This is a genomic window from Pseudomonas sp. KT_2_4 (assembly GCF_041410225.1).
GTDB lineage: Bacteria > Pseudomonadota > Gammaproteobacteria > Pseudomonadales > Pseudomonadaceae > Aquipseudomonas > Aquipseudomonas paracarnis.
Window position 1 is genome coordinate 2,287,043 of the sequence record NZ_CP166962.1, and the last position, 114,272, is coordinate 2,401,314.

101 protein-coding genes, 6 tRNA genes, 3 rRNA genes, 2 pseudogenes and 1 riboswitch (2 of these 113 running past the window's edge) are annotated in these 114,272 nt (G+C 59.2%); of the genes and pseudogenes, 33 read left to right on the forward strand and 79 right to left on the reverse strand.

Annotated elements, in window-relative coordinates:
• From AB9N64_RS10485 to AB9N64_RS10495, 3 genes are all read right to left on the reverse strand, one after another.
• A protein-coding gene (locus tag AB9N64_RS10485) for a substrate-binding domain-containing protein (RefSeq protein WP_371360242.1) crosses the window boundary here: on the reverse strand, positions 1–456 show its 5' end (the start). It extends 525 nt beyond the left edge of the window; 456 of the gene's 981 nt are visible here — the first part of the coding sequence; it begins with the start codon at positions 454–456; the stop codon falls past the left edge of the window.
• A gap of 32 nt (positions 457–488) precedes the next feature.
• Positions 489–1,310, reverse strand: coding sequence for an SDR family oxidoreductase (locus AB9N64_RS10490; protein ID WP_014719545.1), 822 nt, complete (start codon positions 1,308–1,310; stop codon positions 489–491).
• Between the two features lie 237 nt (positions 1,311–1,547).
• Entirely contained in the window at positions 1,548–2,027 is a 480-nt protein-coding gene (locus AB9N64_RS10495; RefSeq protein ID WP_010208407.1) for a GNAT family N-acetyltransferase, read from the reverse strand.
• Between the two features lie 188 nt (positions 2,028–2,215).
• On the opposite strand from AB9N64_RS10495, the gene AB9N64_RS10500 reads away from it, so the two are divergent.
• From AB9N64_RS10500 to AB9N64_RS10515, 4 genes are all read left to right on the forward strand, one after another.
• Positions 2,216–3,412, forward strand: a complete 1,197-nt coding sequence (locus AB9N64_RS10500) for an MFS transporter (protein ID WP_020301898.1) — start codon at positions 2,216–2,218, stop codon at positions 3,410–3,412.
• 85 nt (positions 3,413–3,497) lie between these two features.
• Positions 3,498–3,836 (forward strand): hypothetical protein, encoded by a 339-nt coding sequence (locus tag AB9N64_RS10505; protein ID WP_020301899.1) that lies wholly within the window; start codon positions 3,498–3,500, stop codon positions 3,834–3,836.
• 51 nt (positions 3,837–3,887) lie between these two features.
• Positions 3,888–4,154, forward strand: a complete 267-nt coding sequence (locus tag AB9N64_RS10510; protein WP_014719548.1) for a hypothetical protein — start codon at positions 3,888–3,890, stop codon at positions 4,152–4,154.
• Positions 4,155–4,202: 48 nt separating this feature from the next.
• Positions 4,203–4,583: a Rho termination factor N-terminal domain-containing protein gene (locus tag AB9N64_RS10515; RefSeq protein WP_014719549.1), complete on the forward strand. Its 381-nt coding sequence runs from the start codon at positions 4,203–4,205 to the stop codon at positions 4,581–4,583.
• A gap of 117 nt (positions 4,584–4,700) precedes the next feature.
• Here AB9N64_RS10515 and AB9N64_RS10520 read toward each other — a convergent pair whose 3' ends face one another.
• The 20 genes from AB9N64_RS10520 to AB9N64_RS10615 form a co-directional block, all read right to left on the reverse strand.
• Entirely contained in the window at positions 4,701–5,612 is a 912-nt protein-coding gene (locus AB9N64_RS10520; RefSeq protein WP_014719550.1) for a PfkB family carbohydrate kinase, read from the reverse strand.
• Positions 5,605–7,071 (reverse strand): cytosine permease, encoded by a 1,467-nt coding sequence (locus AB9N64_RS10525; protein WP_014719551.1) that lies wholly within the window; start codon positions 7,069–7,071, stop codon positions 5,605–5,607. The genes AB9N64_RS10520 and AB9N64_RS10525 overlap by 8 nt, the downstream gene beginning before the upstream one ends.
• A 188-nt stretch (positions 7,072–7,259) precedes the next feature.
• Positions 7,260–8,261 (reverse strand): ADP-ribosylglycohydrolase family protein, encoded by a 1,002-nt coding sequence (locus AB9N64_RS10530; RefSeq protein WP_288856966.1) that lies wholly within the window; start codon positions 8,259–8,261, stop codon positions 7,260–7,262.
• Positions 8,258–8,971 carry a GntR family transcriptional regulator gene (locus AB9N64_RS10535; protein ID WP_014719553.1) on the reverse strand — a complete coding sequence of 238 codons (714 nt, stop codon included), beginning with the start codon at positions 8,969–8,971 and terminating at the stop codon, positions 8,258–8,260. The genes AB9N64_RS10530 and AB9N64_RS10535 overlap by 4 nt, the downstream gene beginning before the upstream one ends.
• 70 nt (positions 8,972–9,041) lie before the next feature.
• Positions 9,042–9,602, reverse strand: coding sequence for a DUF1285 domain-containing protein (locus AB9N64_RS10540; RefSeq protein ID WP_014719554.1), 561 nt, complete (start codon positions 9,600–9,602; stop codon positions 9,042–9,044).
• Positions 9,603–9,618: 16 nt separating this feature from the next.
• Positions 9,619–10,224, reverse strand: coding sequence for a DUF4823 domain-containing protein (locus AB9N64_RS10545; RefSeq protein WP_019817202.1), 606 nt, complete (start codon positions 10,222–10,224; stop codon positions 9,619–9,621).
• Between the two features lie 111 nt (positions 10,225–10,335).
• Entirely contained in the window at positions 10,336–11,304 is a 969-nt protein-coding gene (locus tag AB9N64_RS10550) for a GTP 3',8-cyclase MoaA (protein ID WP_019817203.1), read from the reverse strand.
• A gap of 139 nt (positions 11,305–11,443) precedes the next feature.
• Complete coding sequence (locus AB9N64_RS10555; RefSeq protein ID WP_003189287.1) at positions 11,444–12,109, reverse strand: TetR/AcrR family transcriptional regulator; 666 nt, start codon at positions 12,107–12,109, stop codon at positions 11,444–11,446.
• Between the two features lie 445 nt (positions 12,110–12,554).
• Positions 12,555–13,340 (reverse strand): TatD family hydrolase, encoded by a 786-nt coding sequence (locus AB9N64_RS10560; protein ID WP_014719557.1) that lies wholly within the window; start codon positions 13,338–13,340, stop codon positions 12,555–12,557.
• Positions 13,341–13,402: 62 nt separating this feature from the next.
• On the reverse strand, positions 13,403–14,392 hold the full coding sequence (locus AB9N64_RS10565) for a DNA polymerase III subunit delta' (RefSeq protein ID WP_073845382.1): 990 nt from the start codon (positions 14,390–14,392) through the stop codon (positions 13,403–13,405).
• Complete coding sequence (tmk, locus tag AB9N64_RS10570; protein ID WP_014719559.1) at positions 14,385–15,017, reverse strand: dTMP kinase; 633 nt, start codon at positions 15,015–15,017, stop codon at positions 14,385–14,387. The genes AB9N64_RS10565 and tmk overlap by 8 nt, the downstream gene beginning before the upstream one ends.
• A gap of 19 nt (positions 15,018–15,036) precedes the next feature.
• Positions 15,037–16,173, reverse strand: a complete 1,137-nt coding sequence (gene mltG / locus AB9N64_RS10575) for an endolytic transglycosylase MltG (protein WP_371360243.1) — start codon at positions 16,171–16,173, stop codon at positions 15,037–15,039.
• Position 16,174: 1 nt separating this feature from the next.
• A complete protein-coding gene (gene pabC / locus AB9N64_RS10580) occupies positions 16,175–16,990 on the reverse strand; it encodes an aminodeoxychorismate lyase (protein ID WP_038451237.1) in 816 nt (271 codons plus the stop codon).
• Positions 16,990–18,234 (reverse strand): beta-ketoacyl-ACP synthase II, encoded by a 1,245-nt coding sequence (gene fabF, locus AB9N64_RS10585; protein WP_014719562.1) that lies wholly within the window; start codon positions 18,232–18,234, stop codon positions 16,990–16,992. Before fabF ends, pabC begins: the two co-directional genes overlap by 1 nt.
• A 110-nt stretch (positions 18,235–18,344) precedes the next feature.
• Positions 18,345–18,581 carry an acyl carrier protein gene (gene acpP, locus AB9N64_RS10590; RefSeq protein ID WP_003175607.1) on the reverse strand — a complete coding sequence of 79 codons (237 nt, stop codon included), beginning with the start codon at positions 18,579–18,581 and terminating at the stop codon, positions 18,345–18,347.
• 191 nt (positions 18,582–18,772) lie between these two features.
• A complete protein-coding gene (gene fabG, locus AB9N64_RS10595; protein ID WP_005790544.1) occupies positions 18,773–19,516 on the reverse strand; it encodes a 3-oxoacyl-ACP reductase FabG in 744 nt (247 codons plus the stop codon).
• 24 nt (positions 19,517–19,540) lie between these two features.
• Positions 19,541–20,479, reverse strand: a complete 939-nt coding sequence (fabD, locus tag AB9N64_RS10600) for an ACP S-malonyltransferase (protein WP_014719563.1) — start codon at positions 20,477–20,479, stop codon at positions 19,541–19,543.
• 126 nt (positions 20,480–20,605) lie between these two features.
• On the reverse strand, positions 20,606–21,616 hold the full coding sequence (plsX, locus tag AB9N64_RS10605) for a phosphate acyltransferase PlsX (RefSeq protein ID WP_073454171.1): 1,011 nt from the start codon (positions 21,614–21,616) through the stop codon (positions 20,606–20,608).
• A 4-nt stretch (positions 21,617–21,620) separates the two neighbouring features.
• Entirely contained in the window at positions 21,621–21,803 is a 183-nt protein-coding gene (rpmF, locus tag AB9N64_RS10610) for a 50S ribosomal protein L32 (protein WP_003179396.1), read from the reverse strand.
• Between the two features lie 13 nt (positions 21,804–21,816).
• Positions 21,817–22,347 carry a YceD family protein gene (locus tag AB9N64_RS10615; protein ID WP_003175611.1) on the reverse strand — a complete coding sequence of 177 codons (531 nt, stop codon included), beginning with the start codon at positions 22,345–22,347 and terminating at the stop codon, positions 21,817–21,819.
• 105 nt (positions 22,348–22,452) lie between these two features.
• Here AB9N64_RS10615 and AB9N64_RS10620 point away from each other — a divergent pair, with 105 nt between their 5' ends.
• Positions 22,453–23,031 carry a nucleoside triphosphate pyrophosphatase gene (locus AB9N64_RS10620; RefSeq protein ID WP_038451245.1) on the forward strand — a complete coding sequence of 193 codons (579 nt, stop codon included), beginning with the start codon at positions 22,453–22,455 and terminating at the stop codon, positions 23,029–23,031.
• A 66-nt stretch (positions 23,032–23,097) separates the two neighbouring features.
• Here AB9N64_RS10620 and AB9N64_RS10625 read toward each other — a convergent pair whose 3' ends face one another.
• The 5 genes from AB9N64_RS10625 to rluC all read right to left on the reverse strand — a co-directional run bounded on the left by AB9N64_RS10625 (position 23,098) and on the right by rluC (position 27,022).
• Positions 23,098–23,934, reverse strand: coding sequence for an IS3 family transposase (locus AB9N64_RS10625; RefSeq protein ID WP_044483177.1), 837 nt, complete (start codon positions 23,932–23,934; stop codon positions 23,098–23,100).
• Positions 23,931–24,233 carry a transposase gene (locus AB9N64_RS10630; RefSeq protein ID WP_014717988.1) on the reverse strand — a complete coding sequence of 101 codons (303 nt, stop codon included), beginning with the start codon at positions 24,231–24,233 and terminating at the stop codon, positions 23,931–23,933. The genes AB9N64_RS10625 and AB9N64_RS10630 overlap by 4 nt, the downstream gene beginning before the upstream one ends.
• 175 nt (positions 24,234–24,408) lie before the next feature.
• Positions 24,409–25,392, reverse strand: a complete 984-nt coding sequence (locus AB9N64_RS10635) for a S49 family peptidase (protein WP_014719566.1) — start codon at positions 25,390–25,392, stop codon at positions 24,409–24,411.
• Between the two features lie 21 nt (positions 25,393–25,413).
• Positions 25,414–26,076: an HAD-IA family hydrolase gene (locus AB9N64_RS10640; RefSeq protein WP_014719567.1), complete on the reverse strand. Its 663-nt coding sequence runs from the start codon at positions 26,074–26,076 to the stop codon at positions 25,414–25,416.
• Complete coding sequence (rluC, locus tag AB9N64_RS10645) at positions 26,063–27,022, reverse strand: 23S rRNA pseudouridine(955/2504/2580) synthase RluC (protein WP_371360244.1); 960 nt, start codon at positions 27,020–27,022, stop codon at positions 26,063–26,065. The genes AB9N64_RS10640 and rluC overlap by 14 nt, the downstream gene beginning before the upstream one ends.
• 766 nt (positions 27,023–27,788) lie before the next feature.
• Here rluC and rne point away from each other — a divergent pair.
• Positions 27,789–30,932 (forward strand): ribonuclease E, encoded by a 3,144-nt coding sequence (gene rne, locus AB9N64_RS10650; RefSeq protein WP_371360245.1) that lies wholly within the window; start codon positions 27,789–27,791, stop codon positions 30,930–30,932.
• Between the two features lie 176 nt (positions 30,933–31,108).
• Here the strand turns inward: rne and AB9N64_RS10655 are convergent, their stop codons facing one another.
• From AB9N64_RS10655 to AB9N64_RS10665, 3 genes are all read right to left on the reverse strand, one after another.
• Positions 31,109–31,699 (reverse strand): NTP transferase domain-containing protein, encoded by a 591-nt coding sequence (locus AB9N64_RS10655; protein WP_073845392.1) that lies wholly within the window; start codon positions 31,697–31,699, stop codon positions 31,109–31,111.
• Complete coding sequence (locus AB9N64_RS10660; protein WP_014719571.1) at positions 31,696–32,682, reverse strand: XdhC family protein; 987 nt, start codon at positions 32,680–32,682, stop codon at positions 31,696–31,698. Before AB9N64_RS10660 ends, AB9N64_RS10655 begins: the two co-directional genes overlap by 4 nt.
• A gap of 133 nt (positions 32,683–32,815) precedes the next feature.
• Positions 32,816–34,147 (reverse strand): dicarboxylate/amino acid:cation symporter, encoded by a 1,332-nt coding sequence (locus tag AB9N64_RS10665; protein ID WP_003189258.1) that lies wholly within the window; start codon positions 34,145–34,147, stop codon positions 32,816–32,818.
• Positions 34,148–34,485: 338 nt separating this feature from the next.
• Here AB9N64_RS10665 and AB9N64_RS10670 point away from each other — a divergent pair, with 338 nt between their 5' ends.
• Positions 34,486–35,484, forward strand: coding sequence for an AraC family transcriptional regulator (locus tag AB9N64_RS10670; protein WP_014719572.1), 999 nt, complete (start codon positions 34,486–34,488; stop codon positions 35,482–35,484).
• Between the two features lie 128 nt (positions 35,485–35,612).
• On the opposite strand, the gene AB9N64_RS10675 is transcribed toward AB9N64_RS10670, so the two are convergent.
• From AB9N64_RS10675 to AB9N64_RS10685, 3 genes are read right to left on the reverse strand one after another with little or no spacing between them, the layout of a single operon-like run.
• Positions 35,613–36,959 (reverse strand): ATP-binding protein, encoded by a 1,347-nt coding sequence (locus tag AB9N64_RS10675; protein ID WP_019817208.1) that lies wholly within the window; start codon positions 36,957–36,959, stop codon positions 35,613–35,615.
• The gene (locus tag AB9N64_RS10680; RefSeq protein WP_003193559.1) at positions 36,956–37,633 is read right to left on the reverse strand and encodes a response regulator; all 678 of its coding nucleotides are present in this window, start codon (positions 37,631–37,633) and stop codon (positions 36,956–36,958) included. Before AB9N64_RS10680 ends, AB9N64_RS10675 begins: the two co-directional genes overlap by 4 nt.
• An 18-nt stretch (positions 37,634–37,651) precedes the next feature.
• Positions 37,652–37,960, reverse strand: coding sequence for a hypothetical protein (locus tag AB9N64_RS10685; protein WP_003193560.1), 309 nt, complete (start codon positions 37,958–37,960; stop codon positions 37,652–37,654).
• Positions 37,961–38,098: 138 nt separating this feature from the next.
• On the opposite strand from AB9N64_RS10685, the gene AB9N64_RS10690 reads away from it, so the two are divergent.
• On the forward strand, positions 38,099–38,818 hold the full coding sequence (locus AB9N64_RS10690; RefSeq protein ID WP_032872446.1) for a 4'-phosphopantetheinyl transferase: 720 nt from the start codon (positions 38,099–38,101) through the stop codon (positions 38,816–38,818).
• Positions 38,819–38,897: 79 nt separating this feature from the next.
• Here AB9N64_RS10690 and AB9N64_RS10695 read toward each other — a convergent pair whose 3' ends face one another.
• Both AB9N64_RS10695 and AB9N64_RS10700 read right to left on the reverse strand, forming a co-directional pair.
• Positions 38,898–40,508 (reverse strand): ATP-binding protein, encoded by a 1,611-nt coding sequence (locus AB9N64_RS10695; protein ID WP_288856997.1) that lies wholly within the window; start codon positions 40,506–40,508, stop codon positions 38,898–38,900.
• Entirely contained in the window at positions 40,505–41,230 is a 726-nt protein-coding gene (locus AB9N64_RS10700; RefSeq protein ID WP_288856999.1) for a response regulator, read from the reverse strand. The genes AB9N64_RS10695 and AB9N64_RS10700 overlap by 4 nt, the downstream gene beginning before the upstream one ends.
• Positions 41,231–42,090: 860 nt before the next feature.
• On the opposite strand from AB9N64_RS10700, the gene AB9N64_RS10705 reads away from it, so the two are divergent.
• Positions 42,091–44,985: a ribonucleoside-diphosphate reductase subunit alpha gene (locus tag AB9N64_RS10705; RefSeq protein ID WP_003193565.1), complete on the forward strand. Its 2,895-nt coding sequence runs from the start codon at positions 42,091–42,093 to the stop codon at positions 44,983–44,985.
• Between the two features lie 92 nt (positions 44,986–45,077).
• Here AB9N64_RS10705 and AB9N64_RS10710 read toward each other — a convergent pair whose 3' ends face one another.
• From AB9N64_RS10710 to AB9N64_RS10740, 7 genes are all read right to left on the reverse strand, one after another.
• Positions 45,078–46,175: a hypothetical protein gene (locus AB9N64_RS10710; protein ID WP_172832660.1), complete on the reverse strand. Its 1,098-nt coding sequence runs from the start codon at positions 46,173–46,175 to the stop codon at positions 45,078–45,080.
• Between the two features lie 180 nt (positions 46,176–46,355).
• Complete coding sequence (gene flgE / locus AB9N64_RS10715) at positions 46,356–47,666, reverse strand: flagellar hook protein FlgE (protein ID WP_014719578.1); 1,311 nt, start codon at positions 47,664–47,666, stop codon at positions 46,356–46,358.
• A gap of 31 nt (positions 47,667–47,697) precedes the next feature.
• Entirely contained in the window at positions 47,698–48,423 is a 726-nt protein-coding gene (gene flgD / locus AB9N64_RS10720) for a flagellar hook assembly protein FlgD (RefSeq protein WP_014719579.1), read from the reverse strand.
• A gap of 16 nt (positions 48,424–48,439) precedes the next feature.
• Complete coding sequence (flgC, locus tag AB9N64_RS10725) at positions 48,440–48,883, reverse strand: flagellar basal body rod protein FlgC (RefSeq protein ID WP_371360246.1); 444 nt, start codon at positions 48,881–48,883, stop codon at positions 48,440–48,442.
• 3 nt (positions 48,884–48,886) lie between these two features.
• The gene (flgB, locus tag AB9N64_RS10730) at positions 48,887–49,294 is read right to left on the reverse strand and encodes a flagellar basal body rod protein FlgB (RefSeq protein ID WP_003193573.1); all 408 of its coding nucleotides are present in this window, start codon (positions 49,292–49,294) and stop codon (positions 48,887–48,889) included.
• Between the two features lie 312 nt (positions 49,295–49,606).
• Positions 49,607–50,434: a protein-glutamate O-methyltransferase CheR gene (gene cheR / locus AB9N64_RS10735; protein ID WP_014719581.1), complete on the reverse strand. Its 828-nt coding sequence runs from the start codon at positions 50,432–50,434 to the stop codon at positions 49,607–49,609.
• A gap of 42 nt (positions 50,435–50,476) precedes the next feature.
• The gene (locus AB9N64_RS10740; protein WP_003193578.1) at positions 50,477–51,409 is read right to left on the reverse strand and encodes a chemotaxis protein CheV; all 933 of its coding nucleotides are present in this window, start codon (positions 51,407–51,409) and stop codon (positions 50,477–50,479) included.
• A gap of 74 nt (positions 51,410–51,483) precedes the next feature.
• On the opposite strand from AB9N64_RS10740, the gene flgA reads away from it, so the two are divergent.
• From flgA to AB9N64_RS10760, 4 genes are all read left to right on the forward strand, one after another.
• Positions 51,484–52,248, forward strand: a complete 765-nt coding sequence (gene flgA / locus AB9N64_RS10745; RefSeq protein WP_106111311.1) for a flagellar basal body P-ring formation chaperone FlgA — start codon at positions 51,484–51,486, stop codon at positions 52,246–52,248.
• Positions 52,249–52,389: 141 nt separating this feature from the next.
• A complete protein-coding gene (flgM, locus tag AB9N64_RS10750; protein ID WP_019817214.1) occupies positions 52,390–52,713 on the forward strand; it encodes a flagellar biosynthesis anti-sigma factor FlgM in 324 nt (107 codons plus the stop codon).
• A 48-nt stretch (positions 52,714–52,761) separates the two neighbouring features.
• Positions 52,762–53,232, forward strand: a complete 471-nt coding sequence (locus AB9N64_RS10755; RefSeq protein WP_014719584.1) for a flagella synthesis protein FlgN — start codon at positions 52,762–52,764, stop codon at positions 53,230–53,232.
• Between the two features lie 96 nt (positions 53,233–53,328).
• Positions 53,329–54,078, forward strand: a complete 750-nt coding sequence (locus tag AB9N64_RS10760; RefSeq protein WP_014719585.1) for a flagellar brake protein — start codon at positions 53,329–53,331, stop codon at positions 54,076–54,078.
• Between the two features lie 60 nt (positions 54,079–54,138).
• On the opposite strand, the gene AB9N64_RS10765 is transcribed toward AB9N64_RS10760, so the two are convergent.
• The 7 genes from AB9N64_RS10765 to AB9N64_RS10795 all read right to left on the reverse strand — a co-directional run bounded on the left by AB9N64_RS10765 (position 54,139) and on the right by AB9N64_RS10795 (position 61,714).
• On the reverse strand, positions 54,139–55,512 hold the full coding sequence (locus AB9N64_RS10765; protein WP_014719586.1) for an MFS transporter: 1,374 nt from the start codon (positions 55,510–55,512) through the stop codon (positions 54,139–54,141).
• A gap of 334 nt (positions 55,513–55,846) precedes the next feature.
• A 5S ribosomal RNA gene (rrf, locus tag AB9N64_RS10770) occupies positions 55,847–55,962 on the reverse strand.
• Between the two features lie 156 nt (positions 55,963–56,118).
• Positions 56,119–59,010: ribosomal RNA gene (locus tag AB9N64_RS10775) — 23S ribosomal RNA — on the reverse strand.
• A 237-nt stretch (positions 59,011–59,247) separates the two neighbouring features.
• A tRNA-Ala gene (locus tag AB9N64_RS10780) sits at positions 59,248–59,323 on the reverse strand.
• A gap of 10 nt (positions 59,324–59,333) precedes the next feature.
• Positions 59,334–59,410, reverse strand: a tRNA-Ile gene (locus AB9N64_RS10785).
• A gap of 124 nt (positions 59,411–59,534) precedes the next feature.
• Positions 59,535–61,071 (reverse strand): 16S ribosomal RNA (locus AB9N64_RS10790).
• The 16S, 23S and 5S rRNA genes sit together here with 2 tRNA genes alongside, the layout of an rRNA operon.
• A 566-nt stretch (positions 61,072–61,637) precedes the next feature.
• Positions 61,638–61,714 (reverse strand) — tRNA-Arg (locus tag AB9N64_RS10795).
• A gap of 322 nt (positions 61,715–62,036) precedes the next feature.
• Between AB9N64_RS10795 and AB9N64_RS10800 the strand changes: the two genes are divergently transcribed.
• The 3 genes from AB9N64_RS10800 to AB9N64_RS10810 all read left to right on the forward strand — a co-directional run bounded on the left by AB9N64_RS10800 (position 62,037) and on the right by AB9N64_RS10810 (position 63,176).
• Positions 62,037–62,264 carry a hypothetical protein gene (locus AB9N64_RS10800; RefSeq protein ID WP_014719587.1) on the forward strand — a complete coding sequence of 76 codons (228 nt, stop codon included), beginning with the start codon at positions 62,037–62,039 and terminating at the stop codon, positions 62,262–62,264.
• An 11-nt stretch (positions 62,265–62,275) separates the two neighbouring features.
• Complete coding sequence (locus AB9N64_RS10805; RefSeq protein ID WP_003193590.1) at positions 62,276–62,455, forward strand: PA3371 family protein; 180 nt, start codon at positions 62,276–62,278, stop codon at positions 62,453–62,455.
• Between the two features lie 394 nt (positions 62,456–62,849).
• Entirely contained in the window at positions 62,850–63,176 is a 327-nt protein-coding gene (locus tag AB9N64_RS10810; RefSeq protein WP_003193592.1) for an Arc family DNA-binding protein, read from the forward strand.
• Between the two features lie 101 nt (positions 63,177–63,277).
• Here the strand turns inward: AB9N64_RS10810 and mgtE are convergent, their stop codons facing one another.
• The 8 genes from mgtE to ltaE all read right to left on the reverse strand — a co-directional run bounded on the left by mgtE (position 63,278) and on the right by ltaE (position 71,024).
• Positions 63,278–64,720: a magnesium transporter gene (gene mgtE, locus AB9N64_RS10815; protein ID WP_003193593.1), complete on the reverse strand. Its 1,443-nt coding sequence runs from the start codon at positions 64,718–64,720 to the stop codon at positions 63,278–63,280.
• 348 nt (positions 64,721–65,068) lie between these two features.
• Positions 65,069–65,145 (reverse strand) — tRNA-Arg (locus AB9N64_RS10820).
• A gap of 72 nt (positions 65,146–65,217) precedes the next feature.
• Positions 65,218–65,294 (reverse strand) — tRNA-Arg (locus tag AB9N64_RS10825).
• Between the two features lie 108 nt (positions 65,295–65,402).
• Positions 65,403–65,493: transfer RNA gene (locus tag AB9N64_RS10830), tRNA-Ser, on the reverse strand.
• Between the two features lie 62 nt (positions 65,494–65,555).
• Positions 65,556–65,744: a carbon storage regulator CsrA gene (csrA, locus tag AB9N64_RS10835; RefSeq protein WP_003175645.1), complete on the reverse strand. Its 189-nt coding sequence runs from the start codon at positions 65,742–65,744 to the stop codon at positions 65,556–65,558.
• 173 nt (positions 65,745–65,917) lie between these two features.
• On the reverse strand, positions 65,918–67,159 hold the full coding sequence (locus AB9N64_RS10840; protein WP_003193595.1) for an aspartate kinase: 1,242 nt from the start codon (positions 67,157–67,159) through the stop codon (positions 65,918–65,920).
• Between the two features lie 95 nt (positions 67,160–67,254).
• The gene (gene alaS, locus AB9N64_RS10845) at positions 67,255–69,873 is read right to left on the reverse strand and encodes an alanine--tRNA ligase (protein ID WP_014719590.1); all 2,619 of its coding nucleotides are present in this window, start codon (positions 69,871–69,873) and stop codon (positions 67,255–67,257) included.
• Positions 69,874–70,019: 146 nt separating this feature from the next.
• Entirely contained in the window at positions 70,020–71,024 is a 1,005-nt protein-coding gene (gene ltaE / locus AB9N64_RS10850) for a low-specificity L-threonine aldolase (RefSeq protein ID WP_371360247.1), read from the reverse strand.
• Between the two features lie 190 nt (positions 71,025–71,214).
• Positions 71,215–71,384, forward strand: a riboswitch (FMN riboswitch).
• Positions 71,385–71,481: 97 nt separating this feature from the next.
• Between ltaE and AB9N64_RS10855 the strand changes: the two genes are divergently transcribed.
• Entirely contained in the window at positions 71,482–71,991 is a 510-nt protein-coding gene (locus AB9N64_RS10855) for a 6,7-dimethyl-8-ribityllumazine synthase (protein WP_003193604.1), read from the forward strand.
• A 133-nt stretch (positions 71,992–72,124) separates the two neighbouring features.
• On the opposite strand, the gene astE is transcribed toward AB9N64_RS10855, so the two are convergent.
• The 7 genes from astE to AB9N64_RS10890 all read right to left on the reverse strand — a co-directional run bounded on the left by astE (position 72,125) and on the right by AB9N64_RS10890 (position 79,953).
• Entirely contained in the window at positions 72,125–73,129 is a 1,005-nt protein-coding gene (gene astE / locus AB9N64_RS10860) for a succinylglutamate desuccinylase (RefSeq protein WP_014719592.1), read from the reverse strand.
• A gap of 11 nt (positions 73,130–73,140) precedes the next feature.
• A complete protein-coding gene (locus AB9N64_RS10865) occupies positions 73,141–73,428 on the reverse strand; it encodes a hypothetical protein (protein WP_003175651.1) in 288 nt (95 codons plus the stop codon).
• A gap of 26 nt (positions 73,429–73,454) precedes the next feature.
• Positions 73,455–74,801 carry an N-succinylarginine dihydrolase gene (astB, locus tag AB9N64_RS10870; protein ID WP_032903464.1) on the reverse strand — a complete coding sequence of 449 codons (1,347 nt, stop codon included), beginning with the start codon at positions 74,799–74,801 and terminating at the stop codon, positions 73,455–73,457.
• 156 nt (positions 74,802–74,957) lie between these two features.
• Positions 74,958–76,427: a succinylglutamate-semialdehyde dehydrogenase gene (gene astD, locus AB9N64_RS10875; protein ID WP_165901725.1), complete on the reverse strand. Its 1,470-nt coding sequence runs from the start codon at positions 76,425–76,427 to the stop codon at positions 74,958–74,960.
• Positions 76,424–77,449, reverse strand: coding sequence for an arginine N-succinyltransferase (gene astA, locus AB9N64_RS10880; RefSeq protein WP_003193612.1), 1,026 nt, complete (start codon positions 77,447–77,449; stop codon positions 76,424–76,426). The genes astD and astA overlap by 4 nt, the downstream gene beginning before the upstream one ends.
• A gap of 51 nt (positions 77,450–77,500) precedes the next feature.
• The gene (aruF, locus tag AB9N64_RS10885; RefSeq protein ID WP_003175655.1) at positions 77,501–78,520 is read right to left on the reverse strand and encodes an arginine/ornithine succinyltransferase subunit alpha; all 1,020 of its coding nucleotides are present in this window, start codon (positions 78,518–78,520) and stop codon (positions 77,501–77,503) included.
• Positions 78,521–78,732: 212 nt separating this feature from the next.
• Positions 78,733–79,953: an aspartate aminotransferase family protein gene (locus AB9N64_RS10890; RefSeq protein ID WP_003193615.1), complete on the reverse strand. Its 1,221-nt coding sequence runs from the start codon at positions 79,951–79,953 to the stop codon at positions 78,733–78,735.
• Positions 79,954–80,254: 301 nt separating this feature from the next.
• On the opposite strand from AB9N64_RS10890, the gene AB9N64_RS10895 reads away from it, so the two are divergent.
• Complete coding sequence (locus AB9N64_RS10895) at positions 80,255–85,303, forward strand: dermonecrotic toxin domain-containing protein (RefSeq protein WP_371360248.1); 5,049 nt, start codon at positions 80,255–80,257, stop codon at positions 85,301–85,303.
• Positions 85,304–85,310: 7 nt separating this feature from the next.
• Here AB9N64_RS10895 and argR read toward each other — a convergent pair whose 3' ends face one another.
• The 7 genes and pseudogenes from argR to acs form a co-directional block, all read right to left on the reverse strand.
• On the reverse strand, positions 85,311–86,291 hold the full coding sequence (gene argR / locus AB9N64_RS10900) for a transcriptional regulator ArgR (protein WP_014719597.1): 981 nt from the start codon (positions 86,289–86,291) through the stop codon (positions 85,311–85,313).
• Between the two features lie 246 nt (positions 86,292–86,537).
• Entirely contained in the window at positions 86,538–87,302 is a 765-nt protein-coding gene (locus AB9N64_RS10905) for an ABC transporter ATP-binding protein (RefSeq protein WP_371360249.1), read from the reverse strand.
• A gap of 27 nt (positions 87,303–87,329) precedes the next feature.
• A pseudogene (locus AB9N64_RS10910) lies at positions 87,330–88,443 on the reverse strand (succinylglutamate desuccinylase/aspartoacylase family protein).
• A 1-nt stretch (position 88,444) separates the two neighbouring features.
• On the reverse strand, positions 88,445–89,143 hold the full coding sequence (locus AB9N64_RS10915) for an ABC transporter permease (protein WP_003193625.1): 699 nt from the start codon (positions 89,141–89,143) through the stop codon (positions 88,445–88,447).
• Entirely contained in the window at positions 89,140–89,829 is a 690-nt protein-coding gene (locus AB9N64_RS10920; protein ID WP_003193627.1) for an ABC transporter permease, read from the reverse strand. Before AB9N64_RS10920 ends, AB9N64_RS10915 begins: the two co-directional genes overlap by 4 nt.
• A 91-nt stretch (positions 89,830–89,920) precedes the next feature.
• Positions 89,921–90,706, reverse strand: a complete 786-nt coding sequence (locus AB9N64_RS10925; RefSeq protein ID WP_020302951.1) for an ABC transporter substrate-binding protein — start codon at positions 90,704–90,706, stop codon at positions 89,921–89,923.
• Between the two features lie 696 nt (positions 90,707–91,402).
• Positions 91,403–93,358, reverse strand: coding sequence for an acetate--CoA ligase (gene acs, locus AB9N64_RS10930; protein ID WP_005790645.1), 1,956 nt, complete (start codon positions 93,356–93,358; stop codon positions 91,403–91,405).
• A gap of 398 nt (positions 93,359–93,756) precedes the next feature.
• On the opposite strand from acs, the gene AB9N64_RS10935 reads away from it, so the two are divergent.
• Positions 93,757–94,026 carry a DUF2790 domain-containing protein gene (locus tag AB9N64_RS10935; RefSeq protein WP_014719601.1) on the forward strand — a complete coding sequence of 90 codons (270 nt, stop codon included), beginning with the start codon at positions 93,757–93,759 and terminating at the stop codon, positions 94,024–94,026.
• Between the two features lie 137 nt (positions 94,027–94,163).
• Here the strand turns inward: AB9N64_RS10935 and AB9N64_RS10940 are convergent, their stop codons facing one another.
• Together AB9N64_RS10940 and vapB are read right to left on the reverse strand one after the other, a co-directional pair.
• On the reverse strand, positions 94,164–94,577 hold the full coding sequence (locus AB9N64_RS10940; protein ID WP_014719602.1) for a type II toxin-antitoxin system VapC family toxin: 414 nt from the start codon (positions 94,575–94,577) through the stop codon (positions 94,164–94,166).
• Positions 94,574–94,804: a type II toxin-antitoxin system VapB family antitoxin gene (gene vapB, locus AB9N64_RS10945; protein ID WP_014719603.1), complete on the reverse strand. Its 231-nt coding sequence runs from the start codon at positions 94,802–94,804 to the stop codon at positions 94,574–94,576. The genes AB9N64_RS10940 and vapB overlap by 4 nt, the downstream gene beginning before the upstream one ends.
• A gap of 480 nt (positions 94,805–95,284) precedes the next feature.
• Between vapB and AB9N64_RS10950 the strand changes: the two genes are divergently transcribed.
• The 3 genes and pseudogenes from AB9N64_RS10950 to AB9N64_RS10960 all read left to right on the forward strand — a co-directional run bounded on the left by AB9N64_RS10950 (position 95,285) and on the right by AB9N64_RS10960 (position 97,496).
• A complete protein-coding gene (locus AB9N64_RS10950) occupies positions 95,285–96,535 on the forward strand; it encodes a ribonucleotide-diphosphate reductase subunit beta (RefSeq protein WP_014719604.1) in 1,251 nt (416 codons plus the stop codon).
• A gap of 66 nt (positions 96,536–96,601) precedes the next feature.
• Positions 96,602–96,776: pseudogene (locus AB9N64_RS10955) on the forward strand (HNH endonuclease); the annotation flags it as partial.
• Positions 96,777–96,848: 72 nt separating this feature from the next.
• Positions 96,849–97,496, forward strand: a complete 648-nt coding sequence (locus AB9N64_RS10960) for an HAD-IB family hydrolase (protein ID WP_019819275.1) — start codon at positions 96,849–96,851, stop codon at positions 97,494–97,496.
• Positions 97,497–97,587: 91 nt separating this feature from the next.
• On the opposite strand, the gene AB9N64_RS10965 is transcribed toward AB9N64_RS10960, so the two are convergent.
• Positions 97,588–98,547, reverse strand: a complete 960-nt coding sequence (locus tag AB9N64_RS10965; RefSeq protein WP_014719606.1) for a LysR family transcriptional regulator — start codon at positions 98,545–98,547, stop codon at positions 97,588–97,590.
• 193 nt (positions 98,548–98,740) lie between these two features.
• Between AB9N64_RS10965 and argH the strand changes: the two genes are divergently transcribed.
• From argH to AB9N64_RS11000, 7 genes are all read left to right on the forward strand, one after another.
• Positions 98,741–100,168: an argininosuccinate lyase gene (gene argH, locus AB9N64_RS10970; RefSeq protein WP_371360250.1), complete on the forward strand. Its 1,428-nt coding sequence runs from the start codon at positions 98,741–98,743 to the stop codon at positions 100,166–100,168.
• Positions 100,169–100,329: 161 nt separating this feature from the next.
• Positions 100,330–101,208: an amino acid ABC transporter permease gene (locus AB9N64_RS10975; protein ID WP_371360251.1), complete on the forward strand. Its 879-nt coding sequence runs from the start codon at positions 100,330–100,332 to the stop codon at positions 101,206–101,208.
• A 24-nt stretch (positions 101,209–101,232) separates the two neighbouring features.
• Positions 101,233–101,997, forward strand: a complete 765-nt coding sequence (locus AB9N64_RS10980; protein WP_003193648.1) for an amino acid ABC transporter ATP-binding protein — start codon at positions 101,233–101,235, stop codon at positions 101,995–101,997.
• 25 nt (positions 101,998–102,022) lie between these two features.
• Positions 102,023–102,844 (forward strand): ABC transporter substrate-binding protein, encoded by an 822-nt coding sequence (locus AB9N64_RS10985; RefSeq protein ID WP_371360252.1) that lies wholly within the window; start codon positions 102,023–102,025, stop codon positions 102,842–102,844.
• A gap of 163 nt (positions 102,845–103,007) precedes the next feature.
• Complete coding sequence (locus AB9N64_RS10990) at positions 103,008–104,177, forward strand: MFS transporter (protein WP_371360253.1); 1,170 nt, start codon at positions 103,008–103,010, stop codon at positions 104,175–104,177.
• Between the two features lie 54 nt (positions 104,178–104,231).
• Positions 104,232–105,182 carry a hypothetical protein gene (locus AB9N64_RS10995; protein WP_371360254.1) on the forward strand — a complete coding sequence of 317 codons (951 nt, stop codon included), beginning with the start codon at positions 104,232–104,234 and terminating at the stop codon, positions 105,180–105,182.
• Between the two features lie 90 nt (positions 105,183–105,272).
• Positions 105,273–105,629, forward strand: coding sequence for a transcriptional regulator (locus tag AB9N64_RS11000; protein ID WP_014719611.1), 357 nt, complete (start codon positions 105,273–105,275; stop codon positions 105,627–105,629).
• Positions 105,630–105,635: 6 nt separating this feature from the next.
• Here the strand turns inward: AB9N64_RS11000 and AB9N64_RS11005 are convergent, their stop codons facing one another.
• From AB9N64_RS11005 to AB9N64_RS11015, 3 genes are all read right to left on the reverse strand, one after another.
• Entirely contained in the window at positions 105,636–107,081 is a 1,446-nt protein-coding gene (locus tag AB9N64_RS11005; protein ID WP_371360388.1) for an amidase family protein, read from the reverse strand.
• 231 nt (positions 107,082–107,312) lie between these two features.
• Positions 107,313–107,933 (reverse strand): hypothetical protein, encoded by a 621-nt coding sequence (locus AB9N64_RS11010; protein ID WP_224797016.1) that lies wholly within the window; start codon positions 107,931–107,933, stop codon positions 107,313–107,315.
• A 181-nt stretch (positions 107,934–108,114) separates the two neighbouring features.
• Positions 108,115–109,173, reverse strand: a complete 1,059-nt coding sequence (locus AB9N64_RS11015; protein ID WP_014719614.1) for an MBL fold metallo-hydrolase — start codon at positions 109,171–109,173, stop codon at positions 108,115–108,117.
• Positions 109,174–109,295: 122 nt separating this feature from the next.
• Between AB9N64_RS11015 and AB9N64_RS11020 the strand changes: the two genes are divergently transcribed.
• The 3 genes from AB9N64_RS11020 (at position 109,296) to AB9N64_RS11030 (ending at position 112,753) form a co-directional block, all read left to right on the forward strand.
• A complete protein-coding gene (locus AB9N64_RS11020) occupies positions 109,296–109,925 on the forward strand; it encodes a TetR/AcrR family transcriptional regulator (protein ID WP_014719615.1) in 630 nt (209 codons plus the stop codon).
• Positions 109,926–110,111: 186 nt separating this feature from the next.
• Complete coding sequence (locus AB9N64_RS11025; RefSeq protein ID WP_371360255.1) at positions 110,112–111,170, forward strand: diguanylate cyclase; 1,059 nt, start codon at positions 110,112–110,114, stop codon at positions 111,168–111,170.
• Between the two features lie 263 nt (positions 111,171–111,433).
• The gene (locus AB9N64_RS11030) at positions 111,434–112,753 is read left to right on the forward strand and encodes a PAS domain-containing methyl-accepting chemotaxis protein (RefSeq protein WP_020303112.1); all 1,320 of its coding nucleotides are present in this window, start codon (positions 111,434–111,436) and stop codon (positions 112,751–112,753) included.
• Positions 112,754–112,778: 25 nt separating this feature from the next.
• On the opposite strand, the gene AB9N64_RS11035 is transcribed toward AB9N64_RS11030, so the two are convergent.
• Positions 112,779–113,663 (reverse strand): LysR family transcriptional regulator, encoded by an 885-nt coding sequence (locus AB9N64_RS11035; protein ID WP_014719618.1) that lies wholly within the window; start codon positions 113,661–113,663, stop codon positions 112,779–112,781.
• An 80-nt stretch (positions 113,664–113,743) separates the two neighbouring features.
• Here AB9N64_RS11035 and AB9N64_RS11040 point away from each other — a divergent pair, with 80 nt between their 5' ends.
• Positions 113,744–114,272: the 5' portion of a CTP synthase gene (locus tag AB9N64_RS11040; RefSeq protein WP_014719619.1), read on the forward strand. Its footprint extends 179 nt past the window's final position; the window shows 529 of its 708 coding nt (coding positions 1–529); its start codon is at positions 113,744–113,746; its stop codon lies beyond the right edge, outside the window.

The following is a 114,272-nucleotide window of genomic DNA, read 5'->3' on the forward strand; positions in this document are numbered from 1 at the left end:
ATCCCAACCGCGTTTTTTCGCTTCGGCGGCCATGGCGGCGCCCTGCTTCTGGCCCACCTCAAACGCGGCCATGCCCAGGTAAGGCACGTCTTCCATGAAGTTGCCCTTGGCATCGACAAAGCGGTCATCCACGGCCATCACTTTCAAGCCGTTGACCTTGGCCTTGGCGACAATCGCAGGGCCCAGGGACACGTCCGGCGGGCAGATCACGAAGCCTTTGGCGCCGTTGGCGGCCAGGCTGTCGATGGCCGACAAGGTCTTTTCGCCATCGGGCACGGCGATCTTGATCACGGTGAAACCATGCTCCTTGCCGGCTTTTTCCGCGAATGCCCACTCCGTTTGAAACCAGGGTTCCTCGGCCTGCTTGACCAGAAAACCGATCTTCACTTCTTCAGCCGATACCCAGGCGCAGAACGCCATCGCCAGTGCCACGGCACCGAGTGTTTGCTTGAACATGGACCACCTCCTTCTTGTTATTGAAAAACGCTTTAGTCGTGGTACATCACAGACCGCCCGCCATCGATCATCAGGCAAGTGGCGTTGATAAAGGGCGCCTCGTCGGTCGCCAGAAACAGTGCTGTCATGGCCACTTCGATGGGCTGGCCAATGCGTTTGGGCGGGTGCAGGTCGAACGCACGCTGGCGTTCGGCGTGGGGGTCAGGGAAACCGTTCCAGTAGTCGACGTTGAGCTGGGTTTCGATATAGCCGGGGGCGATGGCATTCACGCGGATGCCTTTGGGCGCGTACTCGATACCCAGGGCACGGGTGAGGCCGAGCAGGCCGTGCTTGGCGACAGGGTAAGGAAAGCAACCGGGAATGATGTGGCTGGAATGGGTGGACGCGATATTGATGATGTTGCCGATACCTTGCTCGATCATGTGCGGCAACACCGAGCGGCAGCCGTACCAGGCACCGTCGAGGTCGATGGCGAAACAGCGGCGCCAGTCCTCGTCGCTCATCTCCAGCGGGTCACGGAACACGTTGACGCCGGCACAGTTGACCAGCACATCCACACGGCCAAAGCGCTCGATGGCCAGGTTGACCAATGCCTGCCACTGATCCTTGGAAGTGATATCAACCGCGTGGGCGTAAACCTGCGCACCGTGTTCGCGCCAATGAGCGGCGATCTTCTCGACTTTGTCGCCCTGGATATCGGCAATGATCAACCGCGCCTGCTGGGCCTGGAAACAGGCAACGATGGCTTCGCCAATGCCTTGGGCGGCGCCAGTGACGATCACCACCTTGTTCTTCAGCCGCTCGCCGTAAGTCGGCTCGGGCACGGCGGGTAGGGACAACGGTTGCGCCTGCATCGCTTCACCTTTTTATTTTTTGTAGTGAGTGCTGATGCTGGCGACTATAAACCCATCGCCTGAAATATCTCAATATATAAATTATCGTCCCATATAATGGGCGGCGCTTGAAAAAATGTGGGAGCGGGCTTGCTCGCGAAGGCGGTCTGTCAGTTAAAGCATGTGCTGACTGATACACCGCATTCGCGAGCAAGCCCGCTCCCACATTCGATCTTTAGTGACTATACGAAAGAGGTTTCAGCCCAGGGCGAAGTCGCGCAGGGCATCGCCTTCCATGCGATAACGTACCCATTCTTCCTGAGGCTGGGCGCCGATGGATTTGTAGAAGGCAATCGCTGGCTCGTTCCAGTCCAGCACGCTCCATTCAAAGCGCCCGCAACCATTGTCAAAGGCAATTTTGGCCAAGTGGCGCAGCAACTTCTTGCCGGCCCCGCCGCCGCGTTGCTCCGGGTTGATGTACAGGTCTTCGAGGTACAGGCAGTTACTGCCCAGCCACGTCGAGTAACTGAAAAAGAACACCGCAAAGCCAATCGGCAAGCCGTCGCGCAAGCAGATCAGGCCATGGGCCGTGGCGCCTTCGCTGAAGAGGCTGCGCTCGATGTCCACCACGCTGGCGATCACTTCATGCCGAGCTTTCTCGTACTCGGCAAGTTCAGTGATAAAGGTCAGGATCTGCGCAGCATCGCTGGGCACGGCGGGGCGAATCTCGATGGTCATGGGCGAGCCTTGGGCAAATTCAAAGGCCACATACTAAGACGGTTTGATGGCCGTTTGCAGTGCAATTGATGCCGACGAGCGCGTTTCACTCCGGCGCGGGGTGATGCAAGCATCAGCAACCACAGAACAAAGCCTGCGCACGCCCATGGTAAACAATGAGCATAAATCCAACGATCAGAGACCTGCTCATGCACGCTACGCCACCCGTGGGCACGAAGACATTCGCGCTGTTCTGCCTCGCCAGTTTTCTGTTGTCGCTGTCTTACGGCTCGACCTTTTTGTTGTCACTGCTGATCCATGCCCGTGGCGGTAATGAACACGACGCGGGCAGTGTCATTGCCACGGCGATGCTCAGCACCTTTGTAGCGGTCGTGCTTTCCGGGCATCTGGCTGACGCGCTAGGCGCGGCGCGGGCCATTGCAAGCACCGGCGTATTGTTGGTGGTGGCCTGCCTGGGGTTTGCCCTGACGCCAGGGTTTGGCCAAGGCTTGATGCTGTTTGGATTGTCTCTTGGTTTGGGCTGGGGCGTGTTCTATACCCTGGGCCCGATCATCGTGACGCTGCTGGTGGAACCGCGCCAGCGGGCCAAATATTTCGCCTTGCTCTCGGGCAGTATGTTGAGCGGCATAGGTTCCGGCCCTTTGCTGGGACGCGCCGCCACTGCGCTGGACCTGCCCCTGACAACCGCGTTCTATATCGCCGGGCTCGCCAGCCTCGCCGGGGTGGTGATGTTCTGGCGCATGGGCACTCGGTTGCGACAGCACGCGAATGTGCCAACCGCCAGGATTTCCTGGCGCGCAAGCCGCCGCGTCCTGTCTTCCAAGGCGGCGTTCGCCATCCTGATGGTCGGACTGGGCGGCTGCGTATTCGGGGGGCTGTCTTCGTTCCAGACCAGCTATGCCGTGGCCCATAAGCTGGACTATTCACTGTTCTTCGCGGGTTTCCTGACAGCGGCTATTACCAGCCGCCTGCTGATCGCCGGTTTCGTGGTCAAGCGCGATGCGTACCAGGCTGCCTGCGTGTTATCCGGGGTAATGTTCGGCGCGATCGCGCTGTTCGCGTTTGGTGTCAGCGGCAACCTCAGTTATGTGCTCGCCGCCGCCACGCTAGGGATCGGGTATGGCCTGACGTATTCGGTGATCAACGGCCTGGTGGCCAACGAAGCGCCCAGCGGCACCACTTCTCAGGCGTTGTTGCTGTTCAGCCTGGCGTACTTTATCGGCGTCTTCGGGTTTCCCTGGCTCGCAGGCAAGATCATCGTCGACTTCGGCCTTGCGACAATGATGCTGAGCGTACTGGTGATCGCCGCACTCAATTGGGCGATCACGGTGGCGCGCTTGATAGCGCGTCGGGTATCGGCACACAAAGTGATACAGGTGAGCTGATACCGTTCGTCGCCATCCCGGCACGATCAGCAATCGCGGGCAGACCAATACAGGGTAAGGACATTAATTATATGGAGACACCCTGATGAAACATTCCAAATTTGCTGCCCTCGCCCTCACCGGCCTGTTGTCTGCCGCGTCCTTGAGCGCCTTCGCGGCTAGCTCGACCACTGGCCCCACCGATCCAACGCCGGACGCCACTACCGAATCGCAAAAATCGATGGGCACCGGCATGGACACCAACGGTGGCGCGATCATCGACAACAGCGCTGACCCGCGCACCAAAGGCAACGACACCCAGCGCCAGGCACCGGCGGCCGTGGGCAACGGCAAGATGGGCCCTGGCACGAGCAACAATGAGCCGAAGATCAACAAGGGCGACGACTCGAACATCCCCGGCGCGCAGAAACAACCAGCGCCTTGATGCACCCTTGGTACGACCAACGCCCGACCATTTCCCCGTGAAGAGGTACGCATGAACGTCGATAGAAACCTTGAAAAAGAAGTCCTCACCCGCCTGCTGCACGCCCACCCGCAAGGCTTGGGCAAGGAGGTGCTGGACAATTACCGCGGTGAAAAAGAGGTCGCCAGTGTCTTGGCGTTCCTGCAGGACCGCGGGCTGATCAAGGATGGGCATGTGACCACCGACGACGCCGGCGAATACGCGTTGAACCTGCCGATCAAGCTCACCGCTTCGGGTGTGGATGAGGCGCGCAAGCTCGACGCTCAAAGCACTGAGTAATCCATTTCTGGCCTGGCCCCGCGACCGGGGCCAGAAGGAGTTTTAGCGATGCCTCGTGGAAGCAAAGCCAAATACACCGACGAACAGAAACGCAAGGCCGCTCATATCGAAGACAGTTATGAGCACAAGGGACTGCCCAAGGACGAGGCCGAAGCCCGCGCCTGGGCCACGGTGAACAAACAGTCTGGCGGTGGTGAAAGAGCCGGCGGATCAGGTCGAGGCAAGGCGCCGGCCAAGAAGGCCCAGGACCGGCAGGAATCGGCCAAGCGTGCCGCTGCCAGCCGTGAAGGCCACCCACGCAGCAGCCGTGCTTCGCTGAGTACGCAAACCAAGGAAAGCTTGATGAAAGAGGCGCGGGAAAAGAATATTTCAGGACGCTCGACCATGCGTAAAGATGAGTTGATCCAGGCCCTGAAAAAAGCCGGTTAAACGCAGGACCCATTGTGGGAGCGGGCTTGCTCGCGAATGCGGTGTATCAGTCAGCACATGCTTTAACTGACACACCGCATTCGCGAGCAAGCCCGCTCCCACATTTTTGGGCCTCGTTTATTCAGTCACTAATGCATCGACCTCAGCAGTGCCAGGTGAAGTGGCCGGCCCCCAGCGGGTTACCGCCAATGCCGCCGCTGCGTTCGCTCGACGCGCCGCCTCAACCGGTTTCAAGCCCTTCGCCAACCCGGCAATAAATACCCCTGCATGCGCATCCCCCGCACCATTGCTGTCCACCGCCTTAACCTTGAAGCCAGGTACATGCTCAGTCTGTGCCCCACGCCCTACCCAGCAACCATTTGGCCCATCACGCACAACCAGCAGTGCCTGCACGTGCTGACTCAGCATGGGCAGCGCCTGACTCATATCCGCCGCCCCGGTAAACGCGAGGGCTTCAGGGCCATTGCTGGTCCAGATGTCGATACGCGGCAACAACGCGCGCATCAACGCCGAGTCCGGCGCCTTGACCAGCGGGCCTGGGTCGAACACCACCACGATCTCTCGCGGCAGCGCCAGCAGCCAGTCAAGCAACGGCTGTGCCTTACCTTCAAGCAGCAAGCTGTAGCCACTGACGTACACGTAATCATCAACACGCGGGACGATCTGGGCCAAGTCGTCAGCGCTCAGCTCACCCTCGGCGCCGAGATGGGAAATGAAGGTGCGTTCGGTGCTCGCTTCAGTCAGCGACACGCACAACCCGGTATCTTTGCCAGCGCTGGCCGCCAAGGTCATTTCAATACCTTCGGCCTGCATCGCGGCGCGTGCCAGCTCGCCAAAGCGCCCATCGCCATGGCGACCCAGGTAAACCACCGGCAACCCATTGCGCCGCGCCGCAGCCATTACGTTGAAACCGCCACCGACCTGGAAACTGGCGGAGTTGGCCAGCACATCACCGCCGCTTGCCGGCAAGGTGTCGAGGCCCATGACCAGGTCGACAATGACCTGGCCGGTATGCAGCAATCTAGACATTGGCGCTCTCTGCTAAAGCAGGACGACGGTCAGCCGCGCCGCCCAGTACTGCATATAGTCCGCCGGCTACCAGGAAGGTCACGATCCAGCCCAGGCCGTTATGGCCCAGCCAGGAGTCGGACAACGGCCCGGCAAACCAGATGTTTTCGGCGGTGGTGCCGATGGTGGTGAAGCTGAACCCCAGCACAATGGCCACGGCCCAGGCGCCAAATGCACGCCACTCCACACCGCCGCGATACCAGTAGGCACTGCTGGGACTGACGTCCAGCAGGTCGGTGGGGCTGTAGTAATGACGGTGAATCAAGTCGACGACGAAGATCCCGACCCACGCCGTAATCGGCACCGCCAGCAGCGAAATGAAGGTGATGAACGGGCCATAGAAGCTGTCGGCGATCAGCATGAAATAGATGGAGCCAGCAAAGATCGCGACGATATCGACAATCACCGCGTGCACGCGCTTGACCTTCAAACCCAGGGTCAACGTCGTCAGACCGGCCGAATACACCGACAGGTTGTTTGACAGCAACAGCCCGCCGAACGCGGTGATCAGGTAAGGCACCGCCATCCAGGTCGGCAGCATGTCGCGGATTGCGATGATCGGATCGGTGGCCGACGCCAGGTCGTTGTTACCCACCGACAGCAGGCCGCCCAGGGTAATCAGCAACACCAGCGGAATACCCGCGCCAAAAGCGGCGCTGGCCACCAGGCGTACAGCCTTGACGCTGCGGTGCTGGTAGCGCGACATATCGGCACCGGCGTTGGCCCAACCAATGCCGGTGCCGGCGGCCATGGTGCCTACGCCAATGATCATCGCGCTCAACGGCGCCGGGGTGGCGTTGAACACCGCACTCCAGTCGATGGTGGCGCACAGAAAGCCGCCCACCAGAATGTTCAGGCCGCCGAATACGTAGGTCGCCCACTTCTGGATCACCAACAACGTGGCGTGGCCGAGGCCCGATACGGCCAGGGTCAGCAGCACGAAGATGGCAATGAAGATCAGGGTGAGCAGCGGCGCGCTCTTGGCCTCCACTGCCGAGCCGAACAGGATAGAGCTCAACGACAACAACACGAAGGCTGCGGTGGTGGTGTTGACGGTTTCCCAACCCAGGCGCGACATCAGCGACACCAAGGTCGGGCCGATATTGCCGCGCACGCCGAAGATGGCGCGGGACAAGGTCAGGCTGGGCGCGCGACCACGGCGACCGGCAATGGAGATAATGCCAACCACGGCAAAGGAACCAGCGGCGCCAAGAATCGCGACGATGATCGCCTGCCAGATGGCCAAGCCACGAAACGCCACCAGCGTTGCACCAAGGGGCAAACCGAGGATGCTGATATTGGCCGCGAACCACACCCAGAACAGTTGCAGCGGATGGCCGTTGCACTCACCTTCCGGGACCGGCTCGATGCCGCGTGTTTCCAGTTGCCCGGCGCTTTGGCCGGAAGAGGGACTGCTCATGAAAGGGTGCTCCTGGTGCCTGTATTGTTGTGGTTGTGGCAGCGAGTCGAATCTTTATCCAGTCTTCCTGACTCAACGCTTTTGAATGTGGGAGCTGGCTTGCCTGCGATTGCGGTGGGGGCAACCCGCCCAGCGGCCACTGGAAAACCGCTATCGCAGGCAAGCCAGCTCCCACATCAGATTTGTGTTTATCGCAAGGCCAACAACCCTTGGACCAAGGGTTGCACATCCAATCCATTGACCCGCTTGACCTGTTCAACCAACGCCTCAGGCCAGCACTGCATGCCCAGGCACGCCCCCAGCATGGCGCCGAGGATCGCGGCAATGGTGTCGGTGTCGCCGCCCAGGCTGGCCGCCAGGCACAGGGCTTCGAAGGCATTCATATCACCTGACGCCACTTGCTGGGCCAAGGCAAACGAGACCACCACCGATTCCTGGGAAGCCACCGAAGTACCGATCAACTCGTAAAGCAGGTCGGCAAACAACGCTTTGTCGCCGCTGCCGACGCTCAAGGTGCGAGCCCAACTGATGCGGGTAGAAATGCGTCCGCCCGCGATCCAGTGACCATGGCTTTCAGCCTGTCGGGCAATCTGGGTGCCGATATTCAGGGCTTCCCCCAGGTCCACGCCATTGATGCCTGCCGAGACCACCGCCGCCACGGCCGCAGCGCTGGAAATACCCAGGCTGGTGTTATGCGTGACCTGGCACGCCTGGATCACCGCCTGGACAAACCGCCCCGGGTCGCCAACATCGGCGGCGATGCCCACCGGGGTGATGCGCATGGCCGCGCCATTGGTAGTGCCGTAGCGCCCGGATTCTTCCGGGGTATGGCCGGCGAGGATCATGTCGATCGCGCGCTTGGTGGACGGCCCGAGCAAGTCCTGGGAACCCTTGGCGCGCATCCCCGCTTCCCAGTCGATCAGGCGCTGGGCAAGCACGGCGGGCTCGATCTGGCCCTGGCCTTGCACCAGTAACTCGGCAACCAGGATGGCTTGTTCGGTGTCATCGGTGATGGAACCGGCAGACATGTTGGGCGCAATGGGCTGGTCCGCGTCGGCGTCTTCCAAGGCGGTGATAGCACCGAAGCGCTGTTGAACCTGTTCGCGGCTCAAGGATTGGGTGGGCATGCCCAAGGCATCGCCCAGGGCCAGGCCATAAAAGGCGCCAAGTGCGCGATTTTTTCGGGTCATTTCGACGCTCCAAACTGCAGATGCAGGCGAAAGTGCAGCGGGTCAAGCAGGCTTTCGACATGCTCCATGAAACGCTCGCGACGATCATAGGTGGTGCGCGACGCCTTGAGAAATACCGTACCGCTGGGGCGCCCGAGTAATTCGGCGTCTTCATCACTCAGGGGTTCGGCACCGATCCACTGGTCGCCGTCGGCCCCGACGTAGCCGTAGGCGGCCAGGGTGATGGTCAGGGAATTATCGATCAGCCCAATGTGGGGCAGGTTTTCCAGGTCGCCAACGGCCGGCATCAACGAGCGTTCCAGCGACACCGCTATACCGTCAGCCGTGCGCCGGAGGCGGTCGAGGGTAATGAACTGGTCGGTGCCGAAACGGCTGAACAGATCCGGGCGCGTCACGGTCTCGAAACGCAGGGTATCGGTGCTTACTTGGGCCCCCGTATCGGCCAGGGCCTGGGCCCAACCGCTGCGTTGGTCCAACACCATGCCGTCAAAGGTGACAATCGAACCGACGCCGCTTTGGGTGGCGATGTAGTTGCGACGCTTGAGCTCGGCCAGCGCCTCGCGCAGCGTGCCCCGGCTGACCGCAAACTCCTCGGCCAGTTGGTGCTCGCCCGGCAATAGGAAACCGTCGGCCATGACCCCACCTTCGATACGGCGGATGAGCTCATCGACGACGCGTTTTTTCTTATCAAATCGAACATGTCTAATCATGTACAAATTGATAACCGAAAGCGCACGTTTACCGCAAGAGGATTATTTCAGGCTGAAGACGAAAACCGCCTCAGGGCTCCAGGCCGATGGGGAAAAACTCCCCGCCGCTCCAGACACCAAGCCAGTTCTGACCGTTGATCGGACGGCTCACCGCCAGCTCCACCAACTGGTAAAAAACGTTGCGATGCACGAGGGCTTCGAGGTTGGTGCGAACGCGCACATAGGGGGCTGGTTCCTGGGTGATGGGGTCGGTCACCACCCGCAGCGGGTGTTCGAGGCCTGCCTCGAGCTGTTCGTCGACGTTGGTGGTAAAGCGCAATACCTGGCTTTCGCCCTGCCCTTGCACATCCAGGGTCACTGCGACAAACGGCGCATCATCCACACGGATGCCGACCTTCTCCACGGGCGTCACCAGGAAATAATCATCGCCATCGCGGCGGATGATGTTGGAGAACAGCTTGACCATCGGCTTTCGCCCGATGGGTGTGCCCTGGTAGAACCAGGTGCCATCGCGGGCGATGCGCATGTCGATGTTGCCGCAGAAATCCGGGTTCCACAGATGCACCGGTGCCGGCCCCTTGCCCTTGGGCAGTTGGGCCAATAAATCATTGGCCTTGGCGGAATCGGTCATGGCGGGCTCCTCTGTCTTACTGATCACTCATACCCAGTAAACCGCGGGCGTATTGCGCCAGGGGGCGGGCGATCAAATCTTGTGGCGATGTGTCGTGGAACGTCAGTAAACCGCCACGACTGCGAATACGTGCAGTATCAATCAAATACTGGGTGCTGGTCTCGATCAACATGACTTGGATCACCCCGCTGTCCAAGCCAAGGCGGTCCAGGGCTTGTTGGTCGGTCCACTCGTCGGCGTTGCCGATACGGTCATCGGCTGCCGCAAAGCGGCAATACAGCAGGTAATGAGCACCGGCGGCACGGGCTTCGGTCATGGCCTGTTCAAGACCTTCCGGCTGGCGGGCGCGACGCACCATGGGGAAATATTCGACGAAGCCATTGAAGGCTTCCTCGGCCACCACATTGGGCCGCGGGTAGGCGCTGCCCGGCGGCACGAAGGCGCCCTGGGCGATAAACACAAAGGAGTCCGGCTGTATGCGCACCGAGGCAGTACGGCGCGTATCGCTGTGATCGAGCAGTCCGGCATCGCTCATCTGATAGCGGGTGCCTTCGGCCATATCACTGACGGTCATGCAACCACCCAGGGCCAATGACGCCAGCAGCAAAACCAGACTACGCATCCTAATCCTCCAGAGGCCGGTGACAGGAAACCGGCGAATGGGGCGTGGGATGCAGAATCCGCGCCAGTCAGCTGCGCTACAAATCAAATGTGTGAACCCGCAATATCTACCTTAGCCACCAATGATCTTCATGATCGTGGCACCGCCGGAGAACGCCACTTCCTGCTTGTCGGCCAAGGCTTTCATCAACAAGCCCTGCAACGCTGGCAACGCTTGATGGCGCGGCTGATCGAGCAAGTCACCGACATAATGGCGATTGCTGGACGACAGGCAGCCATGCAGCCAACCAGTAGAGGACAACCGCAATCGCGAACAGGTGCGGCAGAACGGTACGCTCTCGTTGGCGATCACACCGAAGAAGCCCTTGCCCGGCACTTCGTAGCGTACCGCCGTCGCATCGACGGGTGCGTTGGCTTGCAGGTATTCGTGTTGCTCGCCGATCAAGCTGAGCAGCTGTTGCAAGCTGACAAACTGTTGCAGGAACGCGTTGGAGTCTTTGGCCAGGTGCCCCATGCGCATCAGTTCGATAAAGCGCAGCTCGTAGCCTCGCGCCAGGCAGTAATCGAGCAGCGGCATCACCTGGTCCAGGTTCTGGCCGCGCAACGGCACCATATTGACCTTGATCTTGATCCCGGCAGCACTGGCCTGGTCCATGCCATCGAGCACGGTGGCCAGGTCGCCGCCACGGGCGATGCTGCGGAAAGCGTCGGCATCCAGCGTGTCGAGGGAGACATTGATGCGTCGGATACCAGCGGCCACCAGCAACGGCAGTTTACGCGCCAGCAGTTGGCCATTGGTGGTCAGACTGATGTCGCTCAGGCCCATCTGCCCTACCGCCCCCATGAAGGCTTCCAACTTGGGGCTGACCAACGGCTCACCGCCGGTAATGCGCAAGCGCTCGATACCCGCCGCTTCTATCAGGTAAGCCACGCCTCGGGCCATGGCCTCGGCCGACAGTTCATCCTGGGCAGCCACCAGCCGCTTGCCGTCAGGCACGCAATAGGTACACGCATAATTGCAGGCTGAAGTCAGGCTGATCCGCAAATTGCGAAAACGCCTGCCTTGACGATCAACGATCATGGATCACTCCGGCAGAGGATAATTCGGGCGCGCTAAAAGCTGACTCATAACTCAGCTTTTAGCAAGGTCCTTGCCTGAGTATATTCCTGGGTTACTGCGCCTGGCAGTAAATCATTGCGCCATCACTGTGGCGAATGACTTAGGTGGCAGGGGTTTCGCCGCTCTTTTCGGCGCCCGGCAGTTCAGGGCTGTGCTTGCGCTTGTTGCCCATGCGCACGCCAATGTCCATCAGGAACTGGAAGAAACCTTCCTGGTCTTCCAGCACATTGCTCCAGAACGGCGAGTGGTACAGCGCCACAGCGCCATGCACCAAGGCCCAGGCGGCGCAGTAGTGGAAATACGGTGGCACGTCTTCAAGCTTGCCTTCGCTGATACGCCCCTTGATCAGCAGGGTCAGGCGTTCGAAGTTCGAGGCGCGGATCTTGTGCAGCTCCTCGACCATCTCCGGCACCTGGTGACCTTTGACCACCTTCTCTTCCAGGCGATCGAACAGGCGGTAACGCTGCGGGTCACGCATGCGGAACTCGAAGTAAGCGCGGGACAGGGCTTCCTTGTCTTTGTCGACATCCGCCGAGTGCAGCAACTCGTTCAAATCACGCTCGTAGTCGAGCATCAGGCGCAGGTAGATTTCGGCCTTGGATTTGAAGTGTTTGTAGATCGTGCCTTTGCCGATACCCACGGCATCCGCAATCATCTCGACGGTGACGCTGTCTTCACCTTGTTCGAGGAACAGCTTGAGCGCGGTGTCGAGAATTTCCTGCTCACGGCGGCGAAATTCACGGACCTTACGGGGTTCTTTGTGCATGAGGAAGAGTCTGCAAAGGTCGGAAATAGGGAGGGTTGCGCAGGGCCATGGATACGTGGCGATACGATTTACCCGGTGCGAGGGATTATCCCGACTGAACGGTCGTTGGGCAATGTCTATGTGAACCCGCCAGGCACATAACTTTCAATGCGCCAACGATTTCGCCGTTATCAGTCAGAAATAATACGCAACACCTGAACCTGCCCATCAGCGCAGTGAGAACTCAAGCGAAGGCCGCGTATTCCAAATCTGTTTAAAAAACGATCAATCACGACTGGACTGAATAGGATAGTGGTCAATACTTCAACTGTCGGCGCGACATCTCCCCCAAGTGACGCGTCGACCTGGGTACCGACGGACTGCGTGCCCTTGTTTTACTCCTAATGGTCTTAGCCCGGATTCACCCCCCAGAACCCGGGTTTTTTTTGCCTGGAATTCGGCCGCTCTAACCGGCTAGGTGGGCCAGCGGGAACAGGCGCTTGAAGTTCTCGGTAGTCTGCTCGGCAAAGCGTTCGTACGACTCGCCGCGCAGCATCGCCAGGTAATCAGCCACATCACGTACATATTCGGGCAAGTTCGGTTTGCCGCGATGGGGGATGGGCGCCAGGTACGGCGAGTCGGTTTCCACCAGCAGGCGGTCGGCAGGCACCTGGCGGGCCACATCGCGCAGCGCGTCGGCATTGCGGAAGGTGACGATACCCGACAGGGAAATATAGAACCCCAGGTCCAGGGCCGCCTTGGCCATGTCCCAGTCTTCGGTAAAGCAATGCAACACGCCAGCCTGCGGCAACGCGGCTTCACGTAGCAAGGCCAGGGTATCGGCACGGGCACCTCGGGTGTGGACGATCACCGGCTTGCCCGTCTGCTGGGCGGCTTGCAGGTGCAAGCGGAACGAGGCCTGCTGCAACTCGGCAGCTTCAGGCTCGTAGTGATAGTCCAGGCCGGTTTCGCCAATGGCCACCACTCGCGGGTGGTTGAGTTCGCCCAGTAGCCAGTCCAGAGCCGGCGCTTCGCCAGGCTTGAGGTCCAACGGGTGAATACCCACCGAGCAGTCTACGTCGGCATAGCGATCAGCCAGGGCTTTGACGTCGGCGGCGTTGTCGGCGCTGACGCCAATGCACAGGAAGTGCCCTACCCCACGCTGGCGGGCAGCTTCAAGGGCGGCGTCGAGGGAGCCACCGTGCTGGGCAAGGTCGAGGCGATCAAGGTGGCAATGAGAATCTACGAGCATAGGAATCTGAGCTTAAGTCACAAAAGAGGTAGGGCCAACGATACACCCGTCAGCCACGGAATTTAACGGCGCCCGAGCAGGCCGACCCACTGCACCAACAATGCCTCGAGCAACAGCACGCGGTTGAGGTTGGCCTTGCCGAGGACTTTCTGGCGCTGGGCGAGGATCCAGTCCTGGATGTTCAGCAGCTTGTCTTGGGCACTTTTTTGCGCCAGGTATTGCACGACCTTGCGCATATCCGCCGGGCCCAGGCCTTGCTCATCCTGGGTAAGCTGGTAGCGCAGGATCAGGCTGGACCAGTCGCAAAACCAGTCGAACAGCAGCAATAGCGGAATGTCCTTCCAGGCGCTTTCGGCCAGTTGCGTGGCGGACAATTCCTGCTTGAGCAGTTTCTTCACGCCATCCACGACCAGTGCACGCTGTTCGCGCACGCCCTGAGCCTGCAGCTTCACTGCCGCCAAAGGCGAACCGGCCGCCAGGGTCAGCAACTCGCCTCGTTCTTCTGCGCTGCATTCCGGCAACGCCTGCGCCAGCCATTGCAGGCTCATGTCCTCGCTGGGCAACGGGCAAGCCTGCTGCACGCAACGGCTGCGAATGGTCGGCAACAAGCGGCTGGACTGGTGGCTCACCAGCAACAGCACGGTATCGCCGGACGGCTCTTCAAGGCTTTTGAGCAAGGCGTTGGCCGCGTTGATGTTCATCGCCTCGACCGGCTCGATCAGCACCACTTTGCGCCCGCCCATTTGCGCGGTCTGCACCACGAAGCTCACCAGGTCGCGCACCTGGTCGACCTTGATGGCCTTGTCCGCTTCCTCGGGTTCCAGCACATAATTGTCCGGGTGACTGCCAGCCTTGAGCAACAGGCAGGACTTGCACTCGCCACACGCCTCCAGGTTGACAGGGCGTTGGCACAACAGGCTGCCCATCAGGCGTTCGGCGAGGTGGCGTTTACCGATGCCCACCGGCCCATGCAGCAGATAGGCGTGGGCGTGCTGGGCGCGCCCTGCCAGTTGCTGCCAGAGGCCGTCCTGCCACGGGTAGGACTCAGCCACGGCTACGCTCCAACAGAGTGGGCAGCAGCGCGTCGATAGCCTGTTGCACCTGACTCAGCGGCTGGGCGGCGTCCAATAGGTAATAACGTGTGGGCTCAGCCTTGGCGCGCTGCAGGAAAGCACTGCGCACCGCATCAAAGAAGGCTTGGCCTTCCAACTCGAAGCGATCCAGGCGACCTCGCGCACTGGCGCGGGCCATGCCCACTTCCACCGGCAGGTCGAACAACAGGGTCAGGTCGGGGCGCAGATCGCCTTGCACGAAGGTTTCCAGGGTGGCGATGCGCTCCAGGGACAAACCCCGCCCGCCACCCTGGTAGGCGTAGGTGGAATCGGTAAACCGGTCGCAGATCACCACCGCACCCCGCGCCAGGGCCGGGCGAATCACTTCGGCCAGGTGCTGGGCACGGGCAGCAAACACCAGGAGCAACTCGGTGTCCGGGTTCATCGGCTCGTCACCCGGGGCCAGCAGGACTTCACGGATGCGCTCAGCCAAAGGCGTACCGCCCGGCTCACGGGTCAGCACCACCTCGATGCCCTGCGCACGCAGGCGCTCGGCCAAGTAGTCACGGTTAGTGCTTTTGCCGGCACCTTCCGGGCCTTCCAGGGTAATAAACAAGCCAGTCACAGGCAGTCCTTAGTCAGAGTCATTGCGGGCTTTGCGGCGCGGTAGTGTCCGGCGCGGGCTCGATCGGTGCGTCGGGGGTGGGTGCATCGTTGGCAGGTGCCGAATCTTCCAGCGGTTTCACCACAGGCGTCGGACTGGAACGGTAATCGGCACGGCGCTTGAGCTGGAACTCACGCACGGCGGCATTATGTGCATCCAGGTCATCCGAGAATATATGGCTGCCATCACCACGGGCGACGAAATACAGGCTGCTGCCCGGTACCGGGTTCAGCGCTGCATGGATCGCCTCGCGACCGACCATTGCGATGGGCGTGGGCGGCAGGCCGGCGACCATGTAGGTGTTGTAGGGGTTGGCTTCCTTGAGATGGGCACGGGTCAATTTACCGTTGTAGCGCTCACCCAGGCCGTAGATCACGGTGGGGTCGGTCTGCAGCAGCATACCGATCTTCAGGCGACGCACAAACACACCGGCAATCTGCCCGCGCTCCTGGGGCACACCGGTCTCCTTTTCCACCAGCGACGCCATGATCAGCGCTTGGTAAGGGTCGGTATAGGGCGCGTCGGCAGCCCGCTTGCTCCACTCCTGGGCGAGTACATCGTCCAGGCGGTTGTAGGCTTTTTTCAGGAATTCGACATCGGTCATGCCGCGGACAAAACGGTAGGTGTCGGGGAAGAACCGCCCTTCAGGAAACACACCTGGGTGGCCGAGCTTATCCATCACTTCGCTGTCAGTCAGGCCCGCGAGGGTCTGCACGATCTTTTCATGCTTGGCCAGGGCGGTGCGCACCTGACGGAAATTCCAGCCCTCCACCAAGGTCAGGCTGTACTGCACCACTTCGCCGCGCTGCCACAGGCCGATCAAACCCTCGGCGGTAAGGCCCGGGCTCATGCGGTACTCGCCGCTGTGCAATGGCTGGCCTTCGAGGTTGAAGCGCCAGTACAGACGCAACCAGAATGCATCGTCGAGCACGCCGTCGGCTTCCAGACGGTTGAAGGTGCCCGTCGGCGTAGCGCCAGCAGGTACGTCGAGCAACTGCTCCTGAGGCAGCTTCAGGGGCTGCTTGAGGGCAGAGTCGAGTTTCCAGGCCGAAAAGCCCACGAGCAAAGCCGCCGAGACCAGGCTGATCTGCAGCAGTAACACCAGTTTTCGTATCAACTCAAATATCCAATAGCGCGCGAACAATGCTTTGCAGTTTACGGGTGAGCGGCCCAACCGGCCAGCTCATCGCAGCGCAACCACGCACCGGCCAAATGCCATATACGCTGTTGCAGACGAAGACTTCATCGGCCTGTTGCAACTGCTCAACACTGATGTCGGCCACGGCCACCGGGACGCCCAGCGCTTGTGCCTGGGCCAGCACTTCGGCGCGCATTACGCCGGCAACGCCACAACGGCTCAGATCAGCGGTTAGTAACAAGCCGTTGCGTACCAGGAAAAGGTTGCTGAATATGCCTTCGATCACCCGACCAGACATGTCCAGCATCAGGCCTTCGGCATGTTCGGTATCTTGCCATTCGGCACGCGCGATCACCTGCTCCAGGCGATTGAGGTGCTTGATACCGGCCAGCAACGGCTGCTGCGCCAAGCGCGTGGCACACGCGAACAGGCGCACGCCTTCGACTTCATGGATGGGTGGGTAAACAGCGGGCGCACTGCCCTGCAAGATGCGGCGCACCGGGGCGCCAGGGTTGATGCCGTAACCGCGCAAGCTGTCGCCACGGGTGAGGATCAATTTGAGAATACCGTCGCCAAGGGCGGCGGCGAAGCTCAGCACTTCGTGGCGAATCAACCCGTGATCCACTACCAATGCCAAACGCCTGCAACCCTCTTCCAGGCGTTGCAGGTGACGGTCGAGCAGCAACGGCTGCCCGGCCTTGACGGCGATGGTCTCGAACACCCCATCGCCATAGGCCAGGCCGCGATCTTTCAGGGGAACGCTGTCCGCTGGCTGACCGTCGACCCAGCTGTGCATCACTCGGCGAACCGGCGGAACACCAGGGAGCCGTTGGTACCACCAAACCCGAACGAGTTGGAGATCACCACGTCGATTGGCATCGGTTGCGCTTCGTGCGGCACGAAGTTCAAGTCGCAGCCTTCGTCCGGCTCATCAAGGTTGATAGTTGGCGGAGCAACCTGGTCCTTGATGGCCATCACACTGAAGATCGCCTCGACCGCGCCCGCCGCACCCAGCAGGTGGCCGGTCATGGACTTGGTGGAGCTGACCGCCAGCTTGTAGGCATGCTCACCGAACACCGACTTGATGGCCTCGGCTTCCGCCAAGTCGCCAGTCGGGGTCGAAGTGCCATGGGCGTTGATGTACTGCACCTGGTCGGGGTTGACCTTCGCATCGCGCAGGGCATTGGTGATGCAACGCGCAGCACCCGCTCCGTCGGACGGCGGTGAAGTCATGTGGTACGCGTCACCGCTCATGCCGAACCCGATCAGCTCGGCGTAGATGGTGGCGCCACGCGCCTTGGCGTGCTCCAACTCTTCAAGCACCAGCGCACCGGCACCGTCGGACAGCACGAAGCCGTCACGGCCTTTGTCCCACGGACGGCTGGCACGGGTCGGCTCGTCATTGCGGGTCGACAGCGCACGGGACGCGCCGAAGCCGCCCATGCCCAGGCCGCACGCGGCCATTTCGGCGCCGCCGGCGATCATCACATCGGCTTCGTCGTAGGCAATGTTGCGCGCCGCCATACCGATGCAGTGGGTGCCTGTGGTGCACGCCGTTGAAATCGCGTAGTTAGGCCCCTGTGCCCCCAGATGGATGGACAGGAAGCCGGAAATCATATTGATGATCGAGCCCGGTACGAAGAACGGTGAAATTCGACGTGGGCCAGTCTCATGCAGCGTGCGGCTGGTTTCTTCGATATTGGTCAGACCGCCAATACCCGAACCCATGGCCACACCGATGCGGTCACGGTTGGCGTCGGTGACTTCCAGGCCGGCGTTACGCACTGCCTGAAAACCGGCAGCCAGGCCGTACTGAATGAACAGGTCGAGCTTGCGGGACTCTTTGATCGAGAGATATTCCTCGACATTGAAGCCCTTTACCGAGCCGCCAAAACGGGTGGAATAGGCAGAAAGGTCCGTATGTTCGATCAGACCAATACCACTGCGGCCAGCCAGAATGCCCTGCCAACTGCTTGGCACATCCGTGCCCAGTGGCGACAACATACCCATACCGGTGACTACGACGCGTCTACGCGACACAGCACTCTCCTTTTTCTAATGACGACACTTTTCATCGCCGCTAAAGAAAAAACCGCACGCCTTTACAGCAGTGCGGTTTTTCCCTGACAGCAAGCGACGACTACAAACTATTACGCCTGGTGGCTAGTAACGTAGTCGATGGCAGCTTGAACAGTAGTGATTTTTTCAGCTTCTTCGTCCGGGATTTCGGTCTCGAATTCCTCTTCCAGAGCCATCACCAGCTCAACGGTGTCAAGGGAATCGGCACCCAGGTCTTCTACGAAGGAAGCAGTGTTGACCACTTCTTCTTCCTTAACGCCCAGTTGCTCGGCGACGATTTTCTTGACGCGCTCTTCGATGGTGCTCATACCTTGTTTAACTCCTAATGGACAAATTCAGGCAGCTGGCCAGTGGGTAAGTGTATAGAAAGCCATTTCAGCTTTTCAACTGAAAGCTTCACCCTGTACCCGGTCGGCCACCTGCCTATAAATTAAGTTGCAGCTTTATAACGGATTTTAGACAGCTCGTATGACATTTTTTTGAAGCGATCCGTCACAATTTAACTCATGTACATCCCGCCGTTAACCGGGATTGTAGCCCCAGTCACGTATGCCGCACCGTCGGATGCCAGGAAAGTGACCACATTCGCAATCTCTTGAGCCTGGCCCAGACGGCCCAGCGGAATCTGCGTCAGCAAGGCTTCGCGCTGTGCTTCCGGCAATTCGCGGGTCATATCGGTGTCGATGAACCCAGGGGCCACCGAGTTGACCGTAATCGACCGCGAGCCGACTTCACGCGCCAATGCGCGGCTGAAACCTTCCAGGCCGGCCTTGGCAGAGGCATAGTTTACTTGGCCTGCGTTGCCCATGGCACCCACTACGGAGCCAATATTGATAATTCGGCCCCAACGCGCCTTGGTCATGCCGCGCAAAACGCCCTTGGACAGGCGAAACAGACTGTTCAGGTTGGTATCGACCACGTCGTACCACTCGTCGTCTTTCATGCGCATCATCAGGTTGTCACGGGTGATCCCGGCGTTGTTCACCAGAATTGCCGGCGCGCCGAACTGTGCAGTGATCTCGGCCAATACGGCAGCTACGGACTCATCGCTGGTTACATTCAGTTCCAGGCCGGTGCCCTGCACGCCGTTTTCCTTCAAGGTCGCGGCGATACGCTCGGCGCCCGAGGCAGAGGTGGCGGTGCCAATCACAACGGCGCCCTGACGGCCCAGCTCCAGGGCGATCGCTTGGCCAATGCCACGGCTTGCGCCGGTAACCAGTGCAACTTTACCTTGCAGACTCATGCAGGCTTCTCCTAAGTACGGGATTCAGGCCAGTGCCGCGCGAGCGGCAGCGAAGGCTTCTGGGGTATTGAGGTTGGCGGTCGACACACCGTCGGCGCAGCGCTTGTTCAAGCCGGCCAGGACTTTGCCCGGGCCGCACTCGACCAGCTCGGTGGCACCGTTGGCGGCCAGGGTCTGGACCGATTCAACCCAGCGCACTGGCTTGTACAGTTGCTCCAGCAGGTCGCGCTTGAGGGTGTCGAGGTCGGCGGCCACGGCCGCACTGACGTTCTGCACCAGCGGGATCTGCGGCGCTTGCCAGTTGATGGCAGCGATAGACTCGGCAAACCGCTCTGCCGCCGGGCGCATCAGCTCACAATGGGATGGTACGCTCACCGGCAATGGCAGGGCACGCTTGGCGCCACGGGCCTTGCAACCCTCGATGGCACGCTCGACAGCTGCCTTGGCGCCGGCGATCACCACCTGGCCTGGGGAGTTGAAGTTCACCGCACTGACCACTTCGCCTTGCGCCGCTTCGGCGCAGGCCTCGATCACCACCGCGTCGTCCAGGCCCAGGATAGCGGCCATGCCGCCCTGCCCGGCCGGAACGGCTTCTTGCATCAGTTGACCACGACGTTCGACCAGCTTGACCGCTTCAGCCAAGGTCAGGCTGCCCGCGGCCACCAGGGCGCTGTATTCGCCCAGGCTGTGACCCGCGACGAATGCAGGGCGCGCGCCGCCTTCTGCCAACCACAAGCGCCACAGGGCGATCGAGGCGGTCAGGATGGCCGGCTGGGTTTTATCGGTTTGGTTGAGCAGCGCTTCCGGCCCTTGCTGGGTCAGTGCCCACAGGTCGTAACCCAGGGCGTCAGAAGCTTCCTTGAAGGTGTCCAGGATCAGCGGGTATTGCGCGCCCAGCTCGGCCAACATGCCGAGGGACTGCGAACCCTGCCCTGGAAAGACGAATGCGAGGGATGTAGACATGTAACAAGCCCCTAATGATCTGGTCGTCAAAAATGCTCGCGCCTACGGTGGGAGCGAACGAAACTGACAGATTGGATGGTCAATTGAACTGGCCGGTCACATTTAAGCACTCCCGGGCCAATTCGCCTAAGGCAACAGATCCTCGAGACGGCCGTGCAAGCGTTGCGGCAGGTTCTCTTGAATCTCGATCAAGGCCCGTGCAATTGCACTTTGAAAGCCCAGCACCCCGGCCGAACCGTGGCTTTTCACCACAATGCCCTGCAAGCCAAGAAAGCTTGCACCGTTGTGCCGTGCGGGCGCCAGGTCGGCCTGCAAGCGTCGCATCAGGGGCAGCGCCAAGGCCCCCACTATACGTGACGCCAGGTTGCGCTTGAACAAAGCTTCGATACGCGTGGCGATCATGGTCGCCAGGCCTTCGCTGGACTTGAGCAGAATATTGCCGACAAAGCCGTCGCACACCACCACGTCAGCTTCGCCACGGTACAAACCATCACCTTCAACAAAGCCGATGTAGTTCAAACCCCGCGCGCTTTGTAGCAAGGTAGCGGCAAGCTTGACTTGCTGGTTGCCCTTGATGTCCTCAGTGCCGATATTCAGCAGGGCAACCCGGGGTCGGGGCACGCCCAGCGCCTCGGCGGCCACCGAGCCCATTACGGCAAATTGCAACAGGTGCTCGGCACTGCAATCGACATTGGCGCCCAGGTCCAGCAACTGGCAATAGCCCTTCTGCGTAGGGATCGCCGCCACCATCGCCGGCCGATCAATACCCGGCAGGGTTTTGAGCACGTGCCGCGACAAGGCCATCAACGCGCCGGTATTACCGGCACTGACACAGGCTTGCACCTTGCCATCACGCAACAACTCAAGGGCCACCCGCATAGAAGAATCGGGTTTGCCACGCAGGGCAACCGCCGGCTTTTCGTCCATGCTGATGGTTTCGCTGGCTGGCGTAATCGTCAGGCGCGCGCGATCCACCGCCGGATGGCTGGCAATCAGTTCTTCAAGTAGGGAGGGTTGACCGACGAGGGTCAGGTGCAGCGAGGGCGTTGCAGACAGGCTGGCAATGCAAGCCTGAACAATGCTGCGGGGACCGAAGTCCCCGCCCATTGCGTCAATCGCGATGACTTGAGCAGACAAGTGATTACTCGTCAGCGCCCTTGTCGATCACTTTACGGCCACGGTATACGCCTTCTGGCGATACGTGGTGACGCAGGTGAACTTCACCAGTGGTCTTTTCCACGGACAGGGTGCTAGCCTCGAGAGCGTCGTGCGAACGGCGCATGTCACGGGCGGAGCGGGATTTTTTGTTCTGCTGAACAGCCATAATTGATTAACTCCTAAACGTTTGGGTCACGCTTTAACTGCGCCAATACACTGAACGGGTTGGACCGCGTTACCTCGTCCTCGCTCGGCTCGGCCTCGTCATCGAGACCCTCCGGCTGCTGGCATTCTTCCGGATGATGAGCAGGCACAATGGGCAAGGCGAGCAAAAGCTCCTCCTCGATCAGTGCATGCAGATCCAATGGATCTTCGCCCAGTTCCAGCACGTCATAACCTTTCGGCAACGACTGGGTATTCGCACCCTCTTTCACCACAGCATAACTGCATTCGCTGTGGATCGGCAGGGTGACCAGCTCAAGACAACGCTGGCAAACCATTTTGACTTCGGTGTCGATAACGCTGTGGATTACCACAGATTTACGTTCATCTCGTTCAAAAACGAATTTCGCCTGCACCGTACCGACAGTGTCGGAAAGCGGGTCGCAGAGTCTCTCCAAATCGGCCAGCAGCACTTCACCTTGAAGGGTGGTGCCACGATCAGCCAATTTGCGCGGGTCAACGTGAGGTGGAATCGGGTCATTCAACATAGGCGCAGCATTATAGGGATGCACCCGGCCATGTCAAAGGAAATTCAGCCCTGTGCGTCAGCCGGTCACGTCGATAGAATCGGCGACTGCCTTGAGGAGACGTATATGCTGCCTTTATTACTCGCGTCCAGCTCGGTTTATCGCCGGGAATTACTGAGTCGCCTGCACCTGCCGTTCACCTGCAGCTCGCCGGATATCGACGAAAGCCACCGCCCGGATGAACCCGCCATCGAACTGGTCAAGCGCCTGGCCGAACAAAAGGCCCGCGCCCTCGCCGCCAGCCATCCTGGCCATTTAATCATTGGCTCGGATCAGGTCGCCGTACTGGAAGGCCGGATCATCGGCAAGCCGCACACCTTCGAAAATGCTCGCGAGCAACTGCTGGCTGCCAGCGGCAAGCGTGTGAGCTTCCTCACGGGCCTGGCACTGCTCAACAGCGAAACCGGGCACTGCCAGGTCGACTGCGTGACGTTTACCGTACACATGCGCGAACTGGATGCAGAACGTATCGAGCGCTATCTGCGGATCGAGCAGCCTTATGATTGTGCGGGCAGCTTCAAAGCAGAAGGGCTCGGTGTGAGCTTGTTCCGGAGCACCGAGGGACCGGATGCGACCAGCCTGGTTGGGCTGCCACTGATTCGACTGGTGGACATGCTGCTGACCGAAGGCGTACAGATCCCTTGAAACCTTCGTAAAGCAATGTGGGAGCTGGCCTGAACTGGTCAAGTAATCTTGGACACCGATTAAGGTTCACGCCACCAACCTTTCCTTCGCGACCGGCGACCGGTAGTCGTTGTAGCTGTGAGGCCTGCTGATGTTGTAGCGCGAGACATAGCGCTGCACGTCTGCCCGGGCCTCATGTTCCAGTTTGTAGCCCGTTTCAGGAACCCACTCTGATTTCAAACTACCAAAGAAACGCTCCATGGGGGCGTTGTCCCAGCACTCGCCTTTACGGCTCATACTTTGTCTAAATCCGTGTTTCACAAGCTCGTTTCGGAATTTATGACTGGTGTACTGACAACCTTGGTCTGAATGAAACAACACATCCTGGGGGCGGCCGCGTAGCTCAACCGCCATGCGTAGCGCTTCGCAGGTCAGATTGGCATCAGAAATCATCGAGAACGACCAACCCACGATCCTCCGAGCGTACAAATCCAGAACGGCGGCGAAGTACATCCATCGCTTGCCGACCTTGATGTAAGTTACGTCGCCACACCACACCTGGTTAACCGCCGTTACATCAAATTTTCGCTTGAGCACGTGCGGCGCAACCAATGCCTCAACGCCCGGCGACTTGTACTTATGGCGCCTGCGCTGACGACTAGCGATGCCAGCTTCGCGCATCAAACTGCGAGCCATATAACGTCCGATACGATGCCCTTTGGCTTTTAGCTCCTTGGACAAAGTACGTGCGCCGGCCGACTCTCTGGACGCCCTGTGGTGCTTGACCAGCGCGGCTTTGAGCTTGTCCCGTTCAGGATTTGCTCTGCCCTGGCGCTGGCGCCAGGCGTAGAAACTACTACGGTTGATCCCAAACGCCCGGCAACACCTTTTAACGCCGTATTGCTCGTCCAGCTCATCGATCAGCGTGAATGATCTTTGGCGTCCAAAAGCAGGAGAGCACTGGCCTTTTTTAGGATTTCAATGTCCAGGTCTTTCTCCCTGAGTAGGGCTTTGAGCCTCTGGATTTCTCGCTGATCAGCGGTAATTGCCTTGGCCCCTACCGGGGTCGAACCCAGGCGTTCTTTCTGCACTTGATCGACCCAGCGGCGTAGAGCAGTGGGGCCGATATCTAGGCTGGCACAGACCTCAGTAACCGGCTGGCCTTCATCCAGCACCATGCTGGCAGCCTTGAGCTTGAACTCACTCGAATAAGATTTACGCATATCCAAACACCTCAGATTTGGGCGCTATCATAACGCCCGATTGAAGTGTCCAAAATCATTAGGCCAGTTCAGCCTGCCTGCGATAGCGATGTACCAGGCGACACTTATATCGACTGATCCATCGCTATCGCGGGCAAGCCCGCTCCCACAGTTGATCTACACCTAGCTTGGAATTTCAGCGCAGGGACGGCCCCTGGAAGCCCATGTACAGCGCCAATTTCTCCGCCACACTGGCACCGAGTTTCTTGGAGAAGCGATCAAACGGCGATTCCTCGACCGTAAAATCCACCAACTCCTTCTCGCCAATCACATCCCGTGCCACCGAGCTGGCACTGCCCAAGCCGTCAATCAGGCCCAGCGGCAATGCCTGCTCGCCCGACCAGACCAGGCCGGAGAACAGTTCCGGATGCTCTTTATCTTTCAAACGATCCCCACGCCCCTGCTTGACGCTGGCAATGAACTGACGATGGGTAGTGTCGAGCACGCCTTGCCAGAACGCGGTTTCATCCGCCTTCTGCGGCTGGAAAGGATCGAGGAACGACTTATGCTCGCCCGAGGTGTAGGTGCGACGCTCCACCCCCAGCTTCTCCATGGCGCCCACAAAACCGTAACCGGCCGCTGTGACACCAATAGAGCCCACCAGGCTGGCCTTGTCGGCATAGATCTGGTCTGCGGCGCTGGCAATGTAATAGGCGCCCGAGGCACCCAGGTCGGAGATCACGGCATAGAGCTTGGTATCCGGATGCAAGGTGCGCAGACGACGAATTTCGTCATACACATAGCCCGACTGCACCGGGCTACCGCCTGGGCTATTGATGCGCAGGACCACGCCTTTGACCTTGGGGTCCTCAAACGCCGCGCGCAGGCTGGTGACGATATTGTCGGCACTGGCGGGCTCCTTGTCGGCAATCACGCCGCGCACCTCGATCAAGGCAGTGTAATGACTGCCACGGGCGGCGCTCTTTTCCATGTCCATCAGCGGACTGAACAGCGCCAGCATCCCAAGCAGGTATACAAAGGTCAGCAGCTTGAAGAAAATCCCCCAGCGCCGCGAACGTCGCTGCTCCTGGACGCTGGCCAGGAGGGTCTTCTCCAAAAGCTTCCAGCTTTTATCATCACTGCTCTGTGCCTTTTCAGGCGCCTTCCACTCGTCACTCATGCCATTAACCCCAGCAAAGACTTACAGCGCCCGGCTGAGCCAGGCCTGCAGTTCAGAAAAATGATCAATCGTCAGCCTCGGCTCGTATTGCTGCAACGCCTCGGCAGACTGGGCGCCATAGCTGACAGCGACGCTGTCCATGCCCGCGTTGCGTGCCATCATCAGGTCGAAAGACGCATCACCCACCATCAATGCCTCGCGTGGCGTTACGCCACAGTGCGCAAGGATCTGCTCCAGCATCAAGGGATGAGGCTTGCTGGCGGTTTCATCCGCAGCGCGGGTGATATCAAAGTAATCCTCCCAGCCATGGGCCTTGAGTACACGGTCCAGGCCGCGACGAGCCTTGCCGGTGGCGACCGCCAGGTGATAACCCTGGGCACGAAACGCTTCCAGCGATTGCACCACGCCTTCAAACAGCGGCGAAGGCGTAGCTTCCAGCGCAATGTAGTGGTCGGCATAGTGCTCGCGAAACGCCACCAGCTCGGCGTCGCTGATGTCGGGGTACAGGGTGCGAATGGCTTCAGGCAAACCCAGGCCGATAATGCCCTTCACCGCCAGGTCCGTGCACAATTCAAAGCCCGAGCGGGTCGACGCCATGTGCATGGACTCGACGATGCGGCCAATGGAATTGGCCAGCGTCCCGTCCCAATCGAAGATCAGCAGCTTGTAGTCAAGGTGCGACACTCAAACGCTCCACGGTCTTGGCCCACATCTCATCGACCGGCGCCTGCAACTTCAGCTCGCCGCCATCGGGCAGCGGCACGGTGAGCATGTAGGCGTGCAGGAACAGGCGCTTGCCGCCCAGATCGCGAATTTCCTTGGAGAAATCCTCGTCGCCGTACTTGGTGTCACCCGCAATGCAGTGGCCCGCATGCAGGGTGTGCACACGAATCTGGTGAGTGCGACCAGTGACCGGCTTGGCCTCGACAATGGTGGCGAAGTCACCGAAGCGACGCAGCACCTTGAACAGGGTCAGGGCCTCTTTGCCCTCCTCGTCCACTTCGACCATGCGCTCGCCGGAGCGCAGGTTGCTCTTCTGCAACGGCGCACGCACGCTTTTGATCGAGCTGGCCCAGTTGCCGCGCACCAGCGCCATGTAGCGCTTATCCACGCCATCGCCACGTAGGGCGGTGTGCAAGTGGCGCAACATGCTGCGTTTCTTGGCGATCATCAACAGGCCAGACGTGTCGCGGTCCAGGCGATGAACCAACTCCAGCTCCTTGCAATCGGGGCGCAACTGACGAAAGGCTTCGATCACGCCGAAGTTCAAGCCACTGCCGCCGTGAACCGCAATGCCACAGGGCTTGTTGATCACGATCAGCTTGTTGTCTTCGAACACGATCGACGCTTCCAGGCGCTGCAACAAACCTTGGGCCAGCGGCACCGGCTCGTCGCGCTCAGGCACGCGCACCGGCGGCACACGGACGATATCGCCCGCCTGCAGCTTGTACTCAGGCTTGATGCGCCCCTTGTTCACGCGCACTTCGCCTTTACGCAAAATGCGGTAAATCAAGGTCTTGGGCACGCCTTTGAGCCTGGCCAGGAGAAAATTGTCGATGCGTTGGCCGGCATATTCCGGCGAGACCTCAAGCAGCTGGACGCTGGGGGTCGGGGGGGTGGTAGTCGTCATGGCGGCGATGATAACAATTTTTTATGGAATTGAAGCACTTAATCATTACTGCTATAGTCGCGAACGCCGCCAAAAGCGGCCTGGACAGAGGACATGCGGCAAACTGCCGGCCCTGACCATCGCAATTCATCAGGACGCGAGGCCGTCCTACGGGGCTTTCGCCACCCAGGAAGGCTCAAGATTGTAACAAGCGCAGGTGACATGAGGCCTGAAGCGAGTGCAGAAAGCAGAGTGAATACTCGCCTTTTGCGCCGATATTTACGGCCAGTTCACAAAGTGCAGTCAGTTTTGAGCCAGACCATGGCGAATGCTTCGGAAACAACGCCTGTTAAGAGCTGAGTGAGAGCGCAACCGCCCACACCTAGTCTTGTTTAGCCATGAGCGTGTTCTCCCCATTGGAGAACACGGTAAATGCCAACCCGCTGCGGATTCTGCGCGCGGCAGCACCCGAATTATCAGGGATACGTGTAGGGTGGAGATGCACAACCGTCGGACTGTGTAGCACTAGGCTTGTTTTAGACGCTTCATCTCGTCCACAGTCGCCGGTTGATTCCTCCTCCTGACCTTAGCTTTTGTTGAAGTGGTGCCTTTGTCACCACCGCTAACGAGCAGGACGCGTCCGTCGCGATACCGGCCCAATTGGCCGATTTTGCTGGACACTGGAGTGGCCAACCACTCTTGACGCACCTGACACCGACCGTGAGAAGTCGTGTGTGCCGAACGCCGTTTCCGGCAGCCCGGAAACCGACGGTACAACATGAAAAGAATGCTGATTAACGCAACTCAACCCGAAGAGTTGCGTGTTGCACTGGTAGATGGCCAACGCCTCTACGACCTGGACATCGAATCCGGTGCACGCGAGCAGAAAAAGGCCAACATCTATAAAGGCCGTATCACTCGCATCGAACCAAGCCTTGAGGCTGCCTTTGTCGATTTCGGCTCCGAGCGCCACGGCTTCCTGCCCCTCAAAGAAATCTCCCGCGAATACTTCAAGAAAGCCCCTGAAGGCCGCGTGAACATCAAGGACGTCCTGAGCGAAGGCCAGGAAGTCATCGTCCAGGTCGAAAAAGAAGAACGTGGCAACAAGGGCGCGGCCCTGACCACCTTCATCAGCCTCGCCGGTCGTTACCTGGTGCTGATGCCGAACAACCCACGTGCCGGCGGTATTTCCCGTCGCATCGAAGGCGAAGAGCGTAACGAACTGCGTGAAGCGCTGAACGGCCTGATCGCACCGGCCGACATGGGCCTGATCGTGCGCACTGCCGGCCTTGGCCGCAGCAGCGAAGAAATGCAGTGGGACCTCGACTACCTGCTGCAACTGTGGACCGCTATCAAAGAAGCGTCCCTGGATCGTTCCGCGCCGTTCCTGATCTACCAGGAAAGCAACGTGATCATCCGCGCCATCCGCGACTACCTACGCCAGGACATCGGCGAAGTGCTGATCGACAGCGTTGAAGCCCAGGACGAAGCCCTGACCTTCATCCGCCAGGTGATGCCGCAGTACGCCAGCAAGATCAAGCTGTACGAAGACAGCGTGCCGCTGTTCAACCGTTTCCAGATCGAAAGCCAGATCGAGACCGCCTTCCAGCGCGTGGTCGAACTGCCTTCCGGCGGCTCCATCGTGATCGACCCGACCGAAGCCCTGGTGTCCATCGACATCAACTCGGCACGTGCGACCAAAGGCAGCGACATCGAAGAAACCGCCCTGCAGACCAACCTGGAAGCGGCTGAAGAAATCGCCCGCCAGCTGCGCCTGCGTGACATCGGCGGCCTGATCGTGATCGACTTCATCGACATGACCCCTGCCAAGAACCAGCGCGCCGTGGAAGAGAAAGTCCGCGAGTGCCTGGAAGCTGACCGCGCTCGCGTGCAAGTCGGCCGCATCTCGCGCTTCGGCCTGCTGGAAATGTCCCGTCAGCGCCTGCGTCCATCCCTGGGCGAGAGCAGCGGCATCGTCTGCCCGCGTTGCAACGGCACCGGCATCATCCGTGACGTTGAATCGCTGTCCCTGGCGATCCTGCGCCTGATCGAAGAAGAAGCCCTGAAAGACCGTACCGCCGAAGTTCGCGCCCAAGTGCCGATTCCGGTTGCCGCCTTCCTGCTCAATGAAAAACGCAACTCGATCACCAAGATCGAACTGCGCACCCGTGCCCGTATCGTCATCCTGCCGAACGATCACCTCGAAACGCCGCACTTCGAAGTCCAGCGCCTGCGTGACGACAGCCCGGAAGCCCATAGCGGGCAGTCCAGCTATGAAATCGCCGCGGCTGCCGCCGAAGTCGAAGAAGTCCAGCCAGCCGCTGCGACCCGCACCCTGGTTCGCCAGGAAGCCGCGGTGAAGACTGCACCGGCCCGTGCCAACGCACCGGTACCGACCGAAGCTGCCGCCCCGGTTGCCGCGCCGGCCGCCCTGCCTGAGCCAAGCCTGTTCAAGGGCCTGGTGAAGTCGCTGGTCAGCCTGTTCGCCACCAAGGAAGAGCCTGCTGCCCCGGTTGTGGTTGAAAAACCTGCCACCGAGCGCCCGGCGCGCAACGAAGAACGTCGCAACGGTCGCCAGCAGAGCCGTAACCGCAACGGCCGCCGTGACGAAGAGCGCAAGCCTCGCGAAGAACGTGCCCCGCGTGAAGAACGCGCACCACGTGAAGAGCGTGCGCCTCGCGAAGCCCGTGAAGACACCCCGACCGTCGCCCGTGAAGAACGTGCACCGCGTGAAGAGCGCGCCCCACGTACCCCACGCGTTCCACGTGAAGACCGCAAGCCACGTGGCGAGCGTGAAGAACGCGTGCGTGAACTGCGCGAGCCTCTGGACGCGGCACCTGCCGCTGCCGCAGCCGTTAGCACCGAAGAGCGCCCGGCCCGCCAGCCGCGTGAAGAACGCGCGCCACGCGAAGAGCGCCAACCGCGCCCGCCACGTGAAGAGCGTCAACCACGCGCCGAGCAAGCCGCTGCTGCCACCGAAGAAGAAGTACTGACCGGCGAAGAGCAGTTGCAGGAAGACGGCCAGGACAACGCCGAAGGCGATCGTCCACGCCGCCGCTCCCGCGGCCAGCGTCGTCGCAGCAACCGTCGTGAGCGTCAGCGTGATGCCAACGGCAACGTAATCGAAGGTTCGGAAGAAACCGGCGAGAACGCAGAAGCTGCCAACAACGAGCCAACAGGCGCCGAACTGGCTGCCGGCTTGGCCGTTACCGCTGCCGTTGCCAGTTCGGTCATCAGCGCCCCTGCTGAAGCCCAGGCTCACGAGCAAGCCGAACGTGCTACCGCTGCCGTCGAAGACACTGTTGCCGTAGAAGCGCCAGCCGCCGAAACCCCAGCGGTTGAAGCGCCGGTTGTTGAAGCGCCAGTCGTTGAAGCCACAACCCCTGTCGAAGCCCCAGTGGTTCCGGAAGTGGAAGTTGCCCCGGTTCGCGACGCACAGCCAGAAACTGAAGCGGTTGCCGTTGAACCGGCTCCAGTGGTTGAGCCTCAGCCAGTAGTCGAAGCGTCTGTAGAAGCTCCGGCGGTCGAAGAAGCTGCCCAGGCTGTGCGTGAAGTTCGCGAAGAACAGACCGCCTTCCAGTGGACTGCCGAACCGGCTGCACCGGTTGAAGCGCCAACGCCTGCCCCAGTGGTAGAAGAAGCACCGGCACCGGTTGCTGAAGTCGTCGCCGAGCCAGCTCCAGTGGTTGAGCCGACGCCGGTTGTGGAGCCTGCGGCCGTGGTTGAAGTTGAAGCCCCGGTGGTTGCCGAAGTGGCCGCCCCTGTGGTTGAAGCTGCGCCTGCAAGCGCCCTCACCGAAAACGGCCGTGCGCCGAATGACCCACGTGAAGTGCGTCGCCGCCGCAAGGAAGCCGAAGCTGCTGCTGCCGCTGCCCAGGCGGTAGAGCACAAGGCCCAGGAAGCAGAGCACGAGCCTAAACCCCTCGTCTGATTCCATAAGCCACTAAAAAGCCCCGCCTGAGTGATCAGGCGGGGCTTTTTTATGACGATCAACTTGAGCCTTGTGGCGCCCCAAATGTGGGAGCGGGCTTGCTCGCGAATACGGAGTGTCAGTCAGTGAATAGGGCGACTGATGTATTGCATTCGCGAGCAAGCCCGCTCCCACATTCAGCCTGCGTTGAAACTTAATAGCCGGGGTGTATCTACATCCCACAAGACTCCAGGATCAAGTACAGGCACCTCCCTCAAGGCGGCATCCGCAAACAACGATCTGGCCCCACGGTCGCCGACCAAAGCCAGCAAACCTGGGCCAAACGCACGGTCAAACGCCACAGGATGTCCATATTCCCCCGCCTGTACGGGGACGCTGATGGCACCCTCCTCCAGCGCATCAATCACCCGTTCGATACTCGATGACTGAATAAACGGCATATCCCCCAACACCACCAGCCACCCATCCGCTGCACCGCTGGCCTTGACCGCCGCCGCAATGCTGTCGCCCATACCGCTCGAATCCAGCAGTACAACCTGACAGCCATAAGCCTCTGCCAGGCGGATAACCTCCCCGCGCTCCGGCGACGTCACTAGCCAGCGCGTTACAACACGCTCAGGCAAGTTGCGCAACACCTGCTCGATGACCGGCCGGCTAACACCATCCAGCCCCACACACGCGGCGAGCAATTTGTCTTGATCAGCTCCAGCTTCGGCACGAAAACGACTGCCCTGCCCCGCCGCCAGCACAATCGCCGTCACCGTCACTCGGCCACCACTGCCATCGGTTTTTTCTGCATCGGTGCCACCCCGTTTTTGATCGCAACAATTTCCGCCATCAGCGATAGCGCAATTTCCGCCGGCGTATGGCTGCCGATGTGCAGGCCGATCGGCCCGTGCAAGCGCGCAATGGCCTCCGCCGACAGGCCCAGCGCGGCCAGGTTCTCCCGACGCTTCTGGGTATTGACCCGCGAACCCAGGGCGCCGATATAGAACGCCGTGGAGTTCAACGCCGTCAGCAACGCCATGTCATCCAGACGTGGATCGTGGGTCAGGCAAACAATAGCCGTGCGTTCATCGGTATGAATATTCAACACCGCTTCGTCGGGCATGCCCGGCACAAAGCGGCCATGCTGGTCTTCCCAGCCGTAAACGAACTCTTCGCGGGGGTCGCAGATCAGCACTTCGAAATCCAGCAGACGTGCCATTTCCGCTACGTAGCGCGACAGCTGCCCGGCGCCGATCAACAGCAGGCGCCAGCGCGGGCCATAGATGGCGCGCAAGCGTTCGCCGTCGAAGCTCACCACGTCGGTCTTGCTGGCGGCGCTCAAGATCACTTCGCCGGTGGCCAGGTTCAGCTCGCGAGCGACAATCTGGTGATCTTCACAACGCGCCAGCAGCGCTTGGACCCAACCCCACTCCTCCACGCGCTCCTCGGTGAGCCTCAGGGTGCCGCCGCAGGGCAGGCCAAAACGCGCCGCCTCGTCGCGAGTGACGCCGTAGGTCACCAACTGCACGGGCGGGCCGTCAGCAGGCAAGCGGCCGTCTTGCAGGCGCGCGATCAAGTCATCCTCGATGCAACCGCCCGACACCGAGCCAATCACCACACCATCACCGCGCAGGGCCAGCATTGCGCCTGGCGGGCGCGGCGCGCTGCCCCAGGTTTGCACCACGCTGTACAACATCACGCGCTGCCCGGCGCGGCGCCATTGCAGCACGCTGCGCAGGACGTTCAGATCCACACTGTCCATCAGGCCTCCGGTAAGTACTGTCGCGCTCACTGTAAACCAAAAATATCCGTTGCATCCCGCCAGAAATGCAAACGCCCCGAACCAGTCGGGGCGTTTGCGGATAGCGTTGGCGTCAGTTCACGCCAGCAGCCACTTACTTGACGACAGGCGCCGGGCCTTCTGCCACGCCCAGGTCATCGAGCTCGCGGGTTTCGGAAATACCGGTACCGCCAGACGCCAGTTCGCTTTGCAGCTTGTCGGTGTCCAGTTCCTTGACCCACTTGGCCACAACGATGGTGGCAACTGCGTTACCCACCAGGTTGGTCAGGGCACGGGCTTCGGACATGAAGCGGTCGATACCCAGGATCAGCGCCAGGCCGGCAACCGGCAAGTGGCCGACAGCCGACAGGGTGGCGGCCAGTACGATGAAGCCCGAACCGGTCACGCCAGCCGCGCCTTTGGACGACAGCAGCAACACCAGCAGCAGAGTGATCTGGTGGGTGATGTCCATGTGGGTGTCGGTCGCCTGGGCGATGAACACGGCCGCCATGGTCAGGTAGATCGAAGTACCGTCGAGGTTGAAGGAGTAACCGGTTGGAATCACCAGGCCGACCACGGACTTCTTCGCGCCCAGGCGTTCCATCTTGATCAGCATACGCGGCAGTGCGGATTCCGACGACGAGGTGCCCAGTACGATCAGCAGTTCTTCACGGATGTAGCGGATCAGCTTCAACACGCTGAAACCGTGAGCGCGGCAGATAGCGCCCAGCACCAGCACCACGAACAGGATGCAGGTGATGTAGAAGCAGATCATCAACTGGCCCAACTGCACCAGGGAACCGACACCGTAGGCGCCGATGGTGAATGCCATCGCACCCAGGGCACCGATTGGCGCGAGCTTCATGATCATGTTGATGATGTTGAACATCACATGGGCGAAGCGATCGATGAAGTCCAGCACCGGCTTGCCGTAGGCACCCAGGCGGTGCAGGGCGAAACCGAAGATCACCGAGAACATCAGCACTTGCAGGATGTCGCCGTTGGCGAAGGCGCCGACGATGGTGTTCGGGATGACGTTGAGGATAAAGCCGACGATGCTCTGGTCTTTACCAGCGGTGACGTAGGCCGCCACTTTGGAAGCATCCAGGGTCGCGACGTCGATGTGCATGCCGGCGCCCGGCTGCACCACGTTGACCACGACCAGGCCAATCAGCAGGGCGATGGTGGAAACAATTTCGAAGTACAGCAGCGCGTAGCCGCCGGTCTTGCCCACCGACTTCATGCTTTGCATGCCGGCGATGCCGCTGACCACAGTACAGAAGATGATCGGGGCGATGACCATTTTGATCAGCTTGATAAAGCCGTCACCCAGTGGCTTGAGGGCCACGCCGGTCTGCGGGTAGAAATGGCCGAGCAAGATACCGATAACGATTGCAACGATCACCTGGAAATACAGGGATTTGTAGATTGGCTGACGAGTCGTCATTGCAAAGTTCCTCAATCGTCCCGTGTGGCAAATATCCGCCATTGCCCACGGCACTTGAATTGCGAACCCTCCTGCACTGGAGGGATTTGTTGTTTGCGAAGCCTGTAGGAGCAAGCCTGCGCTGTAATCCTTATCGCAAACAGCGTGCCACTTTGCTTAAACGCGCTGAAGGCCTTTAGACATCAGGGCTTGGGGTTCACGGGCGACTCCGGAGAATGCAACAGGGTGGCGGATTTCCGCCCACTCATCCTGTCTCGTCCTACAATTTGGCGGATATCCGCCTTGTCGCCCCGCCGGGTGATGGCTACCATCCGCCCCTCCATGGATGAGGCCCTTGCATGCGTGAACGTACCATCGCCAGCCATTACGCCCGAGCGGCTCTCGGCGGTGCGCGCCGGGCCGGTTTTGACTACTCGGGGGTGTTGCAGCAGGTGGGCATCACCCCGGAACTGCTGACCGAACCCCGCGCCCGCATCGCTCCAGAGCAATTTACGCGCTTGCTGCAAATGCTCTGGCTGGGGTTGGATGACGAATACCTGGGGTTTGCAGAAGGGCCCAGCAAACGTGGCACTTTCGCCATGATGTGCCATGCGTTGATTCATTGCCGCACGCTGGAGAAGGCGCTGGAGCGCGGCTTATTGTTTTATAGCCTGTTCCCCCAAGGCCCACGCTGGCAACTGACCAAAGAAGGCGACATGGCGCGCCTGAGCCTGGACGACTCACAGCTATGGGACCCGGACCACTTCCTCAGTGAATGCCTGCTGGTGATCTGGCATCGCCTGGGCAGTTGGTTGATCGGCCAGCGTATCCGGCTGCAGCAGGCCACCTTCAGTTACCCGATGCCGGCCCATGCCGGTGAATACGACCTGCTGTTCCCCTGCCCCCAGGTGTTCGGCGCGCCGACCAGCAGCCTGGTGTTTCCCAGCCGCTACCTGAGCCTGCCGCTGTTGCAGGACGAACGCACCCTCAAGCACTTCTTGCAGCGCTCGCCTGCCGACTTGCTGTCGCGGCCGGATGAAGGCGACAGCCTGAGCAGCCAGTTGCGTCGCTTGCTGAGCCGCGACCGCACGCCCTGGCCAGACCTGGAAGCCGTTGCCCAGCACCTGCACATCAGCCCACAGACCCTGCGCCGCCACCTGCGCGAAGAAGGCACGAGTTTTCAGGCATTGAAGGATGAGCTACGCCGGGATATCGCCATTTACCACCTGGGGCGGGCGGATTTGTCTTTGCAGGAGATCGCCGAGCAGTTGGGGTTTTCCGAACCGTCGGCGTTTCATCGGGCGTTCAAGAAGTGGACGGGGCTGACGCCGGGGGCCTACAGAGCGCAGGAGAGTTAGAGGCGTATTGGCTGGGAAGGCCTCATCGCAGGCAAGCCAGCTCCCACACTTGAATGTATTCACACATCAAAATTTGTAAACCCGATCAACTGTGGGAGCTGGCTTGCCTGCGATGAGGCCAGTGCAGATCACAAGGCAGGAAAGTGAATCCTGAACGCCGCCCCACCCAGCGCTGAATCCCCCAACGTCAACCGCGCGTGATAGCTTTCGATGATGTCCTTGACCACCGCCAGCCCGATCCCCTGCCCCGGGTGCTGACGGTCGAGCCGTTCGCCGCGCTGCAGGATCCGTGCACGCTGGTCCGGTGGTACGCCGGGGCCGTCGTCTTCGATACACAGCTCAATGCCATCGAGGTTTTCCACCAGGCTGATACGCACTTGCTTGAGGCACAGGCGGTAGGCGTTTTCCAGCAGGTTGCCGAGCATTTCGAGCAACGCGCCCTTTTCGATGGGTACCTCGCAGGCCTGCGGCAAATCAAAGGTCACGGTGACCCGCTTGTCGCGATAAACCTTTTCCAATGTATCGCACAGGCTTTGCACCACCGGTTCCAGGCGGACCTGGTGGCGCACCAGGCCACTTTTACGCAGGCTGGCACGCTGCAACTGGTATCCGATCTGCTGGCTCATGCGTTCGATCTGCGATTGCAGCACCCACGCCTGGCTACGTTCTTCGGGGCGCTGGGCCATGTCTTCGCTCACGCCCTGCAACACCGCCAGTGGCGTTTTCAGGCTGTGAGCCAAGTCATCGAGGGAGTCGCGGTAGCGCGCACGCTGTTCGCGCTCGCTGTGCAGCAAGCGGTTCAGGGAGCCGGTCAGGCGCAGCAGTTCGCGGGGGTGTTCTTCGCTGAGGCTTTCGCGGGTGCCACCTTCGATCTGGTCGAGTTCATGGCTCAGGCGTCGCAGGGCTTGCAGGCCCCAGGTCAGGCCCAGCCACAACAGCGTCAACAACACCAGCAAGGCCGCGCCGAACCCGAGGTAGAGGTTCTCGCGCAGGCCTTCGAGGGTCAGTTGGTATTCGCGTACCGGCTGCAGGGCGACAATGCTGAACGCCGCGCTCTTGCCTCCCAGCAGCCGGACCTCGACGTCATACACGAAAAATTCCTGGCCATTGGCCTCGCGAATGCGCGCAAACTCGTTGCCGCGCCCGTCGTAGCGCGGTTTGTAGTTGATGTTTTCTTCCTGGGTCGCCCGCGAGCGCCATACCAGATGGCCTTCACGGTCGTAGATATAGCCCAACAGCCGACTGTCGGTGAGGTTGAAACGCTCATCGGGCAACTGCGCCGGCATCAGCAGGCGGTTATTGTCGACCCGCGCCGCGGAAATCAGGGTGGTCACATCCGACGCCAGGCGCTGTTCGATGGAATCCTGCAGCGCCAGGCTGAACGCGCCTTGCATGGCCGGCAACAAGCCGAGCATAAACAGCACGGCCAGGGTGGCGGCCGCCAGCATCAGGCGCACACGTAGCGAACGAATCAACGGCAGCGCTCATTGAACAGGTAGCCCAGGCCACGCACGGTATCGATTGGCTTGAACCCGGCCGGGCCTTCCAGCTTGCGGCGCAGGCGGCCGACCAGCACTTCGATCACGTTTGGATCGCGCTCGTCGTCATCCGGGTACAGTTGCTCCATCAAACGGTCTTTGGCGACCACTTGCTGATGATGACGCATCAAGTATTCGAGGATCCGATACTCGTAGGCGGTCAGCGCCAGGGGTTGCTCGTCAAGGGAGGCTTGCTTGCGGTTGAGGTCCAGCAGCAGCGGCCCGGCAACGATAGTCGACTGGGTAAAACCGCTGGAGCGACGCAGCAAGGCGTTCATGCGCGCCTCCAGCTCTTCGAACTGGAACGGCTTGACCACGTAGTCGTCGGCCCCGGCCGCCAAGCCTTCAACCTTGTCCTGCCAGTTGCCGCGAGCGGTGAGGATCAGGATCGGGAAGGTCTTGGTCTGGGTGCGCAACTGGCGAATCAGGTCCAGGCCGCCCATGCCGGGCAGGCCAAGGTCGATGATCGCCAGGTCATGGTTGAATTGGCCGGTCTGGTACAGGGCTTCTTCGGCATTGGCCACGGCTTCGACCACATGCCCGCTGTCGGTCAGGCGGGTAAACAGGTGATGACGCAGCAGCGCCTCATCTTCCACCACCAGCAATTTCATAAGGTTCTCCACTGCAATTCAACTAGCCGACAGGGGGATATCATAGCGGCCCTGCAGCTCTTGGGGGCGCAGTTTTATGCCATTGTAGTGGCCGGTCAGGTGCGCGTAGCCGCTGCGATAGTCGGGTTGCGCAGGGGTAGCGCCCAGGGCCTGGCCCCACGGCGCAGCCTGAGTGCCAGCGTCTTCGAAGCTGACACGATGGATCAGGTTGCTGGATTTCTTGGTTTTCTCGCTGCCAAAGGCCGCAAAGGCGCCATCGGACGCCTGCACGCCGGCAGTGGCGCCAAGCATGGTCAAGGCCAACATCAGCTTTTTGATCGCAGTCATGGTGGTTACCTCATACGCGTTTGGGCTGTGGGGTCCAGACTACGCAGGCGCCCCTGAACTCCCCCTGAACAGGCTCTGAACCGCAGCTGAACCGCACCGGGCTATCCACTGGCCCGCCAACTCGGCAAAATACCGCGCATGACGCCCCTACCCGCTTGCTGCACCCCACTTGATGATCATTGGCCGTTGCCGGTTTCTTTGCCGGGCACGGTGTTTTTGAGCACGCGATTCGACCCGGCTTTATTGAGCCCGGGCGATTTCCAGCGCTGCGATGTGCCACCGCCGGCTAGCATCCAGCGCTCCGTCGCCAAGCGCCAGGCGGAATTTCTCGCCGGGCGCCTGTGCGCGCGCGAAGCGCTGCAACGACTCGATCATCTGCGCTGCGTCCCGGCCATCGGCGAAGACCGCGCCCCGGTCTGGCCAGGGCATATCAGTGGCTCCATCACCCACAGCACCGGGCACGCTGCGGCGATTGTCGGGCACAAGGCGCAATGGCGCGGGCTGGGCATGGACCTGGAGCATCTGCTGTCACTGGAGCGGGCCGAACGCCTGGCCGGGGAAATCCTGACGGCCGATGAATTACAGCGCATGGCCACCCTGCCCCGTGAGCAACTCGCCTTGCTGGTGACGCTGACGTTTTCGGTCAAGGAAAGCCTGTTCAAGGCGCTCTATCCGATCGTGCACAAGCGCTTTTATTTCGAGCATGCCGAGGTGCTGGAGTGGTCAGCGGCTGGGAGGGTGCGGTTGCGGTTGCTGACCGATCTTTCGCAAGAGTGGGGCCATGGCAAAGAGCTGGAAGGGCAGTTTGTGGTGCAAGGGGAGCAGTTGTTGAGCCTGGTGGCTATCAGCGCCTGGTAGACCACCATCGCGGGCACGCCCGGCTCCCACATTGGGAATGCATTCGCCTGTGGGAACTGGCTTGCCTGCGACAGCGGTGTCAGGGCTTATCCTGATCCCTGGGCCAGCTCAGGCTGAAGCACGCCCCGCCCAGGTTGTTGCTCTTGCTGATCGACGCCCGCCCGCCGTGCCAATAGATAATCCGCCGCACGATCGACAAACCCAGGCCATGCCCGCCAGAGGCGCGGGTACGGCTGTCATCCAGGCGCAGGAACGGCGTGAAGATCCGCTCCCAGGCGCTTTCCGGCACGCCGGGGCCGTCGTCTTCCACATCGATGCGGCAGCGTACCTGCCCCACCTGATAACTGATCAACACTTGGCCTTTGGCGTGGCGCATGGCATTGCTCACCAGGTTTTGCAGGGCGCGGTGCAGGTAGCGCGGTTCAGCGTCGACCCAGGCGTCATCCCAATGCGCCGATGACAGGCAAATACCCCGGGTGACGGTGACCTGCGGGCGCAATGGCGATAATTCGCCAATCACCTGGTCGAGCAACGCATCAAGGTCCACGCGCTGGAAATTCAGTTCCGGCGCACCCTGTTCCAAGCGGGCATAAGTGAGCATCTCATCCACCAGGCCATCAAGGTCCTGGATATCGCCATCCATACCCTCCAGGTACTTGCGCCGCGCTTCGGGCGTGGCGGCGTCACCGATCATCTCCAGGCCAAAACGCAGGCGCGCGACGGGTGTGCGCAGCTCGTGGGAGACCGCGCGCACCAGTTCGCGCTGAATCGCCAGCAATTGCTGCAAGTGCTCGGCCATACCATTGAAGGCTGCCGCCAGGCGCCCGACCGAGTCTGCACCGCGAGCGGGTACGCGCACTTCCAGGTTGCCCTTGGCGATACGCGTAGCCGCCGCCTCCAGGCCTTTGAGCCGGCGCTCAAGTTGACGCACCAGCAAATAGACGATCAAGCCGATCAGGGTCAGGCCAATCAAGGTGATCAGGATCAGCCATTGCGCCGGGTATGGGTTCATCTGGTACAGCGGGCCGATCTCCAGCACCCACGGGGTGCCGACCATGCCGGCAAACACGCGAATCGAATCGCCGCCCTTGCCCAGCGCCATCACCGTATCGCCCTCCGCCACGCGACGACGCTGGTCCTCGTCCATGTCGGCCTGGTCAAGGGCCGTCAAGTGCATTTCAAAACCAAAACCCTTGGCGTGCTTGATGTCGGCCAGGCGCTGGGGCTGTTCGGCCACCGAGAAGCGCACCAGTTCGTCGGCCAGCAGGTAAATGGTTGCGCGGGCCAATTGCTCGCTGATCTGCTGCACTTCGCCGGTAAGCACCAATTGCTCTTGCTCGCTGACCAACCGCAGCACCCGCGCCGCATGAGGCCCGGTCTGTTCCACCAGGACCTGGCCGCGTTGCAGGCGGTTGCGCTGGCCCAGGTCCAATTGCGCATCGGTGAACGTGCGCAGCTCCAGCGGAATACCGAGCAAACGCTCCCACACCGCCAAGGCGCGCTGTCGTTCAATGGCGCTCATGGGCTGCAGGTTATCGCCCATCAACGCAAAAGTGCCGTGGGCCAGGCGCTCACGGTACTGGCCGCTGCGCACGTCATTAAGCAGGTGCAGTGCCAGGGCGCCGAGCAACGCCACCAGGATCAGCGCCGCGCACATGCCGCCGTAGATGCGCAGGAAGATCGAGTTCACAGCGGCATATCGGCAGCAGCTTCGGGGACGAACAGGTAGCCTTTGCTGCGAATGGTCTTGATCAGGCGTGGGTGGACCGGATCGTCGCCGATCTTTGGCCGAATGCGCGAGATACGCACATCAATGGAGCGATCCTGGCCGTCATAACCAATACCGCGCAGAGCGATGAAGATTTCTTCGCGGGACAGAATGCGTCCGGCGTTTGCAACCAGCAGCCACAACAGGTCGAATTCAGCGCTGGTCAGTTCGATGCTGCCCTCATGCAACCAGGCTTCGCGCAAGGCATTGTCCACCACCAACGGACCAAACTGGAGGCGGCGCTGGTTTTCCACTGCAACGGGCAACACCGGTTCGCTGCGGCGCAGGAGCGCCTGGATACGTGCCAGCAACAAACGCGGGCGCACGGGTTTGCACACATAATCGTCGGCGCCCATGTCCAAGCCCTGCACCTGGTCCATGTCGTCGGTGCGCGCGGTGAGCATCAGGATCACGCCGTCATAACGCTCGCGCACCTTGCGGCAGATGCTCAGGCCGTCTTCGCCGGGCAGCATCAGGTCGAGGATCACCAGGTCGGGCTGTTCGGCGATGATGCGCGCCGTGGCCTTGGCACCATCGCTTTCCACCGACACACGCAGGCCGTTGCTTTCCAGGTACTCACGGGTCAACTCGGCGAGTCGCTCGTCGTCCTCGACGATCAGTATCTGCCAGGCTTCTTGCTCCATGCATTGTCCTCGTTTTTATAAGAAGTTCTTCTGGCCGACACAATCGAATGTGAAATACGGTCGGTGTGGAGCTGGCTTGCCTGCGATGAGGGTGGGTCAGCGCGCCTGTTGGTGGCCGATACACCGCCATCGCAGGCAAGCCAGCTCCCACCTATTGATCTTCCGCAGGCATAGCCTGTTTGTCATGTTTTGAAGGCATAACAAAGGCCGATTGTAGCCATGCAACGGCCCTTGAACACAAGCCGCGAAATCCATTCGGTCATGGCGATTTTTTGTGGTAGGGTTCGCGCCCTCAAAATTCCCGCCGGCAGTTTCTAGCCGGGAATATTCGGTGACAAACGGTGTAATCCAGTAGTAATGCGGCCTACACGGGTGTTCCATGATTCATACACATTTTACCCACAGCGTTATCCACAGGTAGTGCGTTGCTAAGCCCCCGAAAACGCATTATCTTGTACCTCGGCGCTAAAAAAACCCTACATGTAGGGTTTTCAGCGAAAAGACCAAACACAGATCAGACAAGAAACTCAAGCGCTTTCTTGCTCGTGCTTGGTTGAACCAACGCATTTTTTGAAAGCCCAAACCGCGCACGCGGATGGCAACCGTTTTCCAGCCCGATTGGCAGAAAACGGTACGGGTGTTGCAGGGCTTGAATGGGGCCACTGTCACCCACCAGGAATACGGCTAAGGGCTCCCCGGCCCCGAACCAAAGACTTCGGCATGGAAGCGGCGCGATGAGCTCCCTTCCTCCTGTCCCGAAGTTGTTATGCCAGGCCCAGGCCTGCTGTAAGTGCTTCAGGACGGAACGGTGGGCACCGTGATGGTGCCCAAATAAATATAGAATGTGGAGACACCCCCTCATGCAAACCGACACAACTCGCGAGAACCCGCAGGGCTCCGTGCCGCAGGCCGCTGATTCGAATCTGGATCTGTCCGCCACTGCACCTGGCCAACTGCGTGTGATCAAGCGTAACGGCACTGTCGTTCCTTATACCGATGACAAAATCACCGTCGCCATCACCAAAGCGTTTCTTGCAGTTGAAGGCGGCACCGCTGCCGCTTCGTCGCGCATCCACGACACCGTTGCCCGTCTGACCGAACAGGTCACCGCGACCTTCAAGCGTCGCATGCCATCGGGCGGCACTATCCACATCGAAGAAATCCAGGACCAGGTCGAACTGGCCCTGATGCGTGCCGGCGAGCAGAAAGTGGCCCGCGACTACGTGATCTACCGTGATTCGCGCGCCAAGGAACGTGCCGTACGTTCCCCGGCCGAAGAAGCCGCCGTACAAGCGCACCCGTCGATCCGCATCACCCTGGCCGACGGCAGCTTCGCACCGCTGGACCTGGGCCGCCTGAACACCATCATCACCGAGGCCTGCGAAGGCCTGGAAGAAGTCGACGGTGACCTGATCCAGCGCGAAACCCTGAAGAACCTGTACGACGGCGTCGCCCTGACCGACGTCAACACCGCCCTGGTGATGACCGCCCGTACCCTGGTTGAACGCGAGCCGAACTACTCGTTCGTGACCGCGCGCCTGCTGATGGACACCCTGCGCGCCGAAGGCCTGGGCTTCCTGAAAGTCGCCGACAGCGCCACTCATCACGAGATGGCCGACCTGTACGCCAAGGCCCTGCCGGCCTATATCGCCAAAGGTATCGAATTCGAATTGCTGAACCCGATCCTGGCCACCTTCGACCTGGAAAAACTCGGCAAGGCAATCAACCACGAGCGTGACCAGCAGTTCACCTACCTGGGCCTGCAAACCCTGTACGACCGTTACTTCATCCACAAGGACGGTATCCGCTTCGAACTGCCGCAAGTGTTCTTCATGCGCGTGGCCATGGGCCTGGCGATCGAAGAGAAGAACAAGGAAGACCGCGCGATCGAGTTCTACAACCTGCTGTCGTCCTTCGACTACATGTCGTCGACTCCGACCCTGTTCAACGCCGGTACCCTGCGTCCTCAGCTGTCGAGCTGCTACCTGACCACCGTGCCGGATGACCTGTCGGGCATCTACCACGCGATCCACGACAACGCCATGTTGTCCAAATTCGCCGGCGGCCTGGGCAACGACTGGACACCGGTGCGCGCACTGGGTTCGTACATCAAGGGCACCAACGGCAAGTCCCAGGGCGTCGTACCGTTCCTGAAAGTGGTGAACGACACCGCCGTCGCCGTGAACCAGGGTGGCAAGCGCAAAGGCGCTGTATGTGCCTACCTGGAAACCTGGCACATGGACATTGAAGAGTTCATCGAGCTGCGCAAGAACACCGGTGATGACCGTCGTCGTACCCACGACATGAACACCGCCAACTGGATCCCTGACCTGTTCATGAAGCGCGTCTTCGATGACGGCAAGTGGACACTGTTCTCGCCATCCGAAGTGCCGGACCTGCACGACCTGACCGGCAAAGCCTTCGAAGAGCGCTACGAGTACTACGAAGCCCTCACCGAGTACCCAGGCAAGGTCAAGCTGTTCAAGACCATCCAGGCCAAAGACCTGTGGCGCAAAATGCTGTCCATGCTGTTCGAAACCGGCCACCCATGGTTGACCTTCAAGGACCCATGCAACCTGCGCAGCCCGCAGCAGCACGTGGGCGTGGTCCACAGCTCGAACCTGTGCACCGAGATCACCTTGAACACCAACAAGGACGAGATCGCCGTTTGCAACCTGGGCTCGATCAACCTGCCGAACCACATCGTCAACGGCAAGCTGGACACCGTAAAGCTTGCACGCACCGTCAACACCGCCGTACGCATGCTCGATAACGTGATCGACATCAACTACTACTCGGTGCCACAGGCGCAGAACTCCAACTTCAAGCACCGTCCGGTTGGCTTGGGCATCATGGGCTTCCAGGACGCCTTGTACCTGCAGCACATCCCTTACGGTTCCGACGCTGCGGTCGAATTCGCCGACAAGTCCATGGAAGCGGTCAGCTACTACGCGATCCAGGCTTCCTGCGACCTGGCCGACGAGCGTGGCGCCTACGAGACGTTCCAGGGTTCGCTGTGGTCCAAGGGCATCCTGCCGCTGGATTCGCAACAGATCCTGATCGAAGCCCGTGGCCAGAAGTACATCGACGTTGACCTGAACGAAACCCTGGACTGGGCGCCGGTACGTGCCCGTGTGCAGAAAGGTATTCGTAACTCCAACATCATGGCCATCGCACCGACCGCCACCATCGCCAACATCACTGGCGTGTCGCAGTCGATCGAACCGACCTACCAGAACCTGTATGTGAAATCGAACCTGTCGGGCGAATTCACCGTGATCAACCCGTACCTGGTTCGCGACCTGAAGGCCCGTGGCCTGTGGGACTCGGTCATGATCAACGACCTGAAGTACTACGACGGTTCCGTGCAGCAGATCGAACGCATCCCGCAAGAACTCAAAGAGCTCTACGCGACCGCTTTCGAAGTGGACACCAAGTGGATCGTTGACGCCGCCAGCCGTCGTCAGAAGTGGATCGACCAGGCCCAGTCCCTGAACCTGTACATCGCCGGCGCCTCGGGCAAGAAGCTGGACGTGACCTACCGCATGGCGTGGTACCGTGGCCTGAAAACCACTTACTACCTCCGTGCCCTGGCTGCGACCAGCACCGAGAAGTCGACCATCAACACCGGCAAGCTGAACGCAGTGTCCAGCGGCAACCACGGTGATGACTCGGTACTCGCAGCACCCGCCGGCCCAGCACCGGTGCCAAAAGCCTGCGCGATTGACGAGCCGGATTGCGAAGCTTGCCAATAAGCTGAGCCAGTCCAGGGATATTGTCCCCCTGGATTGAAAAAGCCCGATAGACCCCGACTGCATAGGGTTTATCGGGCTTTTTGCTGACTGCCTTAGAGAAACGCGTACGCAATACCCTGCTTTGGCGCGCCACCTCGGCGCCCCCACAACTCCACGCGCCCGTCGATGACCACCATCGAATGGCGATCGTAGGCCACGACGCCGAGCTTGCCGCTCGCCAGCTCACTGCTTGAGGACTGCCTGTAAAGCCCTTTCAAACCCAGACGATCCAATGCTTCGCGGGGCATTTCGCCGTTGTTCAAACTTTGCATCGCATGGGCGAAGCTTCTTTTTGATTGGCTAGGGTTGTCGTCCAGGCCATTCCCTTCCATCTGTGCCCGCTTGGCGCTCGCTGCAAACATGAAGTTGGCATCGGTCAGCATGCCCGGATTGTCACCCTTGAACTGCGCATACCTGGCCGCCTGCTTTAATTCATCCTTGGATAGATTAAGTTCGAAGCCGTCGCGCATCTTCACGTGATAACCGTCTGCCGTCTCTTTTACCTCCTTGAACACGTCAGTGGGTTTCTGACCAAACTTCATCATTGCGCCCTTTATCGCTGAAACCGTGACGCAATTGCCATCGGGGCCCTGGCTGAATCCACTCCAGATGTTGTCCGGTTTTTTTCCTGGGTTACTTTGATCAGGCTTGTAGTTGAAGTGCTTGGAGCCTTCCGTAATCGGCAGATTACTCATGGGCTCGCTGGGCCCAAAATTACCGGGGCTTGGCCTGCCACCACCGCCCCCACCGCCCCCACCTGGCGACGGGCCAGGAGAAGGCGGCGAAGGTGTGGGTGATGTATCGTCCGTTTCCGGAAACCATTCTTTCATCAGGCGCCGCAGCATCTCCAGCCAGGAGACGTCTGCCTTCTCCATCAACTCCTGCATGATCTCCTTGAACTTTTCATCACCCAGTTCTTCGCGCTTCTCGTTCAACTTGTCACGAAGGTCCTGGACGGTTTGGCTCTTGGATGTTTTCTCGGCATCTCTCAACTCATTGAGCAGTTGCCTCACTGATTCTGCATCAGAGGACTTGCCTCCCCCGGGTTCATCCGACTGACTTTTGCGTCTGTATAGACCGGCGCTGTAGTTATTCAGAACAAACCAATGGCTGCCTGCTGGCATCCCTTCCCACTGCTTGTAGATCGCCATGCCACTCTCCCGATGGTCCATGGGCGACATGCGCCCGTGTCCCGTGCGTGGCGCAAGGGGCGTTGGGCGTTCCAGCAGCAAGGCGAGATGAAACAGGCGGTAAACTAGCAACGCGCGCGCACAAAAAAGCCCCTCGATTGAGGGGCCTTTTTGTGTGCAGGTATTTTTTGAGCAGGGGTATCAGGTCATCTGAATGATGGTCTGCATGATGGTGCTTTGGGTGGAGATGGTCTTGGCGTTCGCCTGGTAGTTGCTCTGGGCCTTGATCAGGTCCACCAGTTCGTTGGTCAGGTTGACGTTGGAGTTCTCCAGGGAGTTGGCCACGATCGAACCCAGGGTGCCGGCTTGCGGGTTGTCATAACCCGGCTGGCCCGAGGCGAAGGTCTCTTTCCAGGTGGTCGCACCGGCTGGCTGCAGGCCCTGCTCGTTGTTGAAGCTGGCCAGGGAGATCTGGCCGATGGCCTTGCTCTGCTGGTTGCTGAAGGTGGCGAACAGGACGCCGCTGCCGTCGATTTTCAGGCCGGTGATCTGGCCGGTGGCATAGCCGTCGGTGACCGGAGGGTTACGGTAGGTAGCCGAGTTGTACTGGGTAATGTTGGCCATGTTGATGGCGATGCCGCCCGGGTTGGCATCCGCACCGTTAGCCTTCCACACGCCGTCAGTCACCTTGCCTGGAACCCACCCGGCAACGGTCAGGGTCTTGTCGGACACACCATTGGTGACGACAGTAGTCAGATTGCCAGCGCCATCGAAGGTCAATGTCGACGGCACGGGTGGCGTCGAAGGGGTGCCAGTCGGGGCCGAACCATCAGGGTTGCGACCGTCAATCAGGGTATAGGCATTCCACTTGTTGCCGTCGGTTTTCACCAGGTACTGCACCATCGGGTGCGCGTTCCCCTGAGAGTCGTACAAGGTGGTGCTGTATTGGGTGGTGAAGGTCTCGGTCTTGGTCGGGTCAAACGGCTTGGCCGCCTGGTCAATCACCGGCTCCGAGGAATTCAGGTTACTGGTGGAGTCGACCTTGGTGGATGCCTTGGGCGGCAGATTCGCCAGGTTCAGTTGCAGATCGACCAAGCCGCCCTTGGTGATCTTGCCATTATCGTCCGCGGCATATCCTTGCAGGCGCGAAGTGCCGGTGTTGTTGGTGATGTAGCCGTCCTTGTCCGCACGGAACGCACCACTACGGGTGTACTCCAGCGAACCGTCGCTGCCCTTCTGCACGAAGAAGCCACCGCCCTGAATCGCCATGTCGAGGATGCCGCCGCTACCGTTGACATCGCCCTGGGTGAACTGCTGGGACACCGCCGCCAGGTTCACACCGTTGCCGATGCTGTTCTGGCCGGTGCCCAGCTTGGAAGCCGCGTAGATATCGGCGAATTCCGCACGGGATGACTTGAAGCCAGTGGTCGCGACGTTGGCGATGTTGTTGCCGGTCACGTCCAGTTGTTTGTTGGCCGCATAGAGGCCGCTAAGGCCGATATTAAAAGACATGTTTCTCTCCTTCTGCCGTATTTAGCCGGCTCTATGTACCGATAGTCTGAATTTGCGACAGTTTGACGCTGCCCATGCCGCCCGCAAGGTTGAGCAGCATTTCGCCGCCAGTCTTGCTCAGGGTCACACTGGTGACCGTGGCGGGCAGCGAAGTGGCCAAGGCCACTGCGTCGCCTTTGTCGTTCTTGGTGGTGGCGTTGAAGGTGTAGGTGCCAGCTGGGGCGACCTCGCCCTTGTCGTTCTTGCCGTCCCAGATAAAGCTTTGGGTGCCGGCACTCTGGGCGCCCATGTCAACGGTGCGCACCACATTGCCGTCTTTGTCGGTGATCTTGACGGAGACATTGCCCACCGCCGAGGTCACTGCCACCGAACCGGTCATGCTCTTGCTGGTATCCACCATGGCCTTGTCGGTCTGGATGATGATCGAACGCCCCACCAGCGACGAAGCCTGCAGCGCCTGCGAGGAGCTGAAGTTGCTGGAGATGTTGTTCACCGAGTCATTCAGGGTGTTGATGCCTTCCAGGCTGCTGAACTGGGCAAGCTGCGCGACGAACGCGCCGTTGTCCTGAGGCGACAGCGGGTTCTGGTTTTTCAGTTGAGTGACGAGCAGTTGCAGGAAAGCATCCTTGCCCAGCGACTGGTTGCCCGTCGCCGTCTTGGAAGCGTCACTGACGCTGCTGTTATTCGTCGCGGTCTTGACCTTGGAATTGAAAAGGTCCTGAACCGCCGTGTTGTTAGACGTATCAACGATGGCCATTATTTGGCGCCCCTTATCACTGACCCAGGGTCAGAACCTTCTGCATCATGGTTTTGGCGGTGTTCATCATTTCCGCGTTGGTCTGGAACGAGCGACTGGCGGAGATCATGTCAGCCATTTCCTCGACCACGTTGACGTTGGGGTAGTAGACGTAACCCTTTTCGTTCGCGGACGGATGGTTGGGCTCGTAACGGGCCTCCAGGTTGCTCTGGTCTTCGACCACGCCCAACACCTGCACGCCTGAGCCGGCGGCGTCCTGGTTCTGGAACAACGAATCGCTGCCGTTTGCCTGACCACCCTGGAACATGGTGGCAAACACCGGATGGCGGGCGCGATACGTCTGGTCAATGCTCGACGAGACAGTCTCGGCGTTGGCGATGTTACTGGCGACGGTGTTCAAACGCGTGGTCTGCGCGCTCATGCCACTGCCGGCAATATTGAAAACACTGGACAGAGACATGGCTTACTCTCCACGCAGGGCTGACATCAGCCCTTTGAATTTGCTGTTGAGCAGGGTGAAGCTGGCCTGGAAGTTCACCGAGTTTTCGGCGTAGTTCGATTGCTCCAGCTGGGCGTCGACGGTGTTCTGGTCGATCGACGGCTGCATCGGCGTGCGATACAGCAGTGACTCGTCACCCTTGCTCAGGCCTTGCGCTTCGATATGACGGCTGTTGGTCATGTTCAAGGCGAAGGTGCCGTTCTTGGTCTTGTCCTGCTGTGCGGCGAGCACGGCGGAGAAGTCCAGGTCCCGAGCCTTGTAGTTCGGGGTGTCGGCGTTGGCAATATTGTTGGCCAGGACTTCGGCACGCTGGGCGCGGAAGCCCAGGGCTTGTTCGTGGATACCGAGCGCTTTATCGAAGCTGATGCTCATGGCGGAAACCTTTAGGCTGACCTGCTGTTCGTTAGCAGGGTTATAGCAAGGTGCATGCCAATCTTGCGGGAGCCCCTATATCAAGGGTTTGGAGGGGAGTCGACGGCGGCTATGCCAGAAAAGCGGCAAGCGATTTCCGCGTAGCGCCATTAAAGCGGCAATGGGCAGTTGCCGCTTTACGCCAGCTTGCCGAGAAAAAAATGTGGGAGCTGGCTTGCCTGCGATGGCGGAGTACCTGCCGACCAATTCATCGACTGACACAACGCCATCGCGGGCAAGCCCGGCTCCCACAGTTTTATTGCATACCCCAGGCTACTTGGCCTGGTAGATGATCCCCGGGCTGCATTGCACCATCTGGAAGTGATCCGGCAGCCCATTGAGCGCCTCGGAAGCACCGAGGAACAGATAACCTCCGCGCTTGAGCGTGCCGTGGATGCGCAACAGGATGTCCTTCTTCACTTCAGCCGAGAAATAGATCAGCACGTTGCGGCAGAACACCATGTCGAACTTGCCCAGGCTGGCGTAGCTGTCGAGCAGGTTGAAAGAGCGAAATTCGACGCGGTTCTTGATCGGCGCCTTGATCGCCCAACGCCCTGCCCCTTTGGGGTCGAAGTAGCGTTGCAGGCGTTCCTGGGACAAACCTCGGCCCAGGGCCAGGCTGTCGTACTCACCGGTCTTGCAGTTGGTGAGCATGGTGCCGGACAGGTCCGTGGCCACAATTTGCGCACCGGCTTTCAACTGGCCCATGTTGGTCCGCTCGAACTCATCGATGGACATCGAGATCGAGTACGGCTCCTGCCCCGAAGAACAGGCCGCCGACCAGATACGCAGGCGCTGGCCCGGGCTGGCCTTGATGGCTTCGGGCAACACTTTGTTCTTGAGCACTTCAAAGGGATAGGTATCGCGAAACCATAAGGTTTCGTTGGTGGTCATGGCATCGACCACCATTTCCTTGAGCCCACTGCGCGGCTGCCCCTGGATCCGCTGGACCAACTCACCCAGGGACTTGATGCCCTGCTGTTCCATCAGCTTGTTGAGACGGCTGGATACCAGGTACTGCTTGTTTTCACCGAGCAATATGCCACAGGCTTTTTCCAGGAAGACCCGGAACTGTTCGAAATCCAAATTACCCGTAGACAATGATGCCGCCTCTTAAATCGTGTGACCGCCGGGGGACATCCCCTAGCCGTGATCTGCTGCCTTGATCCGGTCGACTACCCGGGATGCGAGGTCATCAGGACGGAATTTGGCCAGAAAGTCATCCGCACCGACCTTCTTGACCATTGCCTGATTGAATACCCCCGACAACGAAGTATGCAGGATGATATGCAATTTTTGCATGCGTGGATCGTTACGTATCTCGGCCGTGAGCGTATAGCCATCCATTTCCGGCATCTCGATGTCAGAGATCATCATCAAGAATTCTTCTTCGGGCTTCTTGCCTTCGTCCGCCAGCTTGCGCAGGTAATCCAGGGCTTGGCGTCCGTCATTGAGGGCCACCACCTCCACCCCGACGGTTTGCAGGCAACGCGTGACCTGCTTGCGCGCCACCGAAGAGTCGTCCACGGTCAACACGCGCAGCGAAACCGCCTTGTGTGCCGTTTCGGCATCCACCACTCCGACGGAGATGGTTTCCGAGGTGGGGGCCACTTCGGCGAGGATCTTCTCCACGTCGATGATTTCCACCAACTGGTTATCGACCCGCGTCACCGCCGTCAGGTAGTGATCGCGCCCCGTGCCCTTGGGCGGCGGATGGATCTCTTCCCAGTTCATATTGACGATGCGCTCCACCGAGCGCACCAGGAAACCCTGGGTCTTGGTGTTGTACTCGGTGATGATCACGAAAGGGTTCTGGCGGTCTTGCAAACCCGCGGCCCCCGTGGCCATGGCCAGGTCAAGAATCGGAATGGTCGCGCCCCGGATGTTGGCCACGCCACACACCACCGGACTGGACTTGGGCATGATCGTCAACTTGGGACATTGCAGCACTTCACGCACTTTAAACACGTTGATGCCATACAACTGATTGCCATCCAGGCGGAAAAGCAACAACTCCAGGCGATTCTGCCCTACCAGCTGTGTGCGCTGGTTTACTGAATCCATTACACCTGCCATGCCCAGACTCCTAAATCCTAGGGGTACGACGCGTACCCAACACTAAACGGCACGAGCTTTGCTATTTACTGAGTATGGATATTAAAACGACAGTTTCCCGACACCCTGGCCGCTCACGCTACCGCAGACTGCTCTGCGCCGCGCTGGCGCTGCTTGTCTCGGGCCTGGGCGTCACGGCCCGCGCCGACAACGTTACCCTGCCTGATCTACTTATCGGCGTCACCCAAGGCTTTCTTGAGTTCACTGTAGAAGATTATCTGGCGACCACCCAGACGCCGGGGCGTTATGAAATTCAGGTCAACCAGTTGGACCCACGTTTGCGCATGCCAATGTGCGACAAGGAATTGACAGCCACCCTGGAAAGCCCCGCCCAGCCTATCGGCCGTGTGACCGTGAAGGTGCGCTGTGAGGGCGCCTCGCCCTGGACGGTATTTGTGCCGGCGCAGGTCAAGCTGTTTCGCGACGTAGTGGTAGTGGCGCGGCCATTGAAGCGCACCGGCATCATCGGCTACGACGATGTGGCGCTGCGCGAGAGGGACATCAGCTTGATCAACCAGGGCTACCTGACGTCACTGGACCAGGCCGTCGGGCAAAAACTCACCCGCCCCGTGGTCACTGACCAAGTCCTCACACTGGTTCATCTGGAACAGGCGGAGGTGATTCGCAAGGGTGACCAAGTGGTGATTTCCGCCAGCAGTGGCGGCCTGAACGTCAGGATGCCGGGCGAGGCGTTGTCCAACGGCGGCATGAGCGAACAGATCCGTGTCAAGAACCTCAACTCCAATCGCGTGATCAAGGCGCGGGTCACGGCGCCAGGCCAAGTCGAGGTGGCGCTATAGATGACTGGAATCAAATGCCAGCTTTTCCTACACTGTGTGCTGGATATTGAGCCGAACAGGTTTATTGTCAATCGAGCCTAAAGTTTGCCCGGGTATGGCCGAAAACATGGCAAGCGTCCAAATACCCAGAGGTTTTTCAACATGGTCATTGATTTCAGTCGTTTGAATAACACCCCGGCCTTGCCCGGCAATACGCGCACCGGCGGTGCCAAGGACAGCGTAGAAGCCAAGCCGCAGCCCTTGCCTGCCAAAGCAGAGCAGGCCGCCGCCAGCCAGAGTGGGGAATCGGTACACCTGAGCAATGAGGCTCAACAGTTGCAAAAGGTCACTGACTCGCTGCGCGATCAACCCGTCGTCAATAAAGCCCGCGTGGCCGAGTTGAAACAGGCTATCGCCGATGGCAGCTATAAAGTCGACAGCAACCGTGTAGCCAGCAAGCTGCTCAACTTCGAAGCCGAGCGCTAGGCAAAGGCCTGCGCAGGGCTTTTGGACGCTTAAAACCCAAGGCCAGCCATGCACCACGACGAACATTTGCTCCAACTGATCATTGATGATCTGGCGCCGACGCAACAATTGCTCGAGCTGCTCAAGGAAGAATCCCTGGCCTTGTACGGCCGGGATATGCCCTTGCTGGAAGAAATCCTGGCGCGCAAACAGTCGCTGATTGTCTTGCTCGAACAGCACGGCAAGAAGCGCAGCGAGATTCTGATCAGCCTGGGCCTGCCTGCCGACCACGATGGCCTGGCACAACTGGCCAGCCACTCTTCAGTCGGCGATCAACTGCTGGCACAGAGCAAAGAACTCAATCATTTGCTCGCACAGTGCCAGGAAGCCAACCTGCTCAACGGTCAGTCGATCCAGCTTCAGCAAGCCACGACCGCCAATCAGCTGCGCATACTGCACGGCGGAGAGCCTCCGGCCCTGTATAACGCCCAAGGCTCCACCTCACGCCTGGTCAAGCCAAGCACCCGCAGCCAAGCCTGACACCGGTTTACAGCGCGACCTATCCAAGGCGCGCTACATACTGGCAAAATGCCGGTTCTTGCGTGTAGTCGTATTTTGCCTGGAGATGGAAGAACCGTGTTCAACGCCCTTAATGCGGAAGATGCACCGCAGCCACCCAAGGTGCTCACCACGCCTCTGGAAATCGCCAGCACGTTGCGGATGCTGCAAGAAAGCCATGACCCGCTGATCATCACTTTCCACGAACGCAGCCAGCGGTTCCAGAGCTACCTGGTGGACATTGACCGCGACAGCAAGACGCTGGTACTGGACGAAATGATTCCCCGTGACGGTGAACGCTATCTTGAGAATGGCGAAGCCTTCCGTATCGAAGGTTTCCATGAGGGCGTGCGGGTTGCCTGGGAAAGCAACGGCACCTTGACCATCAGCGAAAAAGGCGGCCACCGCATCTATAGCGGCAGCCTGCCCGGCGAAGTGGTTTACCATCAACGACGCAATGCCTTCCGCGCCGCACTCAAGCTTGCGCAGCTGGTGGACATTCAGTTGGGTGGCGAGAAGCTCAAGGCACCTATCAGCGGTAAGCTGCTGGATATCTCGGCAACCGGCTGCAAATTGCGCTTTGAAGGCGATATCTCCGAACGTCTGCAGTTGGGCCAGGTCTATGATCGCTTTATTGCTGCCCTGCCCTTCGGCAGCATGACCACTTCCGTGGAACTGCGCTACCTGCACTTCGAAGACAAGATCAACACCACCTTTGCCGGCGTGCGCTTTCACAACATGAGTGGTTTGGTGCAGCGACAAGTGGAACGCTTTGTCTACCAATTGCAGCGAGAAGCTCGGCGCTTCGATAAAGACGACGATCTTTAAGCGTTAGACGCTGAGATAAAAAAACGGGCAGATCCTGATGGGATCTGCCCGTTTTTTCGTTCAGGGGCGCGCCCTGCTTAAGTCATGGGGATGTTCGTCCGGGTCTGGTGGCTCGTGCGGTTCTTCGCTCGTTGGCTCCTCGGTATCAGGGACGGGCTCTGGGTCAGGAACAGTGACTTGCATCTGCTCCTGCACCACCTGCTCATCCACCCGCGGGTCAAGGGCAGCCACCAAAGGCGAACTGGACATGCTGTCGGGCATCGCCACGTGATGCAGTGGTGCGTCGTCGACCTGATGCAGGTTGGTTACCGCCTTGGGTCGAATGCGCCACACCAGGATCAGCGCACACAGGCTGAAAAACGCGTAGAGCATCTGGCTGCCGAATAGCTTCATCACCACACCGGCCAACAGCGGCCCCACGCTGGCGCCGATCCCGTAGGTAACGAGCAACATGGCCGTCAGTGACACCCGGCGATCGCCTTCCACATGGTCGTTGGAAAAGGCCACCGCCAAGGGGTAAAGGCAGAACTGCACCAGCGAACAGAAGAAGCCCGCCACGAACAACACCTCCAGCGGTACCTGCGTCATGATGGCCAACGGTAAGGCCGTTATCGCCAGGCACAAGGCAAAGCAGCGGATCAGCAGCGCGCGGTCATAGCGGTCCGACAACCAGCCCAGTGGCCACTGCACGACCAATCCAGCAAAAATGCAGCTACCCATGAACAAGCCGACTTGCTCAGTCGTCAGGCCCTGCTGAGAGGCGTAGAGCGGCGCCAAGCCGTAGAACGAACCGACGATCAACCCAGCGCCCAACACGGTGCTGAGCGATTGCGGCACGCGCTTGATAAAGAAGCGCGGCTCCATCGGAGCCGGGTGCAGTGGGGCCGGGTGAATGCGTCGGGTCATCGCCACAGGGACCAGGCACAGCGCAAAGCACAGCGCCACGAGCATCAACAGTTCAAGCCCGAGATGGGGGTGCATGACCAGGATCAATTGGCCCAGCACCAACCCAAGGTAGGACGCAATCATGTAACCGCTGAACACTACGCCGCGCTGCTTGGCGTCTGCCTGCTCATTGAGCCAACTCTCGATGACCATGTACTGGCACATCATCCCCAGGCCCACGATCATCCGCAGCACAATCCAGGCTGGCAGCCAATCAATCAAACCGTGACCCAGCACTGCTGCGCCGACGATCCCGGCGCAGGTAGCGTAGGCACGAATATGCCCGACCCGGGCAATCAAGCGGTGCCCGAGCTTGCCGCCCAGCACCAAGCCAAAATAGTTGGCAGCCATCAGCGCACCCACCCACAGGCTGTCGACGTTGTCTGCTGCCAGACGCAAAGCCAGATAAGTACTAAGCAGGCCGGAGCCGATCAGCATCATCAAAGAGGCGAAATAAAGGGCTCGAAAAGATTTCCAGATCTGGCGCATCGGCGTTCCGAGCGGCTCCTTGCGGTGAGGGGTAGGGCTATCAGCATGATAGTCCGGGGCGGTTGAGTCCGGACAGACGGTAGGGTCTGTTTCCGGGGATTATTTTGTTTCACAGCTCAGACGATACGTGGGTGTCTGTGAGGTACATAACCGTGGAGATAAATACACGGCGCACCACCTGTGAACCTTGATAACACGCAAGGTTCGACTGGTATTGGGGTATCTGTACAAAAGGCGTCAATGGAACGCTGGGCAGGCTTTGGAAGTTGGCGTTCTTTTCGAGCGCCCAAAACAAAACCCCAACTGCTTTCGCAATTGGGGTTTCGGAATTTAATCTTGACGATGACCTACTCTCACATGGGGAAACCCCACACTACCATCGGCGATGCATCGTTTCACTGCTGAGTTCGGGATGGGATCAGGTGGTTCCAATGCTCTATGGTCGTCAAGAAATTCGGGTACTGAGTCGTGGCCAGTTGGCCTCGCTTCAGCAAATTGGGTATGTGATAGTTTTCGGTGTTTTGTGAGCGTCGAACTTTCGGTTCATTGCGTCTTCACACACCGCAATCTGGTCTCTCTCGAGTTCGCAAATTGCTTGGGTGTTATATGGTCAAGCCTCACGGGCAATTAGTATTGGTTAGCTCAACGCCTCACAGCGCTTACACACCCAACCTATCAACGTCGTAGTCTTCGACGGCCCTTCAGGGAACTCAAGGTTCCAGTGAGATCTCATCTTGAGGCTAGTTTCCCGCTTAGATGCTTTCAGCGGTTATCTATTCCGAACATAGCTACCCGGCAATGCCACTGGCGTGACAACCGGAACACCAGAGGTTCGTCCACTCCGGTCCTCTCGTACTAGGAGCAGCCCCTCTCAAATCTCAAACGTCCACGGCAGATAGGGACCGAACTGTCTCACGACGTTCTAAACCCAGCTCGCGTACCACTTTAAATGGCGAACAGCCATACCCTTGGGACCGGCTTCAGCCCCAGGATGTGATGAGCCGACATCGAGGTGCCAAACACCGCCGTCGATATGAACTCTTGGGCGGTATCAGCCTGTTATCCCCGGAGTACCTTTTATCCGTTGAGCGATGGCCCTTCCATACAGAACCACCGGATCACTAAGACCTACTTTCGTACCTGCTCGACGTGTCTGTCTCGCAGTCAAGCGCGCTTTTGCCTTTATACTCTACGACCGATTTCCGACCGGTCTGAGCGCACCTTCGTACTCCTCCGTTACTCTTTAGGAGGAGACCGCCCCAGTCAAACTACCCACCATACACTGTCCTCGATCCGGATAACGGACCTGAGTTAGAACCTCAAAGTTGCCAGGGTGGTATTTCAAGGATGGCTCCACGCAGACTGGCGTCCACGCTTCAAAGCCTCCCACCTATCCTACACAAGCAAATTCAAAGTCCAGTGCAAAGCTATAGTAAAGGTTCACGGGGTCTTTCCGTCTAGCCGCGGATACACTGCATCTTCACAGCGATTTCAATTTCACTGAGTCTCGGGTGGAGACAGCGCCGCCATCGTTACGCCATTCGTGCAGGTCGGAACTTACCCGACAAGGAATTTCGCTACCTTAGGACCGTTATAGTTACGGCCGCCGTTTACCGGGGCTTCGATCAAGAGCTTCGCGTTAGCTAACCCCATCAATTAACCTTCCGGCACCGGGCAGGCGTCACACCCTATACGTCCACTTTCGTGTTTGCAGAGTGCTGTGTTTTTAATAAACAGTCGCAGCGGCCTGGTATCTTCGACCGGCATGAGCTTACGGAGCAAGTCCTTCACCCTCACCGGCGCACCTTCTCCCGAAGTTACGGTGCCATTTTGCCTAGTTCCTTCACCCGAGTTCTCTCAAGCGCCTTGGTATTCTCTACCCAACCACCTGTGTCGGTTTGGGGTACGGTTCCTGGTTACCTGAAGCTTAGAAGCTTTTCTTGGAAGCATGGCATCAACCACTTCGTTACCTAAAAGGTAACTCGTCATCAGCTCTCGGCCTTAGAATCCCGGATTTACCTAAGATTCCAGCCTACCACCTTAAACTTGGACAACCAACGCCAAGCTGGCCTAGCCTTCTCCGTCCCTCCATCGCAATAACCAGAAGTACAGGAATATTAACCTGTTTTCCATCGACTACGCTTTTCAGCCTCGCCTTAGGGACCGACTAACCCTGCGTCGATTAACGTTGCGCAGGAAACCTTGGTCTTTCGGCGTGGGTGTTTTTCACACCCATTATCGTTACTCATGTCAGCATTCGCACTTCTGATACCTCCAGCAAGCTTCTCAACTCACCTTCACAGGCTTACAGAACGCTCCTCTACCGCATCACTTACGTGATACCCGTAGCTTCGGTGTATGGTTTGAGCCCCGTTACATCTTCCGCGCAGGCCGACTCGACTAGTGAGCTATTACGCTTTCTTTAAAGGGTGGCTGCTTCTAAGCCAACCTCCTAGCTGTCTAAGCCTTCCCACATCGTTTCCCACTTAACCATAACTTTGGGACCTTAGCTGACGGTCTGGGTTGTTTCCCTTTTCACGACGGACGTTAGCACCCGCCGTGTGTCTCCCATGCTCGGCACTTGTAGGTATTCGGAGTTTGCATCGGTTTGGTAAGTCGGGATGACCCCCTAGCCGAAACAGTGCTCTACCCCCTACAGTGATACATGAGGCGCTACCTAAATAGCTTTCGAGGAGAACCAGCTATCTCCGAGCTTGATTAGCCTTTCACTCCGATCCACAGGTCATCCGCTAACTTTTCAACGGTAGTCGGTTCGGTCCTCCAGTTAGTGTTACCCAACCTTCAACCTGCCCATGGATAGATCGCCCGGTTTCGGGTCTATTCCCAGCGACTAGACGCCCTATTAAGACTCGCTTTCGCTACGCCTCCCCTATTCGGTTAAGCTCGCCACTGAAAATAAGTCGCTGACCCATTATACAAAAGGTACGCAGTCACCCAACAAAGTGGGCTCCCACTGCTTGTACGCATACGGTTTCAGGATCTATTTCACTCCCCTCTCCGGGGTTCTTTTCGCCTTTCCCTCACGGTACTAGTTCACTATCGGTCAGTCAGTAGTATTTAGCCTTGGAGGATGGTCCCCCCATATTCAGACAAAGTTTCTCGTGCTCCGTCCTACTCGATTTCATGACTAAGAGATTTTCGCGTACAGGGCTATCACCCACTATGGCCGCACTTTCCAGAGCGTTCCGCTAATCTCAAAGCCACTTAAGGGCTAGTCCCCGTTCGCTCGCCACTACTAAGGGAATCTCGGTTGATTTCTTTTCCTCAGGGTACTTAGATGTTTCAGTTCCCCTGGTTCGCCTCTTGCACCTATGTATTCAGTACAAGATAACCATCTTATGATGGCTGGGTTCCCCCATTCAGACATCTCCGGATCAAAGTCTGTTTGCCGACTCCCCGAAGCTTTTCGCAGGCTACCACGTCTTTCATCGCCTCTGACTGCCAAGGCATCCACCGTATGCGCTTCTTCACTTGACCATATAACCCCAAGCAATCTGGTTATACTGTGAAGACGACATTCGCCGAAAATTCGAATTTCTCAATTAAGAGAACTCACAAATTTTACCTTAGCCTGATCCGTTACCAGTGAAAGTAACGTTCAGTCTATCTTTCTATCACATACCCAAATTTTTAAAGAACGATCTAATCAAAGACTAGAAATCAATATTCGCTTCAGAATATTCATTTCTAAACTCTAACAGCAGAAGCAGTTAATGGTGGAGCCAAACGGGATCGAACCGTTGACCTCCTGCGTGCAAGGCAGGCGCTCTCCCAGCTGAGCTATGGCCCCATAACAAAATTGGTGGGTCTGGGCAGATTCGAACTGCCGACCTCACCCTTATCAGGGGTGCGCTCTAACCAACTGAGCTACAGACCCAATTTCGAGCGCGTAACTGATTAGCTAAGAGCTATCAGCTTGGAGCTTAAAGCTGCTTCTATCGTCTTCTTCAATGAATCAAGCAATTCGTGTGGGAACTTATGGAGCAGCTGATGTCGTCGATTAAGGAGGTGATCCAGCCGCAGGTTCCCCTACGGCTACCTTGTTACGACTTCACCCCAGTCATGAATCACACCGTGGTAACCGTCCTCCCGAAGGTTAGACTAGCTACTTCTGGTGCAACCCACTCCCATGGTGTGACGGGCGGTGTGTACAAGGCCCGGGAACGTATTCACCGCGACATTCTGATTCGCGATTACTAGCGATTCCGACTTCACGCAGTCGAGTTGCAGACTGCGATCCGGACTACGATCGGTTTTATGGGATTAGCTCCACCTCGCGGCTTGGCAACCCTCTGTACCGACCATTGTAGCACGTGTGTAGCCCAGGCCGTAAGGGCCATGATGACTTGACGTCATCCCCACCTTCCTCCGGTTTGTCACCGGCAGTCTCCTTAGAGTGCCCACCATAACGTGCTGGTAACTAAGGACAAGGGTTGCGCTCGTTACGGGACTTAACCCAACATCTCACGACACGAGCTGACGACAGCCATGCAGCACCTGTCTCAATGTTCCCGAAGGCACCAATCTATCTCTAGAAAGTTCATTGGATGTCAAGGCCTGGTAAGGTTCTTCGCGTTGCTTCGAATTAAACCACATGCTCCACCGCTTGTGCGGGCCCCCGTCAATTCATTTGAGTTTTAACCTTGCGGCCGTACTCCCCAGGCGGTCAACTTAATGCGTTAGCTGCGCCACTAAAAGCTCAAGGCTTCCAACGGCTAGTTGACATCGTTTACGGCGTGGACTACCAGGGTATCTAATCCTGTTTGCTCCCCACGCTTTCGCACCTCAGTGTCAGTATTAGTCCAGGTGGTCGCCTTCGCCACTGGTGTTCCTTCCTATATCTACGCATTTCACCGCTACACAGGAAATTCCACCACCCTCTACCATACTCTAGTCAGTCAGTTTTGAATGCAGTTCCCAGGTTGAGCCCGGGGATTTCACATCCAACTTAACAAACCACCTACGCGCGCTTTACGCCCAGTAATTCCGATTAACGCTTGCACCCTCTGTATTACCGCGGCTGCTGGCACAGAGTTAGCCGGTGCTTATTCTGTCGGTAACGTCAAAATTGCAGAGTATTAATCTACAACCCTTCCTCCCAACTTAAAGTGCTTTACAATCCGAAGACCTTCTTCACACACGCGGCATGGCTGGATCAGGCTTTCGCCCATTGTCCAATATTCCCCACTGCTGCCTCCCGTAGGAGTCTGGACCGTGTCTCAGTTCCAGTGTGACTGATCATCCTCTCAGACCAGTTACGGATCGTCGCCTTGGTGAGCCATTACCTCACCAACTAGCTAATCCGACCTAGGCTCATCTGATAGCGCAAGGCCCGAAGGTCCCCTGCTTTCTCCCGTAGGACGTATGCGGTATTAGCGTCCGTTTCCGAACGTTATCCCCCACTACCAGGCAGATTCCTAGGCATTACTCACCCGTCCGCCGCTCTCAAGAGAAGCAAGCTTCTCTCTACCGCTCGACTTGCATGTGTTAGGCCTGCCGCCAGCGTTCAATCTGAGCCATGATCAAACTCTTCAGTTCAAACATCTTTGGGTTTTTAAGAAACCCTAAACTTGGCTCAGCAATCGTTGGTTACATCTTTGATTTCTCGCGGAGTAACTTGTGATGCTGATAATCTTGTTGACTATCAGTCTGACCCCACAAGCACCCACACGAATTGCTTGATTCAGTTGTTAAAGAGCGGTTGGTTAAGATCTTTCGTCTCAACCGAGGCGCGCATTCTACAGCAGCCTCATTTGCTGTCAAGTGGTTATTTTCAGAAGTTTTCGAAGATTTCTTCAACAACTTCAACCACTTGCGCTTGCGATCTCTCGTAAGCGGGAGGCGAATTCTACAGGGATCGCCATGAACGTCAACCCCCTTATCTTAAAAAAAGCGAAACACTTACTCGCCTATAAAAACCAGGGTGCCCCACCGCCTCTTCTATATAGAAGGAGCGCACAACCTAGGGACGTGAATTATTCCCACCCACACAAATGCATCTGGATCTCAACCGAAAGAAGCGCGGCTGGATCCCGCACAGGCGAGGAACGAGGATGACTGTTGTTGAGACCGACGAATACCAGGAGGGGAAAGCTTTACAAAGATGGTGTCCCAGGGCCGGTTCGAACGGCCAACCTTCCCCTTAGGAGGGGGATGCTCTATCCAATTGAGCTACTGGGACAAATGCCACGCTTACCCTGAAGGGCTAGCGACAGACGGCGTGCATCTTAACGGCCGAGGCTGGTTTTGTCATGTCGTCCGTTGGCATTTTGACTGTAGGCCAATCCTTGCGCGTACGTTCATAGCCTCATTCAGCATGCCAAGACTTTCACCCTCATCGTGCAAATTGCACTACGCCAATATGCCATCATTGCAAACTGCAACCCAGCGCCCTCAAAAAACAATCTTAACTCCTTGTTTTTATTGGAATAATAGATTGGCACGACATCTGCAAAGTCATAAACACAAAACCAATCGTTCCAGGCACCGTGGAGACTATGATGATGAACAGCGCCCTTCTACTAGCACTGAACGCTGTGGCACTGGCTACGGTGGTGACGTTTCATTTTCAGCCGACCAGTACTGAAGACGGCGCGCAAATCAGCCAAGCCATTCCCCACCATCTGCAACAGCGACCTCAGTTGGCACTGATGACTGCAAACCCCCAGTCTCCCATCCGCCTGACCCAAGATACACAATCAGCGCCAGCGGCCGAGCATTGGGTTTTCTGAGAACACTATTCATGTCGAAATCTGCCTGGTTGTTTCTGTGCCTGACGCTCCTATCTGTTGCGCTAGGCCTGGGAGCTACATCACAACAAACTCAAACCCTAGCCTTCGTCGCCAGCGCCGTGCTGGGCAGCCTACTGGTACTGACGCTAATCAAGGGTCGCCGAATCAAATTCGATCCGCTCCTGCGCTAACCCCCTTCCCCATCTCCCTCCCCTACCTTATGTCGCCTGATACTCGTAAATAGGCGAACAGCTACTAACCTTAAGCTTGAGGGCAAAAGGCCATATCGCTATAGGACGGGCGCCCTTCAACCCGGATGCCGTGCAGGCTTGGGCGAAGATTGACGAGCTTCGCTGCAGTCGCAGGATTTTTTCTAACCAGTCCGCAAAAACGTAAATCAGTACTGGCATAAAGCCTGTAGGCGGTTCAATATTTGTCACAGAATTGACGCCAATGAAATGTCAAATCTGAGGCATGATGCGGCCTCTTTGCAATTCGGGTTGAACTTTGGTCGTGAGCCTTGTCTTAACACTCATCTTGCGGCCAATTCCAGAAACCGCTCCCCTGAACTAACCGGTTAAATATATGCGCCCATTGAAACAGGCAATTTATTCCAGCCGTACGGCTGACAAATTCGTCGTACGTCTGCCAGACGGAATGCGGGAACGCATTGCCGAGGTGGCTCGCAATCATCACCGCAGCATGAACTCCGAAATCATCGCACGCCTGGAACAAAGCCTTATTCAGGAAGGTGCCTTGGGTGAAGAGTTGAGCATGCGCCTGGACAGCCCCGAGCTGTCACTGCACGAACGCGAACTGCTGCAGCGTTTTCGTCAGCTCTCCCACCGCCAGCAAAATGCTCTCGTCTCGCTTATCGCGCATGACGTGGAGGCGGCCGCAGAAGCCAATTGATTGACACCTGAAAGCCGAAGCCAGCGATGTGCTGGCTTTTTTTTGCCTGGAGTTTGGGAATAAGAAGCAAAGCGAGGGCAGATTTGCCCCCGCTGGAAGGGTCAGAGCAGGAAGATCGTTGCCAGGCCCAGGAAGATGAAGAAACCACCACTGTCAGTCATGGCCGTGATCATCACACTGGCACCCATGGCAGGATCGCGACCTAGACGCGCCAGGGTCATGGGAATCAATACCCCCATCAAGGCCGCCAGCAACAGGTTAAGGGTCATGGCCGCAGTCATTACCACGCCCAGGGACCAACTGCCGTAGAGCAAGTAAGCCACCACGCCAATCACACCGCCCCACACCAATCCGTTTATGAGGCCTACCGCCAGTTCCTTACGCAGCAGCCGTGAGGAATTGGCAGTACTGACCTGATCCAGCGCCATGGCGCGCACGATCATGGTGATGGTCTGGTTCCCGGAGTTACCGCCAATACCCGCCACAATCGGCATCAACGCCGCCAAGGCCACCAGCTTCTCGATGGAACCCTCAAACAACCCGATCACGCGAGAAGCGATAAACGCGGTAATCAGATTGATAGCCAGCCAGGCCCAGCGGTTATGCAGTGAACGCCAGACCGACGCGAAAATATCCTCCTCTTCACGCAAACCCGCCATGTTGAGGACTTCGGTTTCACTTTCTTCACGGATCAAGTCGACGATTTCATCGATGGTCAGACGACCGATCAACTTGCCGTTCTTATCCACCACCGGAGCCGAGATCAAGTCGTAACGCTCGAATGCCTGGGCCGCGTCGTAGGCATCTTCGTCCGGATGGAAGCTCACGGTATCGCTGGCCATCAGGTCAGCAACTTTCTTCTCCGGATCATTGACCAGCAGGCGCTTGATCGGCAAAACGCCCTTGAGGATCCCCTCATAGTCGACCACAAACAATTTGTCGGTGTGGCCGGGCAACTCTTTGAGACGGCGCAGGTAACGCAACACCACTTCCAGGCTGACGTCTTCGCGGATGGTGACCATCTCGAAGTCCATCAGGGCGCCGACCTGATCCTCGTCGTACGACAGCGCGGAACGCACACGCTCACGCTGCTGCGTGTCGAGCGCTTCCATCAACTCATGGACAACATCACGGGGCAGCTCAGGTGCCAGGTCAGCAAGCTCGTCCGCATCCATCTCCTTGGCGGCAGCCAGGAGTTCGTGGTCATCCATGTCGGCGATGAGCGTTTCACGCACCGAGTCCGATACTTCCAGAAGGATGTCACCGTCACGATCAGCCTTCACCAACTGCCACAGGGTCAGTCGGTCATCCAGCGGCAAGGCTTCAAGAATATAGGCGACGTCGGCGGAGTGCAGGTCATCGAGCTTGCGTTGCAACTCGACGAGGTTTTGCCGGTGAACCAGGTTTTCGACGCGGTCGTGGTTCGGACCTTCCTGGCGGTGCGTGAGGTCTTCGACCACTCGCTGGCGCTGCAGCAGCTCGATAACTTGAGCCAGACGATCCTGCAGGCTTTCTTGTGTTTTCTTTACTTCTACTTCGGTCATAGGCGAACTCCACTCCCAGCAGCGGGGCACGCCGGAAGGATCAATCAGTCAATTCATGATTGGTAAAACGGGGTACTGAGTAACTACTGGGTAAGTCCATGGAGGTATTCCACAAGCCCCGGCGGGGCTGACGGGCGCATGATACACCGCCCGGACGTTTTAAACGTTAAAAAACTGGAAAGAACAAGCGCTTGCACGCCAAAGCTCAGTATTGGCTGCATCTATGAACTGCGACGACGCAGACGCATGGGAAAACACATGAGGAGGGAGAAAAAGGAGGACGCCGGATAAAACCCACACAAACCCGAGACGGCAAAAAGCCCGCACTAGGCGGGCTTTTTGTTTGTATGGTGCACTCGACAGGATTCGAACCTGTGACCGCTCGGTTCGTAGCCGAGTACTCTATCCAGCTGAGCTACGAGTGCAGATTGTGTTTTTAGACCAGATCACAACTGGTTGAAGCCAAGCTACCTGCATCACTGCAACTAACTCTTAAATGGTGCACTCGACAGGATTCGAACCTGTGACCGCTCGGTTCGTAGCCGAGTACTCTATCCAGCTGAGCTACGAGTGCATTTGTTGCCGCGCATTATAGGCCGTTCAATCTCTATGTAAAGCTATTTTTTCGAGTATTTTCAACAACTTACCGAAAAAACCAGATTGCAACGTACTAAGCAAATAATGGCGGAGAACGGGGGATTCGAACCCCCGACACCCTTTTGAGGTGTACTCCCTTAGCAGGGGAGCGCCTTCGGCCACTCGGCCAGCTCTCCGCAACACGGGGCGTATATTAACCACGTTCCTCCCCGTTTGCAAACATAAAAAACGATAAAAATTAAAGGCTTGGTTCTTCGTCCTTCTCTTTCTTGATCCGCAGGTAGATTTCCTCGCGGTGGACCGCCACCTCTTTCGGAGCATTAACCCCAATACGTACTTGATTGCCTTTAACGCCGAGCACCGTCACGGTGATTTCGCCATCACCGATAATCAGGCTTTCTGCGCAACGACGAGTCAGAATCAGCATACCTTTCACCTCACGCATTTCAGTTCAGGAACAACAGTCTGCAAAAAAAAAGCATTCGACCTACAACCAAAAGGTCGTAGCCCTACTCGCTAAGTATTGTCGAGCCCATGCAAAAGACCATGTACCCCACAAAAAATGAAAGGCGCGGTAAACCGCGCCTTCCTGGCAACGCATCACTCGCCCTGTCGGGCCGGAGCATCCAACTCAAAAGCCGTATGCAGCGCGCGTACAGCCAGTTCCAGGTACTTCTCTTCGAGCACTACCGAGACTTTGATTTCCGAGGTGGAAATCATCTGGATGTTGATACCTTCTTTGGCCAGGGCCCCGAACATACGGCTGGCAACGCCAGCATGGGAACGCATGCCCACCCCTACGATCGACACCTTGGCAATCTTGGTATCGCCGACCACTTCACGGGCGCCAATCTCGCTCGCTGTGTTCTGCAGGATTTTCAATGCTGCATCGTATTCGTTGCGGTGCACGGTAAAGGTGAAATCGGTGGTGTTATCGTGCGAAACGTTCTGCACGATCATGTCGACTTCAACATTCGCATCGCTGACAGGGCCCAGAATCTTGAAAGCCACGCCCGGGGTGTCTGGCACGCCACGGATCGTCAGCTTGGCTTCATCGCGATTGAAAGCGATGCCGGAAATGATCGGCTGTTCCATGGATTCCTCTTCATCAATAGTAATGAGGGTGCCCGGACCCTCCTTGAAGCTGTGCAATACGCGCAGCGGAACGTTGTACTTGCCGGCGAACTCCACCGCACGAATCTGCAACACCTTGGAACCAAGGCTGGCCATTTCCAGCATTTCTTCAAAGGTGATCTTGTCCAGCCGCTGGGCCACGGGCACGACGCGTGGGTCAGTGGTGTAGACGCCATCCACATCGGTATAGATCTGGCATTCGTCCGCCTTGAGCGCTGCCGCCAGGGCCACACCGGTGGTGTCCGAACCGCCACGACCCAGCGTGGTGATGTTGCCGTGCTCATCCACACCCTGGAAACCCGCTACAACTACCACGCGCCCTGCTTTCAGATCAGTACGAATTTTCTGATCATCAATTTGCAGGATCCGCGCCTTGGTATGTGCGCTGTCTGTAAGAATGCGCACTTGGCTACCAGTGTAGGACACCGCTGGCACGCCACGCTTGTTCAGCGCCATGGCCAACAGCGCAATGGTCACCTGCTCGCCCGTGGAGACGATCACATCCAGCTCACGCGGCAGCGGCTGTTGATCACCGCTGATGGCTTTGGCCAGATCGATCAGGCGATTGGTCTCGCCACTCATGGCCGACAGCACCACTACCAGGTCATCACCAGCATCGCGGAACTTCTTAACCTTGTCGGCGACCTGCTCGATTCTTTCGACAGAACCAACCGAGGTGCCTCCAAATTTCTGTACGATCAAAGCCATTTCCAAGCCGCCTCAGCCCGTAAAGGGGCGCCTAATATCCAATCCACCTGCACTGAACAAGCCCGTGACTAGACCACGGGCCGGTTAACAGTGCTTTAAATACCTGCCTCGACAAATGGCACGGTCAAGGCCAGGGCCGCGTCCAGCGCTGCGGCATCGACACCACCGCCTTGCGCCATGTCCGGACGACCACCGCCCTTGCCGCCCACTGTCGCAGCGGCTTGCTTCATCAAATCACCGGCTTTGAGTTGGCCAGTCAGGTCCTTGGTTACACCCGCAACCAGAACGACCTTATCCTCATGGACACTGCCGAGCAGGATCACTGCGCGGCCGAGCTTGTTCTTCAACTGATCGACCAAGGCCAACAGCGCCTTGCCATCCTGGCCGTCCAGGCGCGCCGCCAGGACTTTTACGTCCTTGACGTCAACCGCCGCGGCCGACAGGTCATCGCCCGCAGCGCTCGCCGCTTTGGCCTGCAACTGCTCCAGCTGTTTTTCCAGCGCACGGTTGCGCTCCAGAACGGCGGACAGCTTGTCGATCAGGTTGTCGCGGCTGCCCTTGACCAGGCCGGCCGCTTCCTTGAGTTGTTCTTCGGCTGCATTGAGGTAAGCCAGGGCCGCAGCACCAGTCACCGCCTCAATACGACGTACGCCCGAGGCCACACCACCTTCGCTGATGATCTTCAGCAGGCCGATATCGCCGGTGCGGTTGGCGTGGATGCCACCACAGAGTTCTACCGAGAAGCTGCCGCCCATACTCAGTACGCGAACTTCGTCGCCGTACTTCTCGCCAAACAGCGCCATGGCGCCTTTGTTCCTGGCGGTCTCGATATCGGTTTCTTCAGTTTCAACCGGGGTGTTCTTGCGAATCTCGGCGTTGACGATGTCTTCCAGGGCCTTGATCTGCTCAGGCTTGATCGCTTCAAAGTGGCTGAAGTCAAAACGCAGGCGCTGGCTGTCCACCAACGAACCTTTTTGCTGCACGTGCTCGCCCAGGACCTGGCGCAGCGCGGCGTGCAGCAAGTGCGTGGCCGAGTGGTTCAACGCCGTGGCATGCCTTACATCGGCATCGACCTGGGTGTCTACCGGTGCGCCCACAGTCAAGTTGCCCAGCACCAGCACACCGTGATGCAGGAACGCACCGCCGGTCTTGGTGGTGTCGCGCACGTCAAAACGACCGGATGTCGAGCTCAGGAAACCGCAATCGCCAATCTGGCCACCCGACTCGGCATAAAACGGCGTCTGGTCCAGCACCACAACCGCCTCTTCACCCTCGCTCAACACGTCGACCGACTTACCGTCTTTATAGATGGCGACGATCTTGGCCGAGCCCGCAGTCGCCTTGTAGCCGGTGAACTCGGTCGGTACGTCAACCTTGACCAGGGTGTTGTAGTCCAGGCCAAAGGAGCTGGCCGAACGGGCCCGCACGCGCTGGGCTTCCATCTCACGCTCGAAACCGGCTTCGTCGACGGTCAACTCACGCTCGCGGGCGATGTCGGCAGTCAGGTCCATCGGGAAACCATAGGTGTCGTACAACTTGAACACCACATCACCCGGCACCACGGTGCCTTTGAGCTCAGCCAGGTCCTGTTCCAGAATCTTCAGGCCGTGCTCCAGGGTCTTGGAGAACTGCTCTTCTTCAGCCTTGAGCACCCGCTCGATGTTGCTTTGCTGTTGCTTGAGTTCCGGGAAGGCATCGCCCATCTCGGCAACCAGCGCGGCCACGATCTTGTAGAAAAAGCTGCCGGTAGCGCCCAGCTTGTTACCGTGGCGGCACGCGCGACGGATGATGCGACGCAGCACGTAGCCACGACCTTCGTTGGACGGCAGCACGCCGTCTGCGATCAGGAAACCGCAGGAACGGATGTGGTCCGACACCACCTTGAGCGAAGACTGGCCTTCATTGGCGCAACCAATAGCTGCCGCCGAGGCGCTCAGCAGGTTGGTGAACAGGTCGATTTCGTAGTTGGAGTGAACGTGCTGCATCACCGCACTGATCCGCTCCAGGCCCATGCCGGTGTCTACCGACGGTGCCGGCAGCGGATGCAACACGCCATCGGCGGTGCGGTTGAACTGCATGAACACGTTGTTCCAGATCTCGATGTAGCGGTCGCCGTCTTCTTCCGGCGAGCCTGGCGGGCCACCCCAGATATCGTCGCCGTGATCGTAGAAAATCTCGGTGCACGGGCCGCACGGGCCGGTATCGCCCATGGTCCAGAAGTTATCGGACGCGTAGGGCGCGCCTTTGTTGTCACCGATACGGATCATGCGCTCGGCAGGTACACCGATTTCCTGGGTCCAGATGTCATACGCTTCATCGTCCGTCGCGTACACGGTGACCCAGAGTTTTTCCTTGGGCAGCTTCAGCACGCCGGTGAGGAAGGTCCAGGCGAACGTGATCGCGTCTTTCTTGAAATAGTCGCCGAAGCTGAAGTTACCCAGCATCTCGAAAAAGGTGTGGTGACGGGCGGTGTAGCCGACGTTTTCCAGGTCACTGTTCTTGCCGCCGGCGCGTACGCACTTCTGGCTGCTGGTAGCGCGGGTGTAGGCGCGCTTTTCCTGGCCCAGGAAACAGTCCTTGAACTGGTTCATCCCCGCGTTAGTGAACAGCAGGGTTGGGTCATTGCCTGGGATCAAGGAGCTGGAGGCTACACGGGTGTGGCCTTGCTCTTCGAAGAAGCGAAGGAAGGCTTCACGGATTTCTGCGCTTTTCATTAGGTTCTTCCACGGAGGCTGCGGCCAAAGGCCAGTGCGCAACATCATCAGACGGAGCGACGGCAAAGGGCCGCATTATATCGGCCCTTTGCCGGTGGTACAGCGTGTTTATGTGATAGAAACAGTCAATTAGACGGCCTGCACTGTCATTTCTGCGAAAACGCGACGAATGTCTGCACCACTTGCTCGATCTGCGCCCGGCTCACATCCAGATGGGTGACCATGCGCAGGCGCGGCGCGGCGGTCAACTTGACCCCACGCTCGGCCGCAAAGGCCTTCAGCGCCTGCGCCTGATCACCTACCTGCACATACACCATATTGGTCTGCACCGGCTCGACGCTGTAGCCGGCCTTGCGTAACTCATCGCCCAGCCATTGCGCGTTGGCATGGTCGTCAGCCAGGCGCTGCACCTGATGATCCAGAGCATACAACCCCGCCGCCGCCAGGGAGCCCGCCTGGCGCATGCCGCCGCCGACCATCTTGCGCAAGCGCCGAGCCTTGGCGATCAGCGCCGTCGAGCCACACAGCACCGAGCCGACCGGCGCACCGAGGCCCTTGGACAGGCACACCGACACCGAATCGAAATGCTGGGCGATTTCTCGCGCATCCACCCCCAGCTTGACTGCCGCGTTGTAAAGGCGGGCGCCATCCAGGTGCAGGGCCAAGCCGTGCTCGTGGGTAAATGCACGGGCCTTGGCCAGGTAATCCAGCGGCAGCACTTTGCCCTGCATGGTGTTTTCCAGCGCCAGCAGGCGTGTGCGGGCGAAGTGGAAGTCGTCGGGCTTGATGGCGGCAAGCACTTGGTTCAGATCAAGGGAGCCATCAGCTTGAACTTCCAGGGGTTGCGGCTGGATCGACCCCAGCACCGCCGCACCGCCGCCTTCGTATTTGTAGGTGTGAGCCTGCTGGCCGACGATGTATTCCTCGCCGCGCTCACAGTGAGCCATCAACGCCAGCAGGTTGCTCATGGTACCGGTGGGCACGAACAGCGCCGCGGCAAAGCCCAGGCGCTTGGCCAACTCGGCCTCCAGGCGGTTGACGCTGGGGTCTTCGCCGTAGACATCATCGCCGCTGACGGCGCTGGCCATTGCGTCGAGCATGCCGGGGGTAGGTTGGGTCACGGTGTCGCTGCGCAGGTCGATCACGGTCATGAAGGGGGCCTCTAACGGAGTGGATAAGTCCTTTTGTGTGTGATTACTGCGGGCAAAGCCACGGAATATCAAGCCCCTATTGCATTCATTCGAATACCAACCAATCAAACCGATATAAGTTATCGAGACGGCAGCCGTGCAGTTTTCGAAAAACCATGTTAAAAACTCTGCGCCGCCAGGGTTCTGGTGGCAACGTTCTCAGGGCGGGGTGCAATTCCCCACCGGCGGTAATTGCACGCAATGTGCATAGCCCGCGAGCGCTTGGCGCCTCGAACTGCTCAGGCAGGACGGCGACGAGGTCAGCAGACCCGGTGTGATCCCGGGGCCGACGGTCATAGTCCGGATGAAGAGAGAACGGGATTGGCACCTAAGGGCCGCGCGCTTGTTTGCGCATGCGTACCCTTAAATCCCATTCGATTCATAACGCCCTGTTTTTTTCTTAAACAGGAGTCAGAACATGCAACCCACCGCAATCGACAGCAAAAGCAAAAACCATCACGGCGAGCGCGTCGCGTTTATCCAGGCCTGCTGGCACAAGGATATTGTCGACCAATCGCGCAAAGGCTTCCTCGCCGAAATGATCGCCCAGGGTTATCAGGAATCGGACATCGACTTCTTCGAAGTCGGCGGCGCCTTTGAAATGCCCCTGCACGCCAAGTTGCTGGCCAAGACCGGCCGTTACGCCGGCATCGTCGCTGCCGCGCTGGTGGTGGACGGTGGCATCTACCGTCACGAATTCGTCGCGCAATCGGTAGTCAGCGGCCTGATGCAGGTGCAGCTGGAAACTGAAGTGCCGGTGTTCTCGGTGTCCCTGACGCCGCACCACTTCCATGCCGGCAGCGAGCACACCACGTTTTTCTACGAGCACTTCGTGCACAAGGGCCAGGAAGCGGCGCGCACCTGCGCCGATACCCTGCACAAGGTACGCGCGATCCGTCGTAGCGAGCCGCGTGCGGTAGCGGTCTAAATCCAAGCCTCACCGCAAACCAGTGTGGGAGCTGGCTTGCCTGCGATGCAGACACCTGGGTGTATCAGTGATACCCAGGTGATGTTATCGCAGGCAAGCCAGCTCCCACATTGGACTGAGCCAGACTTGGCTCTCAGGCCAGGCCGGCATCCGTGGTGGGCACGATCAATATCCCGGCGCGCAAGCCGTTCTTCACCTTTGGGTTGGGAAAGATAATGCGGGCGCCCTCCTCCTCGATCACCCAACGGGTCTTGGCCACGTCTTCGGCCAGCAGGTAGCCCCTTTCCAATTCCGAAAAGTTTTCCACATCTGCGGGCAGGTGCATCAGGAAGGCGTCGCTGTGCTTGATCACTTCTCGCGCAACGGCGAAGAGTTGCAGGCCGTCGAGGCTACCGGTCTCAGGCTCGTTGCCCTCGATGATCTGCTTCAGACGCGCTTCCAGGCGCGACACGTCCACACCGTCGTTCTGCCCGAACGGCCGGGCCTTGCCCAACTCCAGGGTGAACGCCTCGGCGCCGAGTTGCTCGTAGGTAAACGCGGTGAAGGTAATCGAGGTTTTGTTCTGCAACAGCACCGCCTGCATGCCAGCCGCGTTCAGGCGCTCCAGCTCACGGCGCGAATGCTGTCGGTCTTCTTTCCACGGGTACAACGCGAACTGTTCGATTTTCGAACCACGAATCGCGGTATGCAGGTCGTAATGCAGGCGCGAACGGCCAGGCAGGCTGAAAAAGCTGCGGGCCAATTGCTCAAGCTCGGCGGCGCGCATGGCTTCGGGGCCGATGTTTTGTTCATGCCGGCCATTGAACAGCCGGTTGACGTCCAGCTCGAGGTAACGCTCACCGCGGCGCATGGCCTCGGTATTACCGAACAGGAACAGAATACGGGTGCGGGGTTTGATCTCCCCGCGGGCAATGCCATGCAACAGGCGGTCGAGCAATTCGATCGGCGCGGTTTCGTTGCCATGGATGCCGGACGACAGCAGCAAGTCGCTGCCGTTGTCCAGAGCTTCAGGAGGGCGCACTTCAAGCGCGCCTTCGCTGAGCCAGCGCATCTGCACGCCGTCGACAGTCAGTTGAATTTTTTGCGCCGGTTCACGACCGGCGAGGGTCAGTTCAAGCAGTTTGCCGAGGGCGAGCATAAGCAGCTTCCTTAGTGGTTGCAGCCTGGGCCATGGACATGATCGTCGTCGTCACCTTCAACGTCGGCCGGTTCCATTTCCAGTTGCAGGCTCATCAGGTTGGTGGCCAATGGGCGCATCAGCAGGTTGGCGTACTCGGCGTCGCCCTCTTCTACGTCTACGCCAATCAGCAGTTGGCCGCGGCCATCGTGCTGGATCCAGATCTCCTTGCCCTGCCAGACCACGGCGACGCGGGTGCAGGAGGTTTCCAGCTGGGTGCCGTCGGTGTCTTCAAGGATGAGTTTCAGGGTGTCGGTCATAAATAAAATATCTCAGCCGTGTGGCATTAATTGATCTGGAAAGGATAAACCGAGCCCAGTTTAAGGATTTGCGTCAGTTCATCCAATGCCGTCCGGCACTCAAGCAGCAACTGCGGGTCAGCCAGGTCGGTTTCGCGCAGGCTGTCACGGTAGTGCTTGCCCACCCATTGGGTCAGGGTTTCGTACAACGGCGCGGTCATGATAACCCCTGGGTTCACGGCCGCCAGCTCGGTTTCGTTCAACGCCACGCGCAGGCGCAGGCACGCCGGCCCACCGCCATTTTGCATGCTTTGCTTGAGGTCGAAGACCTTGACCTCACGAATCAGCCCGCCGGAAGCGGTCAGACCTTGCAGGTACTGCCACACGCGCTCATTGGCGCGGCACTCTTCTGGCACGATCAGCAGCATCGAACCATCAGGACGAGTCAGCAACTGGCTGTTGAACAGGTAGGAACGCACCGCGTCCTCGACACTGACCAACGCGCGAGGCACACACACCGACTGGAAGTTGCCGCCCAGCTTGCCCAACTTGCCGTGCAGTTCGGCGAGCATCTGCTCGGTGTTGAGGAACGCATCCTCGTGATAGAACAGCACTTCGCCGTTGCCCACCGCGATCACATCGTTGTGGAACACACCCGCGTCGATCACCGCCGGGTTCTGCTGGGCGTAGACCACACCGTCATCCTTCAAGCCATGCAGGCGCGCAACGGCCTGGGAGGCTTCGAGGGTCTGGCGCGCCGGGTACTTCTGCGGGGCCGGGTAACGAGGGTCGAAAGCACTACGGCCGAAGACGAAAAACTCGACGCCCGCCTCACCGTACTCACGACAGAAACGCGTGTGGTTGGCCGCGCCTTCATCGCCAAATTGCGCCACGGCCGGCAAGGCGGCGTGGTGAGCGAAATGCTTGCCATCGGCGAACATCGCCCCCAGCACGCGGCTGGTGGTGGGGTGCTCGATGCTGCGGTGGTATTTGCAATTGAGGTTGGCGGCAGTGAAATGCACACGGCCGTCTGCGGTGTCGGCGCTTGGGCTGACGGTGGCGGCGTTGGCTACCCACATGCTGGATGCCGAGCAGCTCGCTACCAGCAAAGGCATAGCCTGCCTGGCAGCCTGCTGGATTACCTGGGCGTCGGTGCCGCTGAAACCCAAGCTGCGCAAGGCGGCTACATCCGGGCGCTCCTGGGGCGCCAATACACCTTGCACAAAGCCCATGTCCATCAGGGCTTTCATTTTCTGCAGGCCCTGCAACGCCGCTTCCTTCGGGTTGGAAGACTGCTGGCTGTTGCTTTGGGACGCGACGTTGCCGAAGGACAAACCGCCGTAGTTATGGGTCGGCCCCACTAGACCGTCAAAATTGACTTCACAGGATTTCATCGGCGAGGCTCCACGAACATCTGTTTTTATAGGCATCAAATCACTTGAATACACCACAGATCCATTGTGGGAGCGGGCTTGCTCGCGAAAACGGTGGTTCAGTCACTTCAAATGTTGAATGAAACACCGCATTCGCGAGCAAGCCCGCTCCCACATTTAGATCAGCGTTATACCTGGCGTGAGCGTTGCCGGGACTATCAGGCTCGGCGTCTCCAGCGAAGCCACCGGGTACGCGCAATAATCCGCCGCGTAATAGGCACTGGCGCGATGATTGCCCGACGCCCCGACACCACCGAACGGCGCGGTACTGGCAGCGCCGGTCAACTGCTTGTTCCAGTTGACGATGCCGGCGCGGCTTTCCAGCCAGAATTGCTGGTAACGCGCTTCGGAGTCCGACAACAGGCCAGCGGCCAGGCCGTACTGGGTGTTGTTGGCCTCCGCGATGGCACCGGCAAAATCCGCATAGCGGATCACCTGCAGCAGCGGCCCAAACAGCTCTTCATCTTCACGCTCCGTCACACCGGTTACGTCGATGATGCCAGGGGTCAACAAAGCGGCCTGAGCCTGAGGCTGAGTCATCTCCAGCAGTGCCACGGCGCCATTGGCCAACATCAGTTCCTGGGCTTGCATCAAGGCTTTGGCCGCAGCCAGGGAGATCACCGAACCCATGAACGGCGCCGGTTGCTGATCGAAAGCGCCCACTTCAAGGCTCGCACTCACCGCCACCAGGCGCGCCAGCAAGGCATCGCCCCAGGCACCTTGCGGCACCAGCAAGCGGCGGGCACAGGTGCAACGCTGGCCTGCCGAGATAAACGCCGACTGGATGATGGTGTACACCGCCGCATCCACGTCGGCGACTTCGTCCACGACCAGCGGGTTATTACCGCCCATTTCCAGGGCCAGGATCTTGTCGGGGCGCCCTGAGAATTGCTGGTGCAAGTGGTTGCCGGTGCGGCTGGAGCCGGTAAAGAACAGGCCGTCGATGCCTGGGTTGGCCGCCAGGGCGATGCCGGTTTCCCGCGCGCCTTGCAGCAGGTTCAGCACGCCCGGTGGCAAACCGGCTTCGATCCAGCACTGCACGGTCAGCTCGGCGACCTTGGGGGTCAGTTCGCTCGGTTTGAACAGCACGGTGTTACCCGCCAGCAACGCCGGGACGATGTGCCCATTGGGCAAGTGCCCAGGGAAGTTGTAAGGGCCGAACACCGCCACCACACCGTGGGGCTTATGGCGCAACACTGCGGTGGCGTCGCCCAGGGGGCCGCTCTTCTCGCCAGTACGCTCGCGGTAGCTTTGCACCGAGATCGCAATCTTATTGGCCATGCTGGTGACTTCAGTGGCCGACTCCCACAGGGGCTTGCCGGTTTCTTCGCCAATGCAGCGGGCGATTTCATCGGCACGGCTTTTAAGCGTGGCGGCGAAGGTTTCCAGCACGCTGATGCGTTCTTCGAGCGGGCGCCTGGCCCATGCCGGGAATGCCTGACGCGCAGCCTGCACGGCGGATTCGACCTGTTCAGCGCTGGCACCGTTACCAGCCCACAGCACTTGCTGGGTCACCGGGTTGCGCGATTCAAACAACTCACCCTGGCCAGCCAGCCAGCTACCTGCGATATACAACGAATTCATTATTTGGACTCCCGAGCAGCAGACAACGCAACAGCACGTACTTGATCACCCACCACCAGCTGCAGGCGCTTGGCGGTCTGTGGATCGACCACCAGGGTACCTGCCGCCAGACGGGCCGGAGCGGCGGTGATACGGCATTCTTCGCGCTTGCGGTTATGGATCAGGAACGGCGTGGCGTCGTCCCCCGGCGTGCCGATGGCCAACACCAGTGACTGGCTGTCGCGCACCGCACGGATCTTGCTGGTTTCACATTCCACCGCCGGGCCGGCGTCGAAAATATCCACATAGCCCTGGTAGCTGAAGCCTTCGCTCTTGAGCATGCTCAGGGCCGGCTCGGTGTCCGGGTGGACCTTGCCGATCACATTGCGCGCGTCTTCGGAGAGAAAGCAGCTGTACAGCGGAAACTTGGGCATCAGCTCGGCGATAAACGCCTTGTTGCCCACGCCGGTGAGGTAGTCGGCCTGGCTGAACTCCATCTTGAAGAAGTGCCGGCCCAGACTTTCCCAGAACGGCGAACGCCCAGCATCGTTGGACACACCGCGCATCTCGGCAATGATCTTGTTGCCGAACAGTTGCGGGAACTCGGCGATAAACAACATGCGCGCCTTGGCGAGCATGCGACCGTTGAGGCCGTTGCGGTAATCGGCATGCAAAAACAACGAGCACAATTCGGAATTACCGGTGAGGTCGTTGGCCAGGAACAGCGTCGGTATCTCACGGTAGATATTCAGTTCCTGGGAAGCGCTGACAGTCAGCCCAACCCGGAAGTTGTACCACGGCTCGCGCAGGCCAACGGCGCCAGCGATGGCAGAGATTCCCACCACGCGGCCTTCGTCGTTTTCCAGCACGAACAGGTAGTCGGCATCGCCGCGCCCGGCTTCGCCGCGAAAGGTTTTTTCCGCCCAGCCCACCCGGTGGGTCAGGCGCTCTTCGTTGGCCGGCAAGGTGGTGAGACCGGTGCCAGTGCTGCGCGCCAGATCAATCAGGGCCGGTAAATCGCTGCTGCGTACGGGACGAACGATCATGCTATCTCCTCGAACGGGCCGCTGTTGTCAGCCACCCGCGAAACTCTCTTTTTAAACCGCAACCAGGCGCACACTGGCGCCTTCACCAACACCCAGCGCTTCGGCTGCCGCCAGGTCCAGGGTCACCGGTTTGCCGGGCGCGTAGTCCAGCTCCAGCATCACCGCACGGTAATCCTGCAACTGCGCGTTGCTCACCAAGTACTGGCGGCCAACGCCCTTGACCATCTCGCCGATCTTCACCGGCACCACGCGGCTCTGGGCGATTGAGCGAATGCCCGAGACCCGGGCGTGCAGCGTCGGGCCACCGTCGAAGATGTCAATGTAATGGTCAGTTTCGAAGCCTTCACGCATGAGGATGTCGAAGGTGATTTGCGCACGCGGGTGCACCTGGCCCATGGCCTCTTGGGCTTCGTCCGGCAGCAGCGGCACGTAGATCGGGTAGTGCGGCATCAACTCGGCGAGGAAGGTACGGCTTTTCAGCCCGCACAGGCGCTCGGCGGCGGCGTAGTTGAGGTCGAAGAAGTTGCGGCCAATGGCATCCCAGAACGGTGAATCGCCGTTCTCGTCGCTGTAGCCGACAATCTCGGTCACCACCGAGTCGGCAAAGCGCTCAGGATGGCTGGCGACAAACAGCAGTCGGCCACGGGAATTGAGTTCCGACCACGGCGAACCGACCAGCTCAGGCACCACATAAAAGCTAGTGAGCAGGCTGTTGCCGGTAAGGTCGTGGCACTGGGAAAGCACGTGGATCTTGTTGTGGATCTTCAGCTCGCGGGAGGCGTGCACGAAGGTTTCGTTACGAAAGCTATAGAACGGCTCGGAGTAACCGGCCGAGGCTACGATAGCCGAGCAGCCGGCGAGCTTGCCGGTCTCGGTGTCTTCCAGCACGAAGAAATAGCTCTCTTCACCGTTGAAACTCACCTCGGCCGCGAAGGACGCTTCGCTGGCCGCGATCTTGTCGCTCAGGCGTTCCACATCATCCGGCAAGGAGGTGACACCAATCGGGCTGTCCGCAGCCAGACGCTGTACCTCGCCCAGATCAGCCATTTGCGCGGGGCGCATCACCAGCATGGTGTCACTCCTTAACTCGAAAACTCACAGAGGAAAAAATGCCGGACACAGGCCCCGGATACACATCGGTCTCAATGTGTAAGCAGATCCATGTGGGAGCTGGCTTGCCGGCGATACAGGCAACTCGGTATATCAACGGCACCGAGGTGATGCTATCGCAGGCAAGCCAGCTCCCACATTTGTTCAGGTCCGGCCAATAAAATGTGTCGCTATCAGGCTTGCGTCAACGTCTTCACAGCACGCTCAAAACGATCCAGGCCTTCATTGATGTCCGCCTCTTCCACCACCAGGCTCGGTGCAAAACGCACCACGTCAGGGCCGGCTTGCAGGATCATCAAGTTCTCTTTTTCGGCCGCGTTGAACACGTCCTTGGCCTTGCCTTTGAAGGCATCGCTGAGTACGCAACCGATCAACAAGCCCATGCCACGCACTTGGGTGAAGATGCCGTACTGCTTGCCGATCTGCTCCAGGCGCGCCTTGAACAGGTCGTGCTTGGCATTCACACCCGCCAGCACTTCTGGGGTGTTGATCACGTCGATCACCGCTTCCGCTACCGCGCACGCCAGCGGGTTGCCGCCGTAGGTGGTGCCGTGGGTGCCGACTACCAGGTGCTTGGCCAAGTCTTCACGGGTGAGCATCGCCGCAATCGGGAAGCCGCCGCCCAGGCTCTTGGCGCTGGTGAGGATATCTGGCGTCACGCCGTAATGCTGGTAGGCAAACAGGTGGCCGGTGCGGCCCATACCGGTTTGCACTTCGTCGAATACCAACAGTGCGTCGTGGGCGTCGCACAGCTCGCGAGCGCCTTGCAGGTAAGCCAGTTCGGCCGGCAGTACACCGCCTTCGCCCTGGATCGGTTCCAGAACCACGGCGCAGGTCTTATCGGTCACTGCCGCTTTCAGCGCAGCCAGGTCGTTATAAGGAACGTGGGTGATGCCGGTGATTTTAGGCCCGAAACCATCGGAGTACTTCGACTGGCCACCGACGTTGACGGTGAACAGGGTACGGCCGTGGAAGCTGTTCAACGCGGCGATGATCTCGTACTTCTCGCTGCCAAAACGGTCGAACGCCACGCGACGGGCCAGCTTGAACGCGGCCTCGTTGGCTTCGGCGCCGGAGTTGCAGAAGAACACGCGCTCGGCAAAGGTGGCGTCGATCAGCTTGTGGGCCAGACGCAAGGCCGGCTCGTTGGTGAACACGTTGGAGACATGCCACAGCGTGTTGGCCTGTTCGGTCAGTGCACCGACCAGCGCCGGGTGCGCATGGCCCAATACGTTGACCGCGATGCCGCCGGCAAAGTCGATCAGCTCGCGACCGGCCTGGTCCCACACGCGCGAACCTGCGCCACGTACAGGGATAAAGGCAGCAGGTGCGTAGTTGGGCACCATCACTTGGTCGAAATCGGCACGTTGCACCGGGGCTTGCTCAACGGACATCGGAGTCTCCTGAAGAGGAACGCCTGCCTGGAACTGGCGGGCGATGCAGGGATTGTAAGGACAGTTTTCAGCGCCACCTTGTCGCCAAGCGACAACTTCTTATAGCGCCAACCCCGGTTTTACGCGGGTTTACGGCAATGCGACATATTGCATCGCAATGGCGCAGTGTAAACGCTGCGTTCAGTGAGAGGCAGAGGCACGGCCCGCTGATTTTCGCCTAATGCCTTAACTATCTGCTGCCCGTGAACCCATCAGGCTTGCTGTGATGACAGTGACTCACTCCCACTGAAGGATCAGCCTCGTGCCCACGCCCTACCCCACGACCATCAGCCAGCGCCTCGCAGTCGCCGCCACCCAAGTACCCCCCGGGTTTCACACACGCCTGCCGGGCTGGCTGGCAAGCGCCTCGGATGACAAGCGCCAAGCCTTGAAGAATGCACCACTGGACATTGCCAACTGGCAGGCCGACGCCAGCCGCCAGCAACATGCGCCCCTCAAGCAGGCGGTGGAGCAGAGTTGGACTGCGCAAAGCAAAGTGGACACGGCACTGGCCGACCTCAAGACACCGCAGGCCTTCGCCGCACCGCTTCTGCAACAGGCGCTCAAGACAAGATGGGGCGTGGAGATTGATGTCCGCACCACCCATCTGCGCCTGTATGCGCCCCTGACGATCCCACTGTTTCCTATAGAAACTGGCGGCGTCAACGTCTGGACCGTGTCGTTGGTGGACGCCGCGCTGCATAACTTCGACGCAGCAGAAAGCGAGAAAACTGCCTTCACCGCGGACTCCAGCTTCATTACCCAACCCACCGCCACCGGGCAATTCGACACCCTGCCCTCAGTGAACAGCAAAGTCAGCATCCAGACCTTCGTCGGGCTGTGCCGTGAACTGGACATCGGTGCGCAATACCAGAACTACCTCAAGACATTTTTCGGCTTCAACGATGCCAAACGCAAGGCTTCGCTGCGCAGCACTGTCATCGAGAGCCTCAAAGCCGAGGCCCAAACTGCCGTACACCTGGCGCGCCTGAAAAAGGACGGCAGCGAGCGGGTGTTACGCACGCTCCAGGCTCAACTCAAAGGCATCAGCGGCCTGACACTCGACGGTAAGACGCTGCTCAGCCACGACCTGAGCCTGATGGACGCACCACTGGCCGGCATTGTGCTGTTCGCCGCAGACCTGGAACTGCACCACAGCGCAGTGCCCGTGGTTGCCTACATTCCCGGCGACCCACAGGCACCGCTCAAGTATTACCACGATGGCATCGCATTCATTCAAGACCTGATCCGCAAATTGCGCGATGCCGATTACCAGGCATTCTTCAGCCGCTTTATAAGCCACGAGCACCGCGCCTACTTCTTTGCCAACCTGCATAACCGCTTGTCCCAGGTTACCTGGCATCACCCCGTCCCCGGCGACCCCAGGCCGACCTGGCGCGCCGAACCTGTGGCCAACCCCAACCTGCAGTTGCACGCGACGAAAATCACGGGCGAGCTGTACGAACACCTCTATGAAACCAAACTCAATAAGCTGCTCAATGACGCGCGAAGCATCGCCGTGTCCACCGCCGACGCCGACAGCAAGGCACGCTGGCAGCGCTGGGCCATCGTGCAGAAAATCGGTAAGGCCCTGCTCGAAATCGCCGCCTTCATCGCCACGCCGTTCATTCCCCCCCTGGGCTTACTGATGCTCGGCTACACCGCCTATCAACTGCTCGATGACGTATTCGAAGGCATCGTCGATTGGGCCGAGGGTCTCAAGCGCCAGGCGTTCGGGCACCTGATGTCGACCCTGGAGCAAATGGTGCAATTGGGTATGTTCGCGGTCGGCGCACCGATTGCCGAAGGGCTGCTACGCCAGGCACTGCCTCGGGAAGTCTGGGCGTTTTTCGAGCGCCTTCATCCGGTCAGCTCGGACGACGGCAAAACGCGCCTGTGGAACCCAGACCTGAGCCCCTACGCCCACGACCTCCAATTGCCCACCGCCTCGCGCCCCAAGGCCGATGGATTGCATGCCTACGGGGACAAGCAGATCCTGCCCCTTGAAGGGCAACACTTTGCCGTCAAGCAACAAGCGGGCAACGCCGTGCTGGCGCACCCAAGCCATGCGCATGCCTACCAACCGCCCGTTATCGGCAATGGCAAAGGCGCCTGGATAACCCCACTGGATCACCCGCTGACATGGCATCGCAGCACCTTGTTGCGCAGACTCGGCGAGCCCGCCAACGCTCTCAGCGAAACCGGCCTGGAACAGGCACAGCGCATCAGCAGCACCGACGATGGTGCCCTGCGCAAACTCTACATGGACCGCCAACCGCCACCGCCCTTGCTGGCCGACAGCCTCAAGCGCATCCATATCGACCAGCAACTGCAAGACTTCATCGACCAGATGAACAGCGACGACCCACTGGTTTACGCAAAAGCCGACACGCAAACCCAACTCTGGCTGCTTAGCCAGACCGGCCTGTGGCCGGAATCCAAGACCCTGCGCTTTCTGAATGCCAAAGGCGAAACCGTATGGGAACACCCAGGCAGGGAAAATGCGGCGGTAGCGCAAATTCATGAAGCGCAGATGAACAACGGCGACCTGCTCAAGACCCTGCTGGAAACCCTCGACGAGTCAGAGCGCAAGACAGTGCTGGAGGAAGACTTCGGTAGCCCGCCCCCCCAACTGCATGTGCGCGCCGCCAAGCTGCGCAAACAGCTGGCACGCAGAGCCGAGGATAAACGCGCTTCGATGTTCGACGCGCGCTATCGAGGCCTGGAGCTGACCACCGATGCGCGCGTGCAAAAGCTCATCGACAGCACACCGGGCCTGCCCGTCAGCGCGGCCGAGGAGGTCCTGCTCAGTGCCCACGGCCAGGACTTGCTCGACATCGACCAGGGCACGCTGCCTTCGCACCTGGTCGAACGCGCACGCTGGGCGGCCCATCAGGTCAGAATCAGCCGGGCCTATGAAGGCCTGTACATGGGTGCGCTGGAGAGCGGCGACACCCATCGACTCGCCCTGCACTCCCTGGAAAAATTGCCGGGCTGGTCGCCTCAGGTGCGTCTGGAAGTTCGCGACTTCAAGCGCGATGGTCACCTGCGCGACGCTATCGGCCCCGCCCAGGCGCCCATCCGACGCCTGCTGCTGCGCACCATCGAAGGCGATTACATTCCCGAAGACAGCAAGGGCACCCTGCTTGGTGAAACCGATTTCTACACCGCCGTGCTCCAGGCACTCCCCGATGCACAGCGCGACGCACTGGCTATGCAGATAGGCCAAGGCCCGCACTTGAGAGAAACCTTGCGCCAACACACATTGGCACATGACGAACTTGGCGCCCTGCTGGCCGAAGTTCCGCTGCTCAAACCGTCCTATGACCCGACATTGGTGCGCCTACCCGGCGGCATGGAGGGCTACGACGCCAGCCCGGTCACCGCTGGCAGCAGCGAAGGGGTCTCGCTGGAGAGTCAGTTGCATGCCCTGTACCCACAACTGAGCCCCAGCCAGGTGACGGCCGTACTCGCCGCCATGCAAAACGATCCCGGCACACCCTGGGGTACCCTTCAATTTCTGAAGAAAGAGTTCTCGCAACTGGAAACCAACCTGCGGACATGGCAGCAGAATGTGCCGCAGACCCTTGTCGGTACAGATTTACCGTTGAGCCGCTGGCGGATTGCTGCGGAACAGCAAAATCGCTTTCTCTGGTCACAAAAACTGATCGGCGCCTGGCGCCACAACACCCCCGTAGACCCTGCTTATGACAACGGTCACCTGCTGCAACTCAACCAGCCCATTTATGGGGAACTGCCCGCGCTCGATACCCGCCTTGGGCACATCACTACCCTGGAATTCCAGGGTTACTTGACCACCCGCGGCACGCCGGGCTTCCTGGCATCTTTCCCCGGATTGCGCCGACTGGCCATCAGCGACATGACCCTCAGAACACTGCCCGGCGAAATCAGTGCATTGACCCACCTTAACGCGCTGACACTGCGCGGCTGCGCACTCAACCTGACCACCCCAACCCGAGCAGCCCTGGCCAACCTGACCGAGCTGCATACCCTTGACCTGTCCCACAACCCGCTGGTGCTGGCGCCCAATTTCGAAAACATGGCCAACCTGCGAACACTCAACCTGAGCCACTGCGGTATTTCCATCTTTCCCACAGGCCTGCTCAATCGGCCTCGGCTGGCAAACGCCAATCTCAGCCACAATAACCTGCGCAGGCTGCCAGAAGCCCTGTATTCGTTGCCCGCCAGTGCTGCCAAGGCCTACGACCTTTCCGGCAACCCGCTGACGCGCGCAACCCTGGAACGGATAAAAACCTACTGCCAGAGCACCGGGGAACATTTTGGCGTCCAAGCCAATCCAGATGAGGTTCGCCTGGTCCAAGCGCTTTACCCGACCTACAACGTTCCCGAGGCCAATCAATTTATCTTCAGGCTACCGGGCGGGCTGGATGATTCGATGGCGAATCTCGTGCGCCTCAAGGCCGACTACGAACGCTTGCAAGCCGACCTGCAGGAATGGGTGGTGGATGTGCCTGAGAGCCACCCCGTCACGAACCTGCCCATGGATGAACAGATTCGCCCACAGCAACAACTCATTCGAGCGCAAATCCGCGCTCTGCTGGAGCAAGGCTGGCGGCGTGAAACCAGCCTGGACTTAAGCCATGACCCGCTGACGCAGTCCCATCAAATGACATTGACCTTGCCGCTGTGGGGAGACCTGCCAAGACTGAATGTGGATTTCAAGCATATTTCCAAGCTGGAGCTGAGGGCACAGGAAACCACCTCGATACCCGAAGGTTTTCTGGAACGTTTCCCCAATCTGGAAAGCCTGCTGATCCACCGCTATGCCCTGCAAGACATTCCCGCTGGCGTCTTCAAGCTGCCCAAGTTGACCACACTCAGCCTCACGCAATGCAATCTGCGACTGACCCCCGACAGCGTCGCCGCCTTGAGCGACCTGCACGACCTGGAGTACCTGGACCTGAGCGATAACCCGCTGGCGCTGACGCCCGACGTCAGCAAAATGTCCGGCCTGGAAACCCTGATGATGGAAAACACCAGGCTTACCGAGGTGCCTCACGGGGTGTTCAACCTGACGTCGCTCACCCAACTGAACCTGAGCGATAACCACATCACCGAGTTGCCCACGGACCTGCTTGAAGTAGACCCGGACTCAGCGGCAGGCTTTGACCTGAGCGACAACCCCTTCTCACCCGTAGCACTTGCCATTCTGCGTCGCTATTACAACCGCACGGCAGTGGATTTCGATGTAGCGCAAGCCCGACAACCCGCGCCAGACCGCTCCAGCTCACGCTCTGCGACGTCATCCGAAACAGAGGGCGAAGAATAGACGCAGCTCACCCGCGCTCGGAAGGCACCGACGACAACTCGAACGGGCTGCTGCTGCGACGCTGGTTGCGATCTTCGCGAGGAGTGGCGCCGAAGAAATTGCGGTAGGCGCTGGAGAAGTGCGGCCCCGAGGAGAAGCCGCAGGACAGGCCGATCTGGATGATCGACTTGCTGGTTTGCATCAGCATCTGGCGCGCCTTGTTCAGGCGCAGCTCCAGGTAATACTGGCTGGGGACGCGGTTGAGGTATTGCTTGAAGATGCGTTCAAGTTGTCGTCGTGAAACACACACGTGCTGGGCGATTTCGTCGGTGGTCAGCGGCTCTTCGATATTGGCCTCCATCAGCAATACCGCCTGGGTCAGCTTAGGGTGGCTGGAGCCCAGGCGGTTTTGCAGCGGGATACGCTGGCGCTCGCCGCCTTCGCGGATGCGCTCCACCACCAGTTCTTCAGACACAGCACCGGCCAACTCGGCGCCATGGTCACGGGCCAATACCGCCAACAGCAGGTCAAGTACCGACATGCCGCCGCAAGCGGTCAGGCGATCACGGTCCCAGTCAAACAGGTGGCTGGTGGCGATGACCTTGGGGAAACGCTCGGCGAAATCGTCCTGCCAGCGCCAGTGCACGGCGGCGCGGTAGCCATCGAGCAGGCCCAGTTGGGCCAACGGGTACACCCCCGCTGACAAGCCGCCGATCACACACCCCGCCCGAACAAGCTGCTTGAGCGCGGAGCTCAGTGGCGAAGCGATGACCGTCGGCGGTTCGTCGGCCAACAGGAACAACTTCTGAAAACCCTCCAGCTTACCGGCCCACGGCTCGCCCGGCAGTTGCCAGGCACCTTCGACGGCGGGTTCGGCGAGCAGGAACGACAACTCGTAGATCACATCCGGATGCACCCGCTGGGCAACGCGCAAGGCCTCCTCAGCCAGCGCAAGCGTGAGGGCTTTTGTGCTGGGCCAAATCAGGAAACCAATTTTGTGGGCGGTCATGGAGTGCTATCCGGAGCGAAAACGGTGAAAGAAGCTGTGGGCCAATGCTAGCCCGTAATCAACTACAAATCCCAAAACAAACACAGATCAACAGTGGGAGCTGGCTTGCCTGCGATGGCGGTGGGTCAGTTAACACATCATTGGCTGATACATCGCTATCGCAGGCAAGCCAGCTCCCACAGGGGATCGGGGCTTACCTCAAGACTGCGGAGCATGCACTATCCCGGTGCACAAAAGCAGTCTTGATTATTTCAAACTGCCAGAGAGGAACTGCTGCAACCGTTCCGACTGCGGGTTCACCAGCACTTCCCGCGGGTTGCCACGCTCTTCAACGATGCCTTTGTGCAAAAACACCAATTGGTTCGACACTTCGCGGGCAAAGCCCATTTCGTGGGTCACGACCACCATGGTGCGGCCTTCCTGGGCCAGGTCCTGCATCACCTTGAGTACTTCGCCTACCAGCTCCGGATCCAGCGCAGAAGTAGGTTCGTCGAACAGCATCACCTCAGGCTCCATCGCCAGTGCACGGGCAATCGCTACGCGCTGCTGCTCGCCACCGGACATGTGGCCGGGGAACGCATCCTTACGATGGCCCACGCCGACTTTGGCCAGGTAATGCTCGGCCTTCTCGCGGGCTTCTTTCTTGGATATGCCCAACACGTGCACCGGGGCTTCCATCACGTTTTCAATCGCGGTCATGTGCGGCCACAGGTTGAAATGCTGGAACACCATGGACAGGCGCGAACGCATGCGCTGCAACTGCTTGGGGTCGGCAGCCTTCATGGCGCCGTCCTTGTTGGCCACCAGTTTCAGCTCTTCGTTATTGAGCAAAATCTTGCCGGCGTGGGGCTGCTCCAGCAGGTTGATGCAGCGCAAAAAGGTACTTTTGCCCGAACCGCTGGAACCGATGATGCTGATCACATCACCGGCGGCGGCGGCCAGGGACACACCTTTGAGCACTTCATGACTGCCATAGCGTTTATGCAGGTCTTGGACTTCAAGCTTGTACATGCGGTCGGTTCTCACAAAAACAGGTGGTCAGTCGTTGAGCAAGCGCCCGTGACGCAGCGCTTCGCGCCCCGCCACCTTGGCCAGCCAGAAACCCGCTTGGGCATAACGTAGCCGTTCAACGGCAAACAACACCCCCGAGGTGCCCGCGCAAATAGTGCTTACGCGGTCAGTCAGGGGGTCAATCACTTCAAAAATCTCGTCGCCGGTTTCTACCCAGTCGCCCGCTTTACGCAGGTAACTGATCACCCCGGCATGGGGCGCGAACAGCAGTTCGGTGCCCTCGAAAGGCACACCTTCGCAAGGTTCGTGTTGCGGCGCGGGCCACTCGCCCTTGATCAAGCCTTGTTCGGCGAGGAACGCAAGGATGCCTTCGGCGTGGAAGATGGCTTCATCACGGCCGGTGTCGGCCTGGCCGCCCAATTCCAACGTCGTCGCCAGACAGGCCAGCGGAATTTGCGCCTCGGGGAACAGGCGCGACAAACGCAGCCACGGCAACGAGCACGCCTCGTCAAACGAACTGCCGCCGGAATCCTCCGCCAGCAGGCCGACCTTCACATTCAAATGTGCCGACAACGAACGCCACTGCGGCCAGTGCTGGGGCAGCGCGTACATATGCAGCGCTGCCTCAGCATCGCAATGCAGGTCCAGCACCACATCGGCGGTGCAGGCATGGCTCAGCAGGATACGCTGCATGCCTTGCAACTGGCTGCTCGGCTCGGGCAAGGCGGTGAGTGTATCGCTCATGGCCTGGCGAATCAGGCGCACATTGGCGTGCGGGTCGTCCCCCAGCTTGCCTTGTAGCAACTCGGCCACCGGCTCGCTCAGTTCGACGAAATCGCGGTTGAAATTCTTGCCGCTGCCGACTTCGAAACGCCCTTGGTGGCTGCCCTGCAACAACTGGCCGAGCCCCATCGGGTTGGCGACCGGCACCAACTCGATCACGCCGTTGAGGGCGCCTTGCTGTTCCAGCGTGGTGAGGCGTTTTTTTCAGCTCCCACGCGGCACGCATACCCGGCAACTCATCGGCGTGCAGGCTGGCCTGGATATAGGCCTTGCGCTCGCCACTGCCGAAACGAAACACGCTCAGTTGGCGTTCGCAGCCCAAATGCCCCCAGGGCAGCAGATGATCGATACGTTCCATATCAGTGCTTCCGTGGAGCCAGGTAGCTCAGCCAGCGGCGCTCGGCCAACTTGAACAGGCGCACCAGGATGAAGGTCAGGCACAGGTAGAACACGCCGGCGGTGATATAGGCTTCGAACGGCAGGTAATACTGGGCGTTCACCGTGCGCGCGGCACCGGTGATGTCGATCAGCGTGACGATGGAGGCCAGACTGGTGGTCTGCAGCATCATGATCACTTCGTTGCTGTACTGCGGCAGCGCACGGCGCAGGGCCGACGGCAACAGGATGCGGCGGTACAGTTTGTAGCGCGACATGCCCATGGCCTTGGCCGCTTCGATTTCACCGTTAGGCGTGGCCTTGAGGCTGCCGGCGATGATCTCGGCGGTATAGGCGCTGGTGTTGATGGCAAACGCCAGGCACGCACAGAACGTGGCACTGGACAGCAGCGGCCACAGGAAGCTTTCGCGCACCACCTCGAACTGCGCCAGGCCGTAGTAGATCAAAAACAGCTGCACCAGCATCGGCGTGCCGCGGATCACGTAGGTATAAAGCCAGGCCACGCCATTGACGATCGGCTGCTTGGACACGCGCATCAAGCCCAGGGGCAAGGCTGCGAGCAGGCCGAAGAACAGCGAGATAGCGAGCAGTTTCAGGGTGGTCAGCAAGCCGCCAAGGTACAGCGGCATGGCCTCCCAGATGACGTTGTAGTCGAAGATCATAGATCAGCCGCCCTTACGCCTACCGAGTAGCGCTTCTCAAGGTAACGCAAGGCCAGCAACGACACGCTGGTGATCACCAGGTACATCGCCGCCACTGCGAGGAAGAAGGTAAAAGGCTCGCGGGTGGCGTCTGCCGCCTGCTTGGCCTTGAACATCATGTCTTGCAGACCCACCACCGAAATCAGCGCGGTGGCCTTGGTCAATACCAGCCAGTTGTTGGTAAACCCGGGGATCGCCAGCCGAATCATCTGCGGCACCATCACCCGGAAAAACACCTGGAAGCTGCTCATGCCATACGCCAGGCCGGCTTCAGCCTGCCCCTTGGGAATGGCCATGAAGGCGCCACGGAAAGTTTCCGACAGGTAAGCGCCAAAGATAAAACCCAGGGTGCCGATACCGGCGGCCAGGGGGTTCAAGTCGATATAGTCGTCAAAGCCCAGCAACGGCGCGACGCGGTTAAGCAAGTCCTGACCGCCGTAGAAAATCAGCAGGATCAGCACCAGGTCGGGGATCCCGCGGATCACCGTGGAGTACAGGTCGCCCAGCCAAGCCAGCCAGCGTACCGGCGACAGGCGTAGCGCGACCCCGATCAGACCCAGAACGATGGCCAAGGCCATGGACGACAAGGCGAGCTGAAGCGTCAACCATGCGCCATCGAGGATGACGGCCCCGTAGCCTTTCAACATGATTCAGGTCCTCGAAAAGGGGGATGAAAAAATGGCGCAAACTTCAGGATGACTGTTGCTTGCGCCATTTCGGACGGACAGCTGCGATGAGTTACTTGGCGTCAGCGCCGTAAATATCGAAGTCGAAGTACTTGTCCTGGATTTTCTTGTATTCGCCGTTGGCACGGATTGCAGCGATGGCCGCATTGATGCGCTCAAGGTTTTCCTTGTCGCCTTTGCGTACCGCGATGCCTACGCCGTCGCCGAAGTATTTGACGTCGGTAAACGCCGGACCGGTGAACGCGTAGCCTTTGCCGGCGTCGGTTTTCAGGAAACCGTCTTGCAGCAGGGTGGCGTCAGCCACGGTACCATCGAGGCGGCCGGCAGCCACGTCCAGGTAGATTTCGTTCTGGGTGCTGTAGCCCTTGATGTCGGCACCCTTTGGCGCCAGGACTTCACGGGCGAAACGGTCGTGGATCGAACCGCGCTGCACACCGATCTTCTTGCCCTTGAGTTCATCCAGGCTGTCGCTGACGGTGGTGCCTTCCTTCATCACCAGACGAGCTGGGGTCAGGTAGTAGCGGGTGGTGAAGTCCACGGATTTCTTGCGGTCGTCAGTAATAGACATGGACGACAGGATCGCGTCGATCTTGCGCACTTTGAGTGCCGGGATCAGACCATCGAATTCCTGCTCGACCCAGGTGCACTTGACGTCCATCTGCTTGCACAGCGCATTGCCGATGTCGTAGTCAAAACCGACGATGCTGCCATCCGGCGCCTTCGAGGCAAACGGAGGGTAAGCCGCTTCGATACCAATTTTCAGCGGCTTGCCTTCGGCGAAAGCCTGCATGGACAGCACGGACAGCGCCAGGGCGCCCAACAGCACGAGTTTCTTCATCTTGGGACTCCATCGGTATAGGGCAAAAACAGCAGTATGAGCCATGGCCCACGATGCGGCGAAGGTGTAACCGAATAGCGGTGCTGCGTCCTGCGCGGGCGACACCTGCGACGACGAGCGAGTGATCGGCATTCTAACGACAGGCCGGAGGCCGATATTTCCTCAATGCGACAACAATTTACAGAAGCACTGAGAAAGCGGTTCCAGCCCATTGACAGCCTCTGAATTTTATGCAGAGACAAAAGATATTAAACCTGATGATGCTGCAAATTGCGGGCCTATTATTCGCAAACCCTTCTAGCACGGCAAGTCTGGCGTTTAATCTTATTTGTGGGGATGTCTAGAACGCGGTTTTTCGGGGCGTAGGCGTGGTCCATCGCCCCAGGTTTGTGCGGGCGGTTACACATTTGAGCGAGGCGGTAACATTCAGAAACGTCCTACGGGGAAAACCGATATTTATTGGTTTGGTGGCTATGCAGGTCTGTCAGACCGCCATCCATACCCCCTTATGAAATGCAATCTGAACTGTGGGAGCTGGCTTGCCTGCGATAGGGATGCCTCAGCCAACCAACCTTTGCCTGACATACCCCTATCGCAGGCAAGCCAGCTCCCACACTAAATCTGGGCGGTCTTGAGGCCGTACAAAAAAGCCCCACCCGGCTTGCACCGAATGGGGCTTTGTCCCACCTACTCCGCTTACGCGACGTTCATGGTTTTGTGCGTTTCAATCAAATGCGCCACCACGCTTGGATCTGCCAAGGTAGAGATATCCCCCAACCCATCGTATTCAGCCGTGGCGATCTTGCGCAAAATGCGCCGCATGATTTTCCCCGAGCGCGTTTTTGGCAACCCAGGCGCCCACTGGATCACATCCGGCGAGGCAATCGGCCCGATTTCCTTGCGCACCCAGTTCTTCAGTTCCAGGCGCAGTGCTTCGTTAGGCTCTTCACCATTCTTCAAGGTGACATACACATAAATGCCCTGCCCCTTGATGTCATGCGGCACACCCACCACCGCCGCCTCGGCGACTTTGGGGTGCGCAACCATGGCGCTTTCAATCTCGGCAGTGCCCATGCGGTGGCCGGACACGTTCAACACGTCATCCACACGGCCCGTGATCCACCAGTAACCGTCCTCATCGCGACGCGCGCCGTCACCGGTGAAGTACATGCCGCGGAAGGTCTTGAAGTACGTGTCGACAAAACGGTCATGGTCGCCGTACAGGGTACGCGCCTGGCCTGGCCAGGAATCCAGAATCACCAGGTTGCCTTCGGCGGCGCCTTCGATGATGTTGCCCAGGTTGTCCACCAGCGCCGGCACCACCCCGAAGAACGGCCGTGCCGCCGAACCCGGCTTCAACGCATGGGCGCCTGGCAGTGGGCTCATCAGCGTGGCGCCGGTTTCGGTTTGCCACCAGGTGTCGACGATCGGGCAACGGGATTGGCCGACGTTCTTGTAGTACCAGTCCCAGGCTTCCGGGTTGATCGGCTCGCCCACCGAACCCAGCAGGCGCAGGCTACTGCCGTCGGCGCCTTCGCAGGCCGCGGTGCCGGAGGCCATCATGGCGCGGATCGCAGTCGGTGCGGTGTAGAGGATGTTGACCTTGTGCTTGTCGACGATCTTCGCCACGCGGGTGATGTCCGGGTAGTTCGGCACGCCTTCGAACAGCAGCGTGGTCGCGCCATTGGCCAGCGGGCCGTAGACGATGTAGGTGTGGCCAGTGACCCAGCCCACGTCGGCAGTGCACCAGTAGATTTCGCCCGGGCGATAGTCGAATACACGCTCGTGGGTCAGGGCCGCATAGAGCAGGTAGCCGCCGGTGGTGTGCTGCACGCCTTTAGGCTTGCCGGTAGAGCCAGAGGTATAGAGGATAAACAGCGCTTCTTCGGCGCCCATTTCTTTTGGCGCACACACAGTACCCGCCACTTTCATCAGGTCTTCGTACCAGATGTCGCGATGCTGGTTCCACTTGATCGCGCCATTGGTGCGCTTGCACACGATCACCTTCTGGATGCTGCTGGTTTCCGGGTTGGTCAGCGCGTCGTCAACGTTAGCCTTCAGCGGAATCTTCTTACCAGCGCGGATGCCTTCGTCAGCGGTAATCACCACTTTCGACTTACAGTCGATGATGCGACCGGCCAGGGCTTCCGGGGAAAAACCGCCAAACACCACCGAATGGATCGCGCCGATGCGGGTACAGGCCAGCATGGCGACCACGGCTTCGGGAATCATCGGCATATAGATAGTCACCACATCGCCGCGGTGCACATCCTGGCCGCGCAAGGCGTTGGCGAACTTGCAGACTTCCTCATGCAACTCGCGGTAGGTGATGTTGCGGCTCTCGGCAGGGTCGTCGCCCTCCCAGATGATTGCGATCTGGTCGCCACGCTCGGCGAGGTGACGGTCCAGGCAATTGTAGGAAACGTTCAGGGTGCCATCGGCGAACCATTTGATGTCGACATGGTGGTCGTCGAAAGAGGTCTGCTTCACCGCGGTGAAAGGCTTGACCCAGTCAAGGCGCTTGGCTTGCTCGCGCCAGAAGCCATCGGGGTTGACCACCGACTGCTGGTACATGGCCTTGTAGGTCGCCTCGTCGGTCAGCGTGTTGGCTGCTACTTCGGGGCGAACGGGGTACAGGGAAGCCGCACTCATCTTTCTTACCTCGGTGACAATAGTTGTTGTTGTATGGCCCCTGTTGTAGCCGGGGTGGGCCTATAGAACCATTCGACGATGGTAGTAACAAGACCCTACAAATTGCCCTGCTATGCCGTTTCACCGCTCTGGCCCGCGTGCTGCGGCGCTTGGCAGCTTTCTGAAAAAAGCTTAATCGAGGGATTGTTACAAAAACCGCCAAAAGTGTTTATCAAAACCACGGGTATATGAATATAACCGAGGCGCCTAAAATCAACTTCGCCAACAAGGCACTCTGATTAACAACGCAACAGCCCCCACGAAGGCAACGTTAATCCGAACTTCCCAACTTTTAAGTGACACACGTGGCCTCACAAGGGCCCCGTGCCCCCTTTCGCCCTGAAGAAGGTAATGAAGCAATGAAAGCGTTATTAGTGATGGCCCTGAGCAGCCTGTGCGCCACCGCCGCCCTGGCGGACGAAGCCCCGACTGAACTGGCCGGCCAGAACGCCCCGATCGTTGAGGACTACACCTACAGCACTCACCTGGATGTGGCCAAAGTCTTGTCCATGAGCAGCATTCCAGAAGTCTGCGAAGTTGTACCGGTGAAGATGGAATATGAAGATTCGCAAGGCCAGCGTCATATTCTTAACTATCAAGTGATGGGCAATGGTTGCTCTAACGGCTAACAACTTCTGAAGTTGGATTCTTAATTGCCGCAAGAAATCGTTCTTGCGGCCAAGAACCCGCCCTTGAATACACCCCACATCAATCGTGGGAGCTGGCTTGCCTGCGATGGCGATTTCAGCCATAACACCCGCTCCGGTTAATGGACCCAATCCTCGTAAGACAACCCCGCTACGCGACTGAACTCCCGAATATTGTTGGTCACCAACGTACACCCCGAAGCAATTGCATGCCCTGCAATAGCAGTATCATTTTGGCCGATGATCGCCCCTTGCTCGGTCAGGCTTCGCTTCACCTCAACCGTCGCGTCCACCGCCGCCACGCCCCACGGCAACACTTCATCGAGTCGCTTCACAAACTCATCGACTAACGTCTTGTGTTTGGACGATGCCTTTTTCCCAATCTGTCCATATCGCATTTCGGCATAGGTTATGGCCGAAATCACGATTCGATTGCTCCTCGCCACCTCCAAGGCCAGACGCTTAAGCACGCACTCGGGCCGCTCACGCATGATGAACGAGCAAATGCAGGTATCCAGCATGTATGTCGTCACAGGTTGAACCTGCCTTCATCGCCAACAACGTCCTGACGCTCCTGAAGAAAATCTTCGTCCGCCCTGGGTAACTCACTCAGCGACCCCCAGCTAGGTCGGACAGGTCGTAATGTAATCGTATCTCCATTGCGGGTGATTTCGAGCTCACCGACTCCCTCATAGGCCATGTCGTTTGGAAATCGAATAGCCTGGTTCTTTCCATTTTTAAAAATTGAGACTGTGCGCATGATTCATCCTCTACCTATGCCTGACATATGCAATGTAAGGACACCCTGAAGCCTATGCAAGACATATGGCAATTGGCCGACGATTGGAGACGTGTGCCAGCTGCTAAAAAAACTTGCGACAGCAACAGCCCGAAAACTCTCACCCCGGCTTAAAAAGCGTCCTTTTTGTCTCTAATCAGTGACCATCCGCCGCAACACAAACCCAATTTTTTCCCTATAATGCGCGGGTAAATCGGGCCTGCAATATCCCTTTACACAGGGATAAAGAGCCAGACCTTGAGCCTGCGCTGCAGCAAGCACGCATCGCTGCGCCCCTCAAGCCTCATGCAGCACCCGCAACCTGATTCCGTTTATTTGCCTGCGCGAGCTGTTGCAACAAACGATTCCTTAAGATCCACCGCGGCCATAGGGCCGTGTGAACACCCAACCATCCGGTTTCACACGGGCACCTTTGAGCCCTCACGCAGGAGACGACACGTCATGCTGAGCTGGGACGAATTCGACAAAGAAGAAGAAGGCGAAGTAGCCGCTAAAGGCGCCAACGCCGGCCACGCCACCGAAGCCAACATGGACCGTCTCGACGGTGCCGGCGCCGCTGCCGCCGTGGAAGCCCGCGCCGTCACCGCCAACGACTCCGCCGCCATCGTGCGCGCCAAGGCCGCCCTGGACAAACTCGACGTCGCCGAAGGCCTCGCCGAGCTGGAAGGTGCCTCCGCCCGCGTCGCCGTTGATGAAAAGCGCATGATCAACTGCCGCGCCGACCTCAACCAACTCGTGCCATTCAAGTACGACTGGGCCTGGCAGAAGTACCTCGACGGCTGCGCCAACCACTGGATGCCGCAAGAGGTCAACATGACCGCCGACATCGCCCTGTGGAAAAACCCCGAAGGCCTGACCGACGACGAGCGCCGCATCGTCATGCGCAACCTGGGCTTTTTCTCCACCGCCGACTCCCTGGTAGCCAACAACCTGGTGCTGGCCGTGTACCGCCTGATCACCAACCCGGAGTGCCGCCAGTACATCCTGCGCCAGGCCTTCGAAGAAGCGATCCACACCCACGCCTACCAGTACTGCATCGAATCGCTGGCCATGGATGAAGGCGAGATCTTCAACATGTACCACGAGATTCCATCGGTGGCCAAAAAGGCCGCCTGGGGCCTGAAGTACACCCGCTCGATCTCCGATCCGAAGTTCGAAACCGGCACCGTCGACACCGACAAAGAGCTGCTGCGCAACCTGGTCGCCTACTACTGCGTACTGGAAGGCATCTTCTTCTACTGCGGCTTCACCCAGATCCTGTCCATGGGCCGCCGCAACAAAATGACCGGCGTGGCCGAGCAGTTCCAGTACATCCTGCGCGATGAGTCGATGCACCTGAACTTCGGTATCGACGTGATCAACCAGATCAAAATCGAAAACCCGCACCTGTGGGATGCCGAGATGAAGGAAGAAGCGACCCAGATGATTCTGCAGGGTACGCAGCTGGAGATCGAATACGCTCGCGACACCATGCCGCGTGGGGTGCTGGGCATGAACGCGGCGATGATGGAGGATTACCTCAAGTTCATCGCGAACCGTCGCCTGTCGCAGATCGGCTTGAAGGAAGAGTACCCAGGCACCACCAACCCGTTCCCGTGGATGAGCGAGATCATGGACTTGAAGAAAGAGAAAAACTTCTTCGAGACCCGTGTGATCGAGTATCAGACCGGCGGCGCGCTGAGCTGGGATTGATTCGGACTAAGCACTAAAGGAAGCCCTGGCATGTTCAGGGCTTTTTTTCGTCGGTAAAAAAGGCATTTGCCATTTCTTGAAGTACATCACCTCAAGCACCTGGCCCGGAAGGGTTCGGATCGCCCCCCCCAATGCTGTAGCCTTGTGCCCCAATTGCCATCAGCGTTGTCACCGGTCAAGCGCTCGGGAAGCTTTCACCGAAGAGCTTTACGCCAAGATCGGAAGATTGGCACGGGAGTAGACTCCTGCTGTCACAGCTGATGCCCGCTTGAAAACTATCAGATAGGATCGAGGCCAACCCGTGAACCCAGACATGCTCGAAGCCGGCCCCGCAGACGCCAAAGTACTTTCCGTCTTTGACTTCGACGGCACCCTCACCCACCACGACAGTTTCGTGCCCTTCCTCAAGTTTGCCTTTGGCCCCGGCGAGTTTTATGGCCGGATGGTCAAGCTGGCGCTGCCGGGGCTGCGGTTTTTGGTGCGGCAGATCAGCCGGGATGAGTTGAAGGCGCAGTTGATTCGCACCTTCATGACCGGGGTGGAGAAGGCTTGGGTTGAGCAGCAAGCGCAGGAATATTGCCAGGCGCGCTGGAGCAAGCTGATGCGCCCGAGCGGTTTGCAGTCGGTGGCGGATGAGGTGAAGTCCGGGGCGGTGGTGACGCTGTGTTCGGCGTCGCCGGCGTTGGTGTTGCAGCCGTTTGCCGACCGGCTTGGCATCCGCTTGATCGGTACTGAGCTTGAGGTGGTGGATGGGGTGCTGACCGGCAAGCTCACCGGGAATAATTGCCGTTGTGAGAATAAGGTGCTGCGGCTTGAGGCGGTGTATGGGGACCTGGGGGAGTATCGGCTCAGGGCCTGGGGCGATACGCGTGGGGATCGGGAGTTGTTGGCGGCGGCGCAGGATGCGCATTTTCGGCATTTTCATGCGAAGAAGAAAAAGCGGGCTCGGTTGCAGCGGTGATGCGGGTGGGTGGGGTTGGCGGGAGACCGAGGCGATCCCTTCGCAGCCTCGCTGGGGCTCGACAGCTCCCACATTTGAGCTTTGTTGAGGCTTAGGCCGACGTCTTCAGGTCCACACCCAGCGCTGTGGCGAAGGCTTTTACCATCGGGCTTCTCGGCGCGTTGTGGCGCAGGATCAGATTGAACGCGGTGCTTAAATGAACCTGCTCTGGGCACAGTGCGCGCAGGCGCCCTTCCCTTACCAGTGGCGTGGCGTAGTGTTCTGGCAGAAAGCCCAGGAAGCGGCCGGTGAGGATCAGGATGGCGACGGCTTCCACTTGTGAAGCCGAGGCGGACTGGCTGTCGTGGCTGACGAAGTTGGCCTTGTCGCGATGGATCGCATACCGATGGTTGACCACTTCGTATTGGCGAAGAGCGTCGGGGGTGATGTCGCTCGCAGTGAACAAGGGATGCCCTACGGCGCAGTAGGCGTGGGCCTTTTCTTCGTAGAGTGGGAAGTAGTCGAATTCTTCACGGCGTTGGTACACCGGGACGATGCCGGCGACCAGTCGCCCTTCCACTACCCCACGTTCAACTTCGTCCAATTGCGAGGCGTGTAGGCGCAATCTTATTTTTGGCGATTGGCGATGTAAGTTGCCCAGGGCGGTAATCAGTGGGGAACTAACGTCGGAGACGGTGTTATCGATAACGCCCACACTCAGGTCGCCGATGAGTTCATTCTGCGCCGAACTAAGCTTGTCGCGAAAACTGTCCACCGAGGTAAATAACTCGATGGATGCTTGATACACCAACTTGCCTTCTTCGGTCAGCCCGAACCCTTCGCGGCCCCGTGTGCACAGGCGCATGCCGATGCGAATCTCGAGATCGGAGATCTGTTTGCTGATGGCCGCCAGGCCCACGTTCAGCTCGTTTTGCGCGGCACTGAAGCCGCCGGCTTCGACCACGGCCATAAATACCCGCAACAATTTAAAGTCCAGCCCGCTCAGTTGCAGCGGCGCTCGTGTGCCGGGTTTTGGCGGCAGGTTTCCAGAAGTGGAAAGTGGGGTTTCCATAATGCGCGTTGACCTCGAGTGCCATATTCAACAGGCTTGAACCCAATCCTTGAACATAGCCAGGCGGCGATAATGAACATAAACATCCGCCCTTGGCAACCTTGAATACGGCGCGTCAGACGTCGGTTCTACACCGATAAATTTCTGTTGAAACTGCCTCCGACTCTTCTAAAAACAAGCGTGAGGAATACCCATGTCCCAGCCCACCGACCGCCTTTGGGGCGCTCGTTTCAAGACCGGTCCGTCTGCGGCGTTGGCCGCGTTGTCGCGTTGCCCTGAGCGTTATTTTCGCCTGACGCCCTACGACCTGGCCGGCTCCCGTGCCCATGCCCGTGAGTTGCAGCGCGCCGGTTTGCTGGATGAGTCAGAAACCCTGCGCACCCTCGAAGCCCTGGACCGTATCGGTGAGGATTTCGCCGCCGGCCGCCTGCATCCCTCCCTGGATGACGAGGACGTGCACACCTTTATCGAACGCGTATTGACCGAGCGCCTCGGTGCCCTGGGCGGCAAGTTGCGCGCCGGACGCTCGCGCAATGACCAGACGGCCAATGATCTGCGCCTGTTCCTGCGTGACCATGCACGCACCATCGCCACTGAGGTGTTGGGCCTGCAGCAGGCGTTGGTTGAACAGGCCGAGCAACATGTGCAGAGCATCTGCCCGGGCTTCACCCATTTGCAGCAGGCGCAACCCATTGTGTTTGCCCATCATTTGCTGGCTCACGCGCAGTCGATGCTGCGCGATGTGCAGCGCCTGGTGGATTGGGATGCGCGTACGGCCCTGTCGCCGTTGGGCGCGGCAGCGATGGCAGGTTCGGCGATAGCACGTCAGCCGCAGCACTCGGCCAAGGAAATGGGCTACACCGGGCCATGCGAAAACTCCATCGACGCTGTCGCCAGCCGTGACCATGTGGCGGAGTTCCTGTTTGTGGCGGGCATGCTCGGGGTGAATATTTCGCGGCTGTCTGAGGAGTTTTGCCTGTGGTCGTCGCGCCAGTTTCGCTGGGTAGTGCTGGACGACGCCTACGCCACCGGCAGTTCGATCATGCCGCAGAAAAAGAACCCGGACATTGCCGAACTGGCGCGGGGCAAGGCCGGGCGTTTGATCGGCAACCTGACCGGGCTGATGTCGACGCTCAAGTCGTTGCCACTGTCGTACAACCGCGATTTGAGTGAAGACAAGCACAGCGTGTTGGACAGTGTGGACACCTTGCTGCTGGTGTTGCCGGCGATGGCCGGGATGGTGGCGACCATGAAGGTGCAGGTAGAGGAGCTACGACGCCAGGCACCGATGGGCTTTACCTTGGCGACTGAGGTGGCGGATTGGTTGGCCACCCGTGGCGTGCCGTTCAAGGAGGCCCATGAGATTACCGGCGCGCTGGTACAGGCCTGTGAGCAGCATGAAATTGAGTTGTGGCAAGCCTCACCGGCGATGTTGGCCGAGGTGGATGGGCGGCTCACCCCGGACGTGCGTGATTGCCTGACCCTGGAGGCGGCGATTGCGGCGCGCAGTGGGTGGGGTGGTACGGCGCCGGAGCGGGTGAAGGAGCAGATTGGGCGGTTGAAGATGGCGTTGGCGGCTCAGCAAAAGTGGACTGAAAGTTATCAAGGATTTCGGATTTAAGCCGGTGACGATCGTTCCCACGCACTGCGTGGGAATGCATCCCGTGACGCTCCGCGTCGTCACGTTACGCGCCAACGGCGGGACGCGGAGCGTCCGAGGCGGCGTTCCCACGCGGAGCGTGGGAACGATCACGCATCAAGAATAAATTTTGGAGTAGCAACATGAATCAAACCCCGGCCGAGCGCTTGGAAGCCGAGCGCAAGTTGTCTGACAACCAGTTCGATATCACGCAGTACGAGCATGTGCCGCGGCGGTATTACGGGCGGATGTTTTTTGCCACGTTGATCGTGATTGTGTTGGCTGCGCTGTTGCGCGCGTTTGCTAATGGCCAGATCGAATGGTCCTACATTGGCCAGTTCCTTACGTCGCAAGCCATCCTCTGGGGCCTGGTGAACACCATCGTCATGTCGATCCTGGCGATGGCATTGGGCGTAGTGATCGGAGTGATCACGGCGATCATGCGCATGTCGGCCAACCCGATCCTGCGTTACGTGGCCATCACCTACACCTGGTTGTTTCGCGGTACACCGCTGATTTTGCAGCTGCTGCTGTGGTTCAACCTGGCGTTGATCTTCCCGGTGATCACGATTCCGGGCCTGTTCAGCATCGACACCGTCGACCTGATGACGCCATTCGTGGCCGCCCTGCTCGGCTTGAGCATCAACCAGGGCGCCTACACCGCTGAAGTGGTGCGTGCCGGCTTGCTGTCGGTGGACACCGGCCAATACGAGGCGGCCAAGTCCATCGGCATGCCGAGCCTGCAGGCGCTGCGCAGGATCATTCTGCCGCAGGCGATGCGCGTGATCATCCCGCCCGTAGGCAACGAGTTCATCAGCATGGTGAAAATGACCAGCCTGGCCAGTGTGATCCAGTACTCGGAACTGCTGCACAACGCGCAAAACATCTACTACGCCAACGCCCGGGTGATGGAGCTGCTGATTGTGGCGGGCATCTGGTACCTGGCGGTGGTGACTGTTCTTTCATTTGGTCAAAGCCGCCTCGAGCGTCGTTTTGCCCGCGGCGCCGGCAAGCGTTCGTAAGCCTGGATTGAGGAGATTTGCCCCATGAGAAGCATCGTCAAGGCTGTCAACCTGAACAAGTATTACGACCAGTATCACGCCCTGCGTGACATCAATATAGAGGTCGAGCAAGGCGAGGTGATGTGCATCATCGGCCCGTCCGGCTCGGGCAAAAGTACCCTGCTGCGTTGCGTCAACCAGCTGGAAAAAATCGACAAGGGCGGCCTGTGGGTCGATGGCGAATTGGTCGGTTATCGGGTGGTCGGCAACAAGCTGCACGAGATGAACGAAGCGCAGATCGCCCGCCAGCGCCTGGCCACCGGCATGGTGTTCCAGCGATTCAATTTGTTCCCGCACATGACCGTGTTGCAAAACATCATCGAAGGCCCGTGCCAAGTGCTCAAGCGCTCGCCCAAGGAAGCCATCGAAGATGCATTGGAACTGCTGGCCCGCGTTGGCCTGGCAGACAAGCGCAATGCCTACCCAGTGGAATTGTCCGGTGGCCAGCAACAGCGCGTGGCAATCGCCCGTGCCTTGGCCATGCGCCCCAAGTTGATGCTGTTTGACGAACCCACGTCAGCCCTCGACCCGGAGCTGGTAGGCGAAGTGCTGTCGGTGATGCGCGATTTGGCCACCACCGGCATGACCATGATCGTGGTCACCCATGAGTTGGGCTTCGCTCGCGAAGTGTCCAACCGCATGGTGTTTATGGACGCCGGCCAGATTGTGGAAGCCGGCAGCCCGGAAGACATTCTAATAAGCCCACAAAACCCGCGTACCCAAAGCTTTATTTCTGCCGTTCGCACTTAACTAAAAAACTAACGAGAACGCCCCCATGAAAAAGATGTTTATCCCTTCCTTGCTTGCCGGCCTGATGGCCTCCTCGTGTGTATTGGCGGCCTTGCCGCAGGCCATCAAGGACAAGGGTGAGATCAGCGCGGCCATCGTGCCGAACTACCCGCCGATGGACTTCAAGGACCCGGCCACCAACAAGCTCACTGGTTTTGACTTCGACCTGGGCAACGCCCTGGCCGAGCGCCTGGGCGTGAAGATCAAATGGCAGGAAACCGGCTTCGAACAAATGCTCAGCGGCCTGACCACCAAGCGCGTCGATATCGTGCTGTCGGGCATGAGCGACACCGCCGAGCGCCAGAAGGCCGTGACCTTCGTCGACTACTTCACCAGCGGCCCACAGTTGTACACCCTGGCCAAGCGCGAAGAGATCAAGGAATTGACCGACTTGTGCGGTAAAAAAGTCGGCACCAGCCGCCGCACCACCTGGCCGTCGGAAATTACCGCGTGGAGCAAGGCAAACTGCGAAGCGGCCGGTAAGCCGGCAATCGTGGTGATCGGGACCGAAGGTTCGGCGGATGCCCGGGCGCAGTTGCAGCAGAACCGCCTGGATGCGGCGATGCAGGGCAGCGAGACGATTCCTTATTTGATGTCGCTGGACAAGGGCAAGTACAAGCCGGTGGGGCTGGCGATTTCCAAGCAATTCACCGGGCTTGGGATTGAGAAGAGCAATACCGAGTTGGTCACGGCGATCAGTGAGGCGTTGCAGGGCATGATTGATGATGGGACTTACGGCAAGATCCTGAAGAAGTGGGATCTGGAACAAGGTGCGGTAGAAAAAATCACCATCAACTCTGGCCAATAACGCCATCGAATGTGGGAGCTGGCTTGCCTGCGATAACGGTGGGTCAGCTAAAACAATGTTGGCTGTTACTCCGCTATCGCAGGCAAGCCAGCTCCCACACTCAATCTGCGTTCGCTGGTGATCTGAGTCGTGTAGGTAAGAATCACAAGGAGCCCACCCCACCGTGGCCACCTACTCCCTGGTAATCCGTCGCCTGATGATCTGCTCGGTGACCATCGTGGTCAGCCGTGCCATGACCAGCCCATTGCTGGCCCTTTGGCTGAGCACACGCCTGGGCCTCAACCAGCAGGACATCGGCCTGCTGATGGGGGTCGCGGTGTTCATCGCCACGCTCATGGGGTTGTATGGCGGCTACATCATCGATCGCCTGGAAAAGCGCAAACTGCTGATCCTGGCCATGCTCTCCAGTTCCATCGGTTTTTTGTTGCTGACCTTTGCCAGCAACCTCTACCTCACTACGCTGAACCTTGTTGTGACTGAAGCCGCGTCGGCGCTGTTCCTGATCGGCTCCAAGGCGATCATCAGCGAGAACCTGCCGGTGGGTGAGCGCGCCAAGGTGTTTTCCCTGCGCTACACCCTGACCAATGTCGGCTATGCCACGGGCCCGATGTTGGGCGTAGTGATTGCCGGCCAATTGCCGTGGGCACCGTTTTTGATCGCCAGCGCCATTGCCTTTGGCAGCCTGTTCCTGATGATCGGCATTGCGCCGACCCAGCGCGACGACAGTCATAAGCCTCAGAGTTTCCTCAGCACCCTGCGCATCTTGCGCAGCGACCGCACGCTGATCCTCTTCACCAGCGGCAGCCTGTTGAGCACCATCGTCCATGGGCGCTACACCCTTTATCTGTCGCAGTTTTTGCTGGTGGCCTACACCCCCGACCAGGCACTGAAAATTCTGTCTGCGGTGCTCGCCTGCAACGCCATCACCGTGATTTTGATGCAGTACCAAATCGGCCGATTTCTCAAGCGCGAGCAACTGCGCCATTGGATCGTGCTGGGCACCCTGCTGTTTATTGTCGGGTTGGTCGGCTTCAGCCAGGCGCACAGTCTGCTGACTTGGTGCCTGGCGATGTTTGTGTTCACCTTGGGCGAGATGATCATCTATCCCTCAGAGTTCCTGTTTATCGACACCATCGCGCCGGATGCACTACGGGGCAGTTATTACGGGGCACAGAACCTGGCCGCGTTTGGCGGGGCCATGAGCCCGGTGATTTGCGGCTATCTGCTGATCAATGCGGCGCCCACCAGCATGTTCTTTGCCTTGGCCGCACTCACGGCCATGGGCGGCACCCTGTGTTTCTTGAGCGGGCGACGCGTGGCAGGTTCTTGCTGATATTTACGCAAGATCCGGCTATTAATAGCCAAACCTCTGAAGGACCCGAGCCCCATGAAATTCGACACGGCCTACAGCCTGAGTCTCGACGACAAGGTGTCGATCTATGACATACGAGACCTGAATTTCGACGAAACCACCGCGTTCGATTCCGACAAGGACAGCTTCCTGTGCCCCAACGACGCCTGCCGCGCGGCGTTCGATAGCACCAATGCGTTGAGCACTTTCAACGCCAAGAACGTCAACTACCTGCGCACGCCGCACTTCAAGAACAAACCCGGCACGCGGCATATCGACGGCTGCCGCTATGCCGGCAGCCATAAACCTGCGACGGGTGAAAATGACGACGAGCGTGAGGAAAATTTCCCATCGGAATTTGTGCTGACGCGGCGACTGTACGAGCCTAGAACGCTGGTAGTCGGCACCGCTGGAAGCGTCCTTCAGGAGCCGACGAAAGCGCCCGCAAACCGCGCTACCACCTCTTCTGGCAGCAATGACTCGATCCCGGACAAAACCAGCGTATTCGCACACCCGGTGGAGTGCTACGTGTCCAACATCGATGACAAGGACAAGCTCAAGGCCATGCCTTTGAAGATCGGTGAGCACGCGGCGACCTACTGGGCATTCTTCAAGAAGATCGAATACCTGCAAGACAACCAGGGTTTGATTTACTGGGGCAAGATCAAGGCCATCAAGGACTACACCAGCAGCTTTCGCATCGACTTCGAAAAGAAGGTGTGGCTCGACAAGAAGCCTTATTCGGTGAACGTCTACCTGAGCAAAAAGCTCATCGAAAACTACCGCAAGCGCACGGCATTCCTGGAGCAGATCAAGACGGCGGCCAGCAGTGAACGGTCGCTGTATTGCTTTTTTTATGGGGTCACGCCGCAGCTTGTGCAGGTGCCCAGCCAGAAAAACCCCGAGCAGACGTTCGGGGTATTCAGCGCCAGGATCGAGAATCTGGATCACCTGATTATTCGTGAGGCACCGGGGCTGGAATCATAAGGGGTTGCAACGCCAGTGGATGAGCGGTAGAAACAACTGTACAAAAACACAGTATAGTTGCACCTCCCCTGTCGAACCTGGAGAAACCCCATGTCCTCTCTGGCAATGAGTTCTTTCGTAGAACAACAGATCGTCCTGCATCAATTCACCGCCAAACACTGCGCGCAGGCGCGCGTCATGCTGGGCTGGAGCCGCGAAGCGCTGGCTCGCCAGGCTGGCGTGGCGGTGCAAGCCATTGAACAATTGGAAGACCACGGCGACGTGGACGATGAAACCCGTTTGATCCTGGCGTTTCGCCTGGAGGCCGAAGGGCTGGTGTTTTTCCCGGGGTTCGCACCGGGGTGGGGGATGAGTGCGCGCCGGTTCGATACCCCGGCGGCGCAACCTTCTGCACAAAGCCTTATCTCTCAATTGATGGGTTCAACCGTGGCAACCAGCCGAGGCTGACTCAACTCAGCCGTTGGTGGCCTCAACCGTTTTATCTGGACTGTCTGGTGTTTGCGTAGAAGGAGCACCTGGGAGAAAAGCCGGTTCTTGAATGGCCTGCGAGGCTTGTTCATAACCATGGGCGACTGACAGCAAGGTGGCTTCACTCTTGCCGGAGCCATACACGTAAATTGCCGTGGGCATGCCTTCATCATCCATACCTGATGGAACAGATATACCGGGGTACCCGGCGGCCGCACTATAGAAATAGTTGTGCGTCAGAAAATTCGATACCATGGCGTCGAGCTTGTGCTCCTTCAGGGGGTCATCAATGGTCTTCTGAAATACAGGAAGGATGGCTTCCCACAATACCTCGCGCTTTTGCGGCGAGGTCTCCAGCTCATTGATCATTTCCAGCAATTTCTGGTCAGGCTCATCAGGTTTCTGCGTGCGTTTGATAAAAGCAATCAGCTCAGCAAGTGACTTGACGGGCAAACCTTCCCGCCCAGCCAAATAGTCTTCCAGTTGTTGCTTGACCTCCGAGAATATCGCCTCGTTATAACCCTCATAGGCTTCATCGGGGACACCGGCGTCCAACCGCTCCAAGGGCACTAGAATTGCACCCTGGGCCTTCATCACTTCGAGCGCCGCCTCATAGTGCTTGCGGTCTGCACGCTTGGCCGGGTCTTTGGCCTCCTCTGCGGACAATTCAGGCAAAGGGGTATAGCCAATTCGCTTACCCTTCAAGGCATCAGCGCGCAGGCCCTCGGTGTAGACGTTGGTCTCGGTCATTGCATTGAGTGCTTCTGCCGCATCACAGATATTGCGGGTGAAGGTCCCCACCGCGTCCATGCGGGTGCTGGTCATGACGCCTTCGGTACTGACCAGGCCCGTCGTTGTTTTCAGGCCAAACACACCGTTGTAGGCTGCGGGGCTGATGATTGATCCGTTGGTTTCCAACCCCAGTGCCACGGGCACATGCCCCTGGGCGACCGCCACGGCCGAACCTGAACTCGAGCCGGCCACCGTCCCTCCGAGTCGATGTGGGTTCAACGTCTGGCCACCTCGGGAGCTCCAGCCATCCGCCGATTTGAGTGAGCGAAAGTTGGACAGCTCACTCATATTGGTTTTGCCTACAATCACCACGCCAGCTTTCAGCAAATTGTCGACGACCTTGGCATTCCGGGCGGCAGGCGCACCCACCAACGCCTTGGAGCCTGCACTGGTCTGCATGCGGTCATTGGTTTCAAAGACATCCTTGAGCGCTATCGGCACGCCATGCAAGTACCCGCGTACGCGGCCATTGGCACGTTCCTGATCGCGGGCCTTCGCCTCCCTCATGGCATCCGGGTTGGTTTCCAAAAACGCATTGCCGCCCTGTAGCCCACGATCAATATTGGCAATTTGTTTGAGCGAGTCCTTCAACAGTGACTCTGAGGTGACGCCGCCTCCTTGGGCCATCTCCGCTGACATCTGGCAGGCACTCTTGAAACCTTGCACCGGGTTTGAAAGCTCCTGAAGCAGGCCCGTGGCCCATCCACCTGCCGAAACTGGTCCGATCATGAAGTGCCCCTCTGTTTGACTGAGTGTGAGAGCTATCGGTCGATAGCGCCGCACCAGTCTAAGAGCCGACCACCCACCACTATTTCAGGCGAATCCTGCCACTGCGTCCTACCCTTCGCAGCCCGATGTAGGCATCAATACCTACGGCCGCAGCACGCGGTAAGCTCGTACCAGTGCCGCCAAGCGATCACCCGCCCAGCGCGCACCGTAAAACCAGACCTTGGAGCCGTCTTCCAGGGTTTCACACATACTGGGGTAGCCGCTTTTACAGGCGTGATGAAAGGCGGCTTCGGGATCCTCTGACACCAAGGCATCAAGGCGAAGACCTACCACCAGCTCGTCGATTTCATGACAAGCCTGCTCACAATCACCGCTGCGCTGCATATCCACTGCCACGCATTGCGCACCAGCCTGGCGCAGGGTGTCGAAGACTCGGTTCAAGGCCGCACTGCGTGCGACCCGTTCAACCTGCTTGCCCTGCACATAATGCTCGGCATAGCCGATACGATATCCCGTCAGCGGCAGCGAGGCGGTGAAGGTGGTGTTATTCAATACCAGCGGTACCTCCACCATCACCGGTTCGGTAGGGTCAACGCCGCTGATGGCGATCAGCGATAGCGCGGGATCGCGCACCGGCCGTATATGGGGAGCCAAGGCGTTATACCCAGGTATGGGCGTAGCGCCGGCACGTTGCTCGGTGCCAAAGACAATAGAAGGGGGAGCGGCACCGGGGGGTAAAGCGGGAACGTCGACGGCGTTCATTAGCGATGCCAGCGGTTGAGCTGACGCACACGGCAAACCCATCTTCCAAAGTTTCTTACAATGGCTGTCCATCGAAACATCCTCCCGGAGATAAAATTCCCGGGGGATCATCGCACTCTCTCTTGGCCTTTGTCGCAGGGCTGAAATTCGCTGAAAAGCTCTTTTCCAACGGGCCTTTGGCTCAGCCTGCTGCGTGTTCGTTGACCGATTGAGGTTCCACTTCCAGCCACCAGGCATGCCCACGCTCAGGCTGGTTCAAGCGAAAAGCCTGGCCCATCGCCGGAGTGGTGATCGAAACATTGCGCTCCCAGGCCAGGGCCATGATGCGGTCGAAGGGCTCATGCCAGGCGTGGAAGGCCAGGTCGAAGGTGCCATTGTGAATCGGCAGCAGCCAGCGCCCTTTAAGGTCGATATGCGCCTGTAGTGTCTGCTCCGGCTGCATGTGCACATGGGGCCAATCGACATTGTAAGCGCCGGTTTCCATCAGGGTCAGGTCAAACGGCCCGTATTGCTCGCCGATGCGTTTGAAACCGTCGAAATAGCCCGTATCGCCACTAAAAAAGATACGCCGCGTGTCGTCGATCATCACCCAGGAGCACCACAGGGTCTGGTTGCCATCAAACAGGCCGCGCCCGGAAAAGTGCTGGGCCGGCGTGCAGACAAAACGAACGCCATCGACCTCGGTGCCCTGCCACCATTGCAACTGGCGGACTTTGCTGGCATCCACGCCCCATTTGACCAGTGTGTCGCCCACGCCCAGGGGCGCCAGGAAGTAGCGGGTCTTTTCGGCCAATTGGACCACCGCTTTGCGGTCGAGATGGTCGTAATGATTGTGGGAAAGGATCACCGCTTCCAGCGCAGGCAGCTCTTCAAGACTGATAGGCGGCTGATGAAAACGCTTGGGGCCGGCCCAACGCAATGGCGAGGCGCGTTCGGCAAACACCGGGTCGGTGACCCAGAATTTACCGCGCATTTTCAGCAGCACGGTTGAATGGCCGAGGCGATACACGCTGTGATCAGGGGCGGCCAATAACTGCTCGCGGGTCAGTGGCTGTACCGGAATCTGCCCCACCGGCCGTGTCGTTCGCGGCTTGTTGAATAGCATGTTCCAGAAAATGCGCAGGGTCTTGCCCAAGCCACCGTGCTGCACCGGCGTGTCGTTGCTGAAGTGCCCCAGGCCCTGCTCGGCAGGCTTGGGCGCCGAGGGCGCAGGGTCGAGACGGGTTGAAATCGTAGCCATGACAAAGTGACTCCTGCGGTCCGCTCAAGTATTACACTGCACAGTGTAGTTTCTAGATTGCAACAAAATCCGGAGCAAGTAAACTGCCCGGTGTAATTTCATTGTTGAGTCGAATGCCTTCCATGACTGCCCCCAAACGCCTCACCGAGCGTAAACGCGAAGCCATCGTGGCGGCGGCGATTGCCGAATTTCGCGAGCACGGCTTCGAGGTCACCAGCATGGACAAGATCGCCGCCAGCGCTGGCGTTTCCAAGCGCACCGTGTACAACCACTTCCCCAGCAAGGAAGAACTGTTCGCCGAGATCCTCCACCAACTGTGGGCCAGCAGCGTTGCCCAACTGGACGTGATCTACACCAGTGACCGCCCACTGCGCGACCAACTACGCACGTTGCTGGAAGCGAAAATGCAGATGATGTCAGACGCCAACTTCCTCGACCTGGCACGCGTGGCCATTGCTGCCACTATCCATTCGCCGGAGCGCGCGCAAGACATGGTCAACCGCCTCAGTGCGCGGGAAGAAGGCTTTACCCAATGGGTGCGCGCCGCCCAGGAAGACGGCCGCCTCACCGGCACCGACCCGGCGTTCGCCGCCCACCAGATCCAAAGCCTGCTCAAGGCCTTTGCATTCTGGCCGCAAATCACCCTCGGCCAGCCCACCCTCGACCCTGCCACCCAGGCCCACGTCATCGAATCGGCCATCGACCTGTTCCTCGCCGGCTACGAAGCCAGCACGCAGCGCACGCCCCAGTAAGCCCTGTTGCAGGAGCGACATTTAAGGTCGTTTATGGCGTTTTTGCCCGCTGTTTTGCGCAAATGGCCTGGAAGGACACTGATTAATCCCACAGGAATAATCGACAATCCACCTTTCTTATCCGACCACCGGCTCTGCCCGCTGACGCGTGCTGTTGCACCCGCAAAAAAGTTGACCCAGGACACTATGGAAAACAGACGAGGCAAAGGGCTTTCATTTGCCAGGCGTATCTACACGCCAAGGATTATCGGCCTGGGTATCGGTAGCATCAGCGTAATCGGGGCTTTGTATCCCTTGTCGATGCCCGGTTGGGTCTGGGCGTTGCTGCTGTTCAACGGCATTGCCTGGCCGCATGTGGCGTACCTGATTTCCACTCACTCGCCATTTCCCTACCAGGCCGAACAACGCAACCTGCTGTATGACTCAGTGCTGGGCGGATTCTGGGCCGCGGCCACTCAGTTTTCGCCACTGACAGCGGTGACTATTCTGTCGATGATGGCCATGAACAACGTCGCAGCCGGTGGCAAACGCCTGCTCCTGCGCGGGTTGCTGGCACAGGCGGCCGGTATCGCGGTGGCCTGGGGCCTGTTCGGCATCAAGTTCGACCCCAGCGTCAGCCTCACCGAGGTCTACACCTGCCTGCCGATGCTGACGCTCTACCCGATGGCCATCGGCATGGTCTGTTACCAGTTGGCGATCAAACTGTCGCAACACAAACGCGCCCTCAGCGCCCTGAGCCGCATCGACAGCCTCACCGGCCTGCTCAACCATGGTTCCTGGAAAGACCTGCTGAACCTCAAGTTTCACAAGTGCCAACAGCAACACGGCCAAGCGACCATTGCTTTGATCGATATCGACCACTTCAAGCACATCAATGACGTTCATGGCCACACCGTGGGTGACGCGGTGCTGCGCCAGTTGAGCCAAGCGCTGCGCGAACACTTGCGCGAAGAAGACCTGGCCGGCCGCTATGGCGGCGATGAGTTCTGTGTGATTCTTCCGAAAATGCCCCTGCAAGCCGCTGCGCAGGTAATGGAGCATCTACGCGAAACCTTCAGTCACTATCGGCATCCGCAAATCCCAGACCTGCGCGTCAGCCTGAGCATTGGCCTGGCGGATTTCCACCCGTCCTTCAAGGACGCGGTCATGTGGCTCGATGCTGCGGATCGCGCGTTGTACACCGCCAAAAACAGCGGCCGCAACCGCGTCGAGATCAGCGAATGCACGGTCGTTCATTCAGCCTGAGTTGTCTGATGACACCTCGTCCGAATCTTGCTCCGCCCACCTGCTGCAATAGCATAATGCCGCCATTGGTCGCCTGGCCAAAATAGTCCTGCCTGACGAGCGAACTTCCAGGCCGATTGATCACTCTGAGACCGTTGTTCTACCCCCCTCTGTCAGCACCAGGAAGCTGGCAATGAGCAAGTCAACCGTAAGGCCAGGGGCCCTACGGGGTCAGGCGCAAATACATGGACCCCGCATACGCTTGCATGCCCGAGCCCTCCACCATGCTATTTCACGCTCACAAGAAAACCATCAGTACCCTGCAACACAGCCTTGCCCAACAGACCAGCCTGCTGGACGCCATCGAGCGCTCCATGGCCGTGATCGAATTCGACCTGCAAGGTACCGTGCTGCGCGCCAATGACAACTTCTTCAAGACCATGGGCTACCGCGCCGAACAGATCCTGGGGCAGCCCCATCGGATGTTCTGTACCCCGGCGTTCGCCCGCAGCGCGGACTACAACCAGTTATGGACGCACCTGCGCAACGGCCAATTCCAGTCGGGCACCTTTGAACGAGTAGGCGGCAACGGCGCCTCGGTGTGGCTGGAAGCCAGCTATAACCCGGTACGGGATGAAGCGGGGAATGTAATCAAAGTGGTGAAATACGCCATGGACGTCACCCCGCGCCTGCAAGCCGAGAGCGAAGCCAACGCCAAGCTTGCAGCCATCGACCGCGCCATGGCGATGATCGAGTTCAACCTCGACGGCACCATCATCACCGCCAACGGCAATTTCCTGCAGCGCATGGGCTACAGCCTGGCGCAGATCCAGGGCAAGCATCACCGCCTGTTTTGCACGGCCGAACTGGCCAACAGTGCGGCCTACAGCGAGTTCTGGAAGCGCTTGAACCAGGGCGAGCTGTTCAATGGCCAGTTCGAGCGGGTGGATAAACACGGCCAGGTCGTGTGGCTGGAAGCCAACTACAACCCGGTCTACGACGCCAGCGGGCGCTTGTGCAAAGTGGTGAAGTTCGCCTCGGACGTCACCGCCCGCGTGCTACAGCATGCCGCTGACGCACAGAGCGCCGCCCAGGCTTATCACCTGTCGTTGAACACCCAGGAGATGGCGGAAAAAGGCGCTGAGGTGATTCAGAAGACCGCCAGCGGCATGCGTGAAATTGCCGTGGATATCGACACCTCTTCGCAACTGATCGCCAAGCTGGGCGAACGCTCGCAACAGATCACCGCCATCGTCAACACCATTCGCGGCATTGCCGACCAGACCAACCTGCTGGCCCTCAACGCCGCCATCGAAGCCGCCCGCGCCGGCGAGCAGGGACGTGGCTTTGCCGTGGTGGCCGATGAAGTGCGGCAACTGGCCGCGCGCACCAGCGGCTCCACCGCGGAAATCTCCGGCATGATCGCCATGATCCAGGACGAAACCCGCCAAGCCATCGACAGCATGGACGCCACCCGCGACCGCGCTGCCCAGGGTGTGGAACTGGCCAACCAGGCCGGCACGGTGATCCTGCAGATTCGCGAAGGTACCGGCGAGGCGGTACAAGCGGTAAGCGCGTTTGCCAATGAGCGGGGCAATCGCTGAACCCTTGGCGCTGGCTGTCTGAGGGTTAACTTCGCAGCCAGCGCACATGCCGCCCCAACTCATCAAACAGCGTCACCACCGAGCGCAACGCCCGACAATCAGGCCGCGTCAACAACCACAACGCCGTATCGTGCCCTGCCAGCGCAGGGCCCAGCGGTTGCACGCCATTCCCGACTAGAAAATCCGGCAGCGCCGCTACGCCCAACCCTGCGCGCACTAATTCGGCCACCGACTGCATGCTGTTGCACCGATAACGGAGACGCACGCCCGGCAAATACTCACGGCGCCAGGCGACGGTGGGGTGATCGGGTAAAAAATCGTCCGGCGCGATCCAGGCCAGATCGGCCCACTCATGGTCTGGGTGCAGGCGCGCATAGTCGGCACTGGCACACACCTGATACGCCACCGCCCCCAGGCAACGTCCGACAAGATGCTCCGGCGGCGCCGTGGTCAGGCGCAGGGCGATATCCGCATCGCGGCGGCTGAGGTTGGCGAAGTCATTGGAGGTGCTCAGTTCCAGGGTCAACGCCGGGTAGGCCGGCATGAACTGCGCGAGGGCCGGCAACAGCAAGCCTTGCAACACTGAGTCGGTGCAGGTCAGGCGCACGGTGCCGCTGATCACTTCACCGCCCTGTTCCACGCCAATACGCGCCGCCTCCAGCGCCTGCTCGGCACGCTCGGCCTGTTGGGCCAGGTTGCTCGCCAGGCTGGTGGGCAAATAACCGGCACGGCTTTTTTCAAACAGGGTTTGGCCCAGCGCCGCCTCCAGCCGCCGCACCGCACGGAACACCGTGGATACATCGACCCGCAGCAGCGCCGCCGCCCGCGCCAGCGTACCGCCGCGCACCAGGGCCAGGACCAATGACAGGTCGGCGTAGTCAATTTGATAGTGCGTAGCTGCATTGAACATATGGGCAAACGCCAATATTGATTGCGTGAACGCCAATCTATAGTGGGTATCAACCCACCACAAGCCATGGGACGTACACGATGCCAACCCCCGCGCTGCACCTTGCCCTGATCGGTGACTACAACCCTGATGTGACCGCCCACCAAGCCATTCCCATGGCCCTGCAACAGGCCGCCGACGCTCTGGGCCTGAGCGTCCACGTGCAATGGCTGGCCACCGACACCCTTACCTCCACTTCTGCCCTGAGCGACTTCGACGGCTTCTGGTGCGTGCCCGGCAGCCCCTATCGCGACGTCGACGGCGCCCTGCGCGCGATACGTTTTGCCCGCGAACAAGGTCGCCCTTTCCTCGGTACCTGCGGCGGTTTTCAACATGCCGTGCTGGAATATGCCCGCCATGTGCTCGGCTGGGCCGATGCCCAGCACGGCGAATTAATGCCCGATGCTGAGCGCGCTGTCATCACGCCGCTGGACTGCTCCCTGGTGGAAGTGAACGACACCGTGCGCCTGGCCGCGTACACGCGCATTGCCCAGGCCTACGGCAGCCTGGACATCCACGAGGGTTACCGTTGCCGCTACGGCATCAACCCCACCTTTGCCGACGCCCTGC

What these genes read in the sequence shown, in the direction of transcription:
- AB9N64_RS10490 (WP_014719545.1), bottom strand. Translation starts at nt 1,310, where the DNA reads ATGCAGGCGCAACCGTTGTCCCTACCCGCCGTGCCCGAGCCGACTTAC.
- AB9N64_RS10495 (WP_010208407.1), bottom strand. Translation starts at nt 2,027, where the DNA reads ATGACCATCGAGATTCGCCCCGCCGTGCCCAGCGATGCTGCGCAGATC.
- AB9N64_RS10500 (WP_020301898.1), top strand. Translation starts at nt 2,216, where the DNA reads ATGCACGCTACGCCACCCGTGGGCACGAAGACATTCGCGCTGTTCTGC.
- AB9N64_RS10505 (WP_020301899.1), top strand. Translation starts at nt 3,498, where the DNA reads ATGAAACATTCCAAATTTGCTGCCCTCGCCCTCACCGGCCTGTTGTCT.
- AB9N64_RS10510 (WP_014719548.1), top strand. Translation starts at nt 3,888, where the DNA reads ATGAACGTCGATAGAAACCTTGAAAAAGAAGTCCTCACCCGCCTGCTG.
- AB9N64_RS10515 (WP_014719549.1), top strand. Translation starts at nt 4,203, where the DNA reads ATGCCTCGTGGAAGCAAAGCCAAATACACCGACGAACAGAAACGCAAG.
- AB9N64_RS10520 (WP_014719550.1), bottom strand. Translation starts at nt 5,612, where the DNA reads ATGTCTAGATTGCTGCATACCGGCCAGGTCATTGTCGACCTGGTCATG.
- AB9N64_RS10525 (WP_014719551.1), bottom strand. Translation starts at nt 7,071, where the DNA reads ATGAGCAGTCCCTCTTCCGGCCAAAGCGCCGGGCAACTGGAAACACGC.
- AB9N64_RS10530 (WP_288856966.1), bottom strand. Translation starts at nt 8,261, where the DNA reads ATGACCCGAAAAAATCGCGCACTTGGCGCCTTTTATGGCCTGGCCCTG.
- AB9N64_RS10535 (WP_014719553.1), bottom strand. Translation starts at nt 8,971, where the DNA reads ATGATTAGACATGTTCGATTTGATAAGAAAAAACGCGTCGTCGATGAG.
- AB9N64_RS10540 (WP_014719554.1), bottom strand. Translation starts at nt 9,602, where the DNA reads ATGACCGATTCCGCCAAGGCCAATGATTTATTGGCCCAACTGCCCAAG.
- AB9N64_RS10545 (WP_019817202.1), bottom strand. Translation starts at nt 10,224, where the DNA reads ATGCGTAGTCTGGTTTTGCTGCTGGCGTCATTGGCCCTGGGTGGTTGC.
- AB9N64_RS10550 (WP_019817203.1), bottom strand. Translation starts at nt 11,304, where the DNA reads ATGATCGTTGATCGTCAAGGCAGGCGTTTTCGCAATTTGCGGATCAGC.
- AB9N64_RS10555 (WP_003189287.1), bottom strand. Translation starts at nt 12,109, where the DNA reads ATGCACAAAGAACCCCGTAAGGTCCGTGAATTTCGCCGCCGTGAGCAG.
- AB9N64_RS10560 (WP_014719557.1), bottom strand. Translation starts at nt 13,340, where the DNA reads ATGCTCGTAGATTCTCATTGCCACCTTGATCGCCTCGACCTTGCCCAG.
- pabC (WP_038451237.1), bottom strand. Translation starts at nt 16,990, where the DNA reads ATGCACAGCTGGGTCGACGGTCAGCCAGCGGACAGCGTTCCCCTGAAA.
- acpP (WP_003175607.1), bottom strand. Translation starts at nt 18,581, where the DNA reads ATGAGCACCATCGAAGAGCGCGTCAAGAAAATCGTCGCCGAGCAACTG.
- fabG (WP_005790544.1), bottom strand. Translation starts at nt 19,516, where the DNA reads ATGAGTCTGCAAGGTAAAGTTGCACTGGTTACCGGCGCAAGCCGTGGC.
- fabD (WP_014719563.1), bottom strand. Translation starts at nt 20,479, where the DNA reads ATGTCTACATCCCTCGCATTCGTCTTTCCAGGGCAGGGTTCGCAGTCC.
- rpmF (WP_003179396.1), bottom strand. Translation starts at nt 21,803, where the DNA reads ATGGCTGTTCAGCAGAACAAAAAATCCCGCTCCGCCCGTGACATGCGC.
- AB9N64_RS10615 (WP_003175611.1), bottom strand. Translation starts at nt 22,347, where the DNA reads ATGTTGAATGACCCGATTCCACCTCACGTTGACCCGCGCAAATTGGCT.
- AB9N64_RS10620 (WP_038451245.1), top strand. Translation starts at nt 22,453, where the DNA reads ATGCTGCCTTTATTACTCGCGTCCAGCTCGGTTTATCGCCGGGAATTA.
- AB9N64_RS10630 (WP_014717988.1), bottom strand. Translation starts at nt 24,233, where the DNA reads ATGCGTAAATCTTATTCGAGTGAGTTCAAGCTCAAGGCTGCCAGCATG.
- AB9N64_RS10635 (WP_014719566.1), bottom strand. Translation starts at nt 25,392, where the DNA reads ATGAGTGACGAGTGGAAGGCGCCTGAAAAGGCACAGAGCAGTGATGAT.
- rluC (WP_371360244.1), bottom strand. Translation starts at nt 27,022, where the DNA reads ATGACGACTACCACCCCCCCGACCCCCAGCGTCCAGCTGCTTGAGGTC.
- rne (WP_371360245.1), top strand. Translation starts at nt 27,789, where the DNA reads ATGCTGATTAACGCAACTCAACCCGAAGAGTTGCGTGTTGCACTGGTA.
- AB9N64_RS10660 (WP_014719571.1), bottom strand. Translation starts at nt 32,682, where the DNA reads ATGGACAGTGTGGATCTGAACGTCCTGCGCAGCGTGCTGCAATGGCGC.
- AB9N64_RS10665 (WP_003189258.1), bottom strand. Translation starts at nt 34,147, where the DNA reads ATGACGACTCGTCAGCCAATCTACAAATCCCTGTATTTCCAGGTGATC.
- AB9N64_RS10670 (WP_014719572.1), top strand. Translation starts at nt 34,486, where the DNA reads ATGCGTGAACGTACCATCGCCAGCCATTACGCCCGAGCGGCTCTCGGC.
- AB9N64_RS10680 (WP_003193559.1), bottom strand. Translation starts at nt 37,633, where the DNA reads ATGAAATTGCTGGTGGTGGAAGATGAGGCGCTGCTGCGTCATCACCTG.
- AB9N64_RS10685 (WP_003193560.1), bottom strand. Translation starts at nt 37,960, where the DNA reads ATGACTGCGATCAAAAAGCTGATGTTGGCCTTGACCATGCTTGGCGCC.
- AB9N64_RS10690 (WP_032872446.1), top strand. Translation starts at nt 38,099, where the DNA reads ATGACGCCCCTACCCGCTTGCTGCACCCCACTTGATGATCATTGGCCG.
- AB9N64_RS10700 (WP_288856999.1), bottom strand. Translation starts at nt 41,230, where the DNA reads ATGGAGCAAGAAGCCTGGCAGATACTGATCGTCGAGGACGACGAGCGA.
- AB9N64_RS10705 (WP_003193565.1), top strand. Translation starts at nt 42,091, where the DNA reads ATGCAAACCGACACAACTCGCGAGAACCCGCAGGGCTCCGTGCCGCAG.
- AB9N64_RS10710 (WP_172832660.1), bottom strand. Translation starts at nt 46,175, where the DNA reads ATGGCGATCTACAAGCAGTGGGAAGGGATGCCAGCAGGCAGCCATTGG.
- flgE (WP_014719578.1), bottom strand. Translation starts at nt 47,666, where the DNA reads ATGTCTTTTAATATCGGCCTTAGCGGCCTCTATGCGGCCAACAAACAA.
- flgD (WP_014719579.1), bottom strand. Translation starts at nt 48,423, where the DNA reads ATGGCCATCGTTGATACGTCTAACAACACGGCGGTTCAGGACCTTTTC.
- flgC (WP_371360246.1), bottom strand. Translation starts at nt 48,883, where the DNA reads ATGTCTCTGTCCAGTGTTTTCAATATTGCCGGCAGTGGCATGAGCGCG.
- flgB (WP_003193573.1), bottom strand. Translation starts at nt 49,294, where the DNA reads ATGAGCATCAGCTTCGATAAAGCGCTCGGTATCCACGAACAAGCCCTG.
- AB9N64_RS10740 (WP_003193578.1), bottom strand. Translation starts at nt 51,409, where the DNA reads ATGGCAGGTGTAATGGATTCAGTAAACCAGCGCACACAGCTGGTAGGG.
- flgA (WP_106111311.1), top strand. Translation starts at nt 51,484, where the DNA reads ATGGATATTAAAACGACAGTTTCCCGACACCCTGGCCGCTCACGCTAC.
- flgM (WP_019817214.1), top strand. Translation starts at nt 52,390, where the DNA reads ATGGTCATTGATTTCAGTCGTTTGAATAACACCCCGGCCTTGCCCGGC.
- AB9N64_RS10755 (WP_014719584.1), top strand. Translation starts at nt 52,762, where the DNA reads ATGCACCACGACGAACATTTGCTCCAACTGATCATTGATGATCTGGCG.
- AB9N64_RS10765 (WP_014719586.1), bottom strand. Translation starts at nt 55,512, where the DNA reads ATGCGCCAGATCTGGAAATCTTTTCGAGCCCTTTATTTCGCCTCTTTG.
- AB9N64_RS10800 (WP_014719587.1), top strand. Translation starts at nt 62,037, where the DNA reads ATGAACAGCGCCCTTCTACTAGCACTGAACGCTGTGGCACTGGCTACG.
- AB9N64_RS10805 (WP_003193590.1), top strand. Translation starts at nt 62,276, where the DNA reads ATGTCGAAATCTGCCTGGTTGTTTCTGTGCCTGACGCTCCTATCTGTT.
- AB9N64_RS10810 (WP_003193592.1), top strand. Translation starts at nt 62,850, where the DNA reads ATGCGCCCATTGAAACAGGCAATTTATTCCAGCCGTACGGCTGACAAA.
- mgtE (WP_003193593.1), bottom strand. Translation starts at nt 64,720, where the DNA reads ATGACCGAAGTAGAAGTAAAGAAAACACAAGAAAGCCTGCAGGATCGT.
- csrA (WP_003175645.1), bottom strand. Translation starts at nt 65,744, where the DNA reads ATGCTGATTCTGACTCGTCGTTGCGCAGAAAGCCTGATTATCGGTGAT.
- AB9N64_RS10840 (WP_003193595.1), bottom strand. Translation starts at nt 67,159, where the DNA reads ATGGCTTTGATCGTACAGAAATTTGGAGGCACCTCGGTTGGTTCTGTC.
- alaS (WP_014719590.1), bottom strand. Translation starts at nt 69,873, where the DNA reads ATGAAAAGCGCAGAAATCCGTGAAGCCTTCCTTCGCTTCTTCGAAGAG.
- ltaE (WP_371360247.1), bottom strand. Translation starts at nt 71,024, where the DNA reads ATGACCGTGATCGACCTGCGCAGCGACACCGTGACCCAACCTACCCCC.
- AB9N64_RS10855 (WP_003193604.1), top strand. Translation starts at nt 71,482, where the DNA reads ATGCAACCCACCGCAATCGACAGCAAAAGCAAAAACCATCACGGCGAG.
- astE (WP_014719592.1), bottom strand. Translation starts at nt 73,129, where the DNA reads ATGCTCGCCCTCGGCAAACTGCTTGAACTGACCCTCGCCGGTCGTGAA.
- AB9N64_RS10865 (WP_003175651.1), bottom strand. Translation starts at nt 73,428, where the DNA reads ATGACCGACACCCTGAAACTCATCCTTGAAGACACCGACGGCACCCAG.
- astB (WP_032903464.1), bottom strand. Translation starts at nt 74,801, where the DNA reads ATGAAATCCTGTGAAGTCAATTTTGACGGTCTAGTGGGGCCGACCCAT.
- astA (WP_003193612.1), bottom strand. Translation starts at nt 77,449, where the DNA reads ATGATCGTTCGTCCCGTACGCAGCAGCGATTTACCGGCCCTGATTGAT.
- aruF (WP_003175655.1), bottom strand. Translation starts at nt 78,520, where the DNA reads ATGCTGGTGATGCGCCCCGCGCAAATGGCTGATCTGGGCGAGGTACAG.
- AB9N64_RS10890 (WP_003193615.1), bottom strand. Translation starts at nt 79,953, where the DNA reads ATGTCCGTTGAGCAAGCCCCGGTGCAACGTGCCGATTTCGACCAAGTG.
- argR (WP_014719597.1), bottom strand. Translation starts at nt 86,291, where the DNA reads ATGACCGCCCACAAAATTGGTTTCCTGATTTGGCCCAGCACAAAAGCC.
- AB9N64_RS10905 (WP_371360249.1), bottom strand. Translation starts at nt 87,302, where the DNA reads ATGTACAAGCTTGAAGTCCAAGACCTGCATAAACGCTATGGCAGTCAT.
- AB9N64_RS10915 (WP_003193625.1), bottom strand. Translation starts at nt 89,143, where the DNA reads ATGATCTTCGACTACAACGTCATCTGGGAGGCCATGCCGCTGTACCTT.
- AB9N64_RS10920 (WP_003193627.1), bottom strand. Translation starts at nt 89,829, where the DNA reads ATGTTGAAAGGCTACGGGGCCGTCATCCTCGATGGCGCATGGTTGACG.
- AB9N64_RS10925 (WP_020302951.1), bottom strand. Translation starts at nt 90,706, where the DNA reads ATGAAGAAACTCGTGCTGTTGGGCGCCCTGGCGCTGTCCGTGCTGTCC.
- acs (WP_005790645.1), bottom strand. Translation starts at nt 93,358, where the DNA reads ATGAGTGCGGCTTCCCTGTACCCCGTTCGCCCCGAAGTAGCAGCCAAC.
- AB9N64_RS10935 (WP_014719601.1), top strand. Translation starts at nt 93,757, where the DNA reads ATGAAAGCGTTATTAGTGATGGCCCTGAGCAGCCTGTGCGCCACCGCC.
- vapB (WP_014719603.1), bottom strand. Translation starts at nt 94,804, where the DNA reads ATGCGCACAGTCTCAATTTTTAAAAATGGAAAGAACCAGGCTATTCGA.
- AB9N64_RS10950 (WP_014719604.1), top strand. Translation starts at nt 95,285, where the DNA reads ATGCTGAGCTGGGACGAATTCGACAAAGAAGAAGAAGGCGAAGTAGCC.
- AB9N64_RS10960 (WP_019819275.1), top strand. Translation starts at nt 96,849, where the DNA reads ATGCTCGAAGCCGGCCCCGCAGACGCCAAAGTACTTTCCGTCTTTGAC.
- AB9N64_RS10965 (WP_014719606.1), bottom strand. Translation starts at nt 98,547, where the DNA reads ATGGAAACCCCACTTTCCACTTCTGGAAACCTGCCGCCAAAACCCGGC.
- argH (WP_371360250.1), top strand. Translation starts at nt 98,741, where the DNA reads ATGTCCCAGCCCACCGACCGCCTTTGGGGCGCTCGTTTCAAGACCGGT.
- AB9N64_RS10975 (WP_371360251.1), top strand. Translation starts at nt 100,330, where the DNA reads ATGAATCAAACCCCGGCCGAGCGCTTGGAAGCCGAGCGCAAGTTGTCT.
- AB9N64_RS10980 (WP_003193648.1), top strand. Translation starts at nt 101,233, where the DNA reads ATGAGAAGCATCGTCAAGGCTGTCAACCTGAACAAGTATTACGACCAG.
- AB9N64_RS10985 (WP_371360252.1), top strand. Translation starts at nt 102,023, where the DNA reads ATGAAAAAGATGTTTATCCCTTCCTTGCTTGCCGGCCTGATGGCCTCC.
- AB9N64_RS10995 (WP_371360254.1), top strand. Translation starts at nt 104,232, where the DNA reads ATGAAATTCGACACGGCCTACAGCCTGAGTCTCGACGACAAGGTGTCG.
- AB9N64_RS11000 (WP_014719611.1), top strand. Translation starts at nt 105,273, where the DNA reads ATGTCCTCTCTGGCAATGAGTTCTTTCGTAGAACAACAGATCGTCCTG.
- AB9N64_RS11005 (WP_371360388.1), bottom strand. Translation starts at nt 107,081, where the DNA reads ATGTCAGCGGAGATGGCCCAAGGAGGCGGCGTCACCTCAGAGTCACTG.
- AB9N64_RS11010 (WP_224797016.1), bottom strand. Translation starts at nt 107,933, where the DNA reads ATGAACGCCGTCGACGTTCCCGCTTTACCCCCCGGTGCCGCTCCCCCT.
- AB9N64_RS11015 (WP_014719614.1), bottom strand. Translation starts at nt 109,173, where the DNA reads ATGGCTACGATTTCAACCCGTCTCGACCCTGCGCCCTCGGCGCCCAAG.
- AB9N64_RS11020 (WP_014719615.1), top strand. Translation starts at nt 109,296, where the DNA reads ATGACTGCCCCCAAACGCCTCACCGAGCGTAAACGCGAAGCCATCGTG.
- AB9N64_RS11025 (WP_371360255.1), top strand. Translation starts at nt 110,112, where the DNA reads ATGGAAAACAGACGAGGCAAAGGGCTTTCATTTGCCAGGCGTATCTAC.
- AB9N64_RS11030 (WP_020303112.1), top strand. Translation starts at nt 111,434, where the DNA reads ATGCTATTTCACGCTCACAAGAAAACCATCAGTACCCTGCAACACAGC.
- AB9N64_RS11035 (WP_014719618.1), bottom strand. Translation starts at nt 113,663, where the DNA reads ATGTTCAATGCAGCTACGCACTATCAAATTGACTACGCCGACCTGTCA.